General features: G+C 69.4%; 94 protein-coding genes and 5 pseudogenes (2 of these 99 cut by a window edge). 42 read left to right on the top strand and 57 right to left on the bottom strand.

What is annotated here, in order from left to right:
- The 4 genes in view from FRCN3DRAFT_RS0223815 to FRCN3DRAFT_RS0223830 are tightly spaced (at most 57 nt apart) and all read right to left on the bottom strand, a layout consistent with a single transcriptional unit that may run on beyond the window.
- Positions 1–2,317 carry the 5' portion of an ABC transporter permease subunit gene (locus tag FRCN3DRAFT_RS0223815; RefSeq protein ID WP_007513265.1) on the bottom strand. It extends 551 nt beyond the left edge of the window, so 2,317 of the gene's 2,868 nt are visible here — the first part of the coding sequence; the start codon lies at positions 2,315–2,317; its stop codon lies beyond the left edge, outside the window.
- Between the two features lie 6 nt (positions 2,318–2,323).
- A complete protein-coding gene (locus FRCN3DRAFT_RS0223820) occupies positions 2,324–4,543 on the bottom strand; it encodes an ATP-binding protein (protein ID WP_007513266.1) in 2,220 nt (739 codons plus the stop codon).
- 57 nt (positions 4,544–4,600) lie between these two features.
- Entirely contained in the window at positions 4,601–7,072 is a 2,472-nt protein-coding gene (locus tag FRCN3DRAFT_RS0223825; RefSeq protein WP_007513267.1) for a beta-glucosidase family protein, read from the bottom strand.
- A 50-nt stretch (positions 7,073–7,122) separates the two neighbouring features.
- Positions 7,123–9,642, bottom strand: coding sequence for a glycoside hydrolase family 2 TIM barrel-domain containing protein (locus tag FRCN3DRAFT_RS0223830; RefSeq protein ID WP_007513268.1), 2,520 nt, complete (start codon positions 9,640–9,642; stop codon positions 7,123–7,125).
- A gap of 228 nt (positions 9,643–9,870) precedes the next feature.
- On the opposite strand from FRCN3DRAFT_RS0223830, the gene FRCN3DRAFT_RS0223835 reads away from it, so the two are divergent.
- The 3 genes and pseudogenes from FRCN3DRAFT_RS0223835 (at position 9,871) to FRCN3DRAFT_RS58235 (ending at position 12,150) form a co-directional block, all read left to right on the top strand.
- Complete coding sequence (locus FRCN3DRAFT_RS0223835) at positions 9,871–10,872, top strand: LacI family DNA-binding transcriptional regulator (protein ID WP_007513269.1); 1,002 nt, start codon at positions 9,871–9,873, stop codon at positions 10,870–10,872.
- Positions 10,873–10,986: 114 nt separating this feature from the next.
- Positions 10,987–11,649, top strand: a pseudogene (locus tag FRCN3DRAFT_RS58230) (glycoside hydrolase family 43 protein); the annotation flags it as partial.
- Positions 11,650–11,667: 18 nt separating this feature from the next.
- Positions 11,668–12,150, top strand: a complete 483-nt coding sequence (locus tag FRCN3DRAFT_RS58235) for a beta-xylosidase family glycoside hydrolase (RefSeq protein WP_342435731.1) — start codon at positions 11,668–11,670, stop codon at positions 12,148–12,150.
- A 93-nt stretch (positions 12,151–12,243) separates the two neighbouring features.
- Here FRCN3DRAFT_RS58235 and FRCN3DRAFT_RS0223845 read toward each other — a convergent pair whose 3' ends face one another.
- Together FRCN3DRAFT_RS0223845 and FRCN3DRAFT_RS0223850 are read right to left on the bottom strand one after the other, a co-directional pair.
- Positions 12,244–14,007, bottom strand: coding sequence for an ABC transporter ATP-binding protein (locus FRCN3DRAFT_RS0223845; RefSeq protein ID WP_007513272.1), 1,764 nt, complete (start codon positions 14,005–14,007; stop codon positions 12,244–12,246).
- Between the two features lie 21 nt (positions 14,008–14,028).
- Positions 14,029–15,249, bottom strand: coding sequence for a phytanoyl-CoA dioxygenase family protein (locus FRCN3DRAFT_RS0223850; RefSeq protein WP_007513273.1), 1,221 nt, complete (start codon positions 15,247–15,249; stop codon positions 14,029–14,031).
- Positions 15,250–15,617: 368 nt separating this feature from the next.
- Here FRCN3DRAFT_RS0223850 and FRCN3DRAFT_RS0223855 point away from each other — a divergent pair, with 368 nt between their 5' ends.
- Complete coding sequence (locus tag FRCN3DRAFT_RS0223855; RefSeq protein ID WP_007513274.1) at positions 15,618–16,076, top strand: helix-turn-helix domain-containing protein; 459 nt, start codon at positions 15,618–15,620, stop codon at positions 16,074–16,076.
- A 430-nt stretch (positions 16,077–16,506) separates the two neighbouring features.
- On the opposite strand, the gene FRCN3DRAFT_RS0223860 is transcribed toward FRCN3DRAFT_RS0223855, so the two are convergent.
- Entirely contained in the window at positions 16,507–18,105 is a 1,599-nt protein-coding gene (locus tag FRCN3DRAFT_RS0223860; protein ID WP_007513275.1) for a hypothetical protein, read from the bottom strand.
- A 533-nt stretch (positions 18,106–18,638) separates the two neighbouring features.
- Between FRCN3DRAFT_RS0223860 and FRCN3DRAFT_RS0223865 the strand changes: the two genes are divergently transcribed.
- From FRCN3DRAFT_RS0223865 to FRCN3DRAFT_RS0223875, 3 genes are all read left to right on the top strand, one after another.
- Positions 18,639–22,103 carry an ATP-binding protein gene (locus tag FRCN3DRAFT_RS0223865; RefSeq protein ID WP_084174273.1) on the top strand — a complete coding sequence of 1,155 codons (3,465 nt, stop codon included), beginning with the start codon at positions 18,639–18,641 and terminating at the stop codon, positions 22,101–22,103.
- Between the two features lie 146 nt (positions 22,104–22,249).
- Complete coding sequence (locus FRCN3DRAFT_RS0223870; protein WP_007513277.1) at positions 22,250–22,894, top strand: hemerythrin domain-containing protein; 645 nt, start codon at positions 22,250–22,252, stop codon at positions 22,892–22,894.
- 64 nt (positions 22,895–22,958) lie between these two features.
- Positions 22,959–23,417 (top strand): nuclear transport factor 2 family protein, encoded by a 459-nt coding sequence (locus tag FRCN3DRAFT_RS0223875; protein WP_007513278.1) that lies wholly within the window; start codon positions 22,959–22,961, stop codon positions 23,415–23,417.
- Positions 23,418–23,472: 55 nt separating this feature from the next.
- Here the strand turns inward: FRCN3DRAFT_RS0223875 and FRCN3DRAFT_RS0223880 are convergent, their stop codons facing one another.
- Genes FRCN3DRAFT_RS0223880 through FRCN3DRAFT_RS45920 form a run of 3 tightly spaced genes read right to left on the bottom strand, consistent with a single transcriptional unit; the run spans position 23,473 to position 29,326 of the window.
- Positions 23,473–24,396 carry a hypothetical protein gene (locus FRCN3DRAFT_RS0223880; RefSeq protein ID WP_007513279.1) on the bottom strand — a complete coding sequence of 308 codons (924 nt, stop codon included), beginning with the start codon at positions 24,394–24,396 and terminating at the stop codon, positions 23,473–23,475.
- On the bottom strand, positions 24,389–27,475 hold the full coding sequence (locus FRCN3DRAFT_RS0223885; protein ID WP_007513281.1) for an ATP-binding protein: 3,087 nt from the start codon (positions 27,473–27,475) through the stop codon (positions 24,389–24,391). Before FRCN3DRAFT_RS0223885 ends, FRCN3DRAFT_RS0223880 begins: the two co-directional genes overlap by 8 nt.
- Positions 27,476–29,326 carry a hypothetical protein gene (locus FRCN3DRAFT_RS45920; RefSeq protein WP_157845249.1) on the bottom strand — a complete coding sequence of 617 codons (1,851 nt, stop codon included), beginning with the start codon at positions 29,324–29,326 and terminating at the stop codon, positions 27,476–27,478.
- Between the two features lie 392 nt (positions 29,327–29,718).
- Here FRCN3DRAFT_RS45920 and FRCN3DRAFT_RS45925 point away from each other — a divergent pair.
- The 8 genes and pseudogenes from FRCN3DRAFT_RS45925 to FRCN3DRAFT_RS0223945 all read left to right on the top strand — a co-directional run bounded on the left by FRCN3DRAFT_RS45925 (position 29,719) and on the right by FRCN3DRAFT_RS0223945 (position 40,743).
- Positions 29,719–30,395, top strand: a pseudogene (locus tag FRCN3DRAFT_RS45925) (IS6 family transposase).
- A gap of 338 nt (positions 30,396–30,733) precedes the next feature.
- Positions 30,734–32,728 (top strand): primary-amine oxidase, encoded by a 1,995-nt coding sequence (locus FRCN3DRAFT_RS0223900; RefSeq protein ID WP_007513287.1) that lies wholly within the window; start codon positions 30,734–30,736, stop codon positions 32,726–32,728.
- A 212-nt stretch (positions 32,729–32,940) separates the two neighbouring features.
- Positions 32,941–33,389 (top strand): annotated as a pseudogene (locus FRCN3DRAFT_RS57860) (IS6 family transposase).
- A 402-nt stretch (positions 33,390–33,791) separates the two neighbouring features.
- A complete protein-coding gene (locus FRCN3DRAFT_RS0223915) occupies positions 33,792–36,971 on the top strand; it encodes an nSTAND1 domain-containing NTPase (RefSeq protein WP_007513293.1) in 3,180 nt (1,059 codons plus the stop codon).
- 443 nt (positions 36,972–37,414) lie between these two features.
- Complete coding sequence (locus FRCN3DRAFT_RS0223920) at positions 37,415–38,254, top strand: helix-turn-helix domain-containing protein (RefSeq protein WP_198536026.1); 840 nt, start codon at positions 37,415–37,417, stop codon at positions 38,252–38,254.
- Positions 38,255–38,319: 65 nt separating this feature from the next.
- On the top strand, positions 38,320–38,901 hold the full coding sequence (locus FRCN3DRAFT_RS0223925) for a dihydrofolate reductase family protein (RefSeq protein ID WP_007513297.1): 582 nt from the start codon (positions 38,320–38,322) through the stop codon (positions 38,899–38,901).
- A gap of 765 nt (positions 38,902–39,666) precedes the next feature.
- A pseudogene (locus FRCN3DRAFT_RS56410) lies at positions 39,667–40,242 on the top strand (recombinase family protein); the annotation flags it as partial.
- A gap of 9 nt (positions 40,243–40,251) precedes the next feature.
- Complete coding sequence (locus FRCN3DRAFT_RS0223945) at positions 40,252–40,743, top strand: MarR family winged helix-turn-helix transcriptional regulator (protein WP_007513301.1); 492 nt, start codon at positions 40,252–40,254, stop codon at positions 40,741–40,743.
- A gap of 76 nt (positions 40,744–40,819) precedes the next feature.
- Here FRCN3DRAFT_RS0223945 and FRCN3DRAFT_RS0223950 read toward each other — a convergent pair whose 3' ends face one another.
- The 18 genes from FRCN3DRAFT_RS0223950 to FRCN3DRAFT_RS58240 form a co-directional block, all read right to left on the bottom strand.
- Positions 40,820–41,563 carry an SDR family oxidoreductase gene (locus FRCN3DRAFT_RS0223950; RefSeq protein ID WP_007513304.1) on the bottom strand — a complete coding sequence of 248 codons (744 nt, stop codon included), beginning with the start codon at positions 41,561–41,563 and terminating at the stop codon, positions 40,820–40,822.
- A gap of 52 nt (positions 41,564–41,615) precedes the next feature.
- A complete protein-coding gene (locus FRCN3DRAFT_RS0223955; protein WP_007513305.1) occupies positions 41,616–42,416 on the bottom strand; it encodes an SDR family NAD(P)-dependent oxidoreductase in 801 nt (266 codons plus the stop codon).
- Positions 42,417–42,421: 5 nt separating this feature from the next.
- Complete coding sequence (locus FRCN3DRAFT_RS0223960; RefSeq protein ID WP_007513307.1) at positions 42,422–43,162, bottom strand: GntR family transcriptional regulator; 741 nt, start codon at positions 43,160–43,162, stop codon at positions 42,422–42,424.
- 101 nt (positions 43,163–43,263) lie between these two features.
- The gene (locus tag FRCN3DRAFT_RS0223965; protein ID WP_007513309.1) at positions 43,264–44,289 is read right to left on the bottom strand and encodes a dihydrodipicolinate synthase family protein; all 1,026 of its coding nucleotides are present in this window, start codon (positions 44,287–44,289) and stop codon (positions 43,264–43,266) included.
- A gap of 28 nt (positions 44,290–44,317) precedes the next feature.
- A complete protein-coding gene (locus tag FRCN3DRAFT_RS45940; RefSeq protein ID WP_007513310.1) occupies positions 44,318–45,127 on the bottom strand; it encodes an alpha/beta fold hydrolase in 810 nt (269 codons plus the stop codon).
- Positions 45,124–45,459, bottom strand: a complete 336-nt coding sequence (locus FRCN3DRAFT_RS0223975) for a carboxymuconolactone decarboxylase family protein (protein WP_027140879.1) — start codon at positions 45,457–45,459, stop codon at positions 45,124–45,126. Before FRCN3DRAFT_RS0223975 ends, FRCN3DRAFT_RS45940 begins: the two co-directional genes overlap by 4 nt.
- A gap of 47 nt (positions 45,460–45,506) precedes the next feature.
- Entirely contained in the window at positions 45,507–46,949 is a 1,443-nt protein-coding gene (locus FRCN3DRAFT_RS0223980; protein ID WP_007513317.1) for an NAD-dependent succinate-semialdehyde dehydrogenase, read from the bottom strand.
- Complete coding sequence (locus FRCN3DRAFT_RS45945; RefSeq protein ID WP_007513319.1) at positions 46,946–47,926, bottom strand: ornithine cyclodeaminase family protein; 981 nt, start codon at positions 47,924–47,926, stop codon at positions 46,946–46,948. Before FRCN3DRAFT_RS45945 ends, FRCN3DRAFT_RS0223980 begins: the two co-directional genes overlap by 4 nt.
- 112 nt (positions 47,927–48,038) lie before the next feature.
- Positions 48,039–49,043: a PDR/VanB family oxidoreductase gene (locus FRCN3DRAFT_RS0223990; protein WP_007513321.1), complete on the bottom strand. Its 1,005-nt coding sequence runs from the start codon at positions 49,041–49,043 to the stop codon at positions 48,039–48,041.
- On the bottom strand, positions 49,040–49,585 hold the full coding sequence (locus tag FRCN3DRAFT_RS0223995) for a Uma2 family endonuclease (protein ID WP_007513323.1): 546 nt from the start codon (positions 49,583–49,585) through the stop codon (positions 49,040–49,042). The genes FRCN3DRAFT_RS0223990 and FRCN3DRAFT_RS0223995 overlap by 4 nt, the downstream gene beginning before the upstream one ends.
- Entirely contained in the window at positions 49,582–50,757 is a 1,176-nt protein-coding gene (locus FRCN3DRAFT_RS49780; protein WP_007513324.1) for an aromatic ring-hydroxylating oxygenase subunit alpha, read from the bottom strand. The genes FRCN3DRAFT_RS0223995 and FRCN3DRAFT_RS49780 overlap by 4 nt, the downstream gene beginning before the upstream one ends.
- Positions 50,750–53,422 (bottom strand): ATP-binding cassette domain-containing protein, encoded by a 2,673-nt coding sequence (locus FRCN3DRAFT_RS0224005; RefSeq protein ID WP_027140882.1) that lies wholly within the window; start codon positions 53,420–53,422, stop codon positions 50,750–50,752. Before FRCN3DRAFT_RS0224005 ends, FRCN3DRAFT_RS49780 begins: the two co-directional genes overlap by 8 nt.
- Positions 53,419–54,291: a branched-chain amino acid ABC transporter permease gene (locus FRCN3DRAFT_RS0224010; RefSeq protein ID WP_007510957.1), complete on the bottom strand. Its 873-nt coding sequence runs from the start codon at positions 54,289–54,291 to the stop codon at positions 53,419–53,421. Before FRCN3DRAFT_RS0224010 ends, FRCN3DRAFT_RS0224005 begins: the two co-directional genes overlap by 4 nt.
- A 14-nt stretch (positions 54,292–54,305) precedes the next feature.
- The gene (locus FRCN3DRAFT_RS0224015) at positions 54,306–55,520 is read right to left on the bottom strand and encodes an ABC transporter substrate-binding protein (RefSeq protein ID WP_007510955.1); all 1,215 of its coding nucleotides are present in this window, start codon (positions 55,518–55,520) and stop codon (positions 54,306–54,308) included.
- 160 nt (positions 55,521–55,680) lie between these two features.
- Entirely contained in the window at positions 55,681–55,983 is a 303-nt protein-coding gene (locus FRCN3DRAFT_RS0224020; protein WP_007510953.1) for a hypothetical protein, read from the bottom strand.
- On the bottom strand, positions 55,970–56,863 hold the full coding sequence (locus FRCN3DRAFT_RS0224025) for a DODA-type extradiol aromatic ring-opening family dioxygenase (RefSeq protein WP_007510951.1): 894 nt from the start codon (positions 56,861–56,863) through the stop codon (positions 55,970–55,972). Before FRCN3DRAFT_RS0224025 ends, FRCN3DRAFT_RS0224020 begins: the two co-directional genes overlap by 14 nt.
- A gap of 58 nt (positions 56,864–56,921) precedes the next feature.
- A complete protein-coding gene (locus FRCN3DRAFT_RS45955) occupies positions 56,922–57,347 on the bottom strand; it encodes a cupin domain-containing protein (protein WP_157845251.1) in 426 nt (141 codons plus the stop codon).
- Positions 57,344–57,775, bottom strand: a complete 432-nt coding sequence (locus FRCN3DRAFT_RS58240; protein ID WP_198536027.1) for an AAA family ATPase — start codon at positions 57,773–57,775, stop codon at positions 57,344–57,346. Before FRCN3DRAFT_RS58240 ends, FRCN3DRAFT_RS45955 begins: the two co-directional genes overlap by 4 nt.
- A 126-nt stretch (positions 57,776–57,901) precedes the next feature.
- On the opposite strand from FRCN3DRAFT_RS58240, the gene FRCN3DRAFT_RS55270 reads away from it, so the two are divergent.
- The 3 genes from FRCN3DRAFT_RS55270 (at position 57,902) to FRCN3DRAFT_RS57870 (ending at position 59,013) form a co-directional block, all read left to right on the top strand.
- On the top strand, positions 57,902–58,210 hold the full coding sequence (locus tag FRCN3DRAFT_RS55270) for a hypothetical protein (RefSeq protein ID WP_198536028.1): 309 nt from the start codon (positions 57,902–57,904) through the stop codon (positions 58,208–58,210).
- A 195-nt stretch (positions 58,211–58,405) separates the two neighbouring features.
- Entirely contained in the window at positions 58,406–58,717 is a 312-nt protein-coding gene (locus FRCN3DRAFT_RS55275; protein WP_007510947.1) for a hypothetical protein, read from the top strand.
- Between the two features lie 119 nt (positions 58,718–58,836).
- A complete protein-coding gene (locus FRCN3DRAFT_RS57870) occupies positions 58,837–59,013 on the top strand; it encodes a fibronectin type III-like domain-contianing protein (RefSeq protein ID WP_425343351.1) in 177 nt (58 codons plus the stop codon).
- Positions 59,014–59,145: 132 nt separating this feature from the next.
- Here the strand turns inward: FRCN3DRAFT_RS57870 and FRCN3DRAFT_RS0224050 are convergent, their stop codons facing one another.
- Both FRCN3DRAFT_RS0224050 and FRCN3DRAFT_RS0224055 read right to left on the bottom strand, forming a co-directional pair.
- Positions 59,146–60,363 (bottom strand): amidohydrolase family protein, encoded by a 1,218-nt coding sequence (locus FRCN3DRAFT_RS0224050; RefSeq protein ID WP_007510945.1) that lies wholly within the window; start codon positions 60,361–60,363, stop codon positions 59,146–59,148.
- A 55-nt stretch (positions 60,364–60,418) separates the two neighbouring features.
- The gene (locus tag FRCN3DRAFT_RS0224055) at positions 60,419–62,146 is read right to left on the bottom strand and encodes an N-acyl-D-amino-acid deacylase family protein (RefSeq protein ID WP_007510943.1); all 1,728 of its coding nucleotides are present in this window, start codon (positions 62,144–62,146) and stop codon (positions 60,419–60,421) included.
- 122 nt (positions 62,147–62,268) lie between these two features.
- On the opposite strand from FRCN3DRAFT_RS0224055, the gene FRCN3DRAFT_RS0224060 reads away from it, so the two are divergent.
- A complete protein-coding gene (locus FRCN3DRAFT_RS0224060; protein WP_007510942.1) occupies positions 62,269–62,958 on the top strand; it encodes a TetR/AcrR family transcriptional regulator in 690 nt (229 codons plus the stop codon).
- A 96-nt stretch (positions 62,959–63,054) separates the two neighbouring features.
- Here the strand turns inward: FRCN3DRAFT_RS0224060 and FRCN3DRAFT_RS54250 are convergent, their stop codons facing one another.
- The 4 genes from FRCN3DRAFT_RS54250 to FRCN3DRAFT_RS0224080 form a co-directional block, all read right to left on the bottom strand.
- Complete coding sequence (locus FRCN3DRAFT_RS54250) at positions 63,055–63,198, bottom strand: hypothetical protein (RefSeq protein WP_157845252.1); 144 nt, start codon at positions 63,196–63,198, stop codon at positions 63,055–63,057.
- 70 nt (positions 63,199–63,268) lie between these two features.
- A complete protein-coding gene (locus FRCN3DRAFT_RS0224070; RefSeq protein ID WP_007510940.1) occupies positions 63,269–64,579 on the bottom strand; it encodes an ABC transporter substrate-binding protein in 1,311 nt (436 codons plus the stop codon).
- Between the two features lie 132 nt (positions 64,580–64,711).
- Positions 64,712–65,935: an amidohydrolase family protein gene (locus FRCN3DRAFT_RS0224075; RefSeq protein WP_007510938.1), complete on the bottom strand. Its 1,224-nt coding sequence runs from the start codon at positions 65,933–65,935 to the stop codon at positions 64,712–64,714.
- Positions 65,936–65,953: 18 nt separating this feature from the next.
- Complete coding sequence (locus tag FRCN3DRAFT_RS0224080) at positions 65,954–67,678, bottom strand: N-acyl-D-amino-acid deacylase family protein (RefSeq protein WP_007510936.1); 1,725 nt, start codon at positions 67,676–67,678, stop codon at positions 65,954–65,956.
- Between the two features lie 54 nt (positions 67,679–67,732).
- On the opposite strand from FRCN3DRAFT_RS0224080, the gene FRCN3DRAFT_RS58245 reads away from it, so the two are divergent.
- Entirely contained in the window at positions 67,733–67,981 is a 249-nt protein-coding gene (locus tag FRCN3DRAFT_RS58245; RefSeq protein WP_007510934.1) for an AMP-binding protein, read from the top strand.
- Positions 67,982–68,346: 365 nt separating this feature from the next.
- Here FRCN3DRAFT_RS58245 and FRCN3DRAFT_RS0224090 read toward each other — a convergent pair whose 3' ends face one another.
- From FRCN3DRAFT_RS0224090 to FRCN3DRAFT_RS0224110, 5 genes are all read right to left on the bottom strand, one after another.
- Positions 68,347–68,775 (bottom strand): nuclear transport factor 2 family protein, encoded by a 429-nt coding sequence (locus tag FRCN3DRAFT_RS0224090; protein ID WP_007510932.1) that lies wholly within the window; start codon positions 68,773–68,775, stop codon positions 68,347–68,349.
- 126 nt (positions 68,776–68,901) lie between these two features.
- Positions 68,902–69,309 (bottom strand): nuclear transport factor 2 family protein, encoded by a 408-nt coding sequence (locus tag FRCN3DRAFT_RS0224095; RefSeq protein ID WP_035929319.1) that lies wholly within the window; start codon positions 69,307–69,309, stop codon positions 68,902–68,904.
- 79 nt (positions 69,310–69,388) lie between these two features.
- Positions 69,389–70,399, bottom strand: a complete 1,011-nt coding sequence (locus FRCN3DRAFT_RS0224100; protein WP_007510929.1) for an LLM class F420-dependent oxidoreductase — start codon at positions 70,397–70,399, stop codon at positions 69,389–69,391.
- Between the two features lie 60 nt (positions 70,400–70,459).
- Positions 70,460–70,846: a hypothetical protein gene (locus FRCN3DRAFT_RS0224105; RefSeq protein ID WP_007510927.1), complete on the bottom strand. Its 387-nt coding sequence runs from the start codon at positions 70,844–70,846 to the stop codon at positions 70,460–70,462.
- Between the two features lie 110 nt (positions 70,847–70,956).
- Positions 70,957–72,168 carry an acetyl-CoA C-acetyltransferase gene (locus FRCN3DRAFT_RS0224110; protein ID WP_007510925.1) on the bottom strand — a complete coding sequence of 404 codons (1,212 nt, stop codon included), beginning with the start codon at positions 72,166–72,168 and terminating at the stop codon, positions 70,957–70,959.
- A 442-nt stretch (positions 72,169–72,610) separates the two neighbouring features.
- On the opposite strand from FRCN3DRAFT_RS0224110, the gene FRCN3DRAFT_RS0224115 reads away from it, so the two are divergent.
- On the top strand, positions 72,611–73,339 hold the full coding sequence (locus tag FRCN3DRAFT_RS0224115; RefSeq protein ID WP_007510923.1) for a TetR/AcrR family transcriptional regulator: 729 nt from the start codon (positions 72,611–72,613) through the stop codon (positions 73,337–73,339).
- 155 nt (positions 73,340–73,494) lie between these two features.
- Here FRCN3DRAFT_RS0224115 and FRCN3DRAFT_RS0224120 read toward each other — a convergent pair whose 3' ends face one another.
- From FRCN3DRAFT_RS0224120 to FRCN3DRAFT_RS0224140, 5 genes are all read right to left on the bottom strand, one after another.
- Positions 73,495–74,472 (bottom strand): acyl-CoA dehydrogenase family protein, encoded by a 978-nt coding sequence (locus tag FRCN3DRAFT_RS0224120; protein WP_007510922.1) that lies wholly within the window; start codon positions 74,470–74,472, stop codon positions 73,495–73,497.
- On the bottom strand, positions 74,469–75,626 hold the full coding sequence (locus FRCN3DRAFT_RS0224125) for an acyl-CoA dehydrogenase family protein (RefSeq protein ID WP_007510920.1): 1,158 nt from the start codon (positions 75,624–75,626) through the stop codon (positions 74,469–74,471). Before FRCN3DRAFT_RS0224125 ends, FRCN3DRAFT_RS0224120 begins: the two co-directional genes overlap by 4 nt.
- A 46-nt stretch (positions 75,627–75,672) precedes the next feature.
- Positions 75,673–76,953, bottom strand: a complete 1,281-nt coding sequence (locus FRCN3DRAFT_RS0224130) for an acyl-CoA dehydrogenase family protein (RefSeq protein ID WP_007510918.1) — start codon at positions 76,951–76,953, stop codon at positions 75,673–75,675.
- Entirely contained in the window at positions 76,950–78,101 is a 1,152-nt protein-coding gene (locus tag FRCN3DRAFT_RS0224135) for an acyl-CoA dehydrogenase family protein (RefSeq protein ID WP_007510916.1), read from the bottom strand. The genes FRCN3DRAFT_RS0224130 and FRCN3DRAFT_RS0224135 overlap by 4 nt, the downstream gene beginning before the upstream one ends.
- 106 nt (positions 78,102–78,207) lie before the next feature.
- Positions 78,208–79,413, bottom strand: coding sequence for an amidohydrolase family protein (locus FRCN3DRAFT_RS0224140; protein WP_232794125.1), 1,206 nt, complete (start codon positions 79,411–79,413; stop codon positions 78,208–78,210).
- A gap of 151 nt (positions 79,414–79,564) precedes the next feature.
- Between FRCN3DRAFT_RS0224140 and FRCN3DRAFT_RS0224145 the strand changes: the two genes are divergently transcribed.
- From FRCN3DRAFT_RS0224145 to FRCN3DRAFT_RS0224210, 13 genes are all read left to right on the top strand, one after another.
- Complete coding sequence (locus FRCN3DRAFT_RS0224145; protein ID WP_007510912.1) at positions 79,565–80,533, top strand: acyl-CoA dehydrogenase family protein; 969 nt, start codon at positions 79,565–79,567, stop codon at positions 80,531–80,533.
- The gene (locus FRCN3DRAFT_RS0224150; protein WP_007510910.1) at positions 80,523–81,689 is read left to right on the top strand and encodes an acyl-CoA dehydrogenase family protein; all 1,167 of its coding nucleotides are present in this window, start codon (positions 80,523–80,525) and stop codon (positions 81,687–81,689) included. Before FRCN3DRAFT_RS0224145 ends, FRCN3DRAFT_RS0224150 begins: the two co-directional genes overlap by 11 nt.
- Before the next feature lie 120 nt (positions 81,690–81,809).
- Positions 81,810–83,423: a class I adenylate-forming enzyme family protein gene (locus FRCN3DRAFT_RS0224155; protein WP_007510909.1), complete on the top strand. Its 1,614-nt coding sequence runs from the start codon at positions 81,810–81,812 to the stop codon at positions 83,421–83,423.
- A 339-nt stretch (positions 83,424–83,762) separates the two neighbouring features.
- Complete coding sequence (locus FRCN3DRAFT_RS0224165) at positions 83,763–85,220, top strand: class I adenylate-forming enzyme family protein (RefSeq protein ID WP_007510908.1); 1,458 nt, start codon at positions 83,763–83,765, stop codon at positions 85,218–85,220.
- 41 nt (positions 85,221–85,261) lie between these two features.
- Positions 85,262–86,488: an amidohydrolase family protein gene (locus FRCN3DRAFT_RS0224170; protein WP_007510907.1), complete on the top strand. Its 1,227-nt coding sequence runs from the start codon at positions 85,262–85,264 to the stop codon at positions 86,486–86,488.
- A gap of 123 nt (positions 86,489–86,611) precedes the next feature.
- Positions 86,612–88,288 carry an acyl-CoA synthetase gene (locus tag FRCN3DRAFT_RS0224175; RefSeq protein ID WP_007510905.1) on the top strand — a complete coding sequence of 559 codons (1,677 nt, stop codon included), beginning with the start codon at positions 86,612–86,614 and terminating at the stop codon, positions 88,286–88,288.
- 241 nt (positions 88,289–88,529) lie between these two features.
- Complete coding sequence (locus tag FRCN3DRAFT_RS0224180) at positions 88,530–89,075, top strand: TetR/AcrR family transcriptional regulator (protein ID WP_007510904.1); 546 nt, start codon at positions 88,530–88,532, stop codon at positions 89,073–89,075.
- A 452-nt stretch (positions 89,076–89,527) separates the two neighbouring features.
- Positions 89,528–90,040, top strand: a complete 513-nt coding sequence (locus tag FRCN3DRAFT_RS45970) for a nuclear transport factor 2 family protein (RefSeq protein WP_007510903.1) — start codon at positions 89,528–89,530, stop codon at positions 90,038–90,040.
- A complete protein-coding gene (locus tag FRCN3DRAFT_RS0224190) occupies positions 90,037–90,822 on the top strand; it encodes an SDR family NAD(P)-dependent oxidoreductase (protein ID WP_007510902.1) in 786 nt (261 codons plus the stop codon). The genes FRCN3DRAFT_RS45970 and FRCN3DRAFT_RS0224190 overlap by 4 nt, the downstream gene beginning before the upstream one ends.
- Positions 90,819–91,727 (top strand): TIGR03619 family F420-dependent LLM class oxidoreductase, encoded by a 909-nt coding sequence (locus tag FRCN3DRAFT_RS0224195; protein ID WP_007510901.1) that lies wholly within the window; start codon positions 90,819–90,821, stop codon positions 91,725–91,727. The genes FRCN3DRAFT_RS0224190 and FRCN3DRAFT_RS0224195 overlap by 4 nt, the downstream gene beginning before the upstream one ends.
- Positions 91,720–92,628 carry an SDR family NAD(P)-dependent oxidoreductase gene (locus tag FRCN3DRAFT_RS0224200; RefSeq protein ID WP_007510900.1) on the top strand — a complete coding sequence of 303 codons (909 nt, stop codon included), beginning with the start codon at positions 91,720–91,722 and terminating at the stop codon, positions 92,626–92,628. The genes FRCN3DRAFT_RS0224195 and FRCN3DRAFT_RS0224200 overlap by 8 nt, the downstream gene beginning before the upstream one ends.
- 146 nt (positions 92,629–92,774) lie before the next feature.
- The gene (locus FRCN3DRAFT_RS55280; RefSeq protein ID WP_198536029.1) at positions 92,775–93,353 is read left to right on the top strand and encodes a hypothetical protein; all 579 of its coding nucleotides are present in this window, start codon (positions 92,775–92,777) and stop codon (positions 93,351–93,353) included.
- Positions 93,350–93,673: a hypothetical protein gene (locus tag FRCN3DRAFT_RS0224210; RefSeq protein WP_007510898.1), complete on the top strand. Its 324-nt coding sequence runs from the start codon at positions 93,350–93,352 to the stop codon at positions 93,671–93,673. The genes FRCN3DRAFT_RS55280 and FRCN3DRAFT_RS0224210 overlap by 4 nt, the downstream gene beginning before the upstream one ends.
- A 53-nt stretch (positions 93,674–93,726) precedes the next feature.
- Here FRCN3DRAFT_RS0224210 and FRCN3DRAFT_RS0224215 read toward each other — a convergent pair whose 3' ends face one another.
- A complete protein-coding gene (locus FRCN3DRAFT_RS0224215; protein WP_232794126.1) occupies positions 93,727–94,431 on the bottom strand; it encodes a MaoC/PaaZ C-terminal domain-containing protein in 705 nt (234 codons plus the stop codon).
- A gap of 168 nt (positions 94,432–94,599) precedes the next feature.
- Between FRCN3DRAFT_RS0224215 and FRCN3DRAFT_RS55285 the strand changes: the two genes are divergently transcribed.
- The gene (locus FRCN3DRAFT_RS55285; protein WP_007510896.1) at positions 94,600–94,995 is read left to right on the top strand and encodes a hypothetical protein; all 396 of its coding nucleotides are present in this window, start codon (positions 94,600–94,602) and stop codon (positions 94,993–94,995) included.
- A gap of 1,339 nt (positions 94,996–96,334) precedes the next feature.
- Here FRCN3DRAFT_RS55285 and rpoD read toward each other — a convergent pair.
- The 4 genes from rpoD to FRCN3DRAFT_RS0224240 form a co-directional block, all read right to left on the bottom strand.
- On the bottom strand, positions 96,335–97,492 hold the full coding sequence (rpoD, locus tag FRCN3DRAFT_RS0224225; RefSeq protein ID WP_007510895.1) for an RNA polymerase sigma factor RpoD: 1,158 nt from the start codon (positions 97,490–97,492) through the stop codon (positions 96,335–96,337).
- Between the two features lie 121 nt (positions 97,493–97,613).
- Positions 97,614–98,525, bottom strand: a complete 912-nt coding sequence (locus tag FRCN3DRAFT_RS54255) for a serine/threonine-protein kinase (protein WP_198536030.1) — start codon at positions 98,523–98,525, stop codon at positions 97,614–97,616.
- Positions 98,526–98,580: 55 nt separating this feature from the next.
- Positions 98,581–99,657: an integrase core domain-containing protein gene (locus tag FRCN3DRAFT_RS0224235; protein ID WP_007510893.1), complete on the bottom strand. Its 1,077-nt coding sequence runs from the start codon at positions 99,655–99,657 to the stop codon at positions 98,581–98,583.
- A gap of 348 nt (positions 99,658–100,005) precedes the next feature.
- The gene (locus FRCN3DRAFT_RS0224240; protein WP_198536031.1) at positions 100,006–100,587 is read right to left on the bottom strand and encodes an acyl-CoA-like ligand-binding transcription factor; all 582 of its coding nucleotides are present in this window, start codon (positions 100,585–100,587) and stop codon (positions 100,006–100,008) included.
- Between the two features lie 161 nt (positions 100,588–100,748).
- Between FRCN3DRAFT_RS0224240 and FRCN3DRAFT_RS45990 the strand changes: the two genes are divergently transcribed.
- Positions 100,749–101,183, top strand: a complete 435-nt coding sequence (locus FRCN3DRAFT_RS45990) for a nuclear transport factor 2 family protein (RefSeq protein ID WP_007510891.1) — start codon at positions 100,749–100,751, stop codon at positions 101,181–101,183.
- 364 nt (positions 101,184–101,547) lie between these two features.
- Here FRCN3DRAFT_RS45990 and FRCN3DRAFT_RS0224250 read toward each other — a convergent pair whose 3' ends face one another.
- Entirely contained in the window at positions 101,548–101,820 is a 273-nt protein-coding gene (locus tag FRCN3DRAFT_RS0224250; RefSeq protein ID WP_007510890.1) for a hypothetical protein, read from the bottom strand.
- Positions 101,821–102,386: 566 nt separating this feature from the next.
- On the opposite strand from FRCN3DRAFT_RS0224250, the gene FRCN3DRAFT_RS0224255 reads away from it, so the two are divergent.
- Positions 102,387–104,045, top strand: coding sequence for a GGDEF domain-containing protein (locus tag FRCN3DRAFT_RS0224255; RefSeq protein WP_007510889.1), 1,659 nt, complete (start codon positions 102,387–102,389; stop codon positions 104,043–104,045).
- A 191-nt stretch (positions 104,046–104,236) separates the two neighbouring features.
- Here FRCN3DRAFT_RS0224255 and FRCN3DRAFT_RS57475 read toward each other — a convergent pair whose 3' ends face one another.
- On the bottom strand, positions 104,237–104,668 hold the full coding sequence (locus FRCN3DRAFT_RS57475) for an HNH endonuclease (RefSeq protein ID WP_425343324.1): 432 nt from the start codon (positions 104,666–104,668) through the stop codon (positions 104,237–104,239).
- 3 nt (positions 104,669–104,671) lie between these two features.
- Between FRCN3DRAFT_RS57475 and FRCN3DRAFT_RS0224260 the strand changes: the two genes are divergently transcribed.
- Together FRCN3DRAFT_RS0224260 and FRCN3DRAFT_RS0224265 are read left to right on the top strand one after the other, a co-directional pair.
- Positions 104,672–105,769, top strand: a complete 1,098-nt coding sequence (locus tag FRCN3DRAFT_RS0224260; protein ID WP_007510888.1) for an integrase core domain-containing protein — start codon at positions 104,672–104,674, stop codon at positions 105,767–105,769.
- On the top strand, positions 105,759–106,085 hold the full coding sequence (locus FRCN3DRAFT_RS0224265; protein ID WP_007510886.1) for a hypothetical protein: 327 nt from the start codon (positions 105,759–105,761) through the stop codon (positions 106,083–106,085). The genes FRCN3DRAFT_RS0224260 and FRCN3DRAFT_RS0224265 overlap by 11 nt, the downstream gene beginning before the upstream one ends.
- An 87-nt stretch (positions 106,086–106,172) precedes the next feature.
- On the opposite strand, the gene FRCN3DRAFT_RS0224270 is transcribed toward FRCN3DRAFT_RS0224265, so the two are convergent.
- The 3 genes from FRCN3DRAFT_RS0224270 to FRCN3DRAFT_RS0224280 all read right to left on the bottom strand — a co-directional run bounded on the left by FRCN3DRAFT_RS0224270 (position 106,173) and on the right by FRCN3DRAFT_RS0224280 (position 108,901).
- Positions 106,173–106,418 (bottom strand): hypothetical protein, encoded by a 246-nt coding sequence (locus FRCN3DRAFT_RS0224270; RefSeq protein ID WP_007510884.1) that lies wholly within the window; start codon positions 106,416–106,418, stop codon positions 106,173–106,175.
- Positions 106,419–106,535: 117 nt separating this feature from the next.
- Positions 106,536–107,762 carry a HupE/UreJ family protein gene (locus FRCN3DRAFT_RS0224275; protein WP_198536032.1) on the bottom strand — a complete coding sequence of 409 codons (1,227 nt, stop codon included), beginning with the start codon at positions 107,760–107,762 and terminating at the stop codon, positions 106,536–106,538.
- Positions 107,763–107,899: 137 nt separating this feature from the next.
- Positions 107,900–108,901, bottom strand: coding sequence for a DUF3500 domain-containing protein (locus tag FRCN3DRAFT_RS0224280; protein WP_007510881.1), 1,002 nt, complete (start codon positions 108,899–108,901; stop codon positions 107,900–107,902).
- Positions 108,902–109,375: 474 nt separating this feature from the next.
- Between FRCN3DRAFT_RS0224280 and FRCN3DRAFT_RS0224285 the strand changes: the two genes are divergently transcribed.
- The 3 genes from FRCN3DRAFT_RS0224285 (at position 109,376) to FRCN3DRAFT_RS58250 (ending at position 111,983) form a co-directional block, all read left to right on the top strand.
- Positions 109,376–110,161 carry a response regulator transcription factor gene (locus tag FRCN3DRAFT_RS0224285; RefSeq protein WP_035925159.1) on the top strand — a complete coding sequence of 262 codons (786 nt, stop codon included), beginning with the start codon at positions 109,376–109,378 and terminating at the stop codon, positions 110,159–110,161.
- Positions 110,158–111,606 (top strand): sensor histidine kinase, encoded by a 1,449-nt coding sequence (locus FRCN3DRAFT_RS0224290; RefSeq protein ID WP_007510877.1) that lies wholly within the window; start codon positions 110,158–110,160, stop codon positions 111,604–111,606. The genes FRCN3DRAFT_RS0224285 and FRCN3DRAFT_RS0224290 overlap by 4 nt, the downstream gene beginning before the upstream one ends.
- A 134-nt stretch (positions 111,607–111,740) precedes the next feature.
- Positions 111,741–111,983: a CocE/NonD family hydrolase gene (locus FRCN3DRAFT_RS58250; RefSeq protein WP_232794309.1), complete on the top strand. Its 243-nt coding sequence runs from the start codon at positions 111,741–111,743 to the stop codon at positions 111,981–111,983.
- Between the two features lie 183 nt (positions 111,984–112,166).
- Here the strand turns inward: FRCN3DRAFT_RS58250 and FRCN3DRAFT_RS49795 are convergent, their stop codons facing one another.
- The 3 genes and pseudogenes from FRCN3DRAFT_RS49795 to FRCN3DRAFT_RS46005 form a co-directional block, all read right to left on the bottom strand.
- Positions 112,167–113,111: a hypothetical protein gene (locus FRCN3DRAFT_RS49795; RefSeq protein WP_157845253.1), complete on the bottom strand. Its 945-nt coding sequence runs from the start codon at positions 113,109–113,111 to the stop codon at positions 112,167–112,169.
- A 305-nt stretch (positions 113,112–113,416) separates the two neighbouring features.
- Positions 113,417–113,866 (bottom strand): annotated as a pseudogene (locus FRCN3DRAFT_RS46000) (zinc-binding dehydrogenase); the annotation flags it as partial.
- A 41-nt stretch (positions 113,867–113,907) separates the two neighbouring features.
- On the bottom strand, positions 113,908–114,828 hold the 3' portion of the coding sequence (locus FRCN3DRAFT_RS46005) for an acyl-CoA dehydrogenase family protein (RefSeq protein ID WP_007510869.1). It continues 306 nt past the right edge of the window; only the last 921 of its 1,227 coding nucleotides appear in the window; the start codon falls outside the window, past its right edge; it ends in the stop codon at positions 113,908–113,910.

Here is a 114,828-nt window from a genome sequence, read left to right on the forward strand (position 1 = left end):
TCTGGCGGACGGTGAGCTCGGGGAAGAGGGTCGCGGCCTGGAAGGTGCGTCCAAGCCCGGCCCGGGCCCGGGTGGTGGGGCCGTCGGCAGTGACGTCGCGGCCCAGGAGCTCGACGGTGCCGGTGGCGGGGGCAAAGCCGCCGATGGCGTTCATCAGGGTGGACTTGCCGGCGCCGTTGGTGCCGATCAGGCCCACGATCTCGCCGGGCGCGACCTGGATCGAGACGCCGTCGACCGCGGTCAGACCGCCGAAACGGACCCGCACGTCGTTGGTCCGCAGCATTGGCTGGTCCGCCGGGAGCGGCTCGCGGGGGACGGTGCGGGTGAGCGCCCTGGCGGGGGCGACCTCGGGCTTGGCCGCCGGCGCGGGGCCGAGCCGCCGGTCGGCGAGGCGTAGCAGGGCGTCGCGGGCGGCGTAGCCGATCTGGACGAGGCCGCCGGGGAAGTAGAGCAGCAGGATGAGCAGGCCGAGGCTGGAGGTGAGCAACGGGACGAGGTCGTTGCCGGGGAAGATCGCCGGCAGGCCGATGACCCAGAGCGCGCCGAGCACCGGGCCGTAGATCGAGCCGAGGCCGCCGATGACGACGATGGAGACCAGGGCGAGCGAGTCGGCGGACAGGAAGTACCTGTCGGAGTACGGCACGTTCTGGACCGCGCCGGCGAGCAGGCTTCCCCCGAGGCCGGCGATCCCGCCGCCGAGCGCGAACGCCTGCAGCTTCACCCGGGTCGCGCCCACCGTGTAGGCCGCGGCGGTCGTCGCGTTGTCGCGGACCCCGATGGTGGTGCGCCCGATCCCGGAGCGGCGCAGCCGCGCGACGACGGCCAGCACGACGGCGAGCACGACCAGGACGAGGTAGTAGTAGGCGCGCTGGCTGGTGATGTCGATGCCGAAGGCGGTGTCGCGGGTGAACGAGGCCGTGTGGGCGCCGGAGTCCTGGAAGATCTCGCGACGGTAGAGGTACTGCTCGGCGGCGATCCCGAACGCGAAGGTGCTGACCGCGAGCAGCAACCCCCGTACGCGTAGCGCCCCCGCCCCGACAATGGCGGCGATCACACCTGTGAACACACTGGCCAGCGCCACCGCGGCCGGGAACGGCAGCGCGCTCAGCGCCACGGTGCTGCCCCCGGCCGAGAACTCCAGCCCGCGGTTCAGCGCCGCGGCGGTCAGCGCCCCGAGCCCGGCGAACGCCATCTGGCCGAGCGAGAGCTGACCGGCCCAGCCGGTGAGGATGGTGACCGAGGCGGCGCAGATCGCGTAGCCGAGGATCACCGTGTAGAGCAGCTGCCGCGACGCCTGCGGCACCAGCAACGGCAGCACGACCGCCAGCACGCCCAGAAGGAGGAGCGGGGCGCGTTCGAGTTGGCGGACCCACCACAGGTCGCGCAGCCGTTCGGGGATCGGGGCGGCCTTCGGGGCGAACGAGAACGACGAGGTCTCGGTGTCACGGCCGCGGCTGACGAGGAACACCGCCGCCAGGACCAGCAGGAAGATGACGAGGTCGGTCAGGCCCGGCTGGGCCAGCCAGTTGAACTGGATGAACGACTGCAACAGCCCCAGCACGACGCCAGCGAGCAGCGCGACGCGCATCGACGTCATCCGGGCGATCACCGCCGCGGCTAGCGCCCGCATCAGGGTGGTCGGGCCGAGGGTGGTGATCTGCGTGAGGGACTTGTTCTGCGCCGAGATCAGGATCAGGCAGAGCGTTCCGATCAGGCCGGCCAGCGCCCACATCGCGGTAGAGACGATCTTCGGGCTGATGCCTTGTAGCCTCGCCAGCTCGGGATTGCTCGCCGACGCTCGTACCGTGCGGCCGAGCACCGTACGGCTCAGGAACAGGCCGAGCAGGAGCGCGACGAGCGGAACCGTGACCAGCGCGCTCAGCTGCGCGCCCGTGATCCGCAGGCCGTCGACCGGCGACCACGACCCGCCCCACGGCACCGGATACGACTCCTTCGCGAAGTCCTCCAGGTCCGGAAGGCCCGTGACGATGGTGAGCGCCAGCTGCGCGACACCAATCGTCGCCACCAGCAGGATCACCCGCGGCGCCCGGAACAGCCGACGCACCACGGCGAGGTCGACCAGGGCGCCGAACAGCGTCCCGACGACGAGCGCGATGACCAGGGCGATCCAGTACGGCACGTTCCACCGCACCACGAGCAGCGCGAACAGCACGGAGCCGACGAGACCCATGTTCGCGACCGCGAAGTTGATGACCCGCGTCGAGCGGTGGACCAGCACGATGCCGATCGCGAGCAGGCCGATGACCAGGCCGCCGACACCGCCGTCGAACAGCAGCTGGGTAGTGGGCATCTGCATGGCGGGTCAGCCACCTTCCCGGCCGAGGAACACCGCACGGGCCAGGTCGTCGCGTTCGGCGAGCTCACGGGCCGGCCCGGTGAACCGGACCTGCCCCTTCTCCAGGAACACCGCCCGATCGGCGACGGCGAGGGCGATGTTCAGCGACTGCTCGACGACGACGATCGTCAGCCCGTCCGCCTTGAGCCGCTCCAGGATCACCAGCAGGTCCTGCACCACCGCCGGCGCCAGCCCGAGCGACAGCTCGTCGATCAGCAGCACCTCGGGGTCGTGCAGCAGCACCATCGCGAGCGCGAGCATCTGCTGCTGCCCACCGGACAACGAGCCGGCGAGCTGCGACTGCCGGCCGGCAAGATCCGGGAAAAGGTCCAGGACGTAGGCGAACCGGCGGTCGCGATCGGTCCGGTCACGGCGGATCCGGAAGGCCGCCATCTCCAGGTTCTCCCGGATCGTCATGTCCGGGAACACACCCTTGCCACCCGGCAACAGGTGCACGCCGTACTTCCCCCGCTGCTCCGGCGCGACATAGGTGATCGTCCGGCCGTTCAGCCGCACCACGCCCCGCGACGGCGTGCCGAGCCCGCAGATGACCTTCAGGATCGTCGACTTGCCGGCGCCGTTCGTGCCCAGCAGCGCCAGCGTCTCGCCACGGCGGACCTCGAACCCGACGTCGAACAGCACCTGCACGTGCCCGTAGGAGAAGTCGACGCCGTTGACCTGCAGCACCGGGACGTTCTCCGGGTCGGCCCGCTGCCGGTCGCGCTCGGCGAGTTCCTCGCGCAGGTCCGCGACCACCAGCGACAGGTCGTTCTTCACGAACGACGCCCCGCGGATCATCATCAGCCCGCCGACCAGCGTCGCCGGAATACCGACCACCAGCACCGCGACCCGAGGGTCATAGGCATTGCTGATCAGACCCGACAGCAGGGCACCACCGGTGGCACCGACGAAGAACATGTAGACGGCGGCCAGCGCGATCCCCAGACCGCGCAGCCGGTAGGGCACCACCGACTGCACCACCGGGCCGACCATCGCGAACGCCACCGAGGCGAACACCGCGCCGGGAATGCTCAGCAGCATGAACCCGACCCAGCCCGGCATGAACCATTGGATCGGCAGCAGCACCGCGCCCGGCAGCACGCACAGCCCGAGCAGCTTCACCGCACGCTCGGGGTCGCGGTGATAGAGCCGGTCATAGCGCGGAGCGACGACCGGCAGGGCGACGACCAGGGCGGCGCCGCCGAGGGAGCCCATCAGGCCCCGCTGGAACGTCGACATCCCGTAGTGGTCATCCGCCCAGAGATTCGCCAGGACGGTCGTGGTGAACAGGCTGAAGCCGAGCGCGGAGAACGCAATGATCGACGTCTTCACGGTGCGGATCCGCATCAGCCGGGCGAACGCGGCCTCGATCGAGATCGGCATCGCCTCGCCGTCCTCGACCACCTCGCCGAGCACCGATTTCATCTCGTGCTGGCCGCGCGGCGGCTCCGGCAGCCGGAACGCCACGACCGCGACCAGCAGGGCCGGCAGCCCGAGGATGAAGAACGGCCAGCGCCAGCCGTCATCCCCGCCCGCCAACGTCGCGATCCCCGCGACCAGCAGCGGGCTGAGCGCACCGGCGGCCCGCGCCGCGCCGTACACCGACGCCGACAGCCGGCCCCGCACCCCGATCGGATAGGCATCCGCGATCAGCGAGCCGTGCACCGTGTTGTTGCTCGACTTCGCCACCCCGACCCCGAACCGGGCCAGGAAGAAAAGGAACGCGTTCGCCGCCAGGCCGGAGGCGAGCACCATCACCGAGAAAACAACACCGGCCCAGCCGATCACCCGGCTACGCCGGAAGTGGTCCGCCATCCAGCCCATCGGCAGCGCGCCCAGCACCAGGAACGCGCCAGCCGCGGCCGAGATGAAAACGATCGCGCCGTCGGACAGCCCGAACGCGTCCCGGATGTCCGGCGCCAGCACCGACAGCGCCGCCGACTCCAGCTCGTCCAGCGCGTTCAGCAGCACCAGGACCAGGAACGTCAGCGAACCGCCCGCGGCCAGCCCCTGACGCAGCGACAGCGCCTCACCGCCAACACCTGGGAGTAACTCGTCCGCGAACAGGACCTCACGCCGTGCCTGTGCCTGCTGCTCCTGGCGGTCCGCCTCCGCGTCGATCAGGCCCGCGGCCAGCCCGGCGACCGAGGAGGCGGCGCCGGGGGCGGCATCGGTGGGGGCGCTCACGACCGCGCCCGATCGGGGGGCGCTGGCCGGAACTCGAAGATGTCGGACACCACTGGCCTACTTCCCGGGCGTTGTCAGCGAGGCGGGAGACGCGTCGCGGACGGTCGTGCTGGACAGGTAGGAGCGCCGGCCTTCGAGGACGGCCACGTCGCCCACGACCTCGAAGGCGCCGCGCAGCCGGATGTCGTCGGACGAGCCGCCCACGAGGACCTGGACCGGCCCGGGCTCCAGGAGGAAACGTCCGTCGAGACCGACGTAGCCGAGCTGGCTCATCGCCACGGCGAACTCCACGGTCGCCGCCGCGCCAGGGGCGAGGCTGATCCGGGTGAAGCCGACCAGCTCCTGGGCGGGCCGGGTGACACCGGTCGCCTGGTCGGCGAAGTAAAGCTGCACGACCTCGTCACCGGCGCGTTCACCGGAGTTCCGCACGGTCAGGCGGACGGTCACCGCCGCGTCGACATCGACGGCGGCCTCGACATCCGAGGGGCTGATCGCGAGGTCGGTGTAGTCGAACGTGGTGTAGCTCAGGCCGTGGCCGAACGCGAACAGCGGGGTCGACGGCAGATCCAGGTAGCCCTGGTGCATGTCCTGGTCGGTGCGCCGGTAGCCGGTGCCGGTCGGCTGGCCGGAGTAGACCGGCGCCTGCCCGGAATGGCGGGGAATCGAGATGGGGAGCTTCCCGCCGGGGCTGATGTCTCCGAACAGGGCCCCGGCCAGGGCCGTCGCGGCGTGCTGGCCGCCGTAGTAGCCGTACAGCAGCGCAGGCAGGTCGTCGACCACGTGGGTCAGCGCCATCGGCCGGCCGGTGAGGATGACGCCGACGCACGGGGTGCCGGTGGCGGCGACCGCCTGGACGAGCGCGACCTGGTTCGCCGGCAGGTCGAGGTTCGCGGTGTCGCTGCCCTCGCCTTCGGTGATGCCCGGCGTGAACCAGCCTCCCCGCCCGCCGAGGGCGAGGATCACCACGTCGGCGTCCCGGGCCGCCGCCACCGCCGCCGGGATGTCGGCCGGTTCCCCGTCCTGGACGCCGCACCCGGCGGTCACCGTCACCTCGGCGCCAGGGGCGGCGGCGCGGACGGCCTCGGCCAGGGACCGTGCGCCGTACATCTCGCGCAGGTAGTCGTCGACCGACGTCCCCAGCGGGCCCGAAAGCTCCTCGATCATCATTCGGACGGTGTCGTCCGAGATCGTTCCAGCCATCTGCTCGGTGCCGGGAATGTTGACCCGTTCTCCCCGGAACCGGGAGGCGAGCAGTTGCAGCGCGCCCGGATAGGTGTACGCCGGGAAGGCGACCGCGACGCCGTCCGCGTGCGGGCCGACGACCGCGACCCGCCGAAGGCCGCGGGACAGCGGAAGCAGGCCGTCGTTCTTGAGGAGGGTGACGGACCGCTGGGCGAGACGGCGGGAGAGCTCGACGCCGTCGCGAGCCGTCGCGTTGATGACGACCGGGTCCTCGGGGACGTAGGGCGTGTCGAACAGGCCAAGGGCGAACTTGTCCCGCAGCACCCGCCAGCACGCCTGGTCCAGCTGCTCCACCGGGACCGCGCCGCGACGCACCGCCTGGGCGAGGACGGGGCCGTAGCCGTCGGGAATCGGCAGCTCGACGTCCAGGCCGGCGGCCAGCGCCAGCCGGCCGGCCTCCTCGGAGTCGCGGGCGACCCGCAGCCGACGGTGCAGGTGGCCGATGGTGTCGTAGTCGGACACGACGGTCCCGGTGAACCCGAGGCGGTCGCGCAGCAGGTCGGTGAGGATGTCGCGGCTCGCGCCCGCCGGGACGCCGTCGACGGTGCTGTAGGAGTTCATCACCGACGCCAGCCCGGCCAGCTTGATGGCGGCCTCGAACGGGCGGGCGTACACCTCGTACAGCTCGCGCGGCCCGACGGCGGTCCGGGCCATGTTCTGGCCGGCCTCGGTGAGGCCGTAGCCCAGGAAGTGCTTGCCGGTGGCGATGGCGCCCTCGCGCAGGTCGGTGCCCTGCAGGCCGCGAGTGAACGCGACGCCCATCGCCGAGACCAGGTACGGGTCCTCGCCGTAGGTCTCGTGCACCCGCCCCCAGCGGCCGTCGCGGGCCACGTCCATCACGGGCGACAGGACGAAGGGGTGGCCGATCGCCCGGACCTGCCTGCGCAGGACGCCCGCCATCTCCTCGACCCCGGCCGGATCCCAGGTCGCGGCCAGGCCGATCGCCGTCGGGAACGACGTGAACCCGGGCGACACCACCCCGTTCAGCGCCTCCACATGGAAGATCGCCGGGATGCCGAGCCGGGTGCGGGCGACCAGGAACCGCTGGATCTCGTTGACGGCCTTCGCCACCCGGTCGGGCGTCTTGTGGCCCAGCATCCCGAGTGCCGCGACGTGCCCGATCCCCAGCCCGAGGGCGCGCTCCGCCTCGTCCTGGCGCAAGCCGTCGACGCCGAGAAGCCCGGTCGGCATCGTCGCGGTGACCTGCTGCGCCTTCTCCTCGACGGTCATCGCCCGCAGGAGCTCGGTCGCCCGATTCTCAGGACTCGCGGCGGCACCCAGGCTCATCCATGACTCCTTGCCAGGTTCGGCTGGCCGTCCGGAGGACCCCGTGCCCGTCATCGCGGCTCCTCCGCCCGGCCCGCCGGCAGCGCCTCGATGCGGGTGGTGGCGGGTGGACAGCCATCGGCTGTGACGGTCACCGTGATCGCGCCGGGCGCGGTCGGGCGGATGACGGCGAGCGCGCGCCCGTCGTAGGTCGTCCGGACGGTGTCGAAGAAGTTCTCCTCCGACCGCGGGTCCGCGCTGCCAAAACCCGCCAGCACACCCGGCCCGGCGACCTCCACGGCCACCCGTCGGTCGGCCGTGTTGAAAAGGTTGCCGGCGCCGTCGACCAGGCTGACGGCCACGAACGCGAGGTCGCGGTCGTCGGCCGTGATCCTGGCCCGATCGACCGCGGCCTCTAGTCGAACCTCGCCTGCGGCCGAGTTCAGGGACATCCGGCCGGTCTCGTGCCCGTCGATGTAAGCGACGGCGGTGAGTTCACCAGGCTCGTAGATGGTGTCGAACGCGGCGATAAACCGGTTCTTCTCCCCCGCCGGCGCCGTGGCGACCGAACGGCCGTTGACCAGCAGCTCGACCTCGTCCGCGGCCGAGTAGACGTCGATCCGGACCGGCCCGTCCTCGTGGCCGCCCCAGCTCCAGCTGGCCACGGAGTCACTCCACGACCACCACGTCGCCAGCCGGACCCGCTGGCCGTACCGCTCGGGACGATGGACGGCGATGAAGGGCTCGGCCCGCAGACCGAAGACGATCTCCCGGTAGTAGGAGGCGGGACGACGATGGCCGGTGATGTCGATGTCACCGCACCACGCCGCCAGCCACGGATAGGCGCCCTGATGGTCTGGCATCGCGCCGGCCGACGGCTCGGGGTCGCCCTGGTACTCGACCCGGCCGATCCCCGGCTCGCCCAGGTAGTCCCAGCCGGTCCAGGTGAAGTCCCCGATGACGTGGCTGTTGTCCTGGACGAGCCGCCAGTTGCGATCGATGTCCGACGGATGCGTCTCGGTACCGACGATCACCCGGTTGGGAAACAGCGTCCGGTCCAGCTGATATCGGGAGTCGAGATAGTTGTAGCCGGCGACATCCAGGTACGCCATGGACTCCGCGGTCCGCGTGGTGACGATCTCGGAGGTCATCAGCGTCGGCATGAACTCGCGAAAGCGAGTCATCAGATCGTTGACGTCGCCGGTCGTGTCGGTGGTTGAAGCGACGTCCGCGCTGGGCTTCTCCGCGGGCCCCGTTCCGCCACCGGCCATGACCGAGAACAGGTCCGGCCCGGCGGCCAACAGGCCGTTGACGGCGTTCGTGACGAACCGGGTGCCGTCGAGCTCACGGACCTTCTCGGCGAGCCGGCGACCGAGCACCGCCCCGGGCGCGGTGCCCACCTCCGGGATCTCGTTGCCGATGCAGTAGAAGACGACGCAGGGGTGGTTGACGTCCTTCATCACCATCGCGCGCACGTCCGACTCCCAGCTGGCAAGGAAGTCGCCGGCATAGTCGTGAGCGGACTTCGACCGCGTCCAGACGTCACTGAGCTCGTCCATCACGAGCATGCCGAGCTCGTCGCACGCGTCGAGCAACGCCCTGCTGATCGGGTTGTGAGCGCTACGGATCGCGTTGAAGCCGGCCTGCTTGAGGATCTCCACCCGGCGCCACTCGGCCCGGTCGATGGTGGCCGCGCCGAGCAAGCCGTTGTCGTGGTGGATGCAGGCACCGCGCAGCTTTACCGGTTCGCCGTTGATCCGAAGACCCCGCCGGGTATCGACGGTCAGCGAGCGGATCCCGAAAGGCGTCGCCTGTTCGTCGAGACGGTCAGAGTCGGCGGTGACGGTCGTCCGGCACGTGTAGAGGTGCGGATGCTCCACGCCCCACAGCCGAGGCCCGACCACGGTCAGGCGCTGACGCAGGACGGCTTCGTCGCCGGGAAAAATGGTGACCGGCGCGACGTCCCTGGCGACGACCTCGCCGTCGGCGTCCACGATCTCGGTGGTCACCTCGACCGTCCGCGTCACGGCCGACTCGTTCTGGATCTCGGTTGCCACCGCCACGATGGCCAGCTCGTCGTCGATGACCGGGGTCGTGACGCGCACGCCGTCGAGCGCCAGGTGCAGCAGGTCGGCGACGATGATGCTCGTGCCGCGGTAGATGCCTCCGCCGGTGTACCACCGGCTGTCGTCCTGGCTGCGCGCCTCCACGCGTACCTCGTTGTCCGCTCCGTACCGCAGCAGGTGGTCGGCGCGGATGTGGAAGGTGGAGTAGCCGCTGGCGCACTGTCCCGCCAGGTCGCCGTTGAGGTAGACCCGGGCGTGGCGGTAGACGCCCTCGAACTCGAGCGTGACCCGCCGCGCGCGGTGCTCCTCCGGCACGAAGAACGTCTTCGTGTACTCGTAGCCATCCGCCGGGAAGTAGCCGCGGTGACCCGCCTCCGGATCCGAACCGTCCCGCTCGCGGCACACCATCGCGTCGTGCGGCAGCCGGACCGGCTCCCACCCGTCGTTCACCCGGCCTAGCAGCGCCTGAAACGAGTCACGCTTCCGGCGGTACGACCAGCCGTCATTGAACGATCTGCGGATCAATCCAGCTCTCCCGGTCGTGTGACAGCCTCGGCTGCCACGACAGGTGACAGCCGCAGGCAAGGCGTCCCTGCGGCGGGCATGAGGCAGGAGGCGGTGAACCTGGTCGGATGACACGCCTCGTGCCCGACGCCACTAGCGGGTGCTAGTGACGCGGAACGTAAGCTAGCATCGGCGACTAGCACGCACAAGTCCAACGTGTTTCGGACCGACGTGACGGGAGGGCGGGCGGTGGCCGTGCCTGAGCCGACCACCAGTCGGCGGGTAACCGCCCTGGATGTGGCCCGCGAAGCGGGCGTCTCGCGGGCAACCGTCGGGTTCGTCCTGAACAACACCCCAGGCCAGACGATCCCGGAGAGCACCCGCGAACGGGTGCTACGGGCCGCCGAACGCCTCAGCTACCGGCCGAACAGCGCCGCACGCGCCCTCGCCAGCGGACGCAGCCGCATCATCCTGCTCGTGCTGCCCGACTGGCCGGTGGAGTTCCGGATGCGCGACTACCTGGACGAGGTCTCCCTCGTGCTGGACCAGGCCGGGTACTCACTGGTCACCTACACCCGCCACCCCGACCAGGCGGCCCGGCCACTCTGGGAGTCCCTCAACCCTGACCTGGTGGTCGGCACTCTCCCGTTCAGCGCACCCGACGTCGCGTCCATGCTCGCGTGCGGAGTCCGGCAGATCTATCCAGATCCCGACCGCCCGGACCTTCCCGACGTATCCCTCGCGATCAGCGCCGGACCGGAACTCCAGGTCGACCACCTCCACGAGCGCGGCCACCGCAATCTGATCTTTGCCGCCTTCGGCGAGGCGCGCACATCCTCACTGGTCCTCGCCCGACACCAGGCGGCATCCGACCGAGCACGTTCTCAGGGCCTGGCGGCACTCGGGTTGGAGCGCATCAACTACCGGGATGCCACCCCTGACGACGCGGTCCGCCGATGGCTCCACGCCGGTATCACCGGCGTGGTCGCGTTCAACGACGACGTCGCCGCCGCCGTCGTCAGCGCGGCGATACGCGCCGGCGTGCGGATGCCCGAGGATCTCGCGGTGATCGGCCACGACGACTCCCCCATCGCGACGATGTTCGTACCCGCGCTGTCCACCATCCAGATCGATACAGCCGCCCTCGGACGCGGATTCGCCGAGTTCGTACTCCACAGGGTCGAACGCCGTCCCCTGCCCGCCTCGCGCGCCTTGCCGAAACCCACCGTCGTGCGACGCGAGACCACCTGAACCACCGCAAGGCGCGACCGATTTCGCGACCGATGTGCGGGCTTGCCCGGGGGTACTGAAACAGGCATGTTGGTAGACCCAAGCGTCGACTAGTGCGTGCTAGCGTTGGGCTGCGTGAACGTCAATCCGATCCTGCCCGGCTTCCACCCGGACCCGTCGATCTGCCGGGTCGGCGCGGACTACTACCTCGTGACCTCGAGCTTCGAGTACTTCCCGGGGGTGCCGATCTTCCACAGCACGGACCTCATCGGCTGGGAACAGCTCGGCAACGTCCTCGACCGCCCCACCCAGCTGAACGTGGCCCCGGGCCTGGCCTCGGCCAGCACCGGGATCTTCGCGCCGACCCTGCGCCACCACGACGGCAGGTTCTGGCTCGTGACGACGAACTTCGCCGACGTCCGCAGGGGCCATCTCATCGTCCACACGACCGACCCGGCCGGCGCCTGGACCGACCCGGTGCACACCGGCGGCGCGACGGTCGGGATCGACCCCGACCTGGCCTGGGACGAGGACGGCACCTGCTATCTGACGTGGTGCTTCCCCGGCCAGATCATGTAGGCCGTCGTCGACCCCGAGAGCGGGAAGCTGCTCTCCGAGCCCCAGAAACTGTGGAGCGGCACCGGGCTCGCACACCCCGAAGGCCCGCACCTTTTCCGCCGGGACGGCTGGTGGTACCTCGTCATCGCCGAAGGCGGCACCGACCGGGGCCACGCCGTGTCGATCGCGCGCTCGCGCTCCATCACCGGTCCCTTCACCGGCAACCCCGCCAACCCGATCCTCACCCGGAGCGTCACCCTGGCGGCGGGCCGGGCCCCCGACGCGACCGAAGCCAGGCGCCTGCTGGCCGTGCGCGTCCAGGACCAGCACTGGCAGGCCACCGCGACGCTCCCCGAGGGGGACGCGTGCCTGACCGTCCGGATCGACGACGCGCACTGGGTCGCCGTCGAGCGGCGCGGGGACGTCCTCGCCGCCAGGATGGTCCTCGGCCCGCTCGACCAGACCCTCGCGACCGCCGCCGGAATCAGCGCGGACGACGCCCTGGCCGTCCGCGCCGTGGCGCACGCCGACGCCGCCACCTTCCGCGCCGGACCCGACCAGCTCGAGCTGGGCCACCTCACCGGCGGCGCGTTCCGGCCGCTCGCCACGGTCGACGGGCGCTACCTCTCGACCGAGGTCGCCGGCGGCTTCACCGGGCGCGTCGTCGGCGTCGAGGCGATCGGCACCGACGCCGTGCTGTCACGGTTCGAGTACCGGGCCCTGGAGCCGGCCATGCCCTGAGTTGGTCCGAGGTTGGTCCGGGCGGAGGCGGCCAGGTGCGGCCTCACCTCACCGCAGCCGGGCCGCCCGCGGGACCTCATCTCCTGCTCTATGTCACGCGACTGCCTGCTCGCGGCAGTAGGAGCGGTACGTCGACGACGAACGAAGCAGCGAAGTATGGGAGCCGATGTCGCCGACTCGTCCCCGTTCGACGACCACGATCTGGTCGGCCTTGCGGATGGTGGCGATGCGATGGGCGATGACGAGTGACGTCCTGTCGGCGAGGAGCCGGTCGAGGGCGCCGAGCACGAGACGCTCGCCGGTGGCGTCGAGTGCGCTCGTCGCCTCGTCCAGGACGACGATCGCCGGGTCCTTCAGCATCACCCGGGCGATGGCGAGGCGTTGTCGCTGGCCGCCGGAGAGCGTGACGCCGCGTTCGCCGAGCTCCGTGTGGATTCCGCTGTCCCAGCCTCGGACGAACTCCCAGGCGTTCGCCGCCTCCAGCGCCGAGATGATCTCCTCGTCGGTGGCCGTCGGCCTGGCCATGCGAAGGTTGCGTGCCAGCGAGCCGCTGAGCAGGACGGAGTCCTGGAAGACGACGCCCACGGCGGCGCGCACCGAGGCCTGGGTGACCTCGCGCAGATCGTGGCCGTCGATCGTCACGCGGCCGTCGGTCGGGTCGAAGAACCGAAGCAGCAGCTGGGCGACGGTGGACTTCCCCGCCCCGGACGGGCCGACGAGCGCCGTCGTCTGACCGGGTTCGATGGTCAGGTCGAACTGGTTGAGGACCAGGCGTGACTCCCTTCCCGGGTAGGCGAACGAGACCTGTTCGAAGGCGACGCCGCCGCGGGTGACGGCCAGGGCAGGTGCGTGGGGGCGGTCAGCCACCGCGGGCCGTTCGTGAAGCAGCTCCGCTGTGCGTTCGCTCGCGGTCAGTCCGGCGATGACCTCCGGCAGGGTGGTCATGACCTGCGTGAGCGCGTTCGACCCGCGCAGCCAGAAGCCCCAGACCGCGACCACGTCACCGATCTCGAGCGTGCCTGTCGCCGTGCGCCAGGCACCGATGAACAGGAGCAGGAAGGGCGCGACGAACGCGAGGTGGAAGCCGAGCGGGTCGGCGTAACGGTGCTGGAGCCGCGCGAAGGTCTCCGAGCCGATACGAATCCGTTCGGTTCCCCTGCGGACCTGGTCCAGGGCGTCGTCCTCGGCGTTGAACGCCTTGAGCAGTGCGTTCACGCCGAGCATTTCGGCGAGTGTTCCGGACGTCCTGCCCAGCTCGTCTCTGATGTCGCGGCTGTGGCGGCGAAGCCGCGGAAGGACCAGCAGCGTCCACACGACGGCCACAGCGAGCAGCCCGAGCGCGAGCAGCGCCATCCACAGGTCGACCCACGCGATGAGCCCCACCGAGATGATCAGCAGTGCGACCGCCCACCACAACACCAGGCCCTGCCAGACCGCCAGCTCCAGGCGCTCGGTGTCCTGGTTGATCAGGGCCGCGACGTCGCCGACGCGCGAGCGGTGGAAGAAGTCCATCGACAGTCGCTGCACATGCTCGTACAGGGCGCGCCGCAGGTTGTTGGCCCACCGCGCTGCTCCGCGGCGGGTCCAGGTATGCGCGAGGTAGGCGGCGACAAGGAAGGTCGCGGCGATGGCGATCGCGGCCAACGCGGGTCCCTGCCAGCCCGCGCGGACGAACTGGTGCGGATCACGTTGGATGCGGTTGAGCACGACCCGGAACACGGCAGGGGTGAGACTCTGCGAGACGGCGTCGACGAGGATGAGCAGGTAGCCGCCGACGAGGAGCCCTCCTCCGTCACCGGCGTGCTCGAACAATGTGCGCAGCGCGTGCGGTTCCCGCGCACGGCGGCTAGGTGCCATCGAGGTGTTCGGGGCGCACTGTCACGGCCTGGCACCTTGTTCGAGGAGAATCCGCGATACCCGTTCACGCAGCTCGGAGAGGGCCTCGGCGCCCGTGGTGTCCGTCTCGCGCCGAGCGAGCGAGAACCCCGTGTACATGACGCGGCGTTCCTGGACGAGCGGCGGTGTCGACTCGTGCAGCGTGCAGCTCAGGTGCACCGTGACATCGCCCGGATCGGTCGGGACGGCGACGACGGGCAGGTAGGGCCGGGTTTTGGCGATCTCCACCGGCATCAGCACCCGGTGCGAACCGGCGATGACGCGTAGCTGCCCGTTCGCGTCGCCGCTGGCCGTGACGGCGATGCCCACGACCGTGCTGGAGCACTGGTAGGCGTGCCGGCCGAAGTGGCAGTCGCGGTGGAAGCTCACGTCCGACGCGCCGGCCACGACATCTCGAGGCTTGATGAGCGCTTCCAGTGCACGGCCGTCACCCTGCTTCTGGACGAGATCATCGCTCCCGGCCAGCGTGCGACGCAGCTGGTCCCAGCGGTCGCCGCGCAGAATCGACGCGGTCGTCGGGGACCTGCCGACGAACTCCTGGAGCCGGACGCACAGACGGGTTCCGTCCGCCAGGGTCGCCCACCAGGACCGGCCGTCACCCTCGTGGTAGTCGGGCAGTGCCCGGTCCATGTCGTCTGAGACCGCCCGCATGTCAGCTGGGTCCGCCCAGCCTCGCAGATGGAGAAAACCTGCCTCGCGCAGGAAGTGCGCGACGTCCGCCGGGTCGTCGTCCGGGGTGAAGACGCGACCGAGGTCCAGGGACGCGCCATGGCGGTCAAGGAACTCGATCCCGTCGTCGACGAGCGGCCAGCCCTCGAGCAATGCCAGCCACAGCGAGTCCCAGACCGACACGTCCCGCTCGCTGCCGCCACGATAATGCAGCTCGCGCGCGGTGATCATGGCATTGAACGAACGCTGGTTCTGCACCCAGTCGGAGAACGCGTCCTCGTCGAGCGTCACGACGAGCGCGCCGTCGGCGATGCCCGGCGACACGGCCAGGCTGCCGTCAGCACCGGAAAACGACCAGGACCGGTCGCCGACCTTGATAGCGAGCGGCGGCGCGTCGAACCTCTCGATCCCTTGCGCCACCAGAGCACCGTTACGCGCGACGAGGTCGGGGAACTCGCTCGCGAGAAAGTCCTCCATCTCCATCTTGCGCACGTCGGCGTCGAACCGGGTACGGCGGTCCAGAGGTATTTGCATACGTCTCCCACTCCCCACTGTTCCCACGGATCATGAATTGCCGAATCGTCGCCATCCGCGGCGTCCCCCGCCAGGCATGGCCGGTGTCGCCCGCCAGGACGCCCCCTGTAGATCGCATCCGAGCTCAGGTCGGGAAGATGGGGCACGCCGGAGCACCGGACGCTCTGGAGGGCGGTCACGAGGGGACGTCACATCCGCGCGGGCGCGCGGGGCGGCGCAAGCAAACGGATCAGCACGCGGCCTCCCCCGCGGCCTCCCATCGACGTTCGGTCCGACTGACAGGCGGGGCCCGGCCTGCACACCTGGCACACTGGCCCAGGACCGGAGTTCCACCAAGATAGATGTATCATCTTTGATGTAAGGATGCCATGGATGGATTCGAGCTGTTCCTGTTGGGTCGCAGGCTGATGAAGCTCGGCGAGCAGTCGATCCCGGAGGTCGGCGTCCTGCGCCTGTCCGGCCCCACCCGGGCAGTCGTGTTCGACGTCTTCGAGAACCCCGGCAGCTCCATCTCGGAGATCACCGCCCGCGTCCAGTTCCCGCAGAGCCAGGTCTCGGCGTGCGTGGCGCGGCTACGCGAGGCCGGTGTCGTCGAGACGATCAGCGACCCCGAGGACCGGCGCAGGACTCTGGTCCAGCCCACGGCCGACGCGAGGGAGCGAGCGCGGCATCGTCCCGCCGCAGAGATCGACCAGGCCATCGTCACGGCGATTGGTACCAGCGACCACTCCGAGGTCCAGCGCGTCAAGGACGCGCTGGAGGCCGTCGCGAACCTGCTCCGGAGAGACGATCACGACGGCGCCTCGAACGGGCGGGCGGAACCCTGATGCCTGCCGCCGTACCGTCGCGAACCTCGCGACTCGGAGACCAGCTACCAGCACGGCCGCCCCGGACCTTGCCCCGGCCGCCAGCGCGACGCCGATTTGACTTCGCTATCACGCGCTAGTTTCGGCCGATCGGGGCACCCGGGCCGCGATGACCTCGATCCTCCGCAAGAACACGGCGGTCGCCGGCTATCGGTGGTCGCCGCTCCGCTTCGAGGGGCGACTGGCCGTATGTCGAGTGCTCGACGAGCGGAGTTCACGCGGCCGGCCCTGCTCCGGGCGGATTATTCGGCTGGTACTCGGTCGAAGGCGTGTGATGGCTTGACCGGGTCGAGGTCCACGGCGCCGGCGACTGGCTGCTACCGCCTCGTGCCCGGACCGCCACCGCTTCGAGCGGCCGGGCCGTCACCGTGGTGCGCATCGGAGAAGGTGCTCACAGTCGCAGGAAGTCGCGGCACGCATTCCTCGAGAAGATGGCGCGCCGCAGCAGGTAGGTGGTCTGATCGGCCCATCCGAGCAGGTCGAGGCCGGCCTGGATGTTTCCGGGGGGCCGTTTGATGAGGGTGTCCCGCCTGATCAGCCTGGCGAAGTCGACGGTGACGGGATCCGGGCGCGGCCGGCCGTCGGGGTAGCGGAACACGACGCCTGCGTGGTGCCGCATCAGGTTGATGAGCTCCTGGGCAAGGATTCCGTAGCCGACGGTCGTTGGGTGCACGCCGTCGAGGGAGAACAGGCCGCCGCCGGAGCGTTTCTCGCCGTCGCTGGTGAGGAACGTCGAGTCGGGTGTTGGGTCGAGCGCCGCGAGTTCCGGTGGCAGTGAGTACGGCGTCCACCAGGCGGGGCGGGACCTCGGGTCGTCGATGTAGCGGCGCGACGCCAGGCGGTCCAGGACGCCGGCCGCCTCGAAGACGTACCAGTTCAGCTTTCTCCGCCGCGCCTCCCTGACCTTGGTCACGATCGCGTCGTTGTACTGGTCGATCGCGCTGTCGATCGCGCGGGCCTGCTGCCCGGTGATGTTGGGGTCTTTTCTCGGGTCGAACTCCTGGTCAGTGATCCAGGGGCGGGTGTAGTACGGGAAGTACCGCGAGCCCGGTTCGGCCTTTTTGTCGACGCCGCGGGCGATGGGCGCGATCGTGACGTGCGGGACGGTGCACCAGATGACATGGCGGGCCTTGATCTTGGAGACCGCCTCCGCCACCAGGTCGAGCTCGCGGGCGAAGTGGGTGGGTCGCCATACCGTGAAGTCACGGTTGCGCTCGAGATCGTCGAATCCGTCATCGCTCCAGGCGACGCAGAGCTGGACCACCGCGGGCAGGGCGTTGTTGGCGCCCAGAAAGACGATCAAAGTCTCGATGCCGCCGTCGTCGCCCAGCTCCTGGGCGAGGTCGAAGAGCGTGCTGTCCGGGCGGCTGGGCGACAGGACGCGCAGCGCGGCCCGGTTGCCGTTGTCCTCGACCAGCTGGTCGAGCAGGTTGTCCTTGGGGGCGCCGATGCCCGCGGCGCAGATCTTGGGGGTTCGCTCGAGCGCGTCCCGCAGGTCCCAGCCGTACACCCCGAGGGCATGGTTGATGCCGGTCGCGCCGGGCGTCCTGGCGCCGGCGCCGCGTTCCCAGTAGTCCTCGACCTCGTCGGCGAACTGCCGCGCCCAGAACGCGGCCAGCGGTGCCTCGAACCAGTCGACCTGCCGGCCGAACTTCTCCGCCGCCTTGCGCGCGAACAGCTCGATATTGAACGGGATACCGCCGTAGCCGTCATACGTGGGATATCGGAAATGCCCGGACCAGCCAAGCTCATGGGCGATGACCGCCGAGTAGGACAGGGCCGTGTTGAACACGGCTCCGCTCTGGAAACCGTGGGTCAGCGAGTCGCCGATGGCGACTATCCGATGCTTCGGCTCCGGCTCGCCCGCCGCTGGCGGCGCCACCGAAATCCCCAGCGTGGGGTCGTCTTCCGGCTGCCGGGCCTCTTCCGTGATCAGTACATCCTCCGGCGTATGGGGGTCGCGTTTGCGCCGGGAAACAGAGTTTGCCATGATTCACCGTTCTGCTGGCCTGGACGTGCCTTTCCGCCGTGGATCTGTTCGATCCGCGCGACAGCATCGGCGTGCCCGCCCGGTTTATCGCTCGCGTTTCCTGATGTCGAGATCGCCGATCGAGCCGTCCGCGTACGTCGCTGCAGCGCCGGGTTTGTCGAAAATGTCGCGGCACCGTGCCGGAGCCTGTAGGGCGCATCTGGGCGGTGTCCCTGCCGAAAATGCCATCCGCCCTGGTCAGGCCGGCGCGGCCGTCGAGACCGAGCGTGGCGCGCCAGCGCCACCCCGCACCCCACCGCCGCCTGGGTGACACAGGTTGCCCGCGGCCTCGCGATGGATCTCCACGACGTCAGTTCGGATGCTCGCTATGAACCGCCCCACAGGACTGACCCAATCCCCTGTGCGCGAACACATTTTTCAAGATCGGTGTCTCCTGCCGCCCACCCGGACCAGTTGACAACCCAGGGGCGTCAGTGCCGACCCACTCCTTCATCGCATCGGGGCGGGGATGTGGGTGAGTATCGTCGGCCTGGATGGACATGAACATCTGCCTGTTCGGCGGCCTGCGGGTGTTCAGGGCGGGACAAGCCGTCGACCTTGGACGACCCAAGCAGCGGTTTCTGCTCGGTGTGCTGGTCCTCGAGGCGGGCCGGACTGTGCCGGCGCAACGACTCGCCGAACTGCTCTGGGGACGGGACGGCGACCGCGAGCGGGCCTCGCTGCACGCATATGTCTCCCACCTCCGCCGCGTGCTGGAGCCGCCGCGCGCCGTTGGGGCGGGGCCGTCGGTAGTCGTTCGCCAGCCGCCCGGGTACCGGCTTGTGGCCGAGCGGGCGCAGGTGGACGTCCTGCGATTCGAGGATCTACTGAGTGCCGGCCGCCGGTGCGCAGGGGCGGGCCGGGACGCCGAGGCGCTGGACGCGTTTGAGTCGGTGGCCGCGCTGTGGACCGCACCCCCGCTCCCGGAGTTCGCCGACCGACCGGTCGTCCTTGACGCCGCCACCCGGCTGCGCGGCCTGTTGGGGGTCGCGCTTGAGGGCGCGGCGGAGATTCATCTGCGGACCGGACGCGCCGACGCGGCGGTGTCGCTTCTGGAACCTGCCGTGGCAGAGTTCCCGCTGCGTGAGCGACTGCATAGCCTGCTCGCGCGCGCGTTGTACCGCATGGGCCGGCAGGCCGATGCACTCAGCGTGATCGAGCGCTCTCGCCGTGCGCTGATCGACGCCGTCGGGTTGGCACCGAGTGCGGAACTGCGGGAGCTCCAGCGACGCATCCTCGCCCAGGCAGCCGATCTGGACTGGCAGCCGACGATGGCGACGCCACCCGAACTGACAGCGGGCGCGATTGGAGCCGGCCCGCCGTCCTCGCTGCGATTGGAGCCGCTCCTGGGCCGGGACGGCGAACTCGAACTACTACGGCGTGCGGCGGCCGGCGCCGCCCGGGGGCGCGGCGGCGCGGTCACCGTGAGCGGGCCGCCTGGCATCGGCAAGACCGCTCTCGTCGAGCGGGTGACCGACCTCGTCGCCACCAGCGGCTTTGCCACCGCCTGGGCACGGTGCCCCGAGAACGGCGGCTCGCCGCCGTTCTGGGCGCTGGCGCACCTCGGCCGACAACTCCGCGACGTCGGCGCGCTCCATGTCGACATGCTGGCGGCCGACCCGGCCAGTGCTGGCGACCCCTTCGTCCTGGCCCAGGCCACCGTTGGCGCCCTACGCGGGGCGAACCGGCCGGTCCTGCTCGTCATAGATGACCTGCAGTGGGCCGATCGGGACACCCTGCGCGTGCTCGCGCATCTCATCAGAGAACTGCGCACCACCCGAACCCTCCTGCTGGCGACCACTCGCCTGCCGGAGTCGGCTACCGGCGACGAACTGGGCCGCTGCCTCGCAGAACTCGCCCGGCAGCAGATTGCGGAGGTAACGCTACGCGAGCTTGACCTCACCACAGTGACCGAATGGCTCGCCGTCCGGGCTGGATCCCCGGTACCACCGGCGATAGCCGCCCATGTGCAGTCGCGGACCGGGGGCCTTCCGCTGTTCATCCGAGAGCTCGTCGAGCTTCTCGCTGCCGAGGGCCGCCTCTCCGACCCCGCGTTGCCCGCGGGGTGGGCTGCCGTGCCGTTCGGCGTGAAGTCGATCGTCCGTAGACGCGTCGCGAAATTGCCGACAGCTCGGGCGCAGCGGCTGCTGTCCATCGCGTCGGTGCTCGGGTCGCCGTTCGACCTCGCCGTCGTGGCGGACGTGGCCGAGAGCCCACTCGAGGAAGCGTTGGTCGACCTCGCCGACATCCTGGACGCGGGGCTGGTGGTGCCCGACGACGCCGCCGGCATGTTCAGGTTCTCCCACGTCCTCGTCGCGGAGGCACTCGCGGACGAGGTGAACGTCGCCCGCCGGGCCGGGCTGCACGCCGCGGCCGCCCGGTCGGTGGCCCGACGTCACCCAGGCGACGAGCACGCCGCGCGGGTCGCTGCGCATGCTGTGGCCGGCGCCGCCGCGGGCACAGCTCCGCTTGCCGCGACGGCGGGGCGCCGGGCAGCCCGGCTGGCCCAGGCACGGGCGGCACCTGCCGAGGCGGCCCGGCACTGGGCAAGCGTGGTGGAGATGCTCGAACGCAGCCAGCCCGCGGATGGGACGGCCCGGCTGCGGGCAATGGTCGAACTGGCCCGCGCCCACCAGCAGGCCGGCGAGGTCCGTGCCGCCCAGCAGGCCGTGGTCGCCGCCGTCGAGGTGGCCCGCTCGCTCGGGGACGTCGCGGCCACGGGTACCGCCGTGGCTGTGCTCAACCATCCGAGCATCTACCCCAACCAGCCCTACGGGGTTGTCGACCTCCGGCTCGTCGCGGTGCTGGACGGCGTCCTTGCGGCGCTCCCGGCGGACGACAGCGCAGCGCGGGTGCTCGTTCTCGCGGCTTTGGCGACCGAACTGTCCCACAGCAGCGACACCGAACGCAGAGACCGCGCTACGAACGAGGCGATCGACATCGCGCGGCGCCTCGGCGATCCCGCGGTGCTGGCTGGCGCGTTGCATGCCCGTACCTTCGCGCTGAAGCGGCCTGCCGCGGTGCCGGTCCGCCGGCGGGTCGCGCTCGAACTGCTCGCCCTCGCCGAGCAGGCCGCGCTGGGTGACGATCTCGTCCTCGTCGCCCAGTTGCAGGTGACCCAGGCGGACTTCGCGCTCGGCGACTTCGACGCCGTCCAGGCGCGATTGCCGCGATGTCTCGGATTGGGCGACCGGCCCGTCGGCCAGGCGCTGCGCGGCCAGCTCGCCTTCTTCCGAGCCCTCTTCGAGCTCGCACGGGGACGTTACAGCGAGGCAGTGCGGCACGCCGAGGAGGCGTTCGAGGTGTTCCGCCGCGGCCGCGGCGACGAGGCCGGGTTCTATCGCCTCGCCCAACGCCTGACGATCGGCCATGACCTCGGCGGACTGGATGATGGTCTCATCGACGCGGTACTGGCTGGCGCCGACGTCACCGGCTTCGCGCTCGCCATCCGGCTCTACGTCGCGGTGATCCTGTTCGACCTCGGACGGCCCGACGATGCTGTCCGGCAACTGCCATACCCACAGGGGACGGTGCCGGATCGGCCTCTCGACTACGTCACCGTGTTCATCGACGTAGCCGCCGCCATCGTGGCTGCCGAGACCGGCGACGCCGTCGCTGCCGCCGTCCTGCTCGACCGGATCACGCCGTGGGCCGGCCGGTGGGCGTCGGCCGGCACAGCCGCTGGCTCGCTCGGCCTCGTCGACCTGGCCATCGCCCGGCTGCACGCGACGGTGGGCGACACGGCCCGGGCTCGCCCCGCCTTCGCGGCCGCTGTCGCCGGACACGAGAGGGTGGGCTCACCCGCCTGGCTGGCCCGCTCGCTGCTGCACCAGGGCCGGTTCCTTCGCGCGGCCGGGGACGAAGCCGCGGCCTTGGCCGCATTCACCCGAGCCGCGGCGCTCGCCGACGCGTTCGCGCTGCCGATCGTGGCCCGCCAGATCGTCACCGCGCGGAGCTGAGCAGTCCCGCCTGTCCTCGGGCCGCGCGCCGTCCTCACCGTTGTCAGGCCGGGTAGTCCCTGCCCGTCGTCAGGCCGCGGGCGGTCGCGGTGGACGTCAAGCTTCCGTCAAGGTTCCGTCCCAGCCCGGGCTCACATCCTTGCACCATGCGAACCAATACCCGTCCGGCCGCGTCCACTCCCAACCTCAGCAGCTATCTCCGGGTCCACCAGGCGCTAAGGGCGAGCGCCGCCCGGCTGGCCGCGGCCGCCTCCTCAGCGACGGCGGACGCCGACACCGCCAGGGCGCTCGCCCGCTGGTTCCACGGCTTCGCCGAGGAGATCCGACTCCACCATCACATCGAGGACACCCTGCTGTTCCCGGCCCTGGCGGCCCGCGTCGCAACCTACGGCGACTACGCGCCCGCGCTGGAAAACGACCACGCGGAACTCGATGCGATCCTGAACCAGCTCCGCGCGGCCCTCGTCAGCGGCGACCACGGACGCTCCGCCGCCCTGGCCGAGGACCTGTCAGACCACCTCGACCGTCACCTGGGGTTCGAGGATGACGAGATCGCCCCGCTGTTCGCCCGCCATTTCACTGGCGCCGAGTTCGACGAGCTGAACGCGAAAGCCGTACGGATGACGCCCATGAGGCAGCTTCCGTTCACCGCCCCCTGGCTGTTGTCACACCTCGACGAGGCGGAAAAGGCCGAGCTGCTCGCGTCGGTCCCGCGGGCCATGCACCTGCTGTGGATCCTCACTCGTCGCCGCTACGCCCGGCTCGCCGCGGCCACCTTCACCCCGCGTTGATCCTTTCGCGCTGATCCTTCACGGAACACGACACCGCAGCGAAGACCCCACCGGAGGACATGCAATGACCGCGACCACGATGACCCCCTCTCCGACCCAGCTGGCCGCTGCCCGTGCGCGCAACGAGGCGGTCTGGAGGACGTCGAGCGCGTTGCTCTACGCCGGGCGTATCGACGAGTTCATCGCCTGCTGGCACGACGAGGCCCGCTATGAGGTGGCCTATCCCGTTGGGAGCTTCCCGGCGCTCGTCGAGGGCCGAGCGGCACTGGCGCAGCTGTTCAAGGGTTTCGGCGCCGCCACCGAGCGAATCGACGTGCATGACGTCCGCTTCTACCAGACCGACGACCCCGAGGTGGCCTTCGTCGAGGAGCGTATGGTCGCGGAACTGGTCGGCGGTGGGCGGTATGAGAACAAGCTCGCCATCCGGGTAACCTTCCGCGATGGCCTGCTCGCCCAGATGTTCGAATACTACGGTCAGCGGGCGCACGGGGAACTCCTGCGCCGCCTGGGCCTGACGGCCTGACCGTCGCCCCTTGTGGGCGGCGTCGAGACAGGCGAACTGTGGCGGGGTCGGGGCGCTACGTCAGAGACCGCCACCCTGGCGACTCGCTGGCTTTCAGGAGGTCGGCTTGTACGACGTCCGTGGATTGCGGCGTGAACGGAGGCGCCGTCGCTGCGGCCTCCGCGCCTTCCGGTGGATTCTCCGATGTGTCGCCGGACGGCGGGAGGGCGAGGTGTTCCGGTTCCGTGGATTCTGGCGGGAAGGGTGGTCCTGTCGCTATCTTCCCCTTGTCGGTCGGTGGGTTCTCCGCCAGTTGCTCGTCCACTTCGCGTCGACGCTCTCCCGTCATTGCCACGGCCTGCGTGGGTGAGATGTCGGGGGTTACTTTCGCAGCCGAACCTTCCCCGCTCGGGACGGCCGCTGCGATGACCGCCGCGGCAACGAGTCCGATTTTCTTCAATGCGGGCGTCGAGCCGTCGGCCCGGTCCGAGTTCCCGGCCGGAGTTTCGGTCTCGGTCGGGAGCCCGGTTGTTTCGGGCCCGAACGTGCCGTCGAGACTGGCAGCCTTGTCGTGGGTGCTTGCGGGCAATGCTGCCTCCCCGGCTTCGTGATCGATCGGGGTTGAATGCTCCGCATTGACACCTGAGCCCGGTTCGATGGCCTGCCCCGGTGTATCGGCCTGCGTCGGATTCACGAGTGCCGATTCCACCGGGCTCGGTTCCGCCGGAACCCCGGCAGGTGCCTCGACAAGGTCCGGCAGGGGCTCCGCGGAGCCGTCGAGGGCGCTGGCCTTGGCAAGCGCGCCCTCCAGGGCGGGCGCGCCGGTCTCGACCGCGGCGCTCGACGCCTCCGTGGCGGCCTCCCCAGCGGTCTCCGCGACCGTGCCGACCGCTTCGGCGGCCTTCCCGGCCGCGCCGCCGACCTCCTCGGTAACGGAACTGACCACGTCGGCGACCGCCTTGATGGTCTCGGAGATTCCTTGAACGGGAAGCTCAGACATGCGTGCCCTCCAGAGATCCGGCTTCGACGAGGTTGGCTGCCTGTTTGACGAGGTCGTCCAGGACGGTGCCCGAGCAGGCCTGGTGCATGGCTCGGTCGAGGCAGGCGGCGGTGTGGCCGCCGGTCAGGGCCACGACCGCCTGACACAGTCGGCTGGTCGCCAGGTTCCCCGTGACGACCTGGTCCTGCCCGTCGGCGAACGAGCGGTGGACGAGCATGGCGTCGTGCTGGGCGCCCAGGGTGAGCCCGTCGAGGACGAGCCCGCGGCGGCGCCACAGGTCGGTGTCCGCGTGCGGCGGGGCGTCTCTCCCCAGCTTTCGGCAGCCTTCGACGAGGGCGCGCCGGACGTCGAGCCAGCGGTACATGCCGGCGGTGAACCGGCGGCCGTCGGCCGGTGCGAGCGGCGTCCCGTCGAGCTGGGCGAGCAGGAGCGCGAGCAGCCGATCGGCAAGGTCGTCGGGGTCTACCGCCCCGGCCAGCTGGGTGTTCCGGGCGGCGATCGCGCGCTCCACGCAGTAGTCGAGCGCGCAGCGCCGGATCTCCGGATCGGCCTCGCTCAGCAGGCCGGCCAGGGCCGGCCGGAGAAGTGGCGGCGGTGCCCCGCGCAGGTCTCCCAGGCCGGTGACGAGGTGCATCGTCACGGCCTCGACCCAGACCACCAGGAGGGGTTCACGGGCCAGCCGGTCGGCGACGACCATGTGAACCAGCCGGCAGGGGCTGGCGGCGCAGGTCGGCGGGCACAGGCGCGATCGCGGCCCGGCCAGCGGAACTCCGTCGTAGGACGCCAGCCGCGGCGACTCCCGATTCCCACCTGGGGTCATCCGGACGAGCAGCGGCCGGTCCATGCCGTCGACGGTGACCGCGGCGACGCCCGGGGGCAGCGCGACGACGAGTTCGGACTGCTCCTCGGTGAGGTTCATCGTCGCGCCCACGACCTGCCGGTCGTCGGCGGCCGGCAGGCGGTGCATCACCTTCAGCGCGGTGTTCTTGACGACGTCGGGCAGGATCTTCGCCGGGATCTGCTCCACGACGATGACGCCCTCGCCGTAGGCGCGGATCTCGGCGAGCAGGGCGGCGAACATCTCCACCGCCGCCGCGGCCGGGCCGTCGGCGACGTTGCGCAGCAGCCGGTGCGCCTCCTCGACGACGAGCAGGTGCCGTAGCCCGTCGGCGCCCCCGCGGCCATGGCGAACCCGAAGGTGCTCGACGATCCGGATCAGCACGGCGCCGAGCAGGAACGCCTTGTCCTGGTCGTTGGTGATGTCCTCCAGCTCGAACACCACGTTGCGGGTCAGCAGCGCGCCGATGTCGATCGGATGCCCGCCCTCGAAGAACCGCCCCGGGGTGCCCTCGCGCAGGCTGCCGATCCGCACGTCGACGAACCCGCGGACGTCGGCGGTCACCTCCGCCCCGTAGCCGATGTTCTGGATCACCGTGCTGGCGGTGCGCTGAAGGTCGCCCAGCGTCGGGTATCGCCGCCGGGTCGGCACGTCCGGGTCGGCGTCCGGCCCGCGGCGCCACAGCTTGGGTCTCGTCGGTGGTTCGGGCCGGTCCAGGACGAGGTTCCAGCCGTGCTCGCTGTAGCAGGCGGTCAGTGCGCGGGCCAGTACCTGTGGAAACGGCTCGTGGGCCTCGAACGCGGCGAGGAACAGCGCTCGGACCAGGTCGAGGTGGCTCTGCAACGGGAAACCCGGCTCGGGTTCGAGCGGGTTCAACGATGGCGGGCGGACGCCGGTCAGCCCTGGCCGGATGACGACGACCTCGCCGTGACCGGCGAGCCGGCCGGCCATCCGGGCGTACTCGGCCTTCGCCGGTTCGAGCACCAGCCAGGGGATCGGCTCCGGCGCGAGACTCACCGACTCCAGCAGCGAGCGCACGGTCTGCGACTTGCCCGCGCCCGTGGCGCCGCAGACGAAGGCATGCCGGTTCAGCGTCGCCCGGGACACCATCAGCGGCCCGCTCGGCGCCCAGCCGGCGTCCAGCACGTCACCCAGCAGCACCGGCGTCCCGCCGCCGGGTTCGGCGCTCCTGGTGGGTCCCCCGTTCTCTTCGGGGGTCACGTCGAACGTGTGGGGCAGGACCAGGTTGATGCCCGGGAGTTCCCGGCGGGGCAGCCGAGCGATCGCCATGACGAGTTCCGCGCTCGCGGCGAAGGGGGCACGCGGGCCATCGTCGTCGACCGCCCCGGTGTCAGCTCGCGGGCCGTGGGCCGGACCGGACCGGACGCCTTCCGCGGCGGTGGGGCCGGTGGCGAACGACCAGGACGGGGCGCTGGCGACCGGTCCGCACGGGGCGAGGGCGTAGGGCAGGCCGTCCAGGTCACTCGATCCGCACATCAGCGCGGCGACCATCCGGGCCGAGGCCGCGGACGTGGCGCCGACCTGGATGTCCACGTCCCACATGCCGACTGAGTGGGCCCGGCTCAGTTCCCGGTACCGCGACTCGGCACGTTCGAGGTCCACCTTCGCCGAGGCCAGGTTCTCCCGCTGCCGCAGCAGCGGGATCCGCGCGGTCAGGTGGGCCAGCTCGAGGTCGACGTCCGTCGCCGGCCGAGGCTGGGCCACCACCAGCCACGCGTACGCCGTGTCGAGGTGGGCCGCGTAGTCGTCGAAGCCTCCCCGGCGTACGGGGTTGGTTCCCCGCGCCTCGGGCGCCCAGAGTGCCTCGGGGCGCCCGGCGCACCGCAGCCAGCAGGGGAAGGCGTCCAGATCCGCGGCGACGTCCAGCGTGCTGACCGGCCGAGCGAGACTGCCCGGCGGGTAGAGGACCCGGCGCGGGCCGTCGCCGTCCTGGCCCGCGACCGCCTCCTGAACGTCGGCCGGCGGGAAGAACGGCCGCCCGCCGAGCAGGAACCGCATCCGGCGCTCACCCCGCGGTCGGATCCAGCCGACCATGATCGCGGGCGAGGCGGCACCGCTGGCCGCGCCCGCGGTCTCGCCGGGGCCGGCACGGCTGGTCAGCTCGGCGTGCGCGCCGATGAGCGCGGCGAAGACCTGGGCGCCGGCCAGCTCGGTGTCCGCGGAGCCCGCGCGCGGCCTGGGCACCGACACGACCTGGAAGAGCTCGAACCCGTCGAACACCTAACCCCCCGGCTCGGTGACCTGACGACCGCGGGACACCCGATATCCGTGATCCCCGGTGCGGGCCCGTTCGGAGACGGCCGCCGGACGCGCCGACCGTGGGACCGCGGACGTGTTGCGCAGGGACGCCAGACCGGGGTTGCAGTCGCCGGATCGGGTCAGGCGGTTGCCTTCCACCGTGTCGATCAGGAAGAACGCGGTCCCGGGCAGGCTCTGGATCCGGGTTGGCTCGACGGCGAACTCGTAGACGCGCTGGACGGTCGCGCCGTGGCTGACGCTGTCCGCCACAGCGAGGTTGTGGGTGGTCTGCCAGCTGCGCGACCAGTTGTGCGACGACGACTCGGTGCCCGCCGCGTGGGTGTACGACCAGCCCTCCTGTCCGCCGACGCTCTCGGCGGACCCCTTGGTCAGTGAGCGGCCGACCTGCACCGTGAGCTGTGAGAACACGAACTTGTAACCACGTCCGATGAACCGCGCGGCGGCCTCGGCCTCCCGCGCGTTGCCGAGCTGCATGACGACGGTGGCGCTGCCCGGCGAACCGATCAGCTTCTCGACCTCGTCGTCCAGGCCGTGGTGGAGGTAGACCAGCCGTGCCTTCGCCCGGGTCGCATAGCGGGCGAGCTCGCGCAGCGCCGCGCGGCCGAGATGGTCCACCCCGGCAACGACGAGGACCATTCCCGTCGGAGTCGGCCGCCGTTGCCGGAGATGGTGCAGAACGACCTGAAAGGTGACCCGGTCGGTAAGGTCCTTCCCGGCGCTCGACGTCATCCGCGCCGAGGTCTCCACGATCCGCAGGCCTGGCCCCGGTGACCACCAGTGGTCACCGTCGGGCGTCGTCGTCTCCGCCTCGTTCTCGGCCGTGACCGGCCCGATCGGCGGGCCGGCAAGTAGCTGCACCGAGGCGCGGACGTGTCGCACCTCGTCCCGCGCCCGGTCGCTGCGGGTGAACCGGTCCATCGCCGCGACGAGGCCGGTGATCTCCTCGGTGGTGAGCAGGGCCGCGATGCCCTCGTCGTCGGCGCTCTCGAGAACGCGCAACCCGGCGGCGATGCGCGGGAAGGTGAATGATCCGCCCAGCCGGTCGACTACCGTCCGCACGATGTCTGCGTCCAGGGTGCGCATCGCCGGGTCCGCGCCTTCGCCGCGGACCGAGTGCACCGCCTCGGCCAGCAGGTCCGCCACCTCGTCCGCGCCGAGCGCGTCAAGCGACATCAGCCGCGGCAGGTCCGCGGGCAGCTCCCAGCGGCGAACCTGATGGTCCTCCTGCGCCGCCAGGTCGGCCAGCCCGTGCGCGACACCCCACTCGCTCAGGTCGAGCACGACGATGCCAGCGCCGCCCGCCAGCGCCGATGACCCGAACGTGGCCAGTAGGCTCGCCCAGCCGGCCTCCGTGCCACCCACCACGTCGAGCCGCTCGCAGGGCGAACGCAACAGGATCGGATCGAACAGCGTCGCCGCCGCACGTCGTCGGCGCTCGGCCTCCTCGTGACCGTCGAACGCCTTCTTCCACTTCGCCCACGTGTTCCGGTACGACACCTGCGCGTTGAAGACCTCGACCCGCCATTTCTCCCGCCGCGCTTCGAGCTTGGATTTCAGGCGCCTCTCGATCCAGGAAAACCGCACGAGGCAAAGAAGACCGAAAGGGGCGATCATGAGTAGGAATTCGGCGGCGAGAACAGGGTAGCTGTAGCCTTGGTCTTCTATCTCGGACTTGCGCCAGCTCGGCACCAGAAACGTTATGGTCACACCGACGAGGGCCAGGGCGGCGAACGCGGCGAGGATGCCGGTCAGAAAGCCGAACAGCCCGAACACCCCGAGGGCGACATCACGCTTCTTCAGCTGCGCGCGCACCTCTTTCTCGTTGAACGACGGCTCCACGAGCCTGGGTTCACGGCCGCGGTGCGGGTTAGGCCTGCGGCCAGGATCCAGGTAGGCCCAGCCCAGCCGCCAGGAGGGACTGGAAACGAAGAGTGCGCGGGCTAGCTCGGGAGTCGGAACCTCAGGACCAACCGTCATCCAACCCCCACGACGTCGTCGACCCGCTCGCAATCGGCCGCAACCACATCAATTGTCCCCCGAAAAAGAGCGGCGCGGGGCCCGCATGGCGCATGTGGTCCAGTCATCCACGCGACACTTCGAGAGGGGTTGGGTGGCGCTGTTGCACAGGCCGATGTCGTGGTCCATCTGGGTGCTCGAGGCATGATCGAGTGGTGTCTCGAGGCCGCGCTCGTCCGTCGGTGCCGGTGTCGGAGTTCGCCGGGTACCGGTTCCCGGCCGAGGTGATCGTTCTCGGCGTGCGCTGGTATCTGCGGTTCACGCTGTCAGATCGGGACGTCGAGGAGCTGCTGGCCGAGCGCGGCATCGAGGTCGATCACGTCACGATCTGCCGGTGGGTCCGCCGGTTCACGCCGCTGCTGGTCGACGCCGCCAGGCCGTGTCGCCACAGCCCTGGTGCCAGGTGGTTCGCCGAAGAAACGTATGTCAAGATCACGGGTCGGTCGTGCTTCCTGTACCGGGCGATCGACCAGTTCGGGCAGGTCATCGACGTGCCGGCATCCGAGAAACGGGACCTGGCCGCCGCGCGCCGGTTCTTCGCCCGGGCTTTGTCGCACGGTCGCCGCCCAGTGGAGGTGACCACCGACCGGGCCCCGGCCTACCCGCAGGTCCTGGACGAGCAGCTGCCCGCCGCGCCCCATCTCGACGTCCGGTATGCGAACAACAAGGTCGAAGCTGATCACGGCCGGCTGAAAGCCCGGCTGCGGCCGATGCACGGGCTCAAACGCCTGCGCTCCGCCAGACGGTCAGCACCGGACACGCCCTGATCCAGAACATCCGCCGCGGCCACTACGAACTCGCCACCGACGCCGAGCCACAGCTGCGGCTATCGCTCGCGTTCACTGAACTCGCCGCGATGGTCTGATCCTCGCGCCTGTCAGGGCCTTCGCGCGCCCCCGGCCCTCCGAATGCAACAGGCCCACCGCGTTCCGTTGGGTCCCGGGCATGACGTGGGCGCAGGTGTTCATGATCAGCTGGATTGTCGAGTAGCCGAGCAGCTCCATCACGGTGCGGGCTGGAACGCCTTCGGTGAAACCGGTAGGCGGCAATGTTCTGATCCAACCGTGGTCGGCTCGGCGCCGGTTGCTCTGCCCTGGGCTTGGCGGTTTTTCCTGAGCGAAATGTGGGTGGCGTCTGCCAGGTACGGAGCGCGGCTAGCGTGGTCCGCCTGACTGTGAGGACCACGCCTCGGCAAGGAGCACGATGACTACCACCGCCGATGCGATCGGCACCGCGCCGCACCCGCTCGAGCCGCTCAGCGGTGACGAGGTGCGCGCGGCAACCGCGATCCTGACGACCTCCGACCTGTTCGTCGAGGGCTCCCGGTTCGCCTACGTCGAGCTCGCCGAGCCGCCGAAGGCTCAGGTCGTCGCCTGGACGGCCGGAACGCCGTGGGACCGGCAGGCCGCGATGGTGCTGCGCAACCCGAAGACGCGGACCACCTACGAGGCCGTCGTCTCGCTCACCCGCGGCCATGTTGTCTCCTGGCGCGCTGTCGACGGGATGCAGGCGCCGATGATGACCGAGGAGTTCATGGCCTGCGAGGCGGTCGTGCGCGCGGACCCGCGCTGGCGGGAGGCAGTTCGCAAGCGTGGGGTCACCGACTTCGAACTCTGCATGATCGACCCGTGGGCCAGCGGCTACACCGGACCCGAGGACGACCCGGCTCTGCGCCGCATCATCCGCCCGCTCACCTTCGTCCGCTCGTCCCAGTTCGACAACGGCTACGCGCGCCCGGTCGAGGGACTGATCGTCACGGTCGACCTCGACACGATGGAGGTCGTCGAGGTCGCTGACCATGGCGTCGTCCCACTGCCGCCGCTGGGCGGCAACTACGAGCCCGACCTCATGGTCCAGGCGGGCAACGTCACGGGTTTCACCGAGCAACGTCCGCCGATGAAGCCGATCGAGATCATCCAGCCGGACGGGCCGAGCTTCACGGTCGGGGGTCACTACGTCGAGTGGGCGAACTGGCGGCTGCGGATCGGTTTCACGCCCCGCGAGGGTCTGGTGCTGCACGACGTCTGCTATGTCGACAGAGGTGAGGTACGTCCCGTTCTGTACCGGGCCTCGCTGGCCGAGATGTACGTCCCGTATGGCGACCCGGCGCCGACGCATTGGAACAAGAACGTGTTCGACGAGGGCGAGTACGGCCTGGGCTGGCTGGCGAACTCGCTCACCCTCGGCTGCGACTGCCTCGGCGAGATCTTCTACTTCGATGGCGTCGTCAATGACCAGGACGGCCAGCCGGTCACGATCGACAACGCGGTCTGCATGCACGAGGAGGACGCGTCGGTCGGCTGGAAGCACACCGACTTCCGCACCCTGCGCGGCGAGGTCCGCCGCAACCGCCGCCTCGTCGTCTCCTTTTACGCCACCGTCGGCAACTACGAGTACGGCTTCTACTGGAATCTCTATCTCGACGGCTCGATCGAGCTGGAAATCAAGCTGACGGGAATCCTCTCGACCGGTGCCTGCGAGGTCGGTGCGACGCCGGAGTACGGCACCCTGATCGCGCCCGGGCTGCACGCGCCGAACCACGAGCACTACTTCAGCATTCGGTTGGACATGCGGGTCGACGGCGACCGGAACACCGTCTACGAGGTCGACTCGGTCTCGGCCGGCCCGATGAGCCCCGCGAACCCCCACGGCAACGCCTGGCGGACGGTGAAGACTCCGATTACCTCCGAGGCCATGAGCGGCAGGGACGGCAACCCGCTGAACGGCCGCGCGTGGCTGATCGCCAGTGCGGACCGGACGTCCAAGCTGGGCGCCCCGACGGCGTACAAGCTCGAGCCCGGCGCCTACACCGCGCCGCTGTGGGTCGACGGTTCCCAGCAGGCCCAGCGTGGCGGCTTCGCGACGAAGCAGTTGTGGGTGACCGCGTATGACCCGGCTGAGCGCTACGCCTGCGGCGACTACGTCGCCCAGAACATCAGCGGCGACGGCGTGGCCAGGTACGTCCAGGCCGACCGTCCGCTGGCGGACACGGACGTCGTCCTCTGGTACACGGCCGGCGCCCACCACGTCGTCCGACCGGAGGACTGGCCGGTCATGCCGGTCACGAAGATCGGCTTCCACCTGAAGCCGTTCGGTTTCTTCGACGGCAACCCGATGCTCGACGTCCCGCCCGAGCCCGCCGCCTGCCACACCGGCTGCGCCCACTGCGCCGCCGGCGGCGAGTGCAACTGCCACTGAACGTAGAAATGACAGCCGACCGCGGCCACCGGCGCGGTCACGGACAGCGTGCAGGCCTCGAGCACGGCCAGGCCAGCGCGGCAGAGATCGTCGTCGAGCGGGCCGGCCGGTATCAGCTGGCGGGGCGCTGTTGCACGGGCTGGTGCAGTGGTCCACTTCGGTGGTCGAGGCATGATCGAGTGGTGTCTCGCTGCCCTGGTCCGCCGGTACCAGTGCCGGAGTTCGCCGGGTTCCGGTTCCCGCAGGAGGTGATCGTTCTGGCGGTGCGGTGGTACCTGCGGTTCTCTCTGTCCTACCGCGATGTCGAGGAGCTGCTCGCCGAGCGCTGCATCGACGTCGACCACGTCACGATCTGCCGATGGGTCTGCCGCTTCACCCCGCTGCTGATCGACGCCGCCCGGCCGTGTCGCCACAGCCCCGGCGACAGATGGTTCGCGGACGAAACGTACGTCAAGATCGCCGGCAAGTGGCCGATCATGGCCGGTCGAAAGCCCGGCTGCGGCCGATGCGAGGGCTCAAACGGCTGCGCTCCGCCCAGATCATCAGCTCCGGCCACGCCTTCGTCCAGAACCTTCGCCGCGGCCACTACGAACTCGCCACCGACACCGAACCCCACCGCCGCCTCGCGGCAGCGTTCACCGAGCTCGCTCTGGCGCCGTGACCAGGGCACGGAACCGCATCTGCCATGCCGTGTCTCGGCCGGGCGCAACAACGCCGTCGGTGACGGTGGTGGCTTTCGGATCGGGCCGGGCCGGCTCGATCAGCGTCTCGTGGGCCGAGGGCGGCATGCCCGGCATCCCTCTGTCGGATCCGAACCGCCCTGGGCAGGCCACCGAACATCTTGCAGCATGCCAGGTGGTGCGCCGGCGGAGCGCCGAAAGTGCTGGACCCGGATCGGAGCCGCGTTTGGCCTTTCTAACAAGGCAGGTGACCTCGGGGCTGTCCTCCGGCGAGGGTTGGCCCCTTACCTCGGCGCGCTTCTCACCGGCGCGAGCAGCTCTGACCGAAGACACCGCTGGGGGCCTCCTTCTTTGACAGGACGGTGATATGGGACCCTAGATGGGTGGTGACCGAAGCGGACTCGCCCGCTGGCCCGCAAACTGGCGGCGGCGTAGATTTTCTCGTGTCCTACATAGAAACCGACGAGGAGTGGGCGACCTGGATATCCAGTCGGCTGGAGGAAGCCGGGTACAGCGTTCGGGTTGAGGCATGGGACCTCTCCGTCGGGATGCACCGGACCGGGGAGCAGCATCGCGCCCTGATAGAAGCAAAGCGGATCATAGCGGTTGCCTCGCCTGCCTATTTTGCGTCAAAGCGTAAGGCGGTGGAATGGCTATCCGCACTGGCGGAGGACCCGTTGGGTGATCTCCGCAAACTCCTGCCGATGCGGGTAGAAGACTTCCTCTTGCCGGGATTGCTTTCCGAACGGGTCACTACCGACCTGTTCGGCGTTGATGAAGCAACCGCCTATGAACGGCTGCTGGCGGCCGTGCGCGGCGCGAAGAGACCTGAACATGTCCTGGCGTTCCCAGGCAGGCCAGGTACTGGTACTGGCCAGAAGGCGCTGTACTTCCCCGGTCAGTTTCAGGGACGGGGGGCGGCATGGCCGCCGGGCAGGTCACCATTTCCCGGTCTCGCTGCCTTCGACGCCAGCCTGGCGGCAGTGTTCAAAGGCCGAGACGCGGAGATCAGATGGCTCGTAGACACCTTGACCAGCCCGGCTGGGGACAGAGCTGGGCTGCTGGCAGTGGTTGGCCCGTCCGGGTGCGGCAAGTCGTCTCTTGTCGCAGCCGGGCTTGTCCCGGCGATGACGGACGATCCCTACCACTGGCTGGTGGCACCTCCCTTCGCCCCCGGTGACCGGCCACTGGTCGCGTTGGCAGAGGTGCTCGCCGATCTAGCCCGCGATCACGGGTTGAATTGGGAAAGCAGCCAGCTGACCAGCCAGCTCGCCAAGCCGGATGCGATCGTGGAGGTTACGCGAGCACTTCTCGCGGCAGCTCGGACCGCGCCGCGGCTGCTGGTCATCATCGACCAAGCGGAGGAGCTGCTGGTTCGAGCCAGCCCAGACAGCAGGAAGGAATTTCTCGCCGTGCTCGCCGCGGCAAGTGCCGGACCTGTGCGGGTGGTCGCTACCCTGCGCTCGGAGTATCTTGGACGGCTCGTCGAGGAGACCACACAGGTAGGGCTACCAATACGTACCGAGGCAATCCTCCCATTGCGCCAAGAAATGCTTCGTCTGGTGGTCAGCGAGCCGGCGCGACTGGCCGGGCTGACCATCGACGACCAGCTGGTTGCTCGTCTGGTTACCGACACCGGAGACGGGCAAGCCCTGCCGCTACTTGCCTTTACGCTACAACGGCTCTGCGTCCAAGCGCACCGGGTAGGCACGACAATAATCTCCGATGTTCTGTACGAAGCTATCGGCGAAGTGCGTAGCGTTCTCATCGAACATGCCGACGTCGCCCTCGACAAGGCCGCCACCGCTACTGGCCTCAGCCGTGAAGAGGTGCTGACTGGCCTGCTGCAACTGATCAGCGTTGACACCGAGGGCCGCCCAACGCGCCACCGTCTTACCCTCGACGACATAAATGATCGCATCCGCAGTACACTCGCGCCGTTCATTGCCCACCGGCTGCTTACTGTTGACGCTACTCCCGGCGGCTCAGCGACCATTGACATCGCCCACGAACGGCTCTTCGCAGACTGGTGCCCTCTCGCCAAAGCGATCGATCAGAGGTCCGACCAGCTCCGGCTACGCAGTCAGGCCGATACTGCTGCCGCCGACTGGGATCATCACGGTCGCCCACCCAAACGGTTGTGGAGCCTTCCCCTAGCGGCTGAAGCACTCGCTGCTTTCGACTCAGACAACCTCACGTCCGTCACCCGCGATTTTCTGATCGATAGCCGTCGTCGAGGCCGACGCAGGCTCGCCCGCATTTGGACCGTTTTTATCGGCCTCCTCGTCGCCCTCGTCGTTCTTGTGGTCTATGGCCTTCAGATGAGGGGTACTGCGGAAGAAGGAGACCGTGTCAGGACCGCCGACCAGCTCCTTGTCCGCGCCGACAGTATCCGCGCCAAGGACCCGGTCCTAGCACTTCGTCTTGCCGTGGCCGCCTACGACCTTTCCCCCCGCAATCACCGAGACCGCATTCGCGGCAATCTGCTCGGCCTCTTGGGCGACACCCCCGCTCTGCGCGCCACCATCACCGCCCACTCCAGCCAGGTGTGGGTAGTGGCCTTTGGACCCAATGAGACACTGGCCTCCGCCGGCAACGACGGAACGGTACTGCTATGGAACGTCACAGACCCAGCGCACCCCGACCCGGCGGGTCGCTTCTTCACGGGTGACGCCGGCCTTTTGTCCACAATGACATTCAGCGTCAATGGGCTCATCGCCACAACCAGCGACAGCGGGACGGCACAACTCTGGGACGTCACTGACCCCACCAACCCTCAGCAACTCGACGCTTCCTTCATCGGCCCCGTCGACACGCTGGCCTTCGGCCCTGGCGGAGTTCTCGCCGCCGTCAGCGGGAAGACGGTGCAGCTCTGGGACGTCACCGACCCGGCCAACCCTCGCAGAGGCGGCAGTCTGACCGGCCACACCGACGATATATTCACGCTGGCATTCGGACCAAACGGTATCCTCGCCACCGCCAGCTGGGACACCACAGTACGACTGTGGGACGTCACTGATCTCGATCACCCCTACCAGCGCGGTAAGCCTCTTACCACCAGCTACGCCAGTTCGGTGACCTCGGTGGCCTTCGGACGAAATGGGATACTAGTATCCGCCAGCGATGACGGGACAGTACGACTGTGGGACGTGGCCAGTCCAGATAGCGCCCACCAGTTTGGCAACCCCCTCACCGGCCACACCAACTCTGAGGCGGACGTGGCGCTCGGACCCGGCAGTCTCCTCGCCACCGCCGACGAGAAGACGATACAGCTCTGGGACATATCCGACCCAATCAATCCACGCCAAGTCGGCGACCCCCTCACCGCCCACACCGACTCGATATCCAAACTGGAATTTGGCCCCGACGGCATCCTCGCCACCGCCAGCTGGGACACCACAGTACGACTGTGGGACGCCGCCAGTTTGCAGCAGCTTCGGACGCATGTGGTAGAGGTGTCCTGTCAACGCGCGGGCGGCGGCCTAACCGAAAAAGAATGGGACCAGTATCTGCCGGATGAACCATTCCGGAATACCTGCGACCCAGCCCGCATCGGGCGTTAGGAATAACCGTTAAGAGTGATCTGCCAGTGAAGACATCGCTAGGCCGCGTGGAGTGAAGCGCCCGTCGGGCTCGTTGCGAATGGCGGCTCTCCCTCGCCGACGGGACGGCCACACGGTCCAACGTGGTGTCCACCTCGGTCCCGGCCGTCGACCAGTGCCGTACGTGGACATGTCGCCCAGACCGCGAGGAACTGCAACATACCGGATCATGGCGTTTTCCAGACACAGGTCGGTGTGGCAAACCAGATCGCCTCGCACGCTAGGGGGAAGCAGGGCGACACCGGAGGGGCCGAGAATCCTCCATCTCTCACGCAGCACGCGTATCCACGCAAATGTCCGCGGCCGGGCGCTCGTCCGGGATCGGCGCTGGCTCGATGCTGGCGGCAGCGCGGCTGGACCATCCCGGCGGGCGATGCCGGCGGGGCGTCGGCGATGCTGTGCGCGTGGAGTACGTGTCCAGAGTGCCGCGACCGCCGCTGGACGGGCTGATCGACGACCTTTACTACCTGGAGGGTGCGCCGCCGTACGCCCGGCTGACGCTGCCGCCGGCGCCGGCGGCGCTGCTCATCGTCAACCTCGGGGCGCCGTTCCGTATCCGCGCCGGGACCGACATCGAGACGGCCGAGTACGCCGACGGCTGCGTGGTCACCATGCCCACCCGCGCGTGGGACTTCGGCTACCCACTCCCGACCCGGTCCGTCGGCGTGCACGTCAAGCCGTGGGGGCTGGCGCCGTTCCTGCCGATGCCCGCGGCCGAGCTGTGTGACCGGCCGGTGACGGTAGAGCAGGTTTGGGGCCGGCCCGCCACCGCTGAGCTGCGAGACCGGCTGGCCACGGCGGACGGACCGCACGAGATGCTGACGCTGCTCGAAGAGGAGCTGATGCGACGGCTGTGCGAGACCCCCGGCCTGAGGCTGGTCCGCCATACGAGCAGCGTCATCGCGGCGACCAGCGGGGCGGTGGCGATCGGCGACCTGAGCGTGGCAGCCGGTGTCAGCAACACTCACCTGGCACAGCGGTTCAAGGAGCTCATCGGCGTCACGCCGAAGCGGCTGGCCCGCACCCGCCGCTTCGCCGCCACCGTGCTCGCGATCAACCCCGCCGAACCGATCGACTGGGGCGAGCTCGCCGGTGGCGCAGGCTACTTCGACCAGGCCCACTTCGGCCACGAGTTCCGGGCGTTCACCGGGCTCACGCCGACCCGGTACGTCGAAGTCCGGCGGCGGTTCCTGCGCGATCATCCCGGCCACGCGCTGGACGGCTGGCCGCTGCCGGCCGATTGATTTCTTACAAGAGCGACAGCTGAGGACGCGCTAATTTGGGGCTCCCCGAAGCAGAGGAGAGCCCCGTGGGCAAGGTGGTCATGTACAGCTCCGTGTCGGTGGACGGCTTCGTCGCGGACGAGAATGACCAGCCCGGACCGCTGTTCGACTGGTTGGTCAGCGGTGACGTCCCGTTGGACGAGAGCGGCGAGGTGAAGGTGTCGCAGACGTCCTACGACTACACCCGGCCGTACTGGGACCAGATCGGGGTGACAATCGCCGGCCGCCACGTCTTCGACCTGACGGACGGCTGGGACGGGAAGCCGCCGAGCGGGGTCGACCACGTGGTCGTCGTGACGCACCGGCCGGAGCCCAAGGGCTGGGACCCCGAGGCGCCGTTTCACTTCGTCGACGGCGTCGAGGCAGCCGTGGCCAAGGCGCAGGAGCTTGCGGGTGACCGCATGGTCGAGGTCGCCGCTGGCGACGTCGGTGGCCAGGTGCTTGCCGCGGGCCTGATCGACGAGGTGCGCATGGACGTCGTACCCGTCGTGTTCGGGTCCGGCAAGCGCTACTTCGGGTCGGTCCACGCACAGCACCTGTTGGAGGGTCCTGACGTGGTGATTCAGGGCAGCCGGGTGCTTCACCTGCGCTATCGGGTACGCCGTTGACCGATCTGAGCGGGTACGCGAAGAAGTCCACTGCGAACGGTGACACAAGATCGGGCCTCCGGCTGCGTTTGCGCATCGCTGTCCCCTGGTCGGGCAGCCGACGCCGATCCGCCCCAGCACCTCACCTGCGGCAAGTTCAACTCAAGATCACTGGTTGCCGGTTTCCGTCGTATCTTGGCCGGCCCCCTCCCTTGTCCGAACACCGACGCCGCTTCACTGTCGGCCTGGTCGCTCGGTCAGTTGCATGAGCCAATGGTCGCTGCCCGTTGCGGAAGTCGGCTGACTCGGCTGGCGGAGGTGGCGGCGGCTCGCAGACGGATGATCTCGTCATGTTGAGCGGCGAGTCGCGCGAGGGCCTGGGTCTGGAACTCGGTGAGTTCGTTGATCGTGCTGGTTGACTCGACCACACGGTTCTTCAGCCCGGTGATCTCGGTCTTGAGGCGGGTGATCTGCGCGTCGCGCGGGTCGGGCTGATCGCTAGCCTGCTGGAGGGTCCGTAGGCGCCGTCCGAACTCGGCGCGGAGATCGGCGTAGGGCCGGGTGCCGCGGAAGGCGGTGCGGTCGACGCCGGACTCGACGGCCAGGGTTGTGATGTCGCAGCGGCCGCCGAGCGGGATCTCGCCGCGCAGGAGCCGGTGGCTTGCGGGCAGCGCGCGGAGTCACACATGCCGGCCAGGGGCCGGTCGGCGTGCGGGGTGCCGACGAGCTTCAGACAGAGCGCCCGGGACGGGTCGGTGAACCCGCAACCCCCATCGTGAGGGCGTTGCCTGGTGCAAGAGTGCCGTGCAGGCGATCTTGGCCAACCGTCGATACACCGGCCACCAGGTGTGGAACAAGCAGCGCAAGCATGAGGAGCTACTCGACGTCGAGGACGTCGCCTTCGGCTACGAAACCAAGCTGAAGTGGAACGAGAAGGACAAGTGGGTCTGGTCGGAGCGCCCCGCGCACCCGGCAATCATCGACGAGAGCACCTTCCTCGCCGCCCAGCAGCGCCTCAGCACCCGTGGCCCGGCCTCAGGACGCATCGGTACGCCGCGAACACAGCATCCCTACGCGCTTCGAAGCCTGCTGTTCCACCAGCAGTGCGGCCGGCGCATGCAGGGCAAAGCGAGCTCAGCGACAAGCTCACGAACGGGGGCGGCCATGACGCTGGTGCCGGTCAGGCCGACGGCGGCGAGGGTCTGTTCGTCGGCGGCGGCGCCCAGGGTGCTGGCGACCTTCCCGCCCCTGCGGACCACGTCCAACGGCGTCAGTCTATTGAAGTTTCAACGAAAACCTAGACGGAGTCGCTTGACCTGTCAAATAGTTTCCGATCGTTGCCTTGTTGATGCTTCAAGCTAGGCTGACGGTGTGGACGCGCAGCAGCCGCGCTGGCTGACCGACGAGGAGATGCAGACCTGGCTGACCCTTGCCAGGGTGCTGATCAGGCTTCCCGCCGCACTCGACGACCAGCTCCAGCGGGACGCCGGGATCAGCCACTTCGAGTACCAGGTGCTGGCGATGCTGTCCGGGGCCCCCGAGCGCACCCTGCGCATGAGCGCCCTGGCCGTCTTCGCCAACGGATCACTCTCCCGGCTCTCCCACGTGGCCGGGCGGCTGGAGAAGGCGGGCTGGGTCCGCCGCGCGCCGGACCCCACCGACGGCCGCTGCACCCTGGCAACCCTGACGGACGCGGGCTGGGAGAAACTCGCCGCGGCCGCTCCCGGGCACGTCGAGACGGTCCGCGCTCTGGTCTTCGATCCCCTCACCCGCGCGCAGCAGCGGCAGCTGGGCGACATCGGGCGCCGCATCTCCCGCACCGTCGATCCTGACGGTAGCGACCTCGACAGATTCTCCGGCTGAGTCGTCTGACCACGTCGACCGCGGGTCCTTCCAGCAATCACCAGCGACGCGCCCGCGAGGACCGGTGGGCTCAAGGCTAGGGAATGAGCCCACCGTCAGTTCGGAGGATCTGTCCGGTGATCGATGCCGCCCCAGGTCCGCAGAGGAAACGGAAGGCGGAAACGACGTCCTCGAGTTCGATCGCCCGATTCAGAAGGGTGCGGGAGGCGACAGCGCTACGAAGGCGTGCGGCGTCGGTGATCGCGGGGCGTTCGTCGCGATCACCGTCCGCGGCGACAAGGGATGTCGGTACTCCGCTCGGAGCGACACCATTCACCCGAACAGCCGGCGCCAGGTCACGCGCCAGGCCATGCACGAGACCGACGCAGGCATGTTTGGCGGTCAGGTACGCGATTCCGGCGTTGTTGGACCTGACGTCGAACGCGGCGTCGGACAACGTCAGTACGACGCATCCTGAGGCAGCGATCAGAGAGTCTGCCGCCGCACGCGCGGCCAGCAGGTAGCCGACGACGTCGACATCGATCACACGCCTGAACGTCTCCTCGAGATGATGCGGTTGGGTATCGAGGAGACGCAGTCCCCCATCATGGATTCCGGCATTCACGATCAGAACGTCGAGCCTACCGTCGATGGCGGCGGTCCCGACCGCCCTTTCGTTGTCCTCGTAGACCCGGACATCCCCCAGGACCGATTTCACGCGAGGATCGGTCGACCGTCTCCTGTCGAATATGGTCACAGCGGCGCCGTCGTCGAGAAAGCTGTCAGCGACGGCCTTTCCGATGCCGGAGGCTCCCCCGGTCACCAGTACGGACAGTGTCATGCGAGCGAGCCCGCCTCCGTAAGCCGACGGCCGCCTGTGAAAGCGGCCGGGTCTAGTAGTGGATGGTCCCGGGCAGGCCGCCGCCGGCACCGACGACGTCGCCGTGCATCGCCATCGACCGTTCGGACGCCAGGAACGTGACCACGTCGGCCACCTCCCGCGCGGTGACCATGCGCCCCAGCGCCGACCCGCGGGCGAGACGCGCCTCGATCTCATCGGGCTCGACGCCGGCGCGCCGTGCGCGGTCGAGTACCAGCTGGGCGGTGCGTTCGGTCCGGGTAGCACCCGGGTTGACGACGAAGACTCCGACGCCGTGCGGTCCCAGTTCGTCGGCCAACGTCTTGGTGAGAGCCACGACGGCGGCGTTACGCATGCTGGTGAGGGGCGAACCGGTGGTGCGGGCGGCCTGGCCCGCGATGTTGATGATCCGACCCCAGCGCTGCTCGACGAAGCGGGGCGCGCAGGCCTGGGCGCAGCGGGCGTAGCCGAACACCTTGTCGTTCATGGCTGAGGCGAACCGTGGACCGCTCAGCTCCGCGACCGTCCTGACCGGTGCCGCGCCCCCCGGCGCCGCAGCACAGTTCACCAGGATGTCCAGGCCGCCGAGCAGGCCCACGGCCCGATCGACCGCCTCGCGGACCGAGCCGTCGTCCTCGGTGTCACCCACGACGGCCACGACGTTCCCTTTTCCATGGCCGGACAGTTCTCGGACCGTCGCGTCCAGCCGCTCGGAACCCCGGGCGAGAAGTGCTACGTCGCAGCCCTCCCAAAGGAGTTGTCGGGCGATGGCCTTTCCGATGCCACCGCTGCCCCCGGTGACCAGCGCGCGGCGGCCGGTCAGATGAAGGTCCACCTCGCTCAGGCCTCCTCGCTCGGTCCGCCGCCGAGGCCGGCGGCGGGCGGCGTGAAATGCCTCGCTAGCATGTCGCGCGTATGCCGGATATGGGTCCGTAGCACCCGCTCTGCCTCGTCGGCGTCGCCCGCCGCCATCGCCTCGATGATCAGATGGTGTTCGGCGCAGGCCTCCTGCCGCCGACCAGGACTCGAGACGACCGATCTGACGTAACGGTGCACGCGGTCGCGGATGTCCTGCACGATGCGGCTGGCCTCGGTCCCGGCGCCGTTCAGCAGGGTGTGCAACGCGATGTCGCCCTGGAACCAGGATTCGGGATCCTTGACCGCGGCGAGCTTTCTGTTCGCGGCGAACAGGGCCGAGGACCCGGCCCGCGAGAGTCTGTCGGTCTGGCGGCGGACGGCGAACACCTCAAGGTGCTCCCGCAGGTCGATCAGCTCCATCAGCGCGTCGGGGCTGATCCCCGTGACGACGTAGCGCTGGAACGGGGTGCCCTCGATGAGCCGCTCGGCCTGCAGGCGCCGCAGCGCCTCGCGCACCGGTACGCGGCTGACGTTGAGCTCGCGCGCGAGGTGCACCTGGTTCAGCTCGACACCGACGGCGAGCGTGCCGTCGAGCACCTGCTCGCGCACCAGCTGGTAGATGTCGTCAGCCATGGTCTGACGACGGACCACGCCGTTCTCAGCCATGCCGACCGCCTCGATCGTGTCGCCGCCGCCAGGCACCGGCAGGCGCGCCCGGGGCATGCCCGGACGCCGCCTGCCGTGACGGCCATGTATCGTCGCCGCCGGCGAATACCGGCGGCGGCAACGTACAGCACTTCATGCTCATCGTACTGGCGCGCCTGTCACTGGTCCGTGACCCGGCCCTGAAAATACGCGCCGAGGTCGTCGGGCTGGCTGTCGATGATGCCGGACTTGATGAGCCCATCGGCAGCACGGCGCATCTGGCCGTCGGCCAGCTTCATCGCGGGCTGGCGCAGCGGGCCGCCGTTGTATCCGTTGAGCCAGCCCTGGTACTTCCAAAGATAACGGTGAATGAAGTTGGCACCCCCGAGCTCGGCCTGGATGTTCGCCCGCATGACCCGCGCGGGCTGGATCTTCCAGTAGAGCTCCAGCGCGCTCTCCCGATCCCCCTTCTTCAGGAGGTCGAACATCAGCGGCACGGAGTTTCCGTAGTATTCGTAGTTCGACGTGCCCACCCACTGCATGTCGAAGAACTCCGTCCACACCGGCGCATTCGCCTCGAACGGGTCCGAGACCACCACCGGCTTGCCGGCCAGGCGCCGGAAGCACTCGGCGTTTCCGACGACGCCGGGCCGACCCACCTCGTACTTGACGCCGATGACGTTGGGCACGTTGTCGACGAGGTGTTCGATCGCGTCCAGCGGATATCCGCTCGGGTCCACGCGCTGGAAGTTGAAATGCACGGCGCAGAACAGGATGACACCGAGCTCGGTGGCGTCGCAGATGTGGCTCGTGTAGTCGATGATGTCCTGGGCGGTGCGTGGATAGAAGCTGTTCGGGTGTCCGAGCAGCACGGCGTCCACACCGGCGTCCTCGGCCGCCTTGCACATCGCGATGATGTCCCGCGAGGTGTCGAACGCGCCGTGCAGCAGGATCTGGTGCTGGCCGCCCGCCTCGTCGACGGCGACCTCCATGAACCGGCGCATCTCGTCGAGGGTGGTGCCGGCCTCGGAGACGAGCAGGCCGCCGGAGAAGCCGAGCTCCATGTTCCGGCGCACGTCATGGCGGATCGCGGCCTCGTTGAGGCCACTGAGGTCCTGCCGGAAGCTCGGCATGATGACGTTGCAGACGCCCTTGAGGTTGTCGAGCGCCCAGTCCTTGGCGGTGCTCTTCGTGTACTGCGCCATGGTGGCTGTCCTTTCGATGAGCCCGATGTCAGGCGTGGTGGGAGGTGAAGAACGTCTCGAGCAGTCCACCGACCTCCTCGGGGCGCTCGACGGGGGTGAGGTGGCGAGCGCCTCGCAGCACATGCAGTGAGGCGCCGGGAATCCGCTCGCAGAGGTCCTGTGCGTGGCTCGGCGGCGTCGCCGGGTCGTCGCTGCCGACGATCACCAGGGTCGGTGCGCTGATCTCGGTGACCCGGTCGCGCAGGTCGAACGCGCCGAGCGCCCGGCAGGTCGCCTCGTACGACGGCAGGTCATTGCGAGCGAAGCGGTCCAGCAGCTCCTCGCACAGCCGCGGGTGCTCCTGCCGGAAACCGTCGGAGAACCAACGGTCGAGCTGGAACTCCGCCAGTGATCGCATGCCGGAGGCGTGCGCCTTGGCGGCCCTCTGCCCCCACTGCTGCGGCGCGTCGGGCCCGTACCAGGCGGTGGTGTCGATGAGCGCCAGGGCAACCGTCCGGTCGACGTCGCGGCTCGCGAAGGCCTGGGCCACCGACCCTCCCAGCGAGAGGCCCGCGACGGCGACCCGCCCGATCCCGGCCGCGTCCAGTGTCGCGGCGACGTCGTCGGCCATCTGCTCGATCGTGAAGTCCGGGCTCGGCGGCGAGGCCCCGTGCCCGCGCAGGTCGACGGTCACGACCGGTCGGCGACGGCGCAGCGTGGGCAGCAGGCCGTCCCAGACGCGCCGGTCGAGGGCGAGCGAGTGCAGCAGGAGAAGCGGGACGGTGTCGCCCCCGGTGTCGCCTCGGGAGCCGGCGTCGTGCCGCTCGTGGGCGAGGAGCATCGTCGCGACCTCGGTCACGACGTGGACTCCGGCGCCCCGCCGTGCTCTCGCACGCACCCGGACAGCACGCCCAGCCCGTCGACGGTCTCCGTCAGGGTCGTCGCGGCGCCGAAACAGGCGACGAGAGCGTGCGCGATGGCCGCCTGCTCGACACCCATGTCCAGCAGGCGCGTGATATGCACGCGCAGCGCGTCGCGCCGGTGTGTGGCCGCCAGGCCGGCGACCACGATCAGCTCGATCGTCTCGTCGGTGAGCGGGCCGGCCTTCAGGGCCTCGCGCCGGAGGTGGCGGAACCCGTCGGCGAGGTCCGGCAGCACGGCGGCGAGCTTTCCCAGTTCGGTCGTGGGCACAGAACTCGATGTCCTCTCCGTGGATGGGCGCGTACGCGGTGGCGCGGTCATCGCGCGACGCTCACGTACTTGGTCTCGGTGAACTCCAGGAGCCCGTCGTGGCCGCCCTCCCGCCCGAGGCCGCTGCCCTTCATGCCGCCGAAGGGCGCGGCGGGATCGGAGAGCAGGCCGCGGTTGACGGCGACCATGCCGAACTCGAGCGCCTCGGAGCAGTGCGTGGCGAGCCGGAGATCACGGGTGTACAGGTAGGCCGCCAGGCCGTACCCGGTGTCGTTCGCGAGCGCGACGGCCTCGTCCGCGTCGTCGAAGGTCACGACCGGCGCGACCGGACCGAAGATCTCGTGGCGGAGCGCGTCGGCCTCGGGCGGCACGTCGGCGAGGACGGTGGGGGCGTAGAACCAGCCGGGCCGCTGTTCGGCGGCGCCGGTCACGACCTGCGCGCCGGCCTGCGTGAGCGAGGCGACGGTCGTGCCCATCGAGACCTGTGCGCGACGGTTGATGACGGGGCCGAGGTCGACGCCGGCGCGGCTGCCCGGCCCCACCGAGACCGACCGCATCCGCTCGGCGAACCGTTCGGTGAACTCGGCCACCACCCGCCGGTGCACGTAGAACCGGTTCGCCGCCGTGCAGGCCTGGCCGCCGTTGCGCATCTTGGCGACCATGGCGCCGTCGACCGCGGCCGCGACGTCCGCGTCGGCGTGCACGAGGAACGGGGCGTTGCCCCCCAGCTCCATGGAGCAGCTGATCACCTGATCGGCCGCCTGTCGCAGCAGCAGCCGCCCGACCTCGGTCGAGCCGGTGAAGCTGAGCTTGCGCACCCGCGGGTCCCGCAGAACCGCCTCCACCAGCGGGCCGGGGTCCGCCGTGGGCAGGATGTTCACGAGCCCGTCGGGGATGTCGCAGCGCGCGAGGATCCGTCCCAGGGCGAGGGCGGTCAGCGGAGTCTCCTCGGCTGGCTTCAGCAGCGTGCCGCAGCCGGCCGCGAGCGCCGGCGCGATCTTGCGCGTCGCCATCGCCAACGGGAAGTTCCAGGGTGTGACGAGCAGGGCTGTCCCGATCGGCTGGTGCCGCACGACGATGTCGGCGCCGCCGTCCGGGGCGGACAGCAGCTGCCCGTAGTTGCGCACGGCCTCCTCGGCGTACCAGCGGAAGAACTCCGCGGCGTACCGGACCTCGGCCAGCGCGTCGGCGCGCACCTTGCCGTTCTCGGCGACGATGAGGTCGGCCAGCTCGTCGGCCTCGGCCATCACCGTCGAATACACACGCCGCAGAAGGACGGACCGCTGGCGAGGGCTGACGGCCGCCCAGTCGGCGCCCGCGCGCTGCGCGGCGTCGATCCCGGCCAGCGCGTCCGCCGGGCCGGCCGAGGCGACGTCGGCGATCACCCGTTCGGTGGCCGGATCGGTCACCGAGAAGCTCGTTCCCTCCGATGCCGCGGTCCACCGGCCACCGATCAGCAACTGGTGGGCCGTAGCCGTCGTGGAAGTCATCGGCCGACCGCCTTGAGCGAGAGAAGATCTCCGGCGTCCGTGCCGAGGCCCGCCTGCTCGGCCCGGGCCAGGACGGCATGCGCGAGCGCGACGTCCTGGGTGGCCAGGCCGACCGACTTGTAGAGCGTGATGTCGTCGTCGTGGCTGCGACCGCGTACTCGGCGCGCGACGGCGTCGGACAGGTTCGCCGCGGCGGTGAACAACCCCTCGTCAGCCCGACGGGCCACGATGGCGTCGCCAGCCTCGCTGAACACCTGGACGGCGGAGTCGCACACGATCGCGTCGAAACGGGCGAAGGCGTCGGTGGTGAGCTCGTACTGGTCTCCACGGGCCGCGCCGATCGAGTTGACGTGCATGCCCGCCCGCAGGTGCGAGGCGGCCAGCACCGGAGTCGGCGACTTGGTGGCGAGGACGACCAGATCGGCGCCGTCCACCGCCTCCTCGACGCTGGAGCAGGCGACCAGCTCGTCGACGAGCGGGTCGGCCATGTCCGTGACGAACGCGGCGCGGTTCGCGCTCGACCGGCTGTAGACGGCCACCTGGCTGGCCGGCCGGACGAGGCGCATGGCGGCGAGATGGTGCCGGGCCTCGGCGCCGGTCCCGATGACAGCCAGGCGGTCGACGTTCTTGCGGGCCATCAGGTCGGTCGCGACCGCCGTGCTGGCGGCGGTCCGCATGGCGGTGATCAGTCGAGCGTCGAGGATGCCGCGCAGCTCCCCTGACGGGAGGTCATAGATCCAGATGGCGTACCGGACCCCGACCCGCGGAGCGAGGTTCATCGCCTTGAAGCCGAAGGTGTTCAGCCCACCGATAGCGACGGGCATCAGCCGCAGCCATCCGCCGCCCGCGGGGACGTCCAGCCGCCGGGGCGTGTCGGCAAGGCCCTCCGACTGTAAACAGAAGACATCTCTCATCGCGTCGATGGCCAGTTCCATCGTCAGGGTCGAGGCGACGTCGTCGTGGCGGAGTATCAGCATGGGTTCGCTTTCGGATCAGGCGCCCGGACGACGTTCTCGTCCAGGTCGGTATCGGGCCGGCGGCCGGGCGGCGGCGCTGCTGCCCCCCTCGAGCTCGGAGATCCCTGGGGATTCAGAGATCCAGGACGAGCCGCGGTGAGCGTGCTCTGGAGACGCAGATGTACATACGGTCACCGCGGTCGCGCTCCTCGTCGCTCAGGATCACGTCGCGGTGGAGCGGGACGCCGTCGAGCACGCGGGTCTCGCAGGTGCCGCAGAAGCCCTCCTCACACGAGGAGACGACCGTCGGGACGACCTCGGCGACGACGTCGAGGACGGTGCGGCCCGGCGGAACGGTGACGGTGATGCGACTGCGCCGCAGCTCGACGTCGAAGCTCGTCTCGTCGTCGACATGAGCGGGCTCGACAGGCCGGCCCGCGCTGAATCGCTCCGTGTGTACGCGTCCGCCCGGCAGGTGCGTCGCCACGGCGCCCTCGAGGGCGGTGAGCAGGCCCTCGGGCCCACAGCAGTAGATCTCGGTGCCGGGCCGGAGGCCGCGCGCGATCCCGGCCAGGTCGAGCGGTCCGGCCTCGTCCTCGGGCACGACATGGACCCGCGAGGGATCCAGGGCACGAAGCTCGTCGACGAACGCCATGGCCCGCCGGCTGCGCCCGCCGTAGTACAGCGTCCAGGGCGCGCCGGCGCGGTGCAGGGCGCGGCACATCGCCAGGATCGGGGTGATGCCGATGCCGCCAGCGACGAGCACGTATCGCGCCGCGGGGACGAGAGCGAAGGTGTTGCGCGGCGCGCTCACCGTCAGTCTGGACCCGATTCCCACACTGTCGTGGATCTCCCGCGAGCCTCCCCGCCCCTGCGCCTCGCGGCGGACGGCGATCGTGTACCCGTCGCGGTCGTCGGGCAGGCCACACAGCGAGTACTGGCGGACCAGCCCCGACGGAAGGACCACGTCCACGTGCGCCCCGGCGCTCCACTCGGCAAGCGGCGCCCCCGCCGGGTCGACGAGCCGTAGCAGGACGACATCGGCGCTGACCCGCGTGACGTCGGCGACCCTGACCACGAGCCGCTGGACGGTCGCGGGGACGGCGTTCGTGGTCGCAGGGGCGGTGTTCGTGGTCATGCGGCCACGCTCCCCACCGGGCTCCGGCGCAGATAGTCAGGCAACAGGACGTCGACGGGCACGGCCACGCCGGGGCAGCACAGCGGCTCGTAGGACTCGCCCGGGAGCAGGTCGCGGGCCGGCCACGCGTAGTCGTGGCGGGCCGGCGCGGGCCGCATGACGCGCATCCGCCCCGCCTGCGGGTCGGCGAAGCAGTACTCGGCGATGCCCGCGCGTCCGTAGAGCAGCCGCTTGGGTCCCAGCGCGAACCGGGCGGTGGACTCGACCCGCAGTTCGATGACCGTCTCCGGAACAGGCGCGCCGTCGCGGACGAGGGAGATCGCCGGGACCACATGGTTGCGGGCATCGAGATCGAACGGGCGGAAGACGGCGACGACGAGACTCGACGTCGTGCGCAGCGCGTCGGTGAGGGCGTCGGCGATCTGGTTGATGGCCCGCATCAGCAACGGCGTCGGCTCGGCGCGCACGAACGGCGCGCCGTCTATCAGCTCGTAGCGCCCGGTCTCGCCTCGGAACAGGTCGTCGGGCCGATCGAGCGTCATAGCCCGTCACCCGAGTTCTCGTCGAGTCCCATCATGTCGCGCCAGGCGTCCCAGAACTGACGCAGCCGGTTGTCGTCGCCGCGTGTGCCGGTCGTCGCGTCGGCTCCGCGGGCGATCACGCTGAAGCGCAGGAGCGGGGCGGAGACGCCGGCCTGCTGCTTCAGGAAGACCGGCGCGTCCTCTTCCTCGATGGGATTGGCGAACCAGTAGCGCTGGTTGCGGCGTCGCACCTCACGCACGTCGTCGTCGTCGGACGCCAGTCCCAGCGTGCGGTTCTCCATCACCGACTCCGTCGGCGACAGGACGCGAAGGAAATCGATCGAGATCATGTTCCAGCGCAGCATGATCATCGTGTCCGGGAACAGGTTGACGATCCAGCCGTCGCCGACCTCCAGCCCCGGGAAGGGGTTCGTCGCGACGTACTCCCAGTCGGCGGGGTCGAAGCCGGCCGGGTCCGCCCCGAGCTGCTGCACCGCGTGGCCGTTCGCGAAGAGCCGGTAGGGCCCCGGCGGGCTGGCCTTGCGCAGGAACGGGTGGACGAAGGGCACGTGGTACCCGTCGCGGCCGTTCTCCGTCACGACCTTCCAGTTCACCGGTATCGGCTGGGGCGGGTTGCTGTTGATGACCGCGAACTCGGCCAGACCGAGTGGCTTCGCCATCGTCTCGAGGAGCTCCTCGCCCAGCCACGCACGCAGCGTCCCGTGCTCCTTGGACAGGTTGACGAAGACCAGCCCGAGCTCGATGGAGCAGTCGACCTCGATGAGCGGGTAGTTCTCCTTCTCGAAGCCGGTCCCGTCGTACGCCGCCTCCTGCGAGATGCCGACCAGGTCGCCCGTCAGCGAGTAGACCCAGAAGTGGTAGGGGCAACGGAAGGCCGAACAGTGCCCGCGCGCCTCGTCGACGAGCATGCTTCCCCGGTGCCGGCACACGTTCAGGAAGGCATGGACCTTGTTCTCCCGGTCGCGGGTGATGAGCAGCGGATTGCCGAACAGGGTGGTGGTGACGAAGTCGCCGGTGTTGGCGATCTCGGACTCGTGCGCGACGAACAGCCAGGACCGCAGGAAGATGCGCTCGACCTCGCGGTCGTAGGTCCGCTGGTCGGTGTACACACGGTTGTCGACGACCCGGCGGCCACCGAGCTTCTCGATCGCCGCCGACATGTTGTCAGTCATGAGGGGTCCTTTCTGCCGTGCCGATGGCGGGCATTGCGTCGGCCCCGACGGTTTCACCGGTGACCAGGGCGCCGGACGTCATGCGCACGGTCCGGTCGGCGAGCCGGTCGAGCACTGTCCTGTTCTGCTCGACGACGAGCAGGGTCATCGTTCCCCTGAGCTGCGCCAACGCGTCGGTGAGGACGTCGACCATGGCTGGCGACAGGCCCTGGCTCGGTTCGTCGAGCAGCAGGACGTCGGGTGAGGTCATCAGGGCGCGGCCGATCGCGAGCATCTGCTGCTCGCCGCCGGACAGGACCGCGCCAGGGACGGCCGCCCGCTCGGCCAGGCGCGGGAACAGCTCGTAGACGCGGGCGCGTCGGACCTCGAAGGGCTCGTCCGTCCGGGCGCGGCCGCTGCCGACCTCGGTGATGGCGAGATTGGCCTCGACGCTGAGGGAGCCGATGACCTGCCGTCCCTCGGGAACCAGGGCGAGCCCCGCCCCGAGGCGCCGGTGGCTCGGCAGTCGCTCGATGCTCGCACCGTCCAGCGCGATCCGGCCCCGGGCGGTGCGGTTGGCCCCGGCGATCGCGGACAGCAGCGTCGACTTGCCCGCCCCGTTCGGGCCGATGACCCCCAGCACCTCCCCGGCACGCGCGGTGACGGTCACCTCGCGGATCACGGTGATCTGCCCGTATCCGGCGCTGAGGCCCCGCACCGTCAGCTCGGCGCCGCGGCCGGATCTCGCCTCGTTCCCAGTGGCCCCGGCCGCGGTCGCCGCTGCCGTTGCCGTTGCCGCCCGCGGCCGCGTCACCGTCGGCGCCGTGCCCGGCCGCGGGGCGCGCCCGCCGGCGGCCACGGCGGCGGGACGACGGTCGGGGGTCGCGAGGTCGGCCGCCCGGCCGCTCCACGTCACCCGCCCGTTCTCCATCGCGTACACGTGGTCGGCGATGTCCCTGATGAAGTCGAGGTTGTGGTCGATCACCAGGATCGCGGCACCGGCCGAGCGGAGCTGTTCGAGCCAGGTACGCAGCGCCTCCACCTCCGGCGCCGACAGCCCGACCGCCGGCTCGTCCAGCAGGAGGACCGAGGCGGAGGAGAAGACCGCGCGGGCGAGCTCGACGTACTTGCGCTCGCCCGTCGACAGCGTGGCCGCGGGCCGGAGCGCGAGATGGTCGAGCGAGAGGCTGGCCAGCGTCGCCGCGGCCCGCGCTCGGCCGTCCCGCTCGCCGCGCGGGCTCCTGCGCAGCAGCGGCCGGTGCGACGCCTCGGGGCCGACGACGATGTTGTCGAGCGCGGACAGGTCGCCGACCAGGCGGGGCACCTGGAACGTGCGGATGATCCCCCGGCGGGTGCGTCCCGCCGGTCCGACCTGCGCGATGTCGTCCGGTCCGAGGGTGATCGTCCCGCGGTCGAGCCGCTCGATGCCCGAGATGACGTTCACCAGGGTGCTCTTTCCGGCGCCGTTGGCGCCGATGACCGCGGTCACCGCCCCGGCGCGCACGTCGACGCTGACGTCGTCGAGGGCCACGACCGAGCCGAAGCTGCGGTGGGCGTTGCGGACCAGGAGGTCGCCGGCGTGCCGGGGAGCGGTGTCCGCGGTCCGCGCGACCGTCGGCAGCGCGCTCTCGCGCGCGGCGACCCGGGTGTGCGCGCGGTCCCGGACGAGGCGGCGCCACCCCGCGATCGCGGCGCCCTCCACCCCGGTCGGCAGGTACAGCACGACACCGAGCAGGACGACGCCGTACACGAGCAGCTCGTAGTCGCCGAAGCCGCCGAGCCCGGACTGGAGCCAGTAGATGACGAAGGCGCCGACGACGCCGGCCAGGCGAAGTCCCGTACCCCCGATGACCACCAGCATCGTCAGCTGCACGGACGTCACCACCGACACGCTGTCCGGGCTGACCAGGCCCTGCGAGGTGAACAGCAGCACCCCGCTGATGCCGGTGAAGGTGCCGCCGATGGTGAACAGCAGCACCTTGGTCCGCGCCACGGGCACCCCGAGCACGGACGCGGCCAGCTCGTCGTTCCGGACGAGGCGGAAGAGCCGGCCCCGCTTGCCCGCTACGGTCCAGCTCATCGCGAGCAGCACGACGGCCACCAGGACGACCGAGGCGACGTACCAGTCGGTCGCGGTGGACAGCCGGGTCACCCCGAGGTCGAGTTCGGGCAGCGAGACGAAGCCGGTCCCGCCACCCGTCCCAGGCAGTGCGAGAAGCAGGGAGCTGAACGCGAACGACAGGCCGAGCGTGGCGACCCCGAAGTAGTGCCCGGAAAGACGCACGAGCAGGAGTCCGAGCAGCAGCGCGGCCAGCGCGCAGAAGACGACGCCCAGGCCGGCGGCCGCCAGGACCGGCCACCCGAAGGTGAGGTGCGCGATCGCCGTGGTGTAGGCGCCGACGCCCATGAAGATGGCGCCGCCGAGGGACAGCATGCCCCCGTAGCCGAGCATCAGGTTCAGCCCGGTCGCGGCGATGCCGTAGATGCAGACCAGGGTCATGAGGGTCAGGTTGAGACCCGTCAGGCCGTACCAGGGGCTGAAGAAGGCGAGGACGGCGACGGCGAACGCGGCGCCCCGATGCGTCGCGAGCTGCCGCAGCCGGTCTCGGCCGTCGGCGCGCTGCGCCCTGCGCAGCGGTGTGCCCGTCGCGCCGGACGGGCCGGTGTGGACCGCTGGTGTGGTCATGCGCGGCTGACCCCACCGAATCGGACGCCCCGGCTGAGCAGGACGACGCCGGCGAGCAGGACGCCCCCGAGGACGACCGGCACCTGGTACAGCGGATTCCAGTACGCCCCGACGATGCCCTGGACGAGCCCGAGAGCGAGGCCTCCCCAGAGCACCCGCGTCACGCTGGTCATGTTCGCGAAGGCGGCCGCGACGAACCCGTTGAGCGTGACGGCGAGCCCGCTGTTGTAGCTGATTCCGGTGGCCGGGACGATGAGCAGGGCGCTGAGCGCCCCGATCGCGCCGGCGAGGCCGAAGGACAGCTGCCGCAGCCGCGCCGTGTTGACCCCGAGCAGCTCCGTGGCCCGTGGCGACTCGGCGCTTGCGGTCATGGCCTTCCCGGTGGTCGTCCAGCGGAAGAACGCGGCCAGCGCGAGCGGCACGACGACGGCGACCCCGACCGCGAGAACGGCCTGGCGACTGATCGCCGCCCCCTGCATCCGGATCGGCGAACCCGTGAGCATGGCCGGGAAGTTGCGTGCGTCCGCGCCGAAGGCGACGTTGAGCACCCCTTCGACGAGTACCGCGAAGCCGAGGGCCACGATGATGAGCCGCCCCGGCTGCCAGTCCAGGCGGGGACGGAGGATCACCCGTTCGAGGAACAGGGCCAGCGCGACCGCCGCGGCGAGCCCGATCACGCCGGCCAGCGCCAGGGCCAGACCGGCGGCCACGAGCTTCGCGATGACCAGCCCGGCCACGGCGAAGCTCTCGCCGTGGGCCAGGTTCACGACCCGGGAGCTGCGGTAGCACAGGACGATGCCCGCGCCCATGAGCACGAACAGCGACCCGTTGGCCAGCGACGAGAACAGGGTTTGAAGCGCCAGAGTCATGGTCGATCCGGCCCTTAGAAGTTCTCGCCCACGGGGACCCAGCTGCCACCGGCCTCGTCGGTCGCCTTGACCACCTGCGTCGGCACGCCGGACGCGACGTTCAGGGCGGGATTCGAGAAGGTCAGCGGCGACCCGAGGCAGGTCGTGGTCTTGCTCAGCAGGTACTTCTGGATGGCGTCGGCCGAGCTGGCCTTCGTGTCGTCGATCGCCGCCTTCATCAGGCAGCTCGCGTAGGCGAACGAGGAGCCGACGGAGTCGACCGGCTTACCGATCGCCTGCTGGTAGTCGGCCTGGAAGCTGGTCCATTCCTTCGTCACCGCGGGCGGGAACGCCGAGCCCTTCGCCATGGTGGCGATGCCGAAGAGGTTCTTCGGGACCCCGCCCGAGAGGGACCGCAGGAAGTTGTTGGTCACGTTGCCGTTGCCGACGACCACGGGGAGCGTGAGGCCGAGGGTCCCCGCCGAGGACAGGACCACGTTGGTCGGGCTGCCCAGCGTCGCGGAGAAGACGAGACCGGCGCCCTGGGACCGTAGCTGCACGAGCTGCGGGGTCACGTCCGTCGCGGTGGGCTCCATCGGAGACGCGACCACGGAGAGACCAGCGCTCGCGGCAGCGGCCTTGATCGCCGCGAGCTGTGCGGTGCCCGAGCTGTCGCTCGTGTAGATCACACCGAGCGTTCCGATGTTGTTCGACTTCGCCATCGCGATCATGGGCTGCACGACGGTGCCGAACAGGGGGACGACCTGGAAGGACTTGCTGCCGCCCTTGGGCAGCATCACCGGGATGATCGACAGCGACACCTGGTTCGCCAGCCGCGTCTGCGCGCTCTGCGCGGCAGGAAGACCGGTCATCAGGACGACGACATGGGAGTTGACCGAGCCGACCTGTGCGGCGCACTGCGCCCCGCCGGCCGGCGTGCTCTTCGAGTCGCAGTACTTGACCTCGAGCTTGCGCCCACCGGCGCCGCCCTCGGCGTTGAACTTGTCGACCCATAACTGGAACGCTAATTTCGACGCCGCGCCGGCGTTCGCCGCCGAGCCCGTCTGGTCGACGATCCCGCCGATGACCCAGGAGTCGCCGCCGCCGCCCGCCGCCGCGCCGGAGTCGCCACCCCCGTTCGAGCAGGCCGCCAGGCACACCGCGGCGGCGACCGGCGCCGCCGCCAGCGTGCCCAGCCGACGTACGCGACCAGGCCGACGGCCGACGGCGTCGGCGAATCTTGCTTTCATGAGGTGCCTCCAGGGCTCTGCGTGGACCGGCGCCATCGGTGCGGCCGATGTCGGACGGGCTGCCACCGCGGACCACCCGTCGATCACGGTGGTCCGCCGAGTTCGGTATCGCTGCTGAATGCGGTGTTGGTGTCGGCGGCCGCTGCCGGCCCGGCCGTGGCTATCGCTTCGACGTGGCCTTCGAGAACAGCGAGCCAAGCTGGTCGACGCGCTCGGACCCGGCGCCGATGGCCGCGAGGTAGGAGGCCATCGGCTCGCGGTTGTCCTGACTGAGAAAAAGCACCGCCATCGGATGCACACCGTGGCGATGTAGCCATGCGTAGTCCTTCGCCAGGATGGCCGCGCGCTCCTCGGCCTCAAGGCGATAGCCGTCCAGGAATTTGTCCCGCAACGGGGCGAGGCGAACCGGGTCGGGAGAGCGGTGGCGATCGCGGATCAGCCGTTCGATCTCAGTGACCGCCATCGAACTCACCTCCGGCCGGCCGCACCTGACTAGTCGGTCTTGCTTTCGCCTCGCGCGGCCCGGCCACGTCCCACGCGACCTGGTACCCCCCGACGTTCCAGCCGGGAATGAAACTTTCCTCGACGATCGACTCGACTCGGCAGTCGGACATCGCCGCCGCGACCGAGATCCAGCTCCGGATCTCGTTGGCGCCGTCCCCGCCCTCGTCGATCTGTTCCTGGCTCATCGTCCGGAGCGCCTCGAGATCTCCGGCCCGCAGATGCCCGATGAACCACTCGTCGAACTCGACGTTCAGATCACCGTGCCGCGCGTTGCCAACCCAGTGTGAGATGCCTCCGGCGGCAACGAGAGCGACGCGCCGACCGGCGGGGTCCTGCTCGATGAAGGCGCGGAGCAGGACGCCGAAGTCATAGGCACGTCTGGCTGTGTGCATGGGCGACCAGATCGTGTTCTGCAGCACGGGAACCACCGGCACGTCGTTCTCAGGGCGGAGGAGATGCAGCGGCAGCCCGACACCGTGGTCGAGAACGAGCTCGCTCGAGTGCGCGACGTCGAAGTCGTTCTCATAGGCGAAGTGGACGAACGCGCGCGCGAAGTCCGGCGCCCCGGGGATCTTTGCGTCGGGAAGATTGAACTCCGGGATACAGGCGTGCGTGCTGCCGATCCCGACGACGAAGGGAGGGACGTTCGTCGACAGAATGTTCGTGATGTGTTCGCTCGACAGCACGACCAGAACGTCGGGGCGGGCTGCCGTGAGGCGTTCGCGCAGGCGAGCGAACCCGTCGTAGACCGCGGTCCGCTGATCGTCCGGGGCGAGCTGCGGCAGACCGGTGATGAACGGTGCGTGCACCGTCGCCACCGCCGCAACCACGTCGCTCATGGGTCCTCCTCGACCTCGGTAGTGACAACTGTATCCACTTCGGATGGAGTGTCAAGGGTCACGACGAGGGCCTCAGCCAGCCCTTACGCTCCACCGGCGCCGCCACCGGTACGGCCACCGGAACTCCTTCCGCGGGAGGCGGTACGTTGATCGACAGGTGGAGGGTGGGCCCCTCCGGAGCCCAGTTGCGGTGCGGGACGCCCTCCGGGAAGACGACCAGACTCCCTGGGCCAGCGACGTGGCGCTCTTCGTCGATCTCCAGGTGCATCAGGCCTTCGAGGACGTAGAAGATCTGCTCGAACGCGTGCGTGTGGAGCCCTTCTGGGGAGCCTCCACCCGTCGGCGTGCGAATAAGACTTGCTGAGACGCGGTCGGCGCCGGTGGCCCGATCGAGCAGCGGCAGCGAAAGACGTTCGTCGGCGGCGCGGGCCACGAAGGCGTCGCGATCGATATGCCGCACAGGGGTATCTCTGCGATCCGTCACGTGTGCTCCTCCTGCGATGAGGTCCGGCAGGCTCCCATAGCCGCCGCCGGTTGGCAAGAGCACGTCCGCGGTAATTGGGTTGGAGCAACGGCCGGGCATGCGACCCCTACCGCAGATGCAATTTCTCGCGAGACGACGTGATCGCCAGTGTGGTCAGGTAAGAGGATCTCGGATTCTCGCGCGGTGTCGGGGTAGTTGACCGGAAGAAAGAGGCAACGACGTCGCAGCGCGTCGGAGAGCTCGCGGGTGCCGTTGGATGTCAGGAACACCTGTGGCTGGCTGCGGGCCCGCATCGTGCCGAGCTCGGGAATGGTGACCTGAAAGTGCGACAGGACCTCCAACAGCAGAGCCTCGGTCTCGACCTCCACTCGGTCAATCTCGTCGATCAGAAATACTAGCGGCTCCGCGGCCAGGATTGCTTCCAGCAAGGGTCGCGCCAGCAGGAATTCTTCACTGAACAGCGCCGCGGATCGGCGTCGCCAGCCGTGTGGGGTGCAAATCGACGGTCAGGGGCCCTGAGCTGGGCGGACAGCCGTCGGAGATCATGGTGAGTCATGGTGTCGACGGTGGTGTTCCCGCTGATGCGCAGACTGCTCAGCGCGGCCGGATTCGGCGGTCGGCCCGAGGAGAAGGACGTCGAGATCGCCGCCCTGCGCCATCAGTTGGCAGTGCTACACCGTCAGGTCGCCCGGCCGCGATACACCCAAGCCGATCGGATTCTGTTGGCCACGCTGCTCAGCTTCTCCCCCGGTCGCGCTGGTCGGCGTTCCTCGTCACCCCGCAACCGTGCTGCGCTGGCACCGAGACCTGGTCAGCCGCCACTGGACCTTGTACCGTGCCAGAGCTCGATTCCGGGCCGCTGACCTGCGGCTCCGCTACCACGCGCCTTAGTGGATGATCGTGTCTCGTGGCGGTGCGGCTCATCTATCTGATCATGGTGCGAGTGTTCGGCTGGCTCGTGCTGCTGACGCGCAGCGACGCGGCTAGGACGGCAGAACTGCTGGTGCTGCGCCATGAGGTGGCGGTCCAGCGGACGAGCGGAGCTCTTCAGCCGCCAGATGTTGACGTCGACCGCCATCGCGCGCTGCCGGATGATCGTCGTGGACACCCGCGTCGACTGGGCCGCCCTCGGCTACGACGACCAGACGCTCGACGAACTCGTCGAGTTCCTGCTCCGGATCATCCAGTCCATGGTCATCGCTCCGCTGGAGCGACCTCGCTCCCGCGACGAGCTCCGCGGGTACCTCCGGCGGTGGCTCGGGCCGGCGCTGTACCCCGGACCAGTGCCCGCGACAGCCGCCCACACCTCTCCAAGCCACGCTGGCGTGCCTGGGAGAGACACAGCGCCCGCACTCTTGGACCAAGATTGATGTTTGACTAGTCACCAGTAGTAGCTGACTCCGCGGCGCAGAAGAAGCGTCCGAGGATCGCCGCCAACGTCGTCAACTACCTGGTCGGAGACCCCGTACAACAGACCCACGACGACTTCCTGCGGGTTCGCCTCGAGGCCGGGCAGAGCGCCACCGTCAGGTTCGTCATCGGGCCGGCGCAGCTGGGGATCTGGGACAGCAGGATGGAGCACACCGTCGGGGCCGGAACCGTGGATGTGATGGTAGGACCGAACGCCGCCGACACGCATTCGGTCGAACTCAAGGTTCTCCCTTGATCCAGTCGCCGCCCGCCTGCTCGCTACAAGGCTGCCGCGACAAGCAGAAGATCTCGCCCTCCCGTCGAGTCACGAGCCCCGGGGCAGCCACAGAGACGGGGCCGGACGATGCGCCTCTCGATCGGGAGTACCTCAGCGGGGGAAGGTGAGTTCCCTGGCGTTGTCATACATGATGCGGCGCTGTTCGGCGGGGGTGAAGTCGGCGACGTTGGTGAGGAAGTCCTTCGGTGCGGGGAAGCCTTCGCCGTGGGGCCAGTCGGAGCCGAAGAGGATGCGTTCGACCGGCAGGAAGCGGGCGAGGTCGGGGACGTTCTCCTCGACGAAGGGCGCGACCCAGCAGTGCTCGATGAACTGGTCGCGTGGGCTGGTTTTGAAGCCCCCGCCGTGGGCCAGGTAGTCGAGGGCGAGCAGGAGCGACGGTACCCAGGCTCCGCCGTTCTCGATGAAGGCGAACTTCAGCGTCGGGAATCGCTCGAAGAGCCGGTGGGCGACGAGGACGTAGGCGAAGTCGTGGACGATCCGGTGCTTGGTGAGCCCCGAGAAGGTCGAGGACTGGCCGAGGTGCTCGGTGTCGCCCGGCGCGATCCCGCCCATGTGCGCCTCGCCCCAGACCTCGTCCATCAGCTCGTGCACTGGTGTGTACGTCTCGTCGGAGCCGTCGTGGGTGGCGACCACGACGCCCGCCTCCGCGGCGAGGTGCCAGAAGCGGTCGAACATCGGGTCGGCCGGTGACCGGTTGCCGTCACGGGTGAAGGCGGCGCCGTGGCGGATGTTCACCACCCGGGCGCCGTGGTCGAGGCACCATGTCAACTCGCGCAGTGTCTCGTCCGGATCGCACATGGTGATGAAAGGCACGCCGAAGATGCGGTCCTGGTAGGCGAACCCCCACTGCTCCTGCAGCCACCGGTTGAAGGCGCGGTAGCACTCGACGGCCGCCTCGATGTCAGTGTGTAACAGCGGCTCGATCACCACGCCCTGCGACGGGAACAGCCAGGTTGCCTCGACGCCCTGACCGTCCATCACCCTGAGGCGGGCGTCGCGTTCGTACCAGTCCGGATGGTCCGACGGCTGCTCGGTGAACCCGGACTCGAAGGCGTCTCGGCTGGTGCCGCCCTGGAAGTAGTCCAGGAACGCGCCCGGGCGCGGACGTGGGTGCACGTCGGCCGGGCCGGGAAGCCACTCGGTCTGCACGCCGTCGACCAGGTAACGGAGTACCCCGTCGACCTCCTTGATCTGGACCCCGCGGTCCGCGAACTTCGGATCGCGGTGACGCGTGAACGCGTCGCTCGTCTCCCAGTAGTGGTTGTCCGCATCGAAGAGCCTGGGGATTGCCGTCCCGGTCTCGGTCATGTTGTCTCCTCGGTCATCGCTGTGTGGCCTCGTCCTCGTCGCCATACCGCGGTCGCTATGCCGTGCCGTGCCGCAGCAGCTTGCCGGGAGTCTCGTCCGTGCAGATCCCGTCGATGAAGGTCGTCCTGCCGTTCACGATGATCCGGTCGTAACCGACGGCCTTCTGGACGAGCCGCCACTCGCCGGCCGGGTAGTCGAACAGCCGCTCCTGCGGCAGCGCGCCAACCGTGTCGGGGTCGTAGACGATGATGTCCGCAGGCTTTCCCTCGGCGATCGAGCCCCGATCGCGCAGCCCGATGGCCATCGCCGGGTAGGCGGAAAGGCGCCAGTGCGCCTCCTCGAGGGACATGATCTCGTGCTCGCGGACCCAGTGGCCGATCAGCTCGGTGGCGAAACGGGCCGTGGTGACGAACTTGGTGTGCGCGCCGCCGTCGCTGATGCCGGGCAACGCCACGGAGCACGACGCGACCTCCTTGACCGCCGTGGCGTCCATGTCGATCATCGTCGTGCCGAATCCCACGTTGAGATCGCCGGCGACCGCGATGTCGAGCAGGGCGTCGGCCAGGTGCTTGCCCTCGCGGGTCGCGATCTCGCCGATGGTGAACCCCTCGTAGCGCTCCTTGAGCGCCAGGGCGTCCTTGGCGTCACTGGTGATCCAGTTCACCGTGATCTCGGCGAGCGGGTAGCCGGCGGCACCGAAACCACCGCCCAGCTCGTCGATCGCGGCGCGCAGAGCCGGTCGGCGTTCCGGGTCGGAGAACTTGGCGATCTTCTCCTCGAGCGTGCCGAGTCCGGCGTCCTTCCAGGCGGGGAAGATGTCCATGAGGTTGTAGTTCTCGAGGACGATCTCGGACTGGAAGCGCACGATCTGGGCCGACGCGAAGACGCGCAGGCCTTCCTTCTCGTTCAGTTCGTCGAGGCGGTCGATGGTCGCCAGGTGGGGGAACTGCGACTCGCCGTGCTGGTTGACGGACCCGGTGGGCGCCAAGGCGTTCCAGATGATGGGGCGGCCGCTCTCGCGGGCGATCAGCGCCGCTGTCTCGAGCTGCCCGGTGATCTGCGTGGTGCCCCGGCCGATCCTGCGCAGTGCCCGCGAGAACGCCGTGATCTCCCGTTCGGTCATCATGTCCGTGACCATCGGCGAGCCGTCGTAGTCGAGCTGGACGTTGAACAGGTCACCCGCGATCTGCGAGCTCCACCCGCAGCCGCCGGCCTCCATCCCCTCGAGCAGGAGCTGGCACATCCTGTCCAGTTCCTCGTCGGACGCCCTGTTCTTCTTGGCCTGATCGACACCGACCACGTAGGTGTACAGCGGTGCCAGCGGCACCAGCGACATCACGTTGACGCCCTTGGGTGTCCGGTCGAGGCTGTCGAGGAACTCGGGGTAGGTGACCCAGTCCCAGGGCATGCCGGCCCGCATCGTCTTGATCGGCACCGCCTCGTTGCGGGACAGGCTGAGCATCGTGCGGTCCTGGTCCTCGGGCTTGCAGGGCGCGAACCCGAAGCCACAGTTGCCGAGCAGCACCGTGGTGACCCCGTGCCAGCCCGACATGGTGCACCACGGGTCCCAGAAGACCTGGCTGTCGTAGTGGGTGTGGATGTCGACGAAGCCCGGGGCGACGATCTTGCCGGTGGCGTCGACCACCTCGGCGCCATCGGAGGCGTCGACGCGCCCGATCTGGACGATCCTGCCGTCCTTGATCGCCACATCGGCCTTGTAGCGCGGCGTCCTGAGCCCGTCGATGACGGTGCCACCCTTGATCACGATGTCGTATAAGGCCATCGGTCCGCTTCCTCCCGTCGCCGGAACACCGCTCGGACACCCGTGTCCTCGCAAGGCACCGTACCTACTTGCTGGTCGCTCAACAAGTAGATAGCCAGGGAGCAAGAAAGTACTCTGCCGTCATGGATCCCGCCGCTCCCCGCCGTCGGACTCAGGTCGAACGACGCGCCGAGTCCGAGGATGCCCTGCTCGACGCGGCCGCCGCCCTGGTGGCCGAGCGTGGCATCGAAGGCGCCTCCCTCGCTCGCATCGGACAGCGGGCCGGGGCAAGCCGCGGCCTAACGACCCATCACTTCGGGTCGAAGGACGGCCTCGTCGCCCGACTCGCCCGCAGAGCACAGAACCAGATCGACGACGCGGCCTGGGCCGCCGTCGAACGAGGCGGACGCCATGTCGAGGACCTCCCCGGCCTCGACCTCGTCCGGGCGACGGTCGACACCTATCTGAAGCGGTTCGAGGACCCCAGCAGCAACGACCGAGCCCTGATCGTCATGTGGGGAGCCACCTTCCCCGCGGAGGCATCGGTCGAGGGCATGCTCGAAGCCGACACGCGCAGCCGCGAAGGCTGGGCCGGACTGATCGAACAAGGCCAGCGCGACGGCTCGATCAGGACAGACCTCGACCCCAGGACCGGGGCGATCCTGCTTCAGGGACTGGTCCGCGGCGTGGCCGCGACCTTCCTCACCGACGCCCACCTGACCGAAAAAGGCCAGGCGCGGCAAGCCTGCCAGGCATGGATCACATCCGCCCTCGCGCCGCCCCGGGACGAGCCCACCATTCCGGCCAGGCCACCCCGGTCCGTGCACCGTTAGCTGGCCCAGGCGAGCGCTCGGGATCCACTCCCACCGTTTCCTGGCCGCCCTTGTCATGACGGGCGATCCCGGAACGTCGAGACGCTGTCGCCCTGGTCAGCCGGACTTCGCGGCGCCGATCACTCTCTGCAGGAATGCCATGACCGACCGGTGTGCCTCTGCGGACGTACTTTCTCGGGAGATGACGGCCAGGTATTCGGAGAGCGTCGCGCCGACAGCCGCGGCGCCGATCGAGGTCATCGGGTGGACAACCGGCCCGGCGTCCTACCTGGACGCGGCGGCGGCGCCTTGGCGCCGCCGCCGGCCGGGATCAGTTCTCGATCGGAGTGACGCCGACGGGCACGTAGTCGGTCGGCTGCCCCTTGTCGTCGAGGGTGGTGGTGAGCCAGCCGCGGACGCAGACCGCGGGCTCGCTCGGGATGGCCTTGCCGTTGCACCGGAACCGCAGGCCGCCCGCACCTGGCAGGTCCTGCTCCGGCATTGCCCGGATCGCGGCGACGATGGACTCGGGCGTGACGTCGCCGGAGATGCTCTCTGTCGCCAGTTGGAAGGCGGTGACCTGGGTGAACATCGAGAGACCGGCGACTCTGTCGATGTCGATGTCCTTGTTGCCGTAGGCGGCGACGACGGCCTTGTAAAGACGCGTCGACGGGCTGTCCACGCCGACGGGGGCCACCCCTGGCACAACCAGCCCCTTCAGGAAACTTCCCGGCACCGCCGTCCGGGTCTTGTCCGACATGCAGTTGGGGTGCGGGACAACCGTGCCGGTGAATGCGACGGCGCGCAGCCCGTTGAAGGCGCTGATGCAGAACGCGTCGTTACCCACGACGTGCACGACCCCCGGATCGCCGCGCGAGATCATGCCCTGGATCTGCGGTGTCATGTCGGCTGTGCCCGGGGGAACCGGGACGACCGCCAGTTCGAGGCCGGCCGACCTGAACATCGCTGGCGCGGAGTTCCGCCAGACGCCCATCGCGGCGGGAACGTCGATCGTGACGGCGGTGACCTTGGTCGCGCCCTTGTCCTTGGCCTGCTGGATCACGGCCTTGACCGGGTACGCGAGGTCGGTGAGGGAGAACGTCGTGTCGGCGTTCTTCACCATGTCTCCGGACCCGTAGCTGAGCCACGTCGGCATGTGCGCCTCGTGTAGCGGCTGCCAGATGCTCTCCACGACCGAGGAGGTGCCGACGAGGACGGAGGCGACATTGTTCTCGACCATCTGGTTCCCGCAGTCCGTGCCCATGGCCGGGTCGGCCAGCGCCTTACAGGTGACCAGCTCGATCGGGTGGCCGGCGAGACCGCCCTTGTGGTCATTCAGGAAGCCGACGGTGGCTTTGGCCACGGCGGCCTCGATGGACAGGTCCGAGACGGGGCCCTTGTCGTCCGAGATCAACCCGATCCGCACCGGGGTGCCTTTCGCCAGGTCGGACGGCCCCAGGAGGCCGTCCGCGCTCGGCGTTCCTCCCGAGGAGGCGCCCGCGCCGCCGCTGTCGCCGCCGCAGGCAGTGAGTACGGCGAGCAGTCCGGTGGCCAACGCGACGGCACCCCAGCGTGTGGCCGCCGGCCGTCGCCATGACCGCGCACGGGCAGCCCGGCCGGGAGAGATCTCTGTCCTGTGCATGCTCTACCCATCTCTTTCAGTCGCGGTGAGGAGGATGGCGAGACGAAAGGGCAGAAGGAATCAGCTCCTTCCTCCATTTCGGCGAGGAACGAGCTGAGGTTTGGCGCAGGTCGCCGGCGCCCGGCGCCGGCGTCAGCCGAAGGTCAGTTCCCGGGCGTTGTCGACCATGATCCGGCGTTGGGCTTCGGGCGTGAACCCGGTCAGTCCGGCCAGGAAGTCCTTCGGCGCGCCGAGTCCTTCGGCGTGCGGCCAGTCCGAGCCGAAGAGGATCCGCTCGACCGGCAGGTGCGTGGCCAGGTCCTCGACGCTGTCCTCGACGAACGGGGCGACCCAGCAGTGCTCGACGAACTGGTCGACCGGAGAGGTCGTGAACATGCCAGGGTTCTGGGCCGCGAGCAGTTCGAGGCCGTGCAGCAGTGACCCGACCCAGGTTCCGCCGTTCTCGATGTAGGCGACGCGCACGCCCGGGAACCGGTCGAACAGGCCGTGGGCCACGAGGGCGGCCGCGAAGTCCTGGACGAGCCGGTGCTTCATCAGCATGGTCACGAACGGCTCGCTCAGCGTGATCGCGTTCGTGTCGCCCTGACGCTGGGCGGCGCCGTAGCCCCATGCCCGCGCCACCGCCGCCTCGACCTCGCGGTAACCGTCGTCGAAACCGGCGTGCGGCGCGACGACGACGCCGGCGTCCTGGACGCGCGCCCAGAACCGGTCGAACATCAGGTCGGCGGGCGACCGCGTGCCGTCCGGGGTGAACGCCGGCCCATTGCGGATGCTCACCACGCGGGCGCCGCGGTCCAGGCACCAGTCCAGTTCCGCGATTGCGCCGTCGACGTCTGAGAGCGAGAGGTACGGCACGCCGAAGATCCGGTTCTGGTAGGCGAACCCCCAGTCCTCGTCGAGCCAGCGGTTGAAGGCTCTCAGGACCTCCAGCGACGCCTCGATGTCGGGCTGCATCGGCCCCTCGAGGCAGACGGCGTGCGATGGGAACATCCACGCCGCCTGGACGCCCTGGGCGTCCATGCAGGCCAGCCGGGCGTCCCGGTCGAACCACTCGGGATGCTCGGCGGGCGCCTCGCAGGCCAGCTCCGCGCCGACCGAGCCCTTGTCGGAACGGCCGCTGAAGTAGTCGTACAGGGCGCCGGGCCGGGGCCGCGGATGGGCGTCCCCCGGGCCTGGCAGGATCGGATGCGGCCGGTCGCCGACGAAGTACCGCAGCGCGCCGTCCACCTCGATGACCCGCAGGCCCCGATCCGCGAACGCGGGGTCGCGGTGCCGGGTGAACGCGTCACTCGACTCCCAGTAGTGGTTGTCCGCGTCGAACACGTTTTCTAACGGACCGGCGTCGTTGTCTGCCATCAGGTTTCGCTCCCGCGCTCAGTCCGTGCCGTGGCGAAGGAGCCGGCCCGGAGTCGCCTTCGTGCACTCGCCGTCGATGAACGTGGTCTTCCCGTTGACGATGATCCGGTCGTAGCCCCTGGCCTTCTGGATCAGCCGCCATTCGCCGGCCGGGTAGTCCCAGACCCGCTCGGCCGGCAGGCTGTCGACGGTGTCCGGGTCGTACACGACCACGTCGGCCGGCGCGCCCTCGGCCAGGAATCCCCGCCCTTTCAGGCCCGCGGCGGCGGCCGGATAGGCGGACAGCCGCCAGTGCGCCTGCTCCAACGTCATGATCCCGTGTTCACGGACCCACAGCCCCAGCAGTTCGCTCGGGTACCGGGCCGTCGTGACGAACTTGGTGTGCGCCCCGCCGTCGCTGACGCCGGGAAGCGCCACCGGGCAGTTCGCGATCTCGCGCATGGACTCCGGCGGGGTCTCCAGCAGCGGCGTGGCGAACCCGACCCGCAGCTCACCCGCGACGGCCACATCCAGCATCGCGTCGATCGGATGCTTGCCCTCACGCGCCGCGATCTCGCCGACCGTGAATCCCTCGTAGGTCTCCTTGAGCTCCCTGGCCCGCGCCACGTCGCTGGATATCCAGTGAACCTTGATCTCGCCAAGCGGATAGCCGGCACCGAACAGCCCACCGCGCAGCTCGTGGACCTCCTTCATCGCTGCGCGCCGCGCGGGGTCGGCGAGCTTCACCCGCTTCTCGGCGACCGTGCCGAGCAGGGCCTCCTTCCAGCACGGAATCGTGTCGGTGAGGTTGTACTCCTCGAACGTGAACTCGGAGGCGAAGTTCGTGGTGAGCGCCTGAGCGAAGACCCGGAGTCCCTCGTCCTCATTCAGCTCGGCCAGGCGCGCGAGCGCGTCCCGATGCGAGAGCTGCTGGCCGCCGTGCTGGTTGAGCGCGCCATCGGCCAACAGCGCGTTCCAGATGATCGGCCGACCGCTCTCCCGGGCCATGAACGCCGCCGTTTCCAATGGCGATGTCACCTGGGCCACACCCCGGCCCAACGAGCCAAGCGCCCGGCAGAACGCCCGCAGGTCGCGCTCGCTCATCAGATCGGTCACCATCGGCGTGCCGTCGTAGTCGAGCTGCACGTTGCCGACATCGCCGAGGATCTGCGCCGATAAACCGCAGCCGCCGGCCTCCATCGCCTCGACGAGCAGCCGGCACATGCGCTCCAGCTCGTCGTCGGTGACCGCGCGGCCCTTGGCCTCGTCGAGGCCGACCACGTACCCATACAGGGGGGCGAGCGGGACGAATGACATGACGTTGACGCCCTTGGGCGCCCGGCCGACGCTCTCGAGGAACTCCGGGAACGTCTCCCAGTCCCACGGCATGCCGACCTTCATGGTTTCCATCGGCACGGCCTCGTTGCGCGACAGGCTCAACATGGCCCGCTCGCGATCGGCAGGCTTGCAGGGCGCGAAACCAAAGCCACAGTTACCGATCACCACGCTGGTGACGCCATGCCAGCCCGACATCGTGCACCACGGGTCCCAGAACAGCTGGCTGTCGTAGTGCGTGTGCAGATCGACGAACCCGGGCGCGACGACCTTCCCGGCCGCGTCAACGACCTCGGCGCCGTCGGCCGCGCTCACCCGGCCGATGTGGACGATCCGGCCGCCGGCGATGGCGACGTCAGCTCTGTAGCGGGGAGTCTGCAAGCCGTCGATGACCGTTCCGCCTTTGATCACAAGGTCGTAGAGCGGCATCCGCCATCACTCACCTTCCCAAGCCCGATATCGACCTCAATATCGAGCTTCATAGTGACCCGGAGCACAGTAGCGGTCAAGGAGAGTTGGGACATCGATGGCACGTTGTCCGACCTTCCGGAGATCGCATACGTCCGCTCCCGGTTGGCCTCCTGCGGGCGACCGGTGCCGTGGCTGACGGTCGCCCTGCTCGACGGCCAGGTACACCCGGTCCCGCGCGACGAGCCCGGGGAGATCTGCGTGCGTGGGCCGCTGGCCATGAAGGGCTACTGGATCAAGCCGGAGCAGACCGCCGAGGCCTAGGCGGGCGGCTGGCTGCACACCGGCGGCATCGCCCCTGAGGACGACCACGGTTTCTACGTGATCGTGGACCGCAAGAAGGACATGATTGTCAGCGGCGGCTTCAACGTCTTCCCCGCGAGATCGAGGACGTGCTGTCCACGCACCCGCCATGGCCGCGCGACTGGCTCACCGACGAGGACATCCGTCCGGCGGGGCGAGCCCAGGCAGGCAGCACCGGCGTGGCCGACCTGCCCGAGCCCCGCCACGGCCGCATGGCCGTCCCGTCTGACCGGGTCGACGGTGAAGCCACCGTCCCATATGTCAATATTGATGTCAACTTTTACAAAGCACGTCGCCCCGAGCTCGCCCGGATCACCTCCCAGCCGTCACGAACCTTCCGTGGCCGGCCTCCTCGGGCGCGCGGGCCGGTCGGACAGGCCGTCCGGCGTGATGAACTGGCACCGGCAGCGGCTGATCCGCCAGCCGTCCGGGGTCCGGACGAGCTCGTCGCTGTAGACGGCATGCCGCGCGACCCCGTCGGCGCGGTCGACGAAGAGCAGGTTGCGGGTCGTACGGGCCTCGTCCGGACCGACCATGTCGATGACCGGCGGGCCGCCGAGGTGCAGTCCACCGGGAGCCGCGCGCATCATCGCCCGCAGCGCGTCACGCCCATCGAAGGAACGCCCGTAGACCAGATAGCTGGCGTCCGGGGTGAACAGACCGACCCAGCCCTCCACGTCGTCCAGGTCGAGCGTCAGGCAGTAGCGGGCCAGCAGGCCGCCGATGGCCACCTGGTCCGCGGGCGAGGGAAGCATCAGAACTCCTCCGGGCAGCCGTCAGAGGTGTACGAACATCCTGGCCGGCCGGGTGACCCGTCACGGCCAGCGGTGGCGCCGGCCGACGGCTCGGCGAGATGCCACGCCGGGCCGGGCCGGGGCTGGTCACCCGGGTCTCTCCAGGGTGTGCACCTCGCGCCGGGCGAACCGCCAGGCACCGTCGGCCCGGACGATCTCGTCGTGGTAGCGACCGGTGATCGCCGGGACCAGGCGCTCACCCGCGAAGCGCAGGAACACAAAGTCGGCAATGACCCGGACCAGGCCGCCCCCACCGGGCTCCAGCACCGCGTTGACCGTCACATGTTTGCCCCGCTGCCTGGGGTTGCTCTGGGCGCTTTGGAAGAACCCCAGCAGCTGAGCCGTGCCGCGGGCGGTTCGGTCGCCGTGAACGAGGACACCGTCGGCGGTGAACAGCGCCACGACACCGGCGAGATCGCCGTCGTCGCAGCGGTGGCAGTACCGGGCGAGCGTCGCGCGTACGGCGAACTGGTCCTCGATCGCTAAGCCAGTCACAACGTCAGCGTAGTAAATATCGACGTCGACTTCGACATATGTGATGATCTCCGAGCCGCGCACGACCCCTGGGGCCAGGTCACCAGAGGCTGGCGATCGGCTCCAGCATCCCGAGATCGGTCGGCTCGACGATCAGCGTCGTCACCGGCCCGTCACGCCAGGCCGCGAGCTGGTCGGCGATCCGGGGCAGCGGGCCGACAAGCGTCAGGTCGTCGACGAGCTCGTCCGGAACAGCGGCGCGGGCACCCGCACGGTCGCCACTCAGGTAGAGGTCCTGGATGCGGCTGGCCTCGGCCTCGTACCCGTAGCGGGCGACAAGCGCGGTATAGAAGTTCTTCGACTTCGAACCCATGCCGCCGATATGCAGCGCCAGCTGCGGGCGCACCCGGTCACGACACGCGTCGAGGTCGTCGCCGACGCAGGCGACGACCGTCGGCGCCACCTGGAACCCCGCCGGGGCCTTCGCCAACGTGTCTCCCCAGGCCCGGTCCCATCGGGTCGGGCTCCACAGGTAGGGAAGCAGGCCGTCGGCCTCCTCGACCGCCATCGCCACGTTCTTCGGGCCCAGGGCGGCGATGAGGATCGGCGTGTCAGCGGCCGGTGGCATCGAGGTCCGCAGCGCCCGTCCCTGCCCGGTCGCGTCCGCACCGGTGTAGGGAATCGAGAAGACCGAGCCCGAGAACTCCAGCCGCTCGGCCCCGGCCAGCGCCCTGCGCAGCACGGCCACGTACTCGCGCGTCATCTGGACCGGCGCACGGTAGGGCATGCCATGCCACCCCTCGACGACCTGCGGCCCCGACACCCCCAGCCCGAGCACGAAACGCCCCCCGGACAGCTGCTGCAGCGTCAACACGGTCATCGCGGTCGCGGCCGGCGTCCGTGCCGGCATCTGCGCGATGGCCGTGCCCAGCCGGACCCGACTGGTGATCGCGGCGACGTAGGCCAACGGCGTGAAGGCGTCACTCCCCCACGCCTCGCCCGTCCACACGGAGCCGTACCCGGACTCCTCGGCTCGCCGCGCCACCGCGGCAAGCGCGGCCGCGTCCCGAGGGATCCCGGCGAGGCTCAGCCCCAACTCGACCTTCGACACCGGCATTCTCTCCTTTTCCCAGCGACGGCATGCAGCGCGAGGCACGCCACGTCCAGAAACTCACGGTCGGCCGTATATTGCGGGCGGCACACGGCAGGCGGCCTTGAGCGCGGTCCGCGTGAGCAGGCGGGTCTTGTCTTCCAACTGCTGTGCCCGTTGCGGATCGGTCTCCGAGACGCGGACCCGCGCGCCCGCGATGATGACGGCCATCTTGATGGTGGCCACCGCGGCGTAGAACTCGACCGCGCCGAGATCACGTCCGCTGGCCCGCGCGTAGCGGTTCAGCGGTTCGTCGGTGGTCCCGAAGCCGGGGTTGGCCCGGTGGGCCTGCGTGCCGGTCCAGATCGACGCGCCGATGTCTCCCCAGTAGAGGGACGACCATGCCGAGCGTCCGAACGACTCGAGCCCGACCGCGGTCGGGTCGAGAGTGTGCAGCGCCGCGAGCACGTCGACGAGCTCGTCAGTACTGGCCGGCCTGGGTCTCGTCCAGGTGCGCAGTGCCGTCCGCCGACCGGAAGACGATGGGATGGTGAATCCTGGCCCGCGCATCGCGGCGTTCAGTCGAGGCGTTCGAATATCGCCGCGATTCCCTGGCCTCCGCCGATGCAGAGTGTCTCCAGCCCGTACCGGGCGTCGCGTCGGTGCATCTCGCGGAGCATCGTCGCGAGGATCCGGCCGCCGGTCGCCGCGACGGGGTGTCCCAGGGAGATCCCGGAGCCGTTGACGTTGACGCGGTCCCAGTCGGCGTCCGTGAGGCCCCATTCCCGGGTGCAGGCGAGGACCTGGGCGGCGAACGCCTCGTTCAGTTCGATCAGATCCAGGTCGGACAGTTTCAGCCCCGCACGGTCGAGGGCCTTCGCGGTCGCCGGGACCGGTCCGATCCCCATCCTGGCGGGCGCGACACCGGCGACGGCCCAGCTGACCAGCCGCGCCAACGGTCGCAGGCCGAGCCGTTGCGCCTCGGCGGGATGCGTCACGACGCAGGCCGCGGCGCCGTCGTTCTGCCCGCTGGCATTGCCCGGTGTCACCGTGGCGTCCGGGTCGGACGCCCGCAGGATGGGCCGCAGCGCGGCCAGCCTCTCCAGCGTCGTGTCAGCGCGCGGGTGCTCGTCGGCATCCACGATGACGTCGCCCTTGCGCGTGGCCACCGTCACCGGGATGAGCTCGCCGGCGAACCGGCCGGCCCGCTGGGCGTCGACGGCGCGCCGATGCGAACGCAACGCGAGCTCGTCCTGCTCCGAACGAGAGATCCCGTATTCCTTGCGAAGGTTCTCGGCAGTCTCGATCATCCCGCCGGGGACCGGGAAACGGCGGCCGCCGGCCGTGGTACGCCCCCGCGCCAGCGCGTCGTGCAATGTCACCGCGCCGCCGCGGGCGCCCCAGCGCATCTCGGTGGAGTAGAACGCGGCGTTGCTCATGCTCTCCGCGCCACCGGCGATCACGACGTCCGCGACACCCGTCTGGACCATCATCGCCGCCGTGACCACCGCCTGCACCCCCGAACCACACCGGCGGTCCAACTGCAGTCCGGGAACCTCGATGTCGAGCCCGGCGTCGAGCGCGACCACCCGACCCAGCGCCGGCGCATCCATGGTCGGGTAGCACGAACCGAACAGCACATCATCCACGTCCGAGCTGCCCAGGCCGGTCCGCTCCAGCAGGCCACGCACGACCGCGGCGCCCAGTTCATGGGCCGCCAGAGGCTTCAGAGCGCCGCCGTAGCCACCCACCGCGGTACGCACCGGCTCGCAGATCACCGCTGTCCGCATGTCCGTCCTCTCCTCGCCAGCTTGTCCTCGCATGTGGGCTCCGGTGGGCGTCAGACACGACGCGACGATGCGGCGTCCTGGTCCGATGGACAGGGCACCCGCACGAGGAGCCGTCGCGCGAGACGCGAACACGCGGCCAGCCATCGCACGCCTCGTCCCCAACCCACGCGTGGCCACCGGGGTGAACGGCAGGGCGCTGGCCGACCAGCATCGCTGCCTCTATGTTGACGTCAACTTCGACATAGAGGACCCTAACGACAACCCGTGGGCATTGGCAACGGGTACACCGACCGCCAGCGTGCGCCAGGCAGAGCCTCCAGGCGCGGCCGAGACGCAGTCCGCCAGGCCCGCGCCTCACTACGATGAGCAAGATCCTGTCCAGGGACGGCAGGTAACCGACAGCGCGCCGTCAGGGTTCATGTCGTCAGGAGAGGATCCACCCGTGTCCGAAGGAACCCCTCGCGCCGAACAGATCGCGTCCATCCCCAACGCCACCCGCGGCTGGCAGGGCGAAGCCCGAGGGAAGCGACGCGGCACGGGACGCACCAATCGCGGCCGCCAGACCCGCGATCAGCTCCTCGACGCCGCCCGGACCGTGTTCGAACGCGACGGCTTCCTGCACGCCCGCGTCGCCGACATCTGCGACGAGGCCGGCGTCTCGCACGGCTCGTTCTACACGTACTTCGTCTCCAAGGAAGAGATCTTCCGGAAGGTCGTCGACTCGGTCGAGCTCGATCTGCTCACCGTCGACCCCGCGCCAGACAGCGACCCCGACCCGGTCGCGCGCATCCGCGCCGCCAACGAGCACTACCTGCGCACCTACGCCGCCAACGCCGGCATCATGCGCGTCATCCACCAGGTCGCGACCATCGACGTCGAGGTCTGGCGCATCCGCTTTCAACGCCAGGACGCCTTCGCCCACGCCATCGAACGGCGCATCCGCCAGATGCAGCAGGACGGCATCGCCGACTCCACTGTCGAGCCCTACTACGCCGCCCAGGCCCTCGGTGGGATGGTCGCCTACTTCGCCGAGCTGATGTTCAACTCCCACGACCCCGTCGCCTTCGACGTGGATACCGCCGTCGACGCCCTCACCCGCATCTGGACCAACGCCCTCGGCATCCGCGATCTCGATCACCCACCGCCCGGCCCCATCGCAGCGCGGCGGTGAGCCAGCGCCACCCCTACCCTGAAGCGCCCGCTGATCACAGGTGAACACCGGCGGCGACTCCGCCAGGGACGGCACAGCCCTACCCGCTAGCCGCCGGCGGCCCAACCAGGCCCGCGCTGTGCGCGCACCGGGCCTCGCCTGCCCGCTGGCGATCTTTACCTCGGGTTGGCGAGCAGCACCGCGGCGTTCACGGCCGGGTCGGTGCGTGTCTGACGTACCCAGGTGCCCAGTGCGTGGGTCAGCTCCGCGGAGGTGCCCAGTAGGGCGTCGAGGGCGAGTACCCGGCTGTGGAAGTGGTGGTGGCTGTGTTCCGCGGTGAAGCCGATGGCGCCCAGTACCTGCAGGGTGCGTTCGCAGACGCGGCGCCCGTTGCGGCCGGCCAGTGCCTTGAGGACCTCGTCGTGGCGTGGGGGCGTCGCCTCGTCGAGGCGGACCGCGGTGACGGCGGCGCTCTCGAGCGCGACGCAGTCGGTCTGCGCCCAGGCGAGCAGGTGACGGACCGCCTGGAACATGCCGATGGGCTGGCCGAACTGTTCTCGCGCGCCGGCGTGCGCCACCGCCAGCGCGAGCGTGCCCTCGGCCGCGCCCAGGATGTCCAGGGCGACGGCCAGACGGCCGAGGAACAGACCTCGGCCCCGGACCGGCGAGGCGTGGCGCTCTTCGACCGTGGGAGTCCAGGCGGACGGGTCCATCTCGACCTCGTGGATGGCGAGGCGGCCCGCGAGGTCGAGCGGACGAAGCTCGACCAGGTCCGCGTCGACGACGCCCGCGCCCTGGCCTGGGCGGTCGATGAGCAGGGACCTGCCGGCGACGTCGCCGAGGACGACCACTCGCTCACTTCGCCGCGGGGAGTGGCGGTTGACGGTCGCGATGAGCGATCCGGGGGTGTGCCCGGTGACAGCGAGGAAGGGCTGGGCCATCAGGGCGCCCAGCGCGGCGGACGTCGCCAGTTCCCGGCCCTGGGCGCGGAACAGCGCAAGCGCGGCCATCCGGCTGTCCCGGTCGGCCAGGTCGGGAAGCAGGTCCCACCAGCCCAGCGCGTCCAACGGGTCGCCGCCCTGGCTGGACGCGCGCAGCGCGAGACACGCCGCGTCGAGGAACTCCCGGTCGGCCTGTTCCATGGCCATCGTCATGGCAGCCGCAGGATCTGCTTGGCGATGGTGTCGAGCTGCATCTGCTGGGAACCTCCGTACACGGTCACGATGCGGGAGAACAGGTAGTCCTGACGACGCGTCGCGGTGTGCGCGTCCTGTGTCCCGACCGCGAGGTCCGGGTCGCTGGCCAGCGCCCAGTCGTTGACCGACTGCTCGCTCGCGGCCAGCAGGAGCTTCACGAAGGCGGCCTTGGGGCCGAGTGGTGCGCCGGTCGCGTGGGTGTGCAGGCCGAGGTGGCTGCTGGCTCGGACAGCGGCCAGGTCCAGCAGGGCGTCACCGAGGAGGCTGTCGGTCGCGGGCGTGCCGGCTTCGGCGGTGTCGAGCAGCTGGCGGTAGAGGAAGTTGTGCCGGAACCAGGCGAAGGTGCCCCGCTCGTGGGCGAGGATGTGCATGGCCACGCGCCAGCCGCCGCCGCGCTCGCCGACGATCCGGTCCGGCCCGACGGGGACGGCGTCGAAGGTGACCTCGGCGAGTTCGTCGGTGCCGTTCGCCTGCTCGATCGGGCGGACTTCGACGCCCGGTGAGCGCAGGTCCACGGCGAACGCCGTGAGGCCCCGATGGCGGGACTCAGGAGTTCCGGTCCGCGCGAGGACCAGGCACCAGGTCGCGTACCGGGCCCAGCTGGTCCAGATCTTGCGGCCGGTGATGAGGTAGGAGCCGTCGGCGGCGACGGCACGAGTACGGAGGCTGGCGAGGTCCGAGCCCGCCTCCGGCTCGGAGAACCCCTGCGACCAGAGTGCCTCACCGCGCAGGAACCGTGGCAGCGTCCGCGCCACGAAGCCCTGGTCGCCCATGGCCACCAGGGTCGGAGCCAGGATCTCCAGGTGTTCGAACAGCGCCATGGCCGGGAGTCCGTGCCGGGCGAGCGCCTCCCACATCGCGGCCCGGTGCAGGATGCCACCGCCCAACCCGCCGACCTGCTCGGGCCACCCGTAGCGCGCCCAGCCCTCGTCGAACAGGGCGCGCATGAGCTCGGACGTCACCGCGACCCGCTCCGAGTACGCCGCGAGCGGGCGGGCCGCCGCCACCAGCTCGGCCGGGCGGGAGGCCAGCCACGCTTCGAAGGACGTCCCGTACGCATATACATCGTCACGGAGCGAACCGGTCTCGCTGCTGGCACTTGTCTGCGCCATGGGCGTCAACGTAGGAACATCAGAATCTCGAAACACCGGGGACTCGTCAGGGCCGCGACGCGGACGAGGGCGCCGTGCGTACCTCGCGGTAGGGAACGTTGCGGTCGAGAGCGGTCTCTCGTGGCATTCCCAGTACGCGCTCGCTGATGACGTTGCGCGCCATCTCGGTCGTACCGCCGCCGATCGAGCCGATCTGGCGGAGCAGATAGCTCATGCCTCGGCTTCCGAGCGCGTCTTCGTCGTCGTCGCTGGCCACCGCGGTCGGGCCGGCCAGGTCGAACGCGATGGTCGCCAGGCGGGCCGAGACGACCCCGTGCATCAGCCGCCCGACCGCCGCGAGCTGGTCCGATCCCTTTCCCGCCGCGGCGACCGCCTGCAGCCGGCGGTCCAGCTCGCGCATCGCCACGTTCAGGGTGTGTCCCTCGCCGATCAGGTCACGGGCACTCGGATCGGCCAGCCGGCCGGCCCGTTCCGCCAGCCGGACCAGGCTGACGCCGTTCTCGCCGTAGAAGCTCTCGCCGCCGCCGGTTCCGGCCGGACGGATGGTGTACGGCGACGAGGTGAACGAACGCTCGAAGAACAACCAGCGGGTGACCACGGTCCAGCCGTCGTCCACGCCGCCGACGCGGGCGCTGTCGGGAACCCGGACGTCGGTCAGGTACTCCTGGCAGAACTCCTTGTTCCCGTCGAGCATCTCGATGCGTGAGATCTCGATCCCCGGCTGGTGGATCGGCAACAGGAAGACGGTGAGCCCGCGGTGCTTGGGCACGTCCCAGTTGGTCCGGGCCAGGCACAGGCCCCAGTCCGACCACCACGCCCCGGTCGTCCAGATCTTGGAGCCGTTGATCACCCACTCGTCGCCCTCGCGCACGGCGCTCGTCTTCGCGCCCGCCACGTCCGACCCCGACCCCGGCTCGGACAGGAACTGCATCCACAGCTCCTCCCCCCGCAGGATCGCCGGGATGTGCTCTCGCTTCTGCTGTTCGGTCCCGAACTCGAGGATGACCGCCGCGCACGGCGTCATCGTCGGCACCTGCAGCCGCGCCGGGAACCGGTATCCAGCGATCTCCTCGTTGAACGCCGCGGCATGGGCGGGTGTCAGGCCCAGCCCGCCGTACTGCCTCGGGAAACAGATGCCGGCGAGGCCTCCATCCCACAGCAGCCGCTGCAGCCGCCGCTCCTCGGCGACCTCGGCCAGCTCCTCCTCGTCCGGACGGACGGTCATCCGGCCGGTGGCATCCGGCTCGGCGCGCGGCATGTTCCGCGCGAGCCAGCCGCGTGCACGCGACCGGAAGTCCTCGACCGACTCGGTCTCCTCGATGCTCACGCCTCGACCTTTCGTGCGCCGCTCTTCGCTTCGACCAGGGAGGTGACGCGCAGCCGGTGCTCGCGGGGCGTGCCCAGCAGCGCGCTCGCCACCGCCACCCGGCGCAGGTACAGGTGCAGATCGTGCTCGAACGTCACGCCGATGCCGCCGTGTAGCTGGACGCAGTCCTGGCACAGCTCCGGGCCGTACTGCCCGATGTACGCCTTCGCCGCGCTGACCAGCTCCGCCGCCCGCTCGTCCTCGGCCCCCACCGCGGCCGCGGCCGCGTCCGCCACCGCATGGCTGGTCTCCAGCCACATCTTCAGATCCGCGAACCGGTGCTTCAGCGCCTGGTACGAGGCCAACGGCCGGCCGAACGAGTACCGGTCACCCGCCCAGGCCATCGTCAGCTCGAACGCCCGGTCCATCGCGCCGACCATCTCCGCTGTCTGGATCACCAGGGCCGTCCGCAACTGCCGCTCGACCTCCTCCGCCGCCGCCCCCGGCTTCCCGACGACGGCCGCCCCCGCAACCCGCACCTCACGGAACCCGACCCGGGCGAACCTGCGAGACGTGTCCAGGGTCTTCAACGGGGTGACCGTGACACCGGCGCTGTCGGCCGGCACGAGCAGCTGCGTCAGCCCGTCGCCGGTCCTCGCCGTGACCAGGAACAGCTGTGCCTCGGCGCCGTGCTCGACCGGCGCCTTCTCGCCCGAAAGCACCCAGTCCGCACCCGAGGCCACAGCCGTCGCGGTGACCTCACCCAACCGGTCATGAGGGACCGGCTCACTCAGACACCACGCCCCGACCGCGTCACCGGCGCAGATCCGGTCCAATGCCTGCTCGGCCGCCTCGCCGCCCGCCCGGGACAGCGCGCCGGCGACCACGTTCGCCCCCAGCAACGGCCCGGGCGCCGCATGACGCCCGAACTCGTACGCCACCAACGCCAGATCGACCAGGCCCACGCCGCTCACGCTTCCGCCGCCATGCTCCTCGGCGACCAGCAGCGAGGTCCATCCCAGCTCGACCCCGGCCTTCCAGTACTCCGGTCGGTATCCCCGCTGGTCGTGCCGAAGCTCGCGCAGGACATCCCCGGGAACGGTGTCCCGCAGGAACCTGCGCGTCGTGCTGACCAGAAGCTCCTGCTCCGCGGCCAGTCCTACCTTCATCAGATCCTCCACTCGGCCGGATCCCACCGGCCCCAGTCCCCGCGCGTACCGCCAAACCGTCTCCGGTCCGGGCCGGCGTGGTGTCGTCCCGCCGTTTCCGGCCGGTTCAGCCGAGCGAGATCCCCAGTGCCTCGAGCGCGTTCTCCCGCGCGATCCGTCGGACGTCCTCGTCCGGCAGGCCAGCGAGCGACTCGGTCACGAAGTCGGCCGGTGCGCGGGTGCCCTCGGCATGCGGCCAGTCCGAACCGAGCAGTAGCCGGTCGACGCGCACGTCGGCGACGAGCTCGTCGATGTGGTCCTCCCAGAACGGCGTGATCCACACATGTTCACCGAAGACCTCCCGCGGGTGGTCGCGGAAGTAGCCCGGGTTGCGGTTGGCGGCGTCGTCGAGGCGGTGCAGCAGCTCCGGAACCCAGGACGCGCCATTCTCGACGCTCGCGAACCGCAGGGTGGGGAAACGGTCGAAGACCTTGTGGCACACCGCGGCGGCATAGAAGTCGCTGACCGCCCGGCCCTTGGTCACGATGCCGCGCAGCGGAGAGCGGAACAGCGAGTTCTCCTCGCCGCCCGGCTCCCACATCTGGACCAGGGCGTCGTAGCCGTCGAGCCCGGCGTGCGTCGCCACGGGAATGCCAGCCTCGGCGGCGAGCCCCCAGAACGGGTCGTAGGCCGGGTCGAAGGGCGAGCGGAAGCCACCGGGCACCGGCACCGGCGCGTTGCGGACGTTCACGGCCACGGCCCCGGCCTCGACCACGCGCCTCAGCTCCCCGGTGGCGGCCGCCGGGTCGAGCAGGGGGATGCACGGCACGGCGAACAGCCGGTCCTCGTAGCGGAAGCCCCAGTCGTCGTCGAGCCACCGGTTGAACGCCTCGAAGACCTTGGCGCAGGCCTCCGGATCGTGCCTGAGCGCGTCCTCGACGCCGACGCCGAGCGTCGGGAACAGCAGCGTGCCGGCCAGCCCCTGCTCGTCCATCACCTGGAGGCGGGCCTTGCGGTCGCGGTACTCCGGCCGCAGCGGCTCCAGCTCACCGAACGCGTCCCTGATCTGCTGCCGGCGCGGGTTACCCCGGTACCAGTCGTAGAGAGCTCCGGGCTTGGCGACGGGATTGAACGTCGGGTTCGCGATGTAGTTGTTGATCTTTCCATTGATCAGGATCCGCCGCTGCCCGTCCACGCCCGCCCACCGGACGCCCCGGTTGCGCAGCGCCCGGTCCTGGTACCGCGTGAACGCGTCTTCCGCTTCGTAGTAGTGGTTGTCGAAGTCGAAGATCCACGGAGCTGCCTGGTTCATCCCGGTCGGCCTCTCGTCCACGGTCGATCATCGGGCGCGCGGCTTGACGCCGGGCCCGGCGTCGCCAGAATATCGAAGTCGATACCAATGTCGAGGTTCCTGGGTACCGAAAGTCGAGGCCGCTCTGTCCACCACGACAGCTCCTGACGAGCTTCACCAGCTACGGGAGGCCGTGCGCGGGACGCTCGGTACCGACCGGCAAGATCTTCCATCCGCCGTCGCCACCGAGTGGCGCCTGGCGTGGCCGGCGATGGCGGAGCTCGGCGTGCCGGGCCTGTGCGTGCCCGAGCCGCTGGGCGGCTTCGGGCTGCGGGTCGACGCGGCGGTGATGACCGCGATGGAACTCGGCGCGGCGCTGCACGCAAGCCCGTATGCGGGGCTGACCGCGAGCGCCCACGCACTGGCCCAGATCACCGACGACCCCGTCGTCGACGAACTTCTCGGTGGCATCCTCGCCGGCGAACGGGTCTGCGCGTTCGGACACCTCGGCGCGGACGGCCGGCTCGCCCGGCTGGTCGACGGCTTGCCAGGATCGGATGCCCTGCTGCTGGAACAGCCAGGAAACGGCCTGGTGCTGTTCGTCGATCCGAGCAGCTGGACGGTCGACACCGCGCCTCATCACTTCGACGTCTCCAGGACCTGCGCCGATGTCACCGTGGACGCGCGCGGCGGCCACCGGCTCACGGCCCCCGGCCACGCCGTGGCCCTGTACGAGCTGCTCCTCGCCGCGGACGCCGTCGGCTGCGCGCGCCGGATGCTCGACCGCGCCGTCACCTACGCCGGCCAGCGCCAGGCGTTCGGCCGGCCGATCGGCGCCTTCCAGGCGGTACAGCACCGTCTCGCCGACCACGCGGTACGGGTGCGGGGCATGACACTCGTGGTCCGTGAGGCGGCCAGGTTGTTCGGCGCCGATCCCGTCCGCCTGCGGCGTGCCGCCGCGTCGGCGTCGCTGAGCGCGAGTTCCGGCGCGCCGCTCATCCTGCACGACCTGCTCCAGCTCACCGGCGCGATCGGCTTCACCTGGGAGTACGGGCTGCACTTCTACGACCGCCGAGCCCATCAGGACGCCCGGTTGGCCGCCAACCCCCGGGCGGCCCGGCGGTCGCTCGCGGACCTCGAGGGATGGACCCATGCGCGCTGATGTCGAGGCCTACCGGGAACAGGTCCGGTCCTTCATCGCCGAACACGGCGTACCCATGCAGGGAGAAGGCGTTCGGGTCCCCCGGAACCAGGACGAGGAGAAGGCGATCCGGGCCTGGTTGCGGGCGCTCTACGAGGCCGGGCACCTGGGCGGGGGCTGGCCGCGGGAGTGGGGCGGCCGGGCCGACCACCTCGCCGCCCACGACCTCGTCCTGATGGAGGAGCTCATCCGCGGCGACGCGTATCGCCCGCTGGACCAGGTGATGTTGGCAAGCCACGCGATCATCGGGTTCGGCTCCGACACCCAGAAGAGCGAGCTGCTCCCCCGCATCCGCGCCGGCGAGCACATCTGGTGCCAGCTGTTCAGCGAGCCCGGCGCGGGCAGCGACCTGGCGTCGTTGCGCACCCGCGCCGAACCGGACGGCGAGGAGTTCGTCGTGACCGGCCAGAAGATCTGGAGCACCGACGCGCAATGGGCCGACATGGGGATGCTGCTGGCCCGCACGGACCCCACGGTCGACCGCCATGCCGGGATCACCGCGTTCGTCGTCCCGATGGACCTTCCCGGCATGGAGATCCGACCCATCCGCGAGATGACCGGTTACGCGGAGTTCTGCGAGGTGTTCCTCGACGGGGTGCGCCTCGGCCGCGAGCACGTCCTCGGCGAGGTGAACGGCGGGTGGAAGGTGGTGACGTCGGGGCTGGCCTCCGAGCGCGCCTTCGTCGGAGCCAACGCCGTACAGCTCGAGCGCATGTTCGCCGACCTGGTCTCGCTCGCCGCGGCCGCCCGGCTGGCCGACGGCACGACCGCGCTGGAGCACGAGGATGTCCAGGCACGGATCGCGGACGCCCTCACCCGCGTCGAGGAGGTCACGCTCATCGTCCGCGACACCGTCGACCGGATACTGGCGGGCGACGAGCACCCCAGCGACGGCCCCGTCGCCAAGCTCGCCTACACCGAGACCAACGTCGCGCTGTGCGACCTCGCGATGGAACTGATCTCCTCCTCCGTCTCGATCGACGATGCCGACGTCGAGGTCGCGAGACGATGGCACCACAACTACCTCTGGGGGCGAGCCCTGACCATCTCGGGCGGCGCCTCGGAGATCATGCGAGGGCTCATCGGCCGCCAGCTCCTCGGCCTACCGCGGTCGTGACAAGCCTGGCCACCTCGAGGCTGCCAGGACCACCGGCGGGAAGCCCTGAGCGCGCGGGTGCCGCACGACGATGTCGGCCACAGCCTGGCGACGCCGCGAGTTGAACGGAGGAACTGACAGATGGACGCCACAACCGGACGGGCTTCGGCGCCTGTCCCCGACAGCTTTCCTCGCGCGGCCTCCGAACGCGTCCTGCGGCATCGGGCGGACGGTCTCTGGGACAACCGTGTCCTCACGGATGGGATCGAGGCCGCGGCCGAACGCCGTCCCCACGCGGCGGCGCTGGTGGATGGTGAAGGGCAGCTCTCCTGGGCGCAGCTGGCCTCGGAGATCGTCCAGGGGGTCGCCACGCTCGGCACACGAGACATCGGCGCGGGCGACGGCGTCATCCTGATCAGCGGTAACACCAGGCATGGCGTGATCGCCTACCACGCCCTCCTGCGCATCGGCGCGACGGTCGCGGTGCTCGACCGCCGGTGTGGCGTCGCCGACGTCCGGGACGCGCTCGGCGTCCTGCCGGCACGGCGACGGGTGATCGTTTCCTCGGAGGAGGCCGGACGTCTGGAGAACGGGCTGGTCGCCGTCGACACCACGCCGTTGGAAATCTTTGGTGGCGAACCGCGTCCAGCAGTGCTTCCGGCGGCGCCATCGACGCCGAGGGCCGAGCCAGACCGCGACCGCGCTGCGGTGATCCTGTTCAGCTCGGGCACCACTGGACGCCCGAAGGGCGTCGCTCATTCGCTGAACACGCTGACCGCCGGCGCCAGCAACATGGCCCGCATCACCGCCGCCGACGAGCGCACGGTGGCGTTCCTCGTCAGCCCGCTGACCAGCATCACCGGCCTGATGCAGGTCCACCTGGCCGCCGACCAGCACGCGACGCTGGCGCTCGAGGACCGCTTCGAGCCGCGGGGAACGCTGCGGAGGATGGCGGCTGTGGGCGCGACCTTGCTGGGCGGCGCGCCCGTCATCGCCGAACGCCTGCTGCGCGCCGCCAGCGACGGCGCGAACGGCGGCGTCACCCTCCGGACCCTCGCGCTCGGCGGCGCGATGCTGCCGCGCCCGCTGCTGGAGCTCGCGACCGACGCGTTCGGCATCGAGATCGCCCGGGTCTACGGCTCGTCCGAGGCACCCAACTTCTCGGGCAGCCTGGCCACGGACGACCGCGAGCGACGGCTGTCCGATGACGGTGCGCTCATGCCTGGCAGCGAGCTGCGGATCGGCTCCACGCGCCATCAGCGGGAGGGGCTGCTGCGCGGGCCTAGCCTTTTCCTCGGCTACCTCGACGCAGCGGACGACAGTTCCGCCTTCGAAGACGGCTGGTACCGAAGTGGTGACCAGATCGAAGCCCATCGGGGCAGGCTGACCGTCGTCGGCCGGCTCAAGGAGGTCGTCAACCGCAACGGCCTGAAGATCTCGCTGACCGAGATCGACGCCGCGCTGGCGGCGCTTCCAGGCGTCGAGGAGTACGCCTCCTTCGCCATGCCCGACCCGGACACCGGCGAGCGACTGGCGGTGGCCGTGCTGGAAGCCGATGACACCGCGGTCACCCTCGACGACGTCGTCGCGCACCTGCTCTCGTGGGGAATCGCCAAACGCAAGCTGCCCGAGCAACTGGCCCGCTGGGACGGACCACTCCCCCGGACCGCCTCCGGAAAGGTCATCCGTTCGCGACTGGTCATGGAGTCCCCGGCCAAGACCAACGACCTGGCTGCCCGCCTACGCCGCGCGTAAACAGCCCGGAGGCGGACGAGATAGCGGTCCGGAGCCGGCAACCGAAGGTCATGGCGGCGATCCTGGTCGCCGCGGTGACGGTCTGCGGCGGCGGACGGGCCCGGGCCTGGGCACGCGACCAGAGATCCACACTGACGCGGGATCGCCACCACCTACGGGCGATCATGTGGAGTCGCTTGCGCGGGACTCTATGTTGACGTCAACCTCGACTTCGAGAACGATGACTCGCGACGTCCCGAGCCGAGCGGGCAGCGGCGCCTTCGCCGTCGAGGAGCCGGTCAAGCCGCGCCTCGATCCCGTGAGCGCGACCTTCGCTGGAACCGGATAGGAGACAACCTCGTGGAGTCCGAGGTAAGTAACGCCCGCCGCATCCGCCAGCTCGCCGACGAGCATCCCGACGAGATCGCATTGCGGCATATCGCGTTGGAGGGTGGTGAGCCGGCGTTCACCTGGGCATGGCTGGACCGGCGGTCGAGCCAGCTCGCCGCCGCGCTCGTCGAGCGCGGCCTCGACCTGGGCGACAACCTGGCACTCGGTCTGCGCAACACGCCTCAGTTCGTGGTGGCCGCGCTGGCGGCCTGGAAGGTCGGCGCGGTACCGGTACCGGTGCGCTGGGACGTACCCGACTGGGAGCTGGCCCGAGTCCGAGAGGTCATCGCGCCGCGGATCTACCTGAGCGCGACCGACCTCGACTGGATCGACGCGACGGCACAGGCACCTGTTCCGGAGCTGCCTGACAGGGTCTCACCTCAGGTGAACGGCATCTGCAGCAGCGGCTCGACCGGCACGCCGAAGGTGATCCTGACCAGCCGGCCGTCGTTGTACGACGAAAGGCTGGCCACGCCGTTCGCACAGTCGTGGGGACCGGTGCCCCGTCCCCAGACGATCCTCGTGCCCGCGCCGATGTACCACGCCAACGGTTTCACGACCCTGCACAACCTGCTCGGTGGTGACCAGTTGGTCCTGATGGAGAAATTCGACGCGACGCGTGTCGTCGACGTCATCGAGCGGCACCGGATCAGTCACTTCACCGCCACGCCGACCATGCTCCAGCGGATTGCCGACCTCCCCGGAATCGACGGCCGCGACCTGTCCAGCATCCACTGGATCATGCAGGGCGCGGCGCCGATGCCGGCTTCCCTGGTGCACCGGTGGGCGAAGCTGATCGGCGCCGAGCGGATCCTCATGGCCTACGGCATGACCGAGGGACTCGGCCTCACCGCGCTACGCGGCGACGAATGGATGAACCATCCCGGCAGCGTCGGCCGCGGCTTCGCCGGCACCGAGGTACGCGTCCTCGATGCCGACGGCACCGAACTGCCCTCCGGCGAGGTCGGGGAGATCTACCTGCGGTCGGCCTCCTCTCGCGGCTACCAGTACCTCGGCAATGCCCCCCGCATGAAGACGACGCACGACGGCTTCCAGACCGCCGGCGACATGGGCTATCTCGACGCCGAGGGCTACCTCCACCTCATCGACCGACGCGTCGACCTCATCATCACCGGCGGCGCCAACGTCTACCCCGCCGAGGTCGAGGCCGCCCTCATCGACCATCCCGACATCGCCGACATCGTCGTCGTGGGGCTCCGCGATCCCGAATGGGGCCGCCGCGTCCACGCCATCATCGAACCCACCCACCCGGGCGCCCCACCGGCCGCGGCCGAGATCATCGGCTACGCCAAGAGCCGCCTCGCCCCCTACAAGGTTCCCAAGACCATCGAGATCGTCGACGCGATCCCCCGCAGCGAGGCCACCAAGGTCAACCGCGGCACCCTCGTCCAGGCCCGCGGCGGCTGAACCGCCCAGCCGTTCTTCCACACTTCTCCCAGGAGGCCGTCATGTCGAGATCCATCGCGTTTCCGGTGTTCGACGCCGACAATCACATGTACGAGACCACGGACGCGTTCACCAAATACCTTCCGGCGACCCACGCCGGGCTCGTGAAGTACGTTGAGGTGAACGGCCGGACGAAGATCGCCCTCAAGAACACCATCTCCGAGTACATCCCGAACCCGACCTTCAACGTGGTCGCGCCGCCGGGAGCGCAGGAACTCGAGTTCCGGTTGAAGAACCCGTCGTCGAAGACGAAGGCCGGCGACATCGAGGTCGCCCCGCCGCCGCGGCACGTCCCGTCGATCCCGGCCTACTTCAACCCGGCGGACCGCCTCGAGCTCATGAACGAGCTCAGCATCGATCGGGCGATGATGTGGCCGACCCTGGCGAGCCTGCTCGAGGAGCGCCTCGCGGACGACGCCGAGGCCACCGTCGTCGTGGTCCGAGCGTTGAACCAGTGGATGCACGAGCACTGGACGTTCAACTTCGAGAACCGGATCTTCCCGACTCCGATCATCACGCTGCCGCTGCTGGACGAGGCGATACGGGAGCTGGACTGGGTCGTCGAGCGGGGCGCGAAGGCGATCCTGGTCCGTCCCGCGCCCGTCCCGAGCGACAGCGGACGGCGCCGGTCCTTCGCTCTGCCGGAGTTCGACCCCTTCTGGAAGCGGGTCGAGGAGTCAGGCGTCGCCGTCGGCATGCACGCCTCCGACGACGGATTCCAGCGTTACCTGAACGAGTGGGAGGGATACCGTTCGGAGTTCCTGCCGTTCAAGACGAAGATGTCCGCCTTCACCGCGGTGGTGGCCAACGAACACCGCACGATCAAGGATGTCGTCACGTCGATCATCGGACACGGATTGGCGACCCGCTTCCCGAAGCTGCGCTTCATGCCGGTCGAGAACGGAAGCTCCTGGGTCCGCCCGCTGGTCGCGCAGTTCGAGAAGATCTACGACCGCCAGCCAGACCTCTTCGACGAAGACCCGATGGTGACCTGGCGGCGGTCCGTCTTCGTCCATCCCTTCCACGAGGAGGACGTCCTGGGGCTGGTAGACGTCCTGGGCGCCGACAATGTGCTCTTCGGGTCCGACTACCCGCACCCGGAGGGCCTGTTCGACCCGGTCACGTTCATCGACGAGATCGACGGCCTGCCGGAGCCGGCACAGCGGAAGATCATGGGCGGGAACCTGTCCACGATCATGGGTGTCGACCCACTGGCAAAGGTGCTCTGACGGTGATTTGACGCACCGGGTTGGAGGGTGAGTGGGCGGCATCGAAACTTTCCCGGTCCCGACCAAGATCGAATTTTCCGCCGATCACATCAATGTCAACGTCGACACCGTGCCGAGGCGCCGATGACCACCGAGACGACGACACCCCAATACAACCTCGCGACGGTGAACGAAGCCGTTGCCGAGCGGGTACCCGATCGAGCCTCGATCGTCTTCCGCGACCGGAGGTTCACCCACGCGCAGCTGGCCGCCCGCACCCGGCAGCTCGCGCACGTCCTGGCCGATCGCGGCCTCGGCGCTCGCCCGACGGGACACGGCGGACCGAGCACGCACGAATCCCACCAGGATCATCTCGCCGTCTACGCCTACAACGGCAACGAGTACCTGGAGGCGATGCTCGGGGCGTTCAAGGCACGGGTCGTCCCGGTGAACGTGAACTACCGATACGTCGCCGAGGAACTGCGCCACGTCCTTCGGGACAGCGCCGCGAAGGCAGTCGTGTACCACTCGGCATTCGCTCCGACGCTGGCCGAGGTGCTGCCCGATCTGCCTGAACTGCGGGTCCGGCTGCAGGTGGCCGACGGCTCCGGCAACGAGCTGCTCCCCGGCTCCGAGTGGTACGAGCAGGCACTCGCCCAGGCCCCCGCCACCCTGCCCGAGTGGGCGCCGGACTGGTCCCCCGACGACCTGTACCTCGTCTACACCGGCGGCACCACCGGGATGCCCAAGGGCGTCCTGTGGCGACAGGCCGACATCCATCGCACGGCCATGGGAGGACGGAACCCGCTCACCCGGCAACCGTGGCGGACACTCGACGAACTTGCCGAGTTCGCGGCGACGAACATCGCACCACAGGTGGTGCTCGCGGCGTCCCCGTACATGCACGGCGCCGGCCACTGGACGGCGTTTCTCGGCCTGAACCAGGGCGGGACCGTGGTGATCCAGGACAATGTCGAACGCCTCGACCCAGCCGACATCTGCTCCGCTATCCACCGGGAGAAGGTGACGTATCTCCAGATGATTGGCGACGCATTCGCTCGCCCGATCGTCGAGGAGATGGAACGCGGGAGCTACGACCTGTCGTCGCTACGCACGGTCCTGTCCGGCGGAACGGCGCTGACCCCGCCGGTGAAAACACGGCTGCTCGCCCGCATGCCCCAGGTGAGGCTCATCGAGAGCGTCGGATCGTCAGAAGGGGGCGGTCAGGCCGTACAGACGACTACCGCGGGCGGCACGAGTTCGACCGGCACCTTCTCGCCCACCGAGGGCTCTGTGGTCGTGTCCGCCGACTTCGCCCGGGTGCTCGGTCCCGGAGACGACGAGGTCGGCTGGCTCGCGAAGCGGGGCGACATCCCTCTCGGGTATCTCGGTGATCCGGTGAAGACGGCTCAGGCCTTCCCCATCGTCGCCGGCGAGCGGATGGTGGTACCCGGCGACCGCGCCCAGCGGCTCGCCGACGGCACGATCAAACTCCTGGGCCGCGACTCGATGACCATCAACTCGGGTGGAGAGAAGATCTTCAGCGAGGAGGTCGAGGCAGCGATCATCGCCCATCCCGACGTCTCCGACGTGGTGGTCGCCTCGCGGCCGTCGCAGCGATGGGGCCAGGAGGTCGTCGCGATCGTTCACCTGCACCGCGGCGCCTCCGTTTCCGAGAGCGATCTCGCTTCGGAAGCCGCCCGGCACATCGCCCGCTACAAGCTCCCCAAGGCCTGGGTGTTCGTCGACGCGGTCCAGCGGACGGCCGCGGGGAAAGCCGACTACCGCTGGGCCGTCAAGGTCGCCGCCGCGGCGAGTTGAACAGGCCGCGATGCGCCGGGCCGGCCGGATGCACCAACCTGGGACGTCGCCAGCGGTCACCACGGTCCTCCTGGGTGGAGCGTGTCGCAGCATGATCGCAACGACGCTACGTGGGGGTCTCGTAGGATCGGGCGTTGTGTCGTCCGAGAAGGCCAGGTCGTCCGGCGTGGGTTCGGGGGGCCGGGTGCGGTGGGGTAGCGAGACGGCGCTCGTGGATGACGATGAGGCGAGGCGTCGTCTGGTGGCGGCGGCGGGGCGGTGTCTCGTTGCTCGGGGCACGACGCGGCTGACGGTCGATGATGTCGCCAGGGAAGCCGCGGTGGCCAGGTCCACGGTCTATCGCTATTTCAGGTCGCGCGACGAGCTGGTTCTTGGTGTGATCCTCAGCCGTGTCGATGCCGGGATGCGGCGGGTCCTCGGGATGCTGGAGCACCCGGACGACGCGGCTCGGTCCGTCGTCGATCTGATCATGCATTCGGTCGGTCTGGTGGCGGGTGATCCGCTCAACGAGGCGATGTTCGCGACGGACAGCCGGTGGTTGGTCACCTCGCTGGAGTTGCGGTCCGAGGCGGTCGTCGACGCCTTCCACCAGCATCTCGGCCCGCTCCTGGCCCGGTGGCGGGCCGAGGGTCAGCTCCGAGGGGATCTCGACCTCCGAGAGACGAGCCGGTGGATGAACACCGTGGCCTTGCTGCTGCTGGGACCACCGTGGACGCAGCGCCCGGACCGGGCGAAGCGCGAGTTCGTCGAGAATTACGTCGTGCCCGGGCTCCTCCCCCGGCGCTGAGTGTCGGCGAGGAGCCGACCTTGGGAACCCCCTGTCGGTCAAGCCGTAGAGCCACTCGCCGGTTACACCCGGCACCTGAAGGACACCCGGCACCGAACGAAGTTCCGGGTAGTTGACGACGTTGTCTTCACTCTGATCACCCCGCACCTCCGGCTCCTCGGTGTCGCTGGCGCGGGCCGCCGCACCACGGCATCATGCGAAAGGATCGGACACTCTCGCAATGTTGTCCCATCCTCGGGTACGCTCCGGTCTCGGGTTGGGCGGCACGTCGCAGCCAGCGTTCACCGGCGTATCTCAATATTGACGTCAATATTTAATCGACACCCCTTGGCGACTTCGTGACGGACCGTTCCTGCCCCGCCGGGCACGAGCGGGGCCCGGCGGGAAGCCAGACGGGGCTGGCGAGTCGGTCTGGGCGGTGGCTGGTGCCGCCGTGGGATGAGGAGGTGTCCATGGCTGCCGCGGGAGATCTGGCCGCGTTGGAGGCTCGGTTACGTGCTGTCGAGGATGAGCGGGCGATCGGGCGGCTGATCCTGTCGTACGGCCCCGCGGCGGACGCGGGGTTCGCCGACCTGGCCGCGTCGGTGTGGCGGGAGGACTGCGTCTACGACTGGGACGCGAACGGCACGCCCTACGAGGGCCGGGCAGCCGTGGAGGCCATGCTGCTGACCGACGGACATCGGGGCCTGATCCACGCCGGAGTCGCCCACGTGGCGGGACCGCCGCTGATCGACGTCGACGGTGACACGGCGACCGCGATCACCTATTCGCTGATCATGCGCCGCGACGAGGCGGACGGGCGTTACTACCTGTGGCGGGTGAGCGCCGCGCGCTGGGATCTGACCCGCGACGACGGTGGCTGGGCGGTGCGACGACGGACGAACCGGCTGCTCGACGACACCGGGGCCGGCCGGGAGCTCCTCGGCGCCACCCTGCGGGAGCTGTCCGAGGCGGTCGCCCGATGACCGCCGGACGCCTGGCCGGGAAGGTCGCGATCATCACCGGCGCCAGCACCGGCCTCGGGCCCGTGATGGCGAAGCTCTTCGTCGAGCAGGGAGCCAAGGTGCTCCTCTCCGCCCGGCGCGAGGAGCTGGTACAGGAGGCGGCGGCCGCCTGCGGCCCGGACGCCGTCGCGATGCGGGCCGACGTGACCAACGAGGACGACGTGATCGCGATGGTCGCCCGCGCCGTGAAGGAGTTCGGGCAGGTCGACATCATGTGCAACAACGCCGCCGCGCCCGGCAAGGACACCTGGATCTGGGAACAGACCCTCGAGAACTGGAACGCCACGATCGGCATCGACGTCACGGCGGCGATGCTGTGCACCCGGGAAGTCCTCAAGCAGTCGATGCTCGAGCGCCGAACGGGCGTCATCCTCAACTTCTCCTCCACCGCGAGCTTCCGCGGCATGCCCCGCAAGACCCACTACGTGACCGCGAAGACGGCGCTGCGCGCCTTCACCCAGACGGTCGCCAACGAGGTCGGCCAGTTCGGGATTCGCTGCAACTGCCTCGTGCCCGGCAGCATCGACACCGAGCTGTGGCAGAACTGGGTACGGCGCACCGCCACCGAGCAGGGCATCGACTACGACGACCGCCGCGCGACGGTGCTGTCCGGGACGGCGCTGCGCGACATCTCCAGCACCACCGACGTCGCCAACACCGCGCTGTTCCTCGTCAGCGACGAGAGCCGCACCATCACCGGGCAGTCCATCATCGTCGACGCCGGCGGCGTGATGCTCGGATGAGCGGCGCACCCGCCCTGCAGCTGTCTGTTCCCACGCCCGTCGTCACGATGCTCCCCGGCGCCCACGCCCGCTGGGAGGAGACCGCCACCATCGACGACGTGGCCCGCATAGCCCAGGCCGCCGACCGGCTCGGCTACCACCACCTCACCTGCAGCGAGCACGTCGGTGTCCCGGCCACCGAGGCGGTCCGCCGCGGCGCCCGCTACTTCGACCCACTGGCGACCTTCGGCTACCTCGCTGCCCGCACCGAGCGCATCCGGTTGGCCACCAGCGTGCTGGTCCTCGGTTACCACCACCCGCTGGAGATCGCCAAGAGCTACGGCACCCTCGACGTGATCAGCGGCGGCCGCGTGGTCCTCGGTGTCGGTGTGGGCACGCTCAAGGAAGAGTTCGATCTCCTCGATGTGCCCTTCGCCGACCGCGGGGCACGGGCCGACGACGCGCTGCGCGCGCTGCGCGCGTCGCTCTCCCAGTTCACCCCCGCCTACGAGGGCGACTATTACGCCTTCGGCGGCCTCCTGGTGGATCCCTGCGCCGTGCAGGAACGGCTGCCCTTGTGGGTCGGTGGCCGCACGCCGCGGTCGCTGCGGCGGGCAGTCGCCCTGGCGGACGGATGGTGCCCCTTCGGCATCACCCCGGCGCAGGCACACGAGTGGATCCAGCGGGAGGAGCTCCCCGTGGATTTCGAGATCGTGCTGGGCCCGGAGAACCCGCTGGACCCGATCAAGGAACCGGATGCCGCGCGCGAAGGGCTCGCCGTGCTGGCCGCCTCCGGAGCCACCATCGCCTCCGCCAGGTTCGTCCACCACTCGCTGGCCCACTACCTCGAACAGCTCGAGGCACTCGCCGCCATCAACAGCCAGAAACAGACATCGTCGCAGAGAAGGGACGGGTCACATGGGTGACAGACTGCAGGGCAGGGTCGCACTGGTGACGGGCGCCGGAAACGGCGTCGGGAAGGGCTGCGCGCTCGCACTGGCCGCCCAGGGCGCGTCCGTCGTCGTCAACGATCTCGGAACCGACGAGTTCGCGCAGGGACAGAGCCGCTCCGCGGCCGACGGCACCGTCGAGGAGATCCGCGCCGCCGGCGGCAAGGCCGAGCCGAGCTACGACTCAGTCGCCACCGCGGCCGGATGCGAGAACGCGGTGCGCGTCGCCCAGGAGGCCTTCGGCCCCGTCGACATCGTGGTGGCCTGCGCCGGCGCGGTCTTCCAGGGCGACCTGGCCGCCTCCGACGAGACCTACCACCGCTTCGTCGACCTCTTCCTCTCCCAGAAGTTCTGGCTGGCGCGCGCGACCGTGGAAGGGATGGCCGAACGCGGCTGGGGCCGGTTCATCACCACCACCTCCGAAGGCGCGCGCGGAACCCTCGGCAATCCGATCTTCGCCGGAGCGATGGGCGCAGTGATCTCCTTCACCAAGGCCATCGCCCAGGAGTACCAACACCGCGGCGTCACCGCGAACTGCCTCGCACCCGGAGCCACCAGCCGACTCTCCCAACTCGTGGTGCCCCAGTTCGAACAGGCACACCGCGACGGAAAGATCAGCGACAAGATGTGGGAGGACATCCAGGCCGGACCCGGACCGGCCAGCCACATGTCCCCCATCGTCGCCTGGCTCTGCTCCGACGTCGCCGCCTCCGTCACCGGCAAGGTCTTCAACAGCGGCGGCAACAAGATCAGCGTCTGGTCCCCCTACCGCGACGAACGCTCCATCTTCCGCGGCGACCCACGCACCTCACCCCCCTGGACCCAGGAGGAACTCGACGAACTGGTGCCCAGCCAACTCCTGAACGACACCCTGTAACCCGCCGCCGTCACCTTCACCTGCCGCTGAAACCTCGTTCAGGACATTCCTGTGGCTGCCCAATACTTGTCTTCGAGGGCCTGTGGGGTGCGAATGGACGGTCAGGGGTGCTGAGCTGGTCGAACGCGTCAGGGATCATGCGGGCCATGGTGTCGACCGTCGTGTTCCTGCTGATCCGTAGGCTGCTCGGTGCGGCCGGTCTCGGTGGTCGGCCGGACGAGAAGGACGTCGAGATCGCCGTCCTGCGCCATCAGATGGCGGTGCTGCATCGCCAGGTCGCCCGGCCGCGGTACGCCCCGTTCGATCGGATGCTGCTGGCCACCCTGGCCCAGCGACCCTGCCGCGGCCACCAGCCACGCGGGCGCCACCGACCCGCCGGCCAGCGTCGCCGCCCATGGCGGGCACAGTTCCCCATACCCGCCAGCGACCTGACCCTCCCGGGCTGGGCGCCTCAGGTCAGCGCCGAGGTGTCCACACTCGCCGCCCGCCGCCGCCAGATCACCGGCACATCTATGCCGACGCTGCTCGATCCCGACGACGCGGCCGTGGTGCTCGCGACCCAGACCACAGACGGAATGTGCGCCGCGCTGCTCGTGGCCACATTCCTGGCCGGCGGAGACCCAGACAGAGTCGACATCGCCGCCACCCCCAGGTGCCGACGCCCGCGACCGGACAAGGCCTCACGCAAACGGCCTGGCACTACCCGCTCGCCCGCGGACGGGTGACCGTGGTACGGATCACCGGCCTCGCCCCGCACATCGAGCGAGGTTTCAGCCTGGCGACGTTCGGGATCGGCGACGTCCTGCGGGCCGTCCGCTCGGCCACCGCCCAGCTGCCAGCAGGCCAGCCACGCACCGTCGACGTACATCTCACCGGCGGCTACAAGGCCGCGCTGCAGCACACGCTGGCACTCGCCGAGATCCTGCGGTCGACCGCCTACCCCGACAGCGTCGAGGTCACCGCCTGCTACCTGTTCGAGCAGACCGCCACGCCGGTCGCCGGCGCCCAGCCACCGCCCCTCACCGAGATCGGGCTCCGCACCTGAACGGCTCCTCACCCTCGACGCAGTTACATTCGCCAGGCCGTACGTGCCGTTCTTCATCGAACTCGATCGCCGCGCAGCTCCAACCGGCCGTGCGTGACTACCGGGCTTCCGGCGGAGTCCGCTTCGAATGCGTAGCGGAACGGACCGGCCTCGTAGATACCGACCCGCAGATCATCACCGACGAAGGCCGGTGAGGCGAACCGCACCGCGACCCGCTGGACCCGGTCCGGGTCGCCGCCGGCCACCGCGTCGACGAGGCCCTGCGCACACAGCGCCATCGTGCACAGCCCATGCAGGAACGGCCGGTCGAATCCACCGCGACGGGCGGCGGCCACATCGAAGTGGTGATCCGACCAGTCCCCCGACACCTCCGCGTACCGGCGCGGCATGTCGGCGTCCACCGTCACCGCGTACTCCCCCACCGGGCGCTGCCGTGCGTCGGCAGGAAAGGAATGGTCGGGAACGGGCGGTCCGATCGCTCCGCAGGTGGCATTCAGGTAGACGGTCGTCCACAGCTGCTCGGCGACAACCTCGCCACGCCCGTCCAGCGTCGAGTAGCGCAGCGTGACAAGCGCATTCCGACCCACTGGCCGGGCCGCGAAGCCGTGCACCCAGGTCCGCAGCGGCTCGCCGGGGACCAGCGGCCGGTGCAGCACGACATCGTGCTCACCGTGCACCCCGCCCGAGGCCGACGCCTGTACCTCCCTGCCGACCAGCGCCCCTCGGCCGGCCTCCTGCGCCGCCCAGATCTGGGTCACGATCGCGACCGCTGGCACTGCCAGGCCGGCCCGCGTCCGCGCCGACCGATCACCGGTAGCCACGGCGTAACGCCGGATCAGGTCGGCATCCAGAGATCCCGGAAAAGGCCCCGTCGACTCCCCGACAAACACTCCAGCCTCGGTCATCCGAGCACCGCCCCGCCTCTCATGCGGAACTACTGGTCAACACAGGGCGCTCGGGGTCGAGCCCACCCGACCGAAGTCGGCCCTGGTGCGCTCGATGACGAACTTCGCCTGCACTCGGGCCTGCACTGGCTCCACGTCACGCTCCTACTCGACGGCCAAGGCCAGCTGCGGGCCGACCCGCACCAGGTCGAAAGTCGCCAGTCGGCCTCGGCCAGCTCTACGAGGCTCGCGACCGAGACCAAGGCCTCCTACAAGACCACGGAACTGTGGGTCTACCTAGCCATGGTCGTGGCCGCGCTCATCGCCTCCAACGCGGTCGACACCACCTCCGGCCACGACGACTACTTCCGCGCCGACAAGGCCTGGTTCTACACCGTCCTACTTACTCGTCGCCACCCGCCAACTCGCCCTCGCTGACGCCAGCCACGCGAACGATCACCAGCAGACTCACCCCACAGCCCGCCACCGGCCGCCACAACGGCCACGACTGTGATCCAGCCCTGAACACAAGATCACGCCCACCCAGGGCTCACCACGATCAAGCGCAGGCAAGATCATCATTTAGCGGATCCAAACATGCAGTTCACAGACCTGCGCGCCGGCCCACTAGTCGGGAACCGAAAGCCGCACCCGCGGATTAAGAGCCAGCTATATTAAATGCCGGAACGTGCCGAATAATGATGGAAAATGTTTATGTCGTCGCAGTTCTCAAAATTCTTGTCGGCGTTTTTTGATACCGGCTGTTGGCCCGTGCCGGTCAGTGTTAGCGCGTCCACGCCCAATCCACGCCCACAACGGTCATGGCCAGCGCGGGCTGTCCGCATCCGCCGCTCACGCCGCATGCGCACATCAGGAACAGCTGCGGCCGACCGCACGCGGTCTGCACCCTCCCCCACTCGACATCGCCTGGCAGCCCAAAAGACGCGGCCCAGACCCACCGCACGCGCCTGCCCAGCCCCGACGACAACAGCGCAGCCGATCAGACGCATCGACCGCTCCGGTGGTCTCCCCCACGCATATCAAAGGGACGCGATCGGGCGCTGACCAGCGAAATCGCATACTTGCGCCCTTCGGGCCCGCCAGCAGTTCGTGCCACTGAAATTGGACCGGACCGAATCACCATGTCTGCGAATGGGCTGGTGCCGGCGGTCGTCACGGAGTTCACGCCAGGGCCAACTTCAGTGGCACAGACCGACAGGCTGTCGGCCGTTACCACGATCGTGACGAGCAAGGCCTGTCGTCGAATCTGACCCGCCCTGGCCAGGCTTGGATGTGGGTCATCTTCGCTGTCAATGGACACCCACCTCCGCGATGCCACCTTCGGGTGGTTATGGCGCAGCTCCCCTGCCTCCTCCCAGGTGCCGCCGCGTCCTCGACGAAGCCACAGGTCCAGGTGGAGCGCCCCCAGCGAAGCGAGGACGAAGGATCTGGGCCTGCGGCGAGCGAGGACCACACCCGGCTGCGAGGAGGGTTGGGGGGGCGGGGTCAAGACTCGTTCACGATCAAGCCCGTTGAAGATCGCCAAGTGGGGCCAGTGTCATGCACAAGTGGGACCACCGGGCGTGCCCATAACCGCACGTAAGTTCCTGCCCGCGCGACTCGGGACTACCTCGCTGCGTCGCTGCGACGCGTAGGCGATCGACGCGACGGAACGTGACCGTCGAGCTCGCGGTCGAGCTGCCGCCGCCGCTGCTGGTGCGAGGCGGGTCACGAACTCGGCGGCGGCGTTCAGGGAGGGCCGCCAGCCCGGGTTGGGCTATTCCAGGTAGCCGTGAAGCTTCTCCGAACGTGAAGGGTGGCGCAGTTTCGCGAGCGCCTTCGATTCGATCTGCCGGATGCGCTCGCGGGTGACCCCGAACTCGTGGCCGACTTCCTCGAGCGTTCTGGGACGACCGTCTGTCAGGCCGTACCGGAGCCGGACGACCTGCCGTTCCCGGTCGGGCAGAGTACGCAGGACGGCGTCGAGCTGTTCCTGGAAAAGCCCGACGGTGGCCGCCTCGAACGGGACGACCGCGTCCGAGTCCTCGATGAGGTCGCCGAAATGGGCACTGGCGTCCTCGCCGATCGGCGTGTCCAGTGACACCGGCTCCCGGGAGATCATGAGGATTTCCCGGACCCGCTGCGGCGTCAGGTCCATCTCCGCCGCGAGCTCCTCCGGACTCGGGTCCCGGCCGAGTTCGGACACGAGCTGCCGCTGGACACGAACCAGCCGGTTGATTATCTCGACGAGGTGCACCGGGATACGGATGGTGCGCGCCTGATCGGCGAGGGATCGGGAAATCGCCTGCCGGATCCACCAGGTTGCGTAGGTGGAGAACTTGAAACCCTTCGCATAGTCGAACTTCTCGACCGCGCGGATCAGACCGAGGTTTCCTTCCTGGACAACGTCCAGGAAGGGCATGCCGCGGCTGACGTAACGCTTCGCGACCGACACGACGAGCCGCAGATTGGCCTCGACCAGCCGGCGTTTGGCGATGTTCCCGTCTGCTTCCACGGCCTCCAGGTCGCGGCGTTCCCGCGGGGTCGTCGCACCCGTCGCGGTCGCGAGCTTGTGGGCAGCGAACACCCCTGCCTCGATCCGCTTGGCGAGATCAACCTCCCCTTCGGCGGTCAGCAAGGCGACTTTCCCGATGTCCCTGAGGTACACCCGCACCGGGTCAGTGGCCGGAGCGTCGCTTGCCGGCTTCTCAGGCCCACGCCGCCGGCTCGCGGCGGGGGCCGCGTCCGGAGCATCGACGATCTCGATGTCGGTGGGTAGTCCCGCAACTGCCTCGGTCGGCTCAGGCTGTAGGCGGGCCACCTGCCCGGTGGTCGTCACGTCGGCGGCTGCGGCGACACCGGTGTCCCCACCTTGGACGAGGAGATCCTTGATCCGCTTCCCGAGGGCCTCTCGCGGCTCGATGCCAGTGGCCATGGACGGAACATCACTTCCTCTCCTGAGCACCACGCTACGTGAGAACGAACCGCAGGAGGGATCACGTCCGCGCTCCTGCGAACAGCGCGCTCTGGAGACGACGGGGTAGGTGGGCGCGCAGTCAGCGCGTCGACGGGGATGGTGTCGTGGAGGACGAAGGGTTGAGTAGGGCGTAGACCAGCCCTGCGAAGCCCGACGTTGGCGTCGCTGAAGGTTGCTGGGTGGGTGTCACGCTGACCGTCGGCGTCGGCGTCGGCGTCGGCGTTGGCGTTGGCTCCGGCTTTTGCGTCGGCGTTGGCGTCGGCGGGCTGGTCGACAGGCTCGTGAGCCGCCCGCTGGATGGGCTTGCGGCCGTCGCGGATGGGGGGATGGCTGGGGTCGTAACGGTCGGTGCCAGCGAGAGCGCTGTGGTGTCGCCGCTGGCGTGGCCGTGGTGACGACCGAGCAGCGCGAGCAGCCCGGCGAGCACCAGCACCATCGCGCCTGCGGGGCCGACGATAGCGATCGTGACCCATCGGGGGCGACTCCAGCTGGTGGACGCGGAATGGCGGAGGGTGTCTGCGGGGGTCCGGTCGAGCTCGGCAGGCGGTTCGGCTTTCCCACGGAGGTGGGTGCGTGGGGGCAACATGGTGGCTGCCGCGCGCCGGTATCGGTTGATCTCGACATCCACGGCGTCGGGCAGCCATCCCTCGCCGAGCAGGCCGCGCGACGCCGTCGGGACCGTGACGCTGCCGACCCGCACGTCGAGTTCGCCGGCGAGGCGGCCGCACAGGTCGATGATGTCGGCGCATTCGGCCCGCTGTTTCGGTGACTTCGCCAGGCAGCGGACCAGTACGAGCCGCAACGGCCAAGGGACGGGCTCCCAGTCGGGGTCCGCGTATTCGATGCGGTGATAGACGGCGATGTCGCTGCCGAACGGGTACTCGCCGGTCGCCGCGAAGTAGGCGGTCGCGCCCAGAGAGAACACGTCCGAGGAGCGCTCCGCCTGTCCGTCGATGACCTGCTCCGGCGACATGAACGCGGGCGTTCCCATCGTGTAGCGTGCCAGAACCCGATCCGGGGCCGTGACCTGCACTTTCTCTGCTCGGTCAGGCGGCGCGGTGGTACTCGTTGATCACGCCGCTGAGGACCTTATGGCGGCGGATCGGCCCGTCGAGGGGCGTGACGGTGGCCGGGTCGTGGTTCGGTGGGCGTTGGCCTCGTCCTTGGTGGGGGCGGTGGTCGTTGTAGTGGCGGGCGTACTGGTCGAGCACGGCCGTGGTGTGGCGTTCTCCGTAGGCGAGGATCTTGTCGGTGCATTCCTCTCGGACTGAGCGGATGAACCGCTCGGCGTAGCAGTTCGCCCGCGGGGTCCGCGGCGGGGTCCGCACGACCTGGATGCCTTCGGAAGCGAAGACGTCGTCGAACGCCTGCGTGTATTTCGCGTCTCGGTCGCGGATCAGGAACCGGAACGCGTCGGTCCGGCCGTCGAGATCCATGGCGAGCTGGCGTGCCTGCTGGGTCACCCAGGCTCCGGTCGGGTGGGCGGTGACGCCGAGGATGTGGACGCGGCGCGTCTGTATTTCCATCACGAACAGGACGTACAGCCGGCGCAGGACGATCGTGTCGAGGTGGAAGAAGTCGGTGGCCAGCAGTCCGCTGGCCTGGGCGTGGAGGAAGGTGCGCCAGGTGGTGTCGGCGTGCCGTCGCGGCGCCGAGCCGAGACCCGCGCCAGCGAGGATGCGACGTACCGTGCCGGTGCCGATCCGGTGGCCCAGGCCGAGGAGTTCTCCCTGGATGCGGCGATGCCCCCAGGTGGGATTGTCCCGAGCGAGGCGGATCACCAGCGTCCGCAGCTGTTCATCCACCGGCGGACGGCCGACCCGATGCGGGTAGGTCCAGCGCCGACGGACCAGGAGGCGATGCCACGCCAGCAACGTCGCCGGGGTCACCAGCCGGCACGACCGGACCTCCCCAGGTAGCAGCCGGGCCAGCGCGGCCAGGACCGCGCGATCCGGCCAGGTGAACCGGGGACGTCCGACCTGGCGGCGCAGGACCGCGACCTCGTGGCGCAGTACCAACAGTTCCGTCGTCCGCGCCGCGTCGCTGCGCGTCAGCAGGACGAGCCAGCCGAACACCCTCACCATGACCAGATACACCAAGCCACCACCATGAGCCACGATCATGCGCCATGAGGCCTGCCGGCGAAGTCGCAGGTCAACGGCCCGAAACTGGGTTCTGGCACGGTACAGGCAACGGTGACAACAATGCTCATGGTGGGAGCTCTCCGATACTACGAATGTGGCTATTCCGCCAATGCTGGCTCATACGCAGAGTAATTGCCTGCGACGGCCTGAAAGGAAAGGCGGTGGTGCCGGCGCGGGGAAGAAATCTGGTAGGCGTCGATATCTGGTCGCCGTGCCGGCGGTACTGCCAATGCGGCGCTGGCGGCCGTGTCACCGTCGCTGGCTGGACCTGGCCCGGTAGTGGCGGGCTGGCCGGCGCATAATTGCGTTTTGACCGCGCATGGTTCTTCATGGCGTTGCGAGTGCGGCGAAGGACGCGTCGAGCAGGTCGCCCAGGTCGAGGCGGCCCCCGGAGACCGTCCAGCGGTCGACGGCGATGTCCAGGCAGTCCAGGGCGACGGCAGCTCGTACCAGCAGGCCCAGCGCCTCAGGCTGGGTGGAGCCGGTGCGTTCGGCGAGGGCCTGGGCCAGGATGGGGCGCCAGCCACACTGCTTCTCAAGCAGTCGGGCACGCAACGCGGGCGTCTCCCTGATGAGGCGGGCCGTCGCGAGGGCGGCGCCCGGGTCGCGGCGGTAGTACTCGGCGACCGTGTCCAGGGCGCGTCGTAGCGCCGTCCAGTCGTCCTCGGCGGCGGGCCGGGCGCGCAGGATGTCGGCGACCCGCTGGCCCCGGGCCTCGAAGGCGCCGATGACGGCGTCCTCCTTGGTCTCGAAGTAGCGCAGGAAGGTGTTGCGCGACACCCGGGCCGCCGCGGCTACCTCGTTGATGGTGACCCGGTCGAAGCCCTCCCGCTGGAACAGCTCCAAGGCAACCTGGGCCAGCTCGGCCCGGATAGCGGCCCGGGCGATGTCTCTCGTCCTGGTACTCACGCCTCCGCTCACCCTGCAACTCTACACCTCGTCTGGCGATGCGCCCCATCATGGTAACTTGGCCTCGGTGATGGGACCGAGTGTCAGTACTTGCCACCCTCGCCGGCTGGCCAGGCCTCGGTAGCCGCAGGTGGGGATCGGGATCGATAAGGAGTGCATGCGTGAGTGCGGCAGAGAACAAAAAAGTGGTGCTGAGTTTCTTCGCGAACCTGTCGGCGGGGCACCTCGGCGCCGCCTTGGGCCTGTTAGACGAGAAAGCCACGTGGCGGGTGTCCGGAAAGCCGGAGTACATCCCGCTGGCCGGCACCTACAGCAAGCAGGAGATCGCCGGACTGGTGGCCATGGTAAGGAAGGCCATGCCGGGCGGGATACGACTGACAGTTACTGGGAGCATTGCGGAAGGTGACCGGGTCGCGGTCGAAGCCGAGGTGCGCGGGGTGTCTCCCGCGGGGAAGGTGTACGACAACCGGATCTTCTTCGCCGTGGACGTGCGCGACGGCACGATCCGGTCCATACGCGAGTACTACGACACCATCCACACCAACGAGGTTCTGTTCGGCAGGATCTACCCAAGTGAGGTCCTGGCGCAGAAGTGACCTCTGGCCCGCCTTACTGGCCGTCCAGGTAAGGTACGAACGGCCAGCCACAATGGCCGCTATGTGCCTTTCCCCGGGGCGAGCATTAGGTCCTCGGCCCGGCGGCGACAGCACGACCCGACAGGGGGTCTGTCGCCTCCACCGAACACGCCGAAATGATCAGTGAGACTCGGCAGCGTCTCGACGCAACCGCGGGCCCGCCTCGGTGGCACCGCTGTCCCCGGCGTTCTCGCTACCACCGCCGGTAGCCGTGGAGGTCACTGTCGAGTCCGCCTCAGAAGTGGTTACGCCGAGCACCGGGATACCACCCCAACTGTGAGTGCGGATGTACCGACTTTCGCGGAACTGTCCGGGGTGAGGCGACTTACTTGGGATCAGCCCCGAGAAGGGTACCGCCGGCTACCAGACCCATCTCGGCGTGCGGCAGGTCCTCGGCGGTCGCCGGATGGGTCCGGCGGGCGGCGAGGATGGCTAGAGCGACGAGCAGGGCGAGCACGGTGGCACCGCCGAGCATGGTGAAGCCGTGGGTGTAGCCGGCCTCCCGGGGTAGGCCGCTGGGCGTGGCGCCGGAGGTGACGATGCTGGCCATGAGCGCGGCGCCGATGGAGCCGCCGATGGTGCGGATGTTGGCGTTCATTCCTGAGGCGACGCGGTCGATCGCTGGCCGCTCGATTGGCCTCTGGTGGCGCCTCCACCCCAGACGTCAGCCGGTCTGACACGAGGTATACGTGGCGGCCTCCGACCTGGGATGACGCGGATGCTGAGGGTTCTGTGTATGGGCATCCGCTGGATGTGACTGTGCCATGACGTCCGGACCGAAATCACCGACTATGTGCCGATCTTCGGTGAGCGGCATGTTCGTGCCCAGCACACCGCCGGCACGATCATCTCCGGCGGGCACCGGAACCCCACGAACCCCGACACCAGGACCGGCGGACAGACGACACACCGAGACACCGAGACACCGAGACACCGCACGAACATGCCGGTCGCCGACACGAACCGCCGCAGCCGGCCGCCAAAGCCTCTGCCCGAAGCCACCAGCAGTCACCGGCTCATTGGCCTCCACGCCGACCTCGACGCCACCATCGGCTGGGCCACGGGACGACACCGCCTACTCTTGGCCGTCCTCCACCTCAAACCCCTCATGACCAGCACCGATGGCACGTCGCCCAGCGGTAAACTTGCCAGGGGGTTCGACCGATGTCCGGACTGCGCACATTCAGCCTGTGGCGGTCGACCGGTGCCGGCCGCATGCCACAGTCGTTGTCGTGTGCAGTAGTGGGTTCCCTGATGGTGCTTGGGCTGGACCTCGCTTTGGCGATGCTCCTGGACCCGCGGCTGGCTGCCGCTGCCCTCACCGCCACCGCTGCGATGTTCCTGGCCGCGACGGCGGTCTCCTGCTTCTGGACCGCCCGGCGCGTCCGCGGCGCCGAGCGCCGCTGGCGGCTGCTGATCGGTCTCGCCACTGCCGGCGCGGTCGCTCCCAGCGTAGGGACGGTGCAGGCGTTGCTTGCCGGAGGCTCCGCAATGGGTCGGTTTTCCCCGGCACAGGCGGGTTTCTTCGTGCTCTATCCGCTGACACTGGTTGGGCTGCTGTCCCTGCCCACCGAACCGGTGGACGGCCGGGACGGGAGCGGCAGGACGGTGCGGCGTGGGGAGTACCGCTGGTACACGATCACGATGCTCGACTCCGCGCTGATCGTCGGCTCGATCGCCCTGCTGGAGTGGGGGACGGTGCTCGCCAAGGTTGTCCAAGCCCGCGCGCCCAACCTCATGCAGTTCCTGTTCACTCTGGTCCAGCCGGCCACCAGCATGATCCTCGCCGCCGCCGTACTGCTGATCGCGACGTTCCGCCGGCCACGTACCCCAGCGATCCTGGCGTTGCTAGGCGCAGGCCTGCTGATCTTCACAGTCGCCAGTAACACCTTTCTTTACCTTACGGCGGAGGGTAACCGCGACGCCCCGCCGGGGGCCTATATCGGATTCCCCGCCAGCTGGATGCTCACCTTCCTGGCAACGCTGGTGCCAATACACGCCGCGACGAAGCTTGATGGCACCGCCGCGGCGGGCCCGCGGGCAATGTGGGCGCACGTCCTGCTGCCCTATGTGGCGCTCGCCGCGGCAGGCCTGCTAATTGCCGGCAAGCTGCTGTCGGGTGCGCGGCCGGACCGGTTCGAGACGTACACAATGGTCGGGCTGCTGTTGGTGGCGCTGGTCCGCCAGATGGTCACGTTGGCGGAGAACACCCGGCTGCTCGCCGAGATCCGGGAACGCGAACAACAACTGCAGCACCTGGCTTTCCATGACCCATTGACGGGCCTGGCGAACCGGGCCCTGTTCACCCGGCGGTTACAGCGGACACTCGCACCGGGGCGAGACGACGACGCTGACACCCAGGACAAACCGCAAGTGTCGATCCTTTTCCTTGATCTTGATCACTTCAAGTACGTGAACGACGAGTTCGGACACGCTGCCGGGGACGAACTTCTGAAGATCAGCGCGGAGCGGTTGCGGGCGGGGACGCGAGCGGTGGACACCGTCGCACGGCTCGGCGGGGACGAGTTCGCCATCATCCTCGACGGCAGCGGCCCCGACAATCCCCGCCGGGTGGGCGAGCGACTGGCGACCGCAGTCCAGGAGCCATGCCTGCTGGCCGGGCGGCCCTACACCCCGCAGGCCAGCCTCGGTCTCGTGACGGTGGACGAAACCACCGCCCGGCCGGTCAACTCTGACATTCTTCTCCACCAAGCCGACCTGGCGATGTACGCCGCCAAGCGCGAGCGGGCAGGCAGGCTGATGGTCTACCGGCCGGACCTGCCCGAGTCCGCCGCGGCTGGCCGTGACTGCGGTCCGCGTTGACTACCGGCATGATCGGGCTGTTACGTGGGAGAAGGCGTGGCGTTGGGTGAGTCGCCGAGGGGAGTCTCACCCCTCGGCGCTCGTAGAGTTGGGTAGGCCGCCGGCGAGGTGACCGCCTCGGGCGGTTCCTTTTCCGTCGACCTCCCGCCGAACCCGCCGTGCAGCGTTAACTGCAACGGGCTCTCCAGTGGTTATGCCTTGGGTTGCGTGGTAGGTCGTCCGGCGTGGATCGCCTCGTGGCAGGGGCGGCAGGCGACGAGTGTTTTTCGCCGTCGCTTCGCCTTGAGGCGGACCCAGGCCGGTTTTTCACGTCGTCCTGGTTTGTTGAGGTCGGCGAGGTGGCGGATATGGTGTACTTCCACCTGCTCCGTCGCTCCGCACAGTTCGCACGCGCCCGCGAGGAGCCGGTGGATCAGCTCGTTGCCACAGGCCGTGGCCAAGATTGGCGCTCGGTCTTCGAGGGCAGCCGTTGGCTTCCGATGCAGCGGTATACCTCCGAAACGCTGTGCATGCCGAAAATGCCATCCGCCCTGGTCAGGATGGTCGTAGCCGTCGGGACTGATCGTTGCCCTCCAACGCCAGGCCCCCGCCCGGCAGGGCCGATGAGTGCACGAGGATGCCACTTCATGCTGCTTCAGCTGACCTACCTCGGTGTCTCCAACGCGTTCGCGCTGCTGCGCCTGCTGCCCCGCGGTGACCGTGACAAGGACATCGAGATCCTCGCGCTACGGCACCAGATCGCCGTGCTGCAACGCCAGCTCGATGGCCAACGGATCCAGTTCCAGCCCGCCGACCGCGCCCTACTCGCAGCGCTCCTGCACACGTTGCCGCGGCCAACGCTGCGCGGGCTGCGCCTGCTGGTGCGTCCGGAGACCGTCCTGCGCTGGCACCGCAGTCTGATCGCCCGCCACTACGCCGCTATCTCTCGCCCCAAGCGGCGCGGCCGGCCCCGCACCCTCCGCTCGATCCGAGCCCTGGTGCTGCGCCTGGCCCGGGAGAACAGCAGCTGGGGCTACCGGCGGATCCACGGCGAACTCCTGGTCCTCGGCGTCAAGGTCGCTCCGTCCACGGTTTGGGAGATCCTGCGCGACGCGGGCATAGACCCCGCACCCGACCGGACTGCGACCACCTGGGCTGACTTCCTCCGCGCCCAAGCCCACGCCCTGCTGGCCGCTGACTTCGTCGAAACGGCGGCCCTGACCGGGACACGCCTGTACATCCTCGCGGTGATCGAACATTCCAGCCGCCGGGTCCGGATCCTCGGCGCCACCGCGCACCCCACCGCAGCATGGGTAACCCAGGCGGCTCGCAACCTCGCCATGGACCTCCACGACGCCGCCTCGACCGCCCGCTACCTCATCCGCGACCACGACGCCAAATACCCGGCGCTGTTCGACACGATCCTCGCCGACGCCGGGATCAGGATCGTCCGCAGCGGCGTTCAGGCCCCACGGATGAACGCGATCATGGAGCGGTGGGTGCGCACCTGCCGCCGCGAACTCCTCGACCGCACCCTGATCTACAACCAGCGCCACCTACTGCACGCCCTGCGCGCATGCGAGGCGTTCTACAACCTGCATCGACCCCATCAGGGCATCGCGAGCGCCAGACCACTCCAGCCATTGCCCGAACCGATCACCGCCCCGGACCGGCTCACCCACCTCACCATCCACCGACACGACCGCCTCGGCGGCATCCTGCACGAGTACGAACATGCAGCCTGACCTGCCCGGACATTTTTTCGGCAGGTACAAGGTCGAAGAGTGGAAGAAGATCTACGATCCCGGCTATTACAGCGACCTGCCGACCGCCTTGCTACACATGGTCAGCGACCTGGACGAGTGGCTCCAGGCGCGCCCCTTCAAGCCGTCCATCACCGACCCGTCGAACCCGGTCGTCAACTTCGACCACCGGTGGAGCCAGGAGACGCCCGGCCGCGACCTTGAGCTGTTTGGCTTCGCCGACGCTGCAAGTATCGCTACCAGCCAGGCCAGGCCCTCCACCACAACACTGCGGCCCCACTCGACCAGGCCCAATTAGCGCACCGGCCGACTGGTAGATCAAGGGCGAAAGCCAGCCGCGCGCCCGCCCGGCGCGCCAACGCCAGCCCGATCCGACGAAGCGCCGCTAGCTGATCTTCTTCCAGCGGACGAGTGTGAAGTTGTTGTCGAGGTCGACTCCGGCGTTCTGGCCGAACCCGACGAAGTCACTCAACACGAGATCGGTCCCGTCCAGCTGCCAGCCGAACCGGTACGGGTCTGGCACCCCGCATTCGCCGGGCCTGCAGCCGTTGAGCTTGGCCACCGCGGTGAGGTCCGACGCGAGCCAGACCGCCTTCGCGTCACCGCGTACCGGCCCGGTCTCGAGGATCACGTCGCCTTCCTGGTGGCGGCTGTCGCCGCAGTCACCTCCGCTGATGTCGATCCGGGGCCCGCGGTGCCGTCCAGTGCGAACCGTCGCAGGCACCAGTCACCGATCGGGCGGAGCCCGTTACACCTCGGGCGGACCGAGGCTTTCCGCCGCACGACCTACTCGCAGGCCAGGTATGGCCCAGCTGACCGCCGCGGTGACCGCGACGGTTCCAGCGACGACGAATGGATGTGCAATGAGCGCATCAGACACGTGGTTGAGCGGGTTGCTCGCGATCAGGGTGGTGCGTTCGGCGAGCCATGCCGCGGCCAGCACGATTCCGATGCCGGCGGTGGTGAGGCGTGCCGCCGGGTAGATGTGGGTACCGCTGAGGACCAACAGTGACGGCATGAGCAGGGCGACCACCATGAGCTGGGTCAGTTCGATGCCGAGGTTGAATCCCAGCAGCTCGACGATCAGGGATCCGTGGCCGAGGTCGAGGCCGCCGAGCAGTGCGGCGAAGGCGAGGCCGTGCATGAGCCCGAATCCGGCTGCGATCCACGCCTCGCCACCTGGGACGAGAGGCCGGATGGCATGGACGCCGGAGACCAGGATGGACAGGGCGATCAGGCTTTCCACCACGCGCGTCGGAGCGCTGATGTAGCCGAGGGCTGCGAGGGCAAGGGTGATGGAGTGCCCGACGGCGAAGGCGGTGACGACGTGCACGACGCGCCAGCAGCTGCGGCGCAGGTTGTCGGCGCTGACCCATCGGCCGTGGTGGGCGAGGAGCGGTGCCGGCAGCAGGAGCATGATCAGGAACAGCAGGTGGTCGGCGCCTTCGGCGATGTGTCGGACGCCCAGGTGTACGGCGGCGGCGAAGCCCTGCTCGGGGGTGGCGCCGGCGGCTGGTACGCCGATGGTGTGTCGCTGCCAGTCGAGCACGCCTACGGTGGTGTAGCTGTCGGAGCCGTGCGGGCGCAGCAAGACGATGATCTGGTGTGACAGCAGATGGTGCACGATCGCGTCGTAGCTGAGCTGGAAGTCGTGCGCCGTGCCGTTGGGTGGCTGCAGGACGAGGTCGAAGACGAGGTGATCGACGCCGTCGATGTTCTCCACGCGGCCGCCGCCGGCGGTGACGGTCCACCGAGCGCCGTTCTGGTCGGCCGCGGAGGTGTGGCTGAGCACGTAGCGGCGGAGTTCCTCGAGCTTGGCCGGACGGGCGACGGTCGCCGCGGTGAGGGGCTGGTCGAGAGCGATGGCGAGCCGGTCGATGGGCAACTCGACCTCGCCGGTCACCCGGTCCGGCGTGGCGTCGAGCAGGATCGCCGTGGTGCTGAGCGGGTGCGCGTCCGCGCGCGTCGGTGCCATGACCGTCGCCGTTGCCCACACGGCCGCGAGACACGCGAGCAGCATCCCGGCGCGGGCCGCCCAGGTGCGGAGCGGGCGGCGCCGGGAATGCTGTCGGTTGCCGCGCGCCGGTCGGGGCACAGCTACGAGATCCACGATCAGCTCGGCTTGCTGCTGCCGTAGTCGTTGGTCTTGTCCCGGTAAACCGAGTGGAAATGGATGTTGGGTGTGCTCTGGCTACGGGTGTTGATGAACTCGATCCACACGCTGGGGCCGTCGATGCGGATGTAGCTGTTCTCCCCACTCGGGCTGGTGTTGTTGGACCAGCCGATGCGAGTCTGGCCCAACTCGGACTCGTACTTGGCCATCAGCTTCGTGGCGGCCGTGCCGCTGAGGTCGCCGACGTATGCCTGGATCGCCGCGATGACCAGCTTCTGCTGGTCGGCGGTCAGCTGTGACACCAGCAGCCCCTCGGCGGTGGGGAAGGTCCCCGAGTCCTTGCCAGGGCCCATGACCAGGTCGTCGAACGTCCCCGACGTGATCTCCGCGGCGGGCTTCTGCTGGTCATCGAGCGCCGCAAGCACGCCGAACATGGCTGACGACTCGGCCTTCAGGGGCTCGACCGTGACGCCAGCGGACTGGAACGACGTCGGCTCGGAACCGACGAACTGCGGAGTCTCGCTCACTTTGTCGCCGTTGTAGGTGAGGTTGCGGGCCAGGTGATGCCCGCCGAACTGGACCATGAACGGCTGCGTCGTCGACGGCTGCCCGTAAACGGCGATGTAATAGTCCTTGAGGCTGCCGAAACCGTCCGCGCCCTGGCCCCCGAGGCTGCTCAGATAGTCGTCGGCCTTCTGGATGTCGATGTCCTGCTGGGCGCCAGTGGGGCTCAGCGCCACCTGGAGCACGGTGGCAACGGCCTTCTGCTGGCTGGCGCTGAGGTCGGACAGGACGATGCCCTCCCGGGGCACGGCGGTCGAGGGGAAGTTTGACCAGGTCTGTCGCGCCTTGTTGTCCGAGAAGTCGTACTCGACCTTGCCCCGCTGGGTGGCGTCGAGCGTGGCGAGGAACGCGTTCACCGCCTTGACGACCTCCGCGGTGTTCGCGCCGCCCGGGCTTGCTCCGTTGGTGTTGAGGTTGACGGCCGTGAACTGCTGCATACCTCCGCCCACGCCGCCCGCGCTCTGGCTGCTGCTCTGCTGCGTTGTAGCGCTCGCTGACGGCGACGAAGTGGTGGAACCACCTGAACTGCAGCCCCCGATGACGAGAGCCGCCGACAACAAGGCGCCGGACGTGATGGCAAGGCGTCTATGCATGTGTCTCCTCTGATCGTGACGAGTGCCGCGCCAGCCCCACGGAGTCGGACGTCGACCGCGTCGCTGCTGTCACGCCGGCCGTGGCCGACACGCTCGACAACATCGTCGAACCTCCGTCAGTACTCCGGTGGCCGCCGACGAATGCACACGTCATGACCGGTTCCTTCAGGCGCGGGCGGGTACCGGTCCGGGAGCGTACGGAGGACTTCTGAATCCCCGCTGACGGCTGAATGCCCGCTGAACGCGGGGATGGACAGAGGCCCCGCGGGCACCCCGACCGGCTGCCGGGCGCCCGAAGCTCCACGCGACAATGGGCCCGTGCCCGCACCCGCCAACACCGGCCGCGTCCTCGTCGTGGACGACGAGCCGTCGATCCGGGACGCCGTCGCGACTGCGCTGCGCTACGAGGGCTTCGACGTCGGCGAGGCCGCGACGGGTCGTTCGGCGCTGCAGTCGGCCAGTGAACAGCCTCCGGACGTGGTCATCCTCGACCTGATGCTCCCTGACATCGACGGCGTTAAGGTGTGCCGGCAGTTGCGGGCGGCCGGTCAGGACTGCCACGTGCTGTTCCTGACCGCGCGCGGCAACCTCGCCAACAAGGTCACGGGCCTCGGCGCCGGCGGGGACGACTACATCACCAAGCCATTCTCTCTGGCGGAGATCGTGGCACGGACGAACGCGGTCATGCGGCGCAGGGCGATGTCGATGGCCTCCCCACCCGTGGAACTGCTCGGCCAGGCCAGCCAGGACGGATCCACGCCCTCAGGAAGCCGGCGGCTGGTGTGCGACGACGTCGTTCTCGACCTGGACTGTCATCAGGTCTGGCGTGCGGGCGTGGCCGTCCATCTGACGGCAACCGAGTTTCGCCTCCTCGCGTTCTTCCTCAACAATGCGCAGCGCGTGCTGTCCAAACAGCAGATCCTGGACGCGGTCTGGGACGAGGACTTCCGCGGGACTCCGAACATCGTCGAGGCGTACGTCGGTCACCTACGGCGCAAGCTTGACCAGCACGGGCCATCGCTGATCAAAACCGTTCGCCTCGTCGGCTACGCCCTGCATCCACAGGACGGAACAGCGGCGCTCGCGCGCGCGGACGCTCCATGAGATCTCGCCAGCCTCGAACACTGCAGGCGCGGCTGGCGGTGGTTGTCGCCGCGGTCCTGCTCGCGGCCCTGGGACTGTCCGGCGCGACCACCTACCTGGCTTTCGCGGTGTACCTGCGCGATCGGCTCGATGCCGCGCTGCGCGACACCCCAGTCGCGTTGAACCACTACACGAGCGATACCACCAGTCAGGACGCGACGGGCGACGGGGACGACGACGATGGGGACAACGCCCCGGGCCCGAGAGTCGCGCCTTTCGTACAGTTCATCAGCGCTGACGGCACCGTTCTGCTTACCCAGGCAGGCCGCGATGCCGCCGGGCGGCCCTTCACGGCCAACCTGCCGTCCGTCCTGCCCACGGTCGCCCGATCAGATGGCCCCGGCGGACCCGCGGCGTTCTTCGACACCCGGTCCCGCGAGCCGTCAGGCCCCCGGCTGCGGGTCAAGGTCTCGGCGGACAAGGACGGCCAGGTCGTCATCCTGGCTCTTCCCAGCAGCGAGAACGACCGGCTGCTGCATCGCCTGGCGGTGGTCGAGGCATGTGTCACGGCGGCCGCGCTGCTGCTGGCGTCCGGCGCCGCCTTCTGGGTGGTCCGGCGCCGCCTCACACCGCTGCGAAGGCTGGCGGACGCCGTCGAATCGCTGAGCCCGAACGACCTGGCCGTCCGCGTCCAGGTCGACACGACAACACGCGAGGTGCACGAGCTGGCGACCGCGACCAACCTGCTGCTGCAGCGCATGGACGACGCGTTCACGAAGGAGCAGGCCACGCAGGAGGGCCTGCGGCGGTTCATCGCTGACGCCTCACACGAACTCCGGACGCCGATCGCCGCCGTGTCGGCGTACGCACAACTGTTCGATCTCGGTGCCCGGGACCGGCCGCTAGATCTCGCCCGCTCGATGTCTGGCATCCAGCGTGAGACCTCGCGGATGCGTGACCTTGCCGAGGACCTGCTGACCCTCGCCGCGGCGGAAGAATCTACTGAACAGGAGGCCCAAACCGCTGACCTCGCGGCAGTGATCAGACAAGCGGTTGATACGGCGGTTGCCGTCGATCCACGCTGGCCCGTGACGCTGACACTCGCCGCGGGCCTCGGCATGGTAGCGGCCGGACCAGCTCGGCTGCATCGCGTGCTGGATAACCTCATCGGCAACGTCCGCGCACACACTCCCCCAGGCACGCGCGTCCAGATCAATGCCCGGCACGAGGGCGCGAACGTCATCATCGCCGTCGCCGATGACGGCCCTGGGCTCACCGCCGACGAGCAGGCCCACATGTTCGACAGGTTCTGGCGCAAGGATCCGTCCCGATCCCGGCAGGTCGGCGGTAGCGGCCTCGGGCTGTCCATCGTGGCCACCATCGTCAAAAGCTGGAACGGACACGTGACCGCCTCGCAGACCCCAGGCGGCGGCCTAACCGTAACCTTCACGCTCCCCGCCACCTGACTAAAAGCTTCCCCCGCCGTCCACACGAGACCTGGTCGTCCAGCGGGATCTTCGGGTGCCGATGCCTGACGTGGTCGACTTACTCGCGGACCGGTGGGCCCCCGGCCGGGGGCGAATCGCTGCCCACCGCGCTGATCCGTTCTCCATACGGCCGGAGTGGAGCATTCGGCCTGTTCATGGCCAGGCCGCTGGCCGAACGGGGGTTCCAGGTGCTCATCCAGAGCACGCGCGGCGGGTTCGGTTCCGGCGGAGTACTCGACCCACTACGGCAGGAGCGGGACGACGGCTTGGCAACACTGGACTGGATGGTCAAACAGCCGTGGTTCGCCGGCGCGATCGTGCTGGTCGGCCTCAGCTACCTCGGATACGTGCAGTAGGCGGTGGCCGACCGCCTGCCCGCCGAGGTCAAGGCGATGATCCCGCACATGACCGAGTCGGCGCTGCCGCCATGGCCGCAGGCTCCGCGACCGGCTGCTCGCTGGCGGCTCTCCCCGTCTGCGGGGCCAGCAGCACAGCGACCCGCGACCTGGCCGGGCATGAGGCCAGGTAGGCGACGCGGGTCAGGCAGCGATGAACTCGAAGGGCACCTGCAGGGTCGTTGCGGGGTCGGGGCGTAGGACGCCGTTGCCGAGGGTGTAGGGCGTGCCGCGTTGAGTGAGGTCCTTGGCCTTCGCCTCAAGGTCGACCACCGACACGCGGATGGTCCAGGCTCCGGGGCCGAGCTGGTGGTAGCGGTCAGCGACGCGGCCGGGTCCGGTCGGTTGGACGAGCTCAAGGCGGGCGCTGCGGGGAGCGCGGAACGGCATGACGGCCCGGCGGCAGCCGTCTTCCTCGACCATCGAGCTCGGTGTCCAGCGCAGGTTGCGCTCGAGCGCGCCGAGCGTCGCGTCGAGGTCCGCCACCAGATATTCGCGAGCGACGATCCGCACCATGGCCTCGGGCGAGGCCTCGGGTGGGATGTCGGCCGGCGCGTGGAAGGCCTCGTCAGGTAGGCCGAGGTGCCCGCTCTTGGTCGCCTCGATGAACAGGCCCGTGTCGGCTGCCGGGTCGTAGGTGGCCGAAGCCGGGTGGCCTCCGAGGTAGAACCGGTCGCGGCGGTCAGGCGGGTGGAACCCGACAGCGACGCCGAGGCGATCCAGATGCCCGGCCAGGTCATCGATCTGCTCGTCCGTCATCGCGAGCTCGGTGGCGTGCCACTTGACGGCCCGGGCGCCCTGTAGCTGAGCGACCTCCCGCGCGGGGAAGACAGCGGTCGTCGTGCTCGTCTCGTGCGACCGGCTCTCGGGGGCGCCGGACGCTACTGATGGCACGTGGGCGTCGCCGGGCGCCACCAGCTCGAGAAACGTCGGCGCGACCGGATACCTGGGGTGGACGCGGCAGAACACCGCGTCGATGCCAGGGCCGCTCCGGTAGGACCGCGGTCGCGGCTGCGGGATGCCGATAGCGCTACGCAGCGTCTCCACGCCAGCATGGATATCGTCGATCAGAATACTGACGGTCGTCATCAGCTGGTACATTCCCGCGACTCCAACCCGGATGCCAAAGCCACTCCTCGTGTGCAAACATAGTCCACCGGACCGGGTCGCGTCGACGGCGGCATAGTCGGTCCTCGCCGAATGACTTTGCTTGCCGGCCCGCCGCCCCCCACCCCCGCTCCACCTTCGGGTCAAGCCCGGCCGGAAGACTCAGAACGCTGCCCGGAAGCCCGGCCGATGGGCGACCCAGCGCCGATCATTGCGGTGGCACGTCGACCATCTGGACGAGCTGTGACACGCGGGCAGGCTCCAGGCTGGAGTCAATCCCGCGGCACTTATGGCTCGATCACCACTCGCAATGCTCCCGCCTTCCGGTCACCAGCCACCCGGAACGCCTCGACGGTGTCCTTGAGGGGGAACCGATGCGTGATGAGTGTCCGGGCGATGTCCGAATTCTCAGCCAGCATGGCCGCCGCGTCCTCCATATCGCGTCCGTTCTCATGACGGCAGTACCCGATCGAGGGAATGATCTTGGCCTCGCAGTGGAACACATTCATCCAGTCGAGCTCGACCTTGTTCAGGTAGACACCCACCGAGACGATCGTGCCGTGCGGGGCGACGAGCTCGGTCGCGCGGGCGAGCCCGCTCGGCGACCCGGCCGCCTCGACGACCACGTCGTACAGGCCCCGGGCCTTGAGCCGGGCGCCGAGGCGCTCACCGGCTTCGGCCTGGTGGGGATGGCGCGCCTCGACAGCGACGTCCGAGGCGCCCTGCCGGTTGGCACCACGTCTGCCGTTGGAGCACGCCGGCCACGGTGATCGATATGTCAGGTGCCAAGCCTCGTGGCCTTGCTACGACGATCGGTCGAGATGATTTGTGTGCTTCCAGGGTAGATGGGACGAGGCAGACCAAGTTCGTGCTGCGCGAGGATGTTGCGGAAGATCTCGACGGTACCGCCGTACGTGCTCGTTCCTTGGGCGAAGCGGTGGGCGAAGTCGATCGCCCCCGCGCCGGGGGCCTCTGGTGAGTCGTGCCGCAGGACGCCCAGCGGGCCGATCATGTCCAGCAGATCGGAGGCCGCGGCAATCAGCACCTCGGATCCCTTGATTCGGCCTTGTGCCCCTGGCGTGCAGATGCCGGCCTCCAGCTCGGCCGCGATCCGGCCGAGCCGAGCCAGGACCGTCGGGTCGTCGGCTGGGCGGCGACCGTCGAGTCCCGTCGTCGCGGCCCAGTCGACCGCGGCGGCGAGTGCCGGCTCGAGCGCGCGAAGGAAGTTGCGGCCCACCGAGAAGTCGTCCAAGCTTGCGCGCGCGTCCATCCCGTGCTCTTCGTCCAGCGGCCCGCGAAGTACCGTCCAGCCGTCGTTGACCCCGCCGAGGCGGTAGCGGTCCGGGACTCGAACGTCGCCAAAGTAGACGATGTTGGTCCGCTCGCCACCGAAGGTGTGGACCGCCTGGATCTCGATACCAGGCAGATCGAGCGGGACGAGGAACATCGTCAGGCCCCTGTGCTTCGGCAGGTCCGGGTCGGTGCGGGTGATCGCGAAGGTGTACTGGCAGTTCTGGGCGCCAGTCGTGAACATCTTCGAGCCGTTGAGGACCCAGTTGTCGCCGTCGCGCACCGCCCGGAGCCGGGCGGCCGCGATGTCCGAGCCGCCGTCGGGCTCGGTGTAGCCGAGGCAGAACCGCACCGCGCCAGCCGCGATCTTGGGCTTCAGCTCCGCCCTGACGTCGGGCTGGCCGAACCG

This window comes from Pseudofrankia saprophytica (assembly GCF_000235425.2).
Taxonomy (GTDB): Bacteria; Actinomycetota; Actinomycetes; order Frankiales; family Frankiaceae; genus Pseudofrankia; species Pseudofrankia saprophytica.

Bases quoted from the DNA above. Each gene is read 5' to 3' on its own strand.
- FRCN3DRAFT_RS0223825 (WP_007513267.1), bottom strand. From the start codon at position 7,072: ATGAGCCTGGGTGCCGCCGCGAGTCCTGAGAATCGGGCGACCGAGCTC.
- FRCN3DRAFT_RS0223845 (WP_007513272.1), bottom strand. From the start codon at position 14,007: ATGGCACCTAGCCGCCGTGCGCGGGAACCGCACGCGCTGCGCACATTG.
- FRCN3DRAFT_RS0223850 (WP_007513273.1), bottom strand. From the start codon at position 15,249: ATGCAAATACCTCTGGACCGCCGTACCCGGTTCGACGCCGACGTGCGC.
- FRCN3DRAFT_RS0223855 (WP_007513274.1), top strand. From the start codon at position 15,618: ATGGATGGATTCGAGCTGTTCCTGTTGGGTCGCAGGCTGATGAAGCTC.
- FRCN3DRAFT_RS0223860 (WP_007513275.1), bottom strand. From the start codon at position 18,105: ATGGCAAACTCTGTTTCCCGGCGCAAACGCGACCCCCATACGCCGGAG.
- FRCN3DRAFT_RS0223865 (WP_084174273.1), top strand. From the start codon at position 18,639: ATGGACATGAACATCTGCCTGTTCGGCGGCCTGCGGGTGTTCAGGGCG.
- FRCN3DRAFT_RS0223870 (WP_007513277.1), top strand. From the start codon at position 22,250: ATGCGAACCAATACCCGTCCGGCCGCGTCCACTCCCAACCTCAGCAGC.
- FRCN3DRAFT_RS0223875 (WP_007513278.1), top strand. From the start codon at position 22,959: ATGACCGCGACCACGATGACCCCCTCTCCGACCCAGCTGGCCGCTGCC.
- FRCN3DRAFT_RS0223880 (WP_007513279.1), bottom strand. From the start codon at position 24,396: ATGTCTGAGCTTCCCGTTCAAGGAATCTCCGAGACCATCAAGGCGGTC.
- FRCN3DRAFT_RS0223900 (WP_007513287.1), top strand. From the start codon at position 30,734: ATGACTACCACCGCCGATGCGATCGGCACCGCGCCGCACCCGCTCGAG.
- FRCN3DRAFT_RS0223950 (WP_007513304.1), bottom strand. From the start codon at position 41,563: ATGACACTGTCCGTACTGGTGACCGGGGGAGCCTCCGGCATCGGAAAG.
- FRCN3DRAFT_RS0223960 (WP_007513307.1), bottom strand. From the start codon at position 43,162: ATGCCCCGGGCGCGCCTGCCGGTGCCTGGCGGCGGCGACACGATCGAG.
- FRCN3DRAFT_RS0223965 (WP_007513309.1), bottom strand. From the start codon at position 44,289: ATGGCGCAGTACACGAAGAGCACCGCCAAGGACTGGGCGCTCGACAAC.
- FRCN3DRAFT_RS0223980 (WP_007513317.1), bottom strand. From the start codon at position 46,949: ATGACTTCCACGACGGCTACGGCCCACCAGTTGCTGATCGGTGGCCGG.
- FRCN3DRAFT_RS45945 (WP_007513319.1), bottom strand. From the start codon at position 47,926: ATGCTGATACTCCGCCACGACGACGTCGCCTCGACCCTGACGATGGAA.
- FRCN3DRAFT_RS0223990 (WP_007513321.1), bottom strand. From the start codon at position 49,043: ATGACCACGAACACCGCCCCTGCGACCACGAACGCCGTCCCCGCGACC.
- FRCN3DRAFT_RS0223995 (WP_007513323.1), bottom strand. From the start codon at position 49,585: ATGACGCTCGATCGGCCCGACGACCTGTTCCGAGGCGAGACCGGGCGC.
- FRCN3DRAFT_RS49780 (WP_007513324.1), bottom strand. From the start codon at position 50,757: ATGACTGACAACATGTCGGCGGCGATCGAGAAGCTCGGTGGCCGCCGG.
- FRCN3DRAFT_RS0224005 (WP_027140882.1), bottom strand. From the start codon at position 53,422: ATGACCACACCAGCGGTCCACACCGGCCCGTCCGGCGCGACGGGCACA.
- FRCN3DRAFT_RS0224010 (WP_007510957.1), bottom strand. From the start codon at position 54,291: ATGACTCTGGCGCTTCAAACCCTGTTCTCGTCGCTGGCCAACGGGTCG.
- FRCN3DRAFT_RS0224015 (WP_007510955.1), bottom strand. From the start codon at position 55,520: ATGAAAGCAAGATTCGCCGACGCCGTCGGCCGTCGGCCTGGTCGCGTA.
- FRCN3DRAFT_RS0224020 (WP_007510953.1), bottom strand. From the start codon at position 55,983: ATGGCGGTCACTGAGATCGAACGGCTGATCCGCGATCGCCACCGCTCT.
- FRCN3DRAFT_RS0224025 (WP_007510951.1), bottom strand. From the start codon at position 56,863: ATGAGCGACGTGGTTGCGGCGGTGGCGACGGTGCACGCACCGTTCATC.
- FRCN3DRAFT_RS55270 (WP_198536028.1), top strand. From the start codon at position 57,902: ATGGTGTCGACGGTGGTGTTCCCGCTGATGCGCAGACTGCTCAGCGCG.
- FRCN3DRAFT_RS55275 (WP_007510947.1), top strand. From the start codon at position 58,406: ATGTTGACGTCGACCGCCATCGCGCGCTGCCGGATGATCGTCGTGGAC.
- FRCN3DRAFT_RS0224050 (WP_007510945.1), bottom strand. From the start codon at position 60,363: ATGACCGAGACCGGGACGGCAATCCCCAGGCTCTTCGATGCGGACAAC.
- FRCN3DRAFT_RS0224055 (WP_007510943.1), bottom strand. From the start codon at position 62,146: ATGGCCTTATACGACATCGTGATCAAGGGTGGCACCGTCATCGACGGG.
- FRCN3DRAFT_RS0224060 (WP_007510942.1), top strand. From the start codon at position 62,269: ATGGATCCCGCCGCTCCCCGCCGTCGGACTCAGGTCGAACGACGCGCC.
- FRCN3DRAFT_RS54250 (WP_157845252.1), bottom strand. From the start codon at position 63,198: ATGACCTCGATCGGCGCCGCGGCTGTCGGCGCGACGCTCTCCGAATAC.
- FRCN3DRAFT_RS0224070 (WP_007510940.1), bottom strand. From the start codon at position 64,579: ATGCACAGGACAGAGATCTCTCCCGGCCGGGCTGCCCGTGCGCGGTCA.
- FRCN3DRAFT_RS0224075 (WP_007510938.1), bottom strand. From the start codon at position 65,935: ATGGCAGACAACGACGCCGGTCCGTTAGAAAACGTGTTCGACGCGGAC.
- FRCN3DRAFT_RS0224080 (WP_007510936.1), bottom strand. From the start codon at position 67,678: ATGCCGCTCTACGACCTTGTGATCAAAGGCGGAACGGTCATCGACGGC.
- FRCN3DRAFT_RS0224090 (WP_007510932.1), bottom strand. From the start codon at position 68,775: ATGCTTCCCTCGCCCGCGGACCAGGTGGCCATCGGCGGCCTGCTGGCC.
- FRCN3DRAFT_RS0224110 (WP_007510925.1), bottom strand. From the start codon at position 72,168: ATGCGGACAGCGGTGATCTGCGAGCCGGTGCGTACCGCGGTGGGTGGC.
- FRCN3DRAFT_RS0224120 (WP_007510922.1), bottom strand. From the start codon at position 74,472: ATGACGATGGCCATGGAACAGGCCGACCGGGAGTTCCTCGACGCGGCG.
- FRCN3DRAFT_RS0224125 (WP_007510920.1), bottom strand. From the start codon at position 75,626: ATGGCGCAGACAAGTGCCAGCAGCGAGACCGGTTCGCTCCGTGACGAT.
- FRCN3DRAFT_RS0224135 (WP_007510916.1), bottom strand. From the start codon at position 78,101: ATGAAGGTAGGACTGGCCGCGGAGCAGGAGCTTCTGGTCAGCACGACG.
- FRCN3DRAFT_RS0224150 (WP_007510910.1), top strand. From the start codon at position 80,523: ATGCGCGCTGATGTCGAGGCCTACCGGGAACAGGTCCGGTCCTTCATC.
- FRCN3DRAFT_RS0224155 (WP_007510909.1), top strand. From the start codon at position 81,810: ATGGACGCCACAACCGGACGGGCTTCGGCGCCTGTCCCCGACAGCTTT.
- FRCN3DRAFT_RS0224170 (WP_007510907.1), top strand. From the start codon at position 85,262: ATGTCGAGATCCATCGCGTTTCCGGTGTTCGACGCCGACAATCACATG.
- FRCN3DRAFT_RS0224175 (WP_007510905.1), top strand. From the start codon at position 86,612: ATGACCACCGAGACGACGACACCCCAATACAACCTCGCGACGGTGAAC.
- FRCN3DRAFT_RS45970 (WP_007510903.1), top strand. From the start codon at position 89,528: ATGGCTGCCGCGGGAGATCTGGCCGCGTTGGAGGCTCGGTTACGTGCT.
- FRCN3DRAFT_RS0224190 (WP_007510902.1), top strand. From the start codon at position 90,037: ATGACCGCCGGACGCCTGGCCGGGAAGGTCGCGATCATCACCGGCGCC.
- FRCN3DRAFT_RS0224195 (WP_007510901.1), top strand. From the start codon at position 90,819: ATGAGCGGCGCACCCGCCCTGCAGCTGTCTGTTCCCACGCCCGTCGTC.
- FRCN3DRAFT_RS0224200 (WP_007510900.1), top strand. From the start codon at position 91,720: ATGGGTGACAGACTGCAGGGCAGGGTCGCACTGGTGACGGGCGCCGGA.
- FRCN3DRAFT_RS55280 (WP_198536029.1), top strand. From the start codon at position 92,775: ATGGTGTCGACCGTCGTGTTCCTGCTGATCCGTAGGCTGCTCGGTGCG.
- FRCN3DRAFT_RS55285 (WP_007510896.1), top strand. From the start codon at position 94,600: ATGCGGAACTACTGGTCAACACAGGGCGCTCGGGGTCGAGCCCACCCG.
- rpoD (WP_007510895.1), bottom strand. From the start codon at position 97,492: ATGGCCACTGGCATCGAGCCGCGAGAGGCCCTCGGGAAGCGGATCAAG.
- FRCN3DRAFT_RS54255 (WP_198536030.1), bottom strand. From the start codon at position 98,525: ATGGGAACGCCCGCGTTCATGTCGCCGGAGCAGGTCATCGACGGACAG.
- FRCN3DRAFT_RS0224235 (WP_007510893.1), bottom strand. From the start codon at position 99,657: ATGATCGTGGCTCATGGTGGTGGCTTGGTGTATCTGGTCATGGTGAGG.
- FRCN3DRAFT_RS0224250 (WP_007510890.1), bottom strand. From the start codon at position 101,820: ATGAACGCCAACATCCGCACCATCGGCGGCTCCATCGGCGCCGCGCTC.
- FRCN3DRAFT_RS0224255 (WP_007510889.1), top strand. From the start codon at position 102,387: ATGTCCGGACTGCGCACATTCAGCCTGTGGCGGTCGACCGGTGCCGGC.
- FRCN3DRAFT_RS0224260 (WP_007510888.1), top strand. From the start codon at position 104,672: ATGCTGCTTCAGCTGACCTACCTCGGTGTCTCCAACGCGTTCGCGCTG.
- FRCN3DRAFT_RS0224265 (WP_007510886.1), top strand. From the start codon at position 105,759: ATGCAGCCTGACCTGCCCGGACATTTTTTCGGCAGGTACAAGGTCGAA.
- FRCN3DRAFT_RS0224275 (WP_198536032.1), bottom strand. From the start codon at position 107,762: ATGGCACCGACGCGCGCGGACGCGCACCCGCTCAGCACCACGGCGATC.
- FRCN3DRAFT_RS0224280 (WP_007510881.1), bottom strand. From the start codon at position 108,901: ATGCAGCAGTTCACGGCCGTCAACCTCAACACCAACGGAGCAAGCCCG.
- FRCN3DRAFT_RS0224290 (WP_007510877.1), top strand. From the start codon at position 110,158: ATGAGATCTCGCCAGCCTCGAACACTGCAGGCGCGGCTGGCGGTGGTT.
- FRCN3DRAFT_RS49795 (WP_157845253.1), bottom strand. From the start codon at position 113,111: ATGACGACCGTCAGTATTCTGATCGACGATATCCATGCTGGCGTGGAG.